General features: G+C 67.6%; 98 protein-coding genes and 1 riboswitch (2 of these 99 only partly in view). Of the genes, 67 read left to right on the plus strand and 31 right to left on the minus strand.

From position 1 onward, the window contains the following. From I6J77_RS03695 to I6J77_RS03710, 4 genes are all read right to left on the minus strand, one after another. Positions 1-913, minus strand: partial view of an LPS-assembly protein LptD gene (locus tag I6J77_RS03695; protein ID WP_204110609.1) — the beginning only. 1,502 nt of this gene lie to the left of the window's left edge; 913 of the gene's 2,415 nt are visible here — the first part of the coding sequence; it begins with the start codon at positions 911-913; its stop codon lies off the left edge, out of view. 127 nt (positions 914-1,040) lie between these two features. Continuing rightward, a complete protein-coding gene (locus I6J77_RS03700) occupies positions 1,041-1,961 on the minus strand; it encodes a histone deacetylase family protein (protein WP_204110610.1) in 921 nt (306 codons plus the stop codon). A gap of 8 nt (positions 1,962-1,969) precedes the next feature. After that, entirely contained in the window at positions 1,970-2,542 is a 573-nt protein-coding gene (locus I6J77_RS03705; RefSeq protein ID WP_204110611.1) for a cob(I)yrinic acid a,c-diamide adenosyltransferase, read from the minus strand. Between the two features lie 10 nt (positions 2,543-2,552). Then, on the minus strand, positions 2,553-3,149 hold the full coding sequence (locus I6J77_RS03710) for a hypothetical protein (protein WP_204110612.1): 597 nt from the start codon (positions 3,147-3,149) through the stop codon (positions 2,553-2,555). 86 nt (positions 3,150-3,235) lie between these two features. Between I6J77_RS03710 and ubiH the strand changes: the two genes are divergently transcribed. From ubiH to I6J77_RS03725, 3 genes are all read left to right on the plus strand, one after another. Next, positions 3,236-4,465, plus strand: coding sequence for a 2-octaprenyl-6-methoxyphenyl hydroxylase (ubiH, locus tag I6J77_RS03715; RefSeq protein WP_204110613.1), 1,230 nt, complete (start codon positions 3,236-3,238; stop codon positions 4,463-4,465). Further along, positions 4,462-5,673: a UbiH/UbiF/VisC/COQ6 family ubiquinone biosynthesis hydroxylase gene (locus I6J77_RS03720; RefSeq protein WP_204110614.1), complete on the plus strand. Its 1,212-nt coding sequence runs from the start codon at positions 4,462-4,464 to the stop codon at positions 5,671-5,673. The genes ubiH and I6J77_RS03720 overlap by 4 nt, the downstream gene beginning before the upstream one ends. A 130-nt stretch (positions 5,674-5,803) precedes the next feature. After that, the gene (locus tag I6J77_RS03725; protein ID WP_204110615.1) at positions 5,804-6,598 is read left to right on the plus strand and encodes a dienelactone hydrolase family protein; all 795 of its coding nucleotides are present in this window, start codon (positions 5,804-5,806) and stop codon (positions 6,596-6,598) included. 740 nt (positions 6,599-7,338) lie between these two features. Here the strand turns inward: I6J77_RS03725 and I6J77_RS03730 are convergent. After that, on the minus strand, positions 7,339-8,799 hold the full coding sequence (locus tag I6J77_RS03730; protein ID WP_204110616.1) for a GTPase: 1,461 nt from the start codon (positions 8,797-8,799) through the stop codon (positions 7,339-7,341). A 172-nt stretch (positions 8,800-8,971) separates the two neighbouring features. Between I6J77_RS03730 and I6J77_RS03735 the strand changes: the two genes are divergently transcribed. Next, positions 8,972-12,526, plus strand: coding sequence for a hybrid sensor histidine kinase/response regulator (locus tag I6J77_RS03735; RefSeq protein WP_204111390.1), 3,555 nt, complete (start codon positions 8,972-8,974; stop codon positions 12,524-12,526). Continuing rightward, entirely contained in the window at positions 12,526-16,098 is a 3,573-nt protein-coding gene (locus I6J77_RS03740; protein ID WP_204110617.1) for a hybrid sensor histidine kinase/response regulator, read from the plus strand. Before I6J77_RS03735 ends, I6J77_RS03740 begins: the two co-directional genes overlap by 1 nt. Before the next feature lies 1 nt (position 16,099). Here I6J77_RS03740 and I6J77_RS03745 read toward each other — a convergent pair whose 3' ends face one another. Together I6J77_RS03745 and I6J77_RS03750 are read right to left on the minus strand one after the other, a co-directional pair. After that, entirely contained in the window at positions 16,100-16,519 is a 420-nt protein-coding gene (locus I6J77_RS03745) for a DNA polymerase III subunit chi (protein WP_056713677.1), read from the minus strand. An 85-nt stretch (positions 16,520-16,604) separates the two neighbouring features. Further along, positions 16,605-18,089 (minus strand): leucyl aminopeptidase, encoded by a 1,485-nt coding sequence (locus I6J77_RS03750; RefSeq protein ID WP_204110618.1) that lies wholly within the window; start codon positions 18,087-18,089, stop codon positions 16,605-16,607. A gap of 98 nt (positions 18,090-18,187) precedes the next feature. Between I6J77_RS03750 and lptF the strand changes: the two genes are divergently transcribed. The 3 genes from lptF to ltaE all read left to right on the plus strand — a co-directional run bounded on the left by lptF (position 18,188) and on the right by ltaE (position 21,756). Next, positions 18,188-19,303, plus strand: coding sequence for an LPS export ABC transporter permease LptF (lptF, locus tag I6J77_RS03755; RefSeq protein ID WP_204110619.1), 1,116 nt, complete (start codon positions 18,188-18,190; stop codon positions 19,301-19,303). Continuing rightward, complete coding sequence (gene lptG, locus I6J77_RS03760; protein ID WP_056713685.1) at positions 19,300-20,400, plus strand: LPS export ABC transporter permease LptG; 1,101 nt, start codon at positions 19,300-19,302, stop codon at positions 20,398-20,400. Before lptF ends, lptG begins: the two co-directional genes overlap by 4 nt. A gap of 336 nt (positions 20,401-20,736) precedes the next feature. Further along, complete coding sequence (ltaE, locus tag I6J77_RS03765; RefSeq protein ID WP_204110620.1) at positions 20,737-21,756, plus strand: low-specificity L-threonine aldolase; 1,020 nt, start codon at positions 20,737-20,739, stop codon at positions 21,754-21,756. 812 nt (positions 21,757-22,568) lie between these two features. Here the strand turns inward: ltaE and I6J77_RS03770 are convergent. The 3 genes from I6J77_RS03770 to I6J77_RS03780 all read right to left on the minus strand — a co-directional run bounded on the left by I6J77_RS03770 (position 22,569) and on the right by I6J77_RS03780 (position 25,232). Continuing rightward, a complete protein-coding gene (locus I6J77_RS03770) occupies positions 22,569-23,822 on the minus strand; it encodes a polyhydroxyalkanoate depolymerase (protein ID WP_204110621.1) in 1,254 nt (417 codons plus the stop codon). An 89-nt stretch (positions 23,823-23,911) separates the two neighbouring features. Then, a complete protein-coding gene (locus I6J77_RS03775; RefSeq protein WP_204110622.1) occupies positions 23,912-24,679 on the minus strand; it encodes a bifunctional 2-polyprenyl-6-hydroxyphenol methylase/3-demethylubiquinol 3-O-methyltransferase UbiG in 768 nt (255 codons plus the stop codon). 55 nt (positions 24,680-24,734) lie between these two features. Further along, the gene (locus I6J77_RS03780; protein WP_204110623.1) at positions 24,735-25,232 is read right to left on the minus strand and encodes an RDD family protein; all 498 of its coding nucleotides are present in this window, start codon (positions 25,230-25,232) and stop codon (positions 24,735-24,737) included. A 49-nt stretch (positions 25,233-25,281) separates the two neighbouring features. On the opposite strand from I6J77_RS03780, the gene xerD reads away from it, so the two are divergent. The 6 genes from xerD (at position 25,282) to I6J77_RS03810 (ending at position 34,121) form a co-directional block, all read left to right on the plus strand. After that, positions 25,282-26,199, plus strand: coding sequence for a site-specific tyrosine recombinase XerD (gene xerD, locus I6J77_RS03785; protein ID WP_204111391.1), 918 nt, complete (start codon positions 25,282-25,284; stop codon positions 26,197-26,199). A 193-nt stretch (positions 26,200-26,392) separates the two neighbouring features. After that, positions 26,393-27,163 (plus strand): DsbC family protein, encoded by a 771-nt coding sequence (locus I6J77_RS03790; RefSeq protein WP_200950263.1) that lies wholly within the window; start codon positions 26,393-26,395, stop codon positions 27,161-27,163. Between the two features lie 364 nt (positions 27,164-27,527). Then, positions 27,528-31,394 carry a phosphoribosylformylglycinamidine synthase gene (gene purL / locus I6J77_RS03795; protein WP_204110624.1) on the plus strand — a complete coding sequence of 1,289 codons (3,867 nt, stop codon included), beginning with the start codon at positions 27,528-27,530 and terminating at the stop codon, positions 31,392-31,394. Between the two features lie 29 nt (positions 31,395-31,423). Next, the gene (locus I6J77_RS03800; protein WP_204110625.1) at positions 31,424-32,167 is read left to right on the plus strand and encodes a hypothetical protein; all 744 of its coding nucleotides are present in this window, start codon (positions 31,424-31,426) and stop codon (positions 32,165-32,167) included. Between the two features lie 67 nt (positions 32,168-32,234). Further along, positions 32,235-33,155: a glycosyltransferase family 2 protein gene (locus I6J77_RS03805; RefSeq protein ID WP_204110626.1), complete on the plus strand. Its 921-nt coding sequence runs from the start codon at positions 32,235-32,237 to the stop codon at positions 33,153-33,155. Positions 33,156-33,215: 60 nt separating this feature from the next. Continuing rightward, positions 33,216-34,121, plus strand: coding sequence for a DMT family transporter (locus I6J77_RS03810; RefSeq protein WP_204110627.1), 906 nt, complete (start codon positions 33,216-33,218; stop codon positions 34,119-34,121). Here I6J77_RS03810 and I6J77_RS03815 read toward each other — a convergent pair. From I6J77_RS03815 to I6J77_RS03825, 3 genes are all read right to left on the minus strand, one after another. Continuing rightward, positions 34,118-34,621: a DUF2127 domain-containing protein gene (locus I6J77_RS03815; protein WP_204110628.1), complete on the minus strand. Its 504-nt coding sequence runs from the start codon at positions 34,619-34,621 to the stop codon at positions 34,118-34,120. The genes I6J77_RS03810 and I6J77_RS03815 overlap by 4 nt on opposite strands. A 107-nt stretch (positions 34,622-34,728) precedes the next feature. After that, the gene (locus I6J77_RS03820) at positions 34,729-34,923 is read right to left on the minus strand and encodes a YbdD/YjiX family protein (protein ID WP_056717469.1); all 195 of its coding nucleotides are present in this window, start codon (positions 34,921-34,923) and stop codon (positions 34,729-34,731) included. Position 34,924: 1 nt separating this feature from the next. Continuing rightward, complete coding sequence (locus tag I6J77_RS03825; protein ID WP_204110629.1) at positions 34,925-37,000, minus strand: carbon starvation CstA family protein; 2,076 nt, start codon at positions 36,998-37,000, stop codon at positions 34,925-34,927. 173 nt (positions 37,001-37,173) lie between these two features. Between I6J77_RS03825 and I6J77_RS03830 the strand changes: the two genes are divergently transcribed. The 5 genes from I6J77_RS03830 to I6J77_RS03850 all read left to right on the plus strand — a co-directional run bounded on the left by I6J77_RS03830 (position 37,174) and on the right by I6J77_RS03850 (position 41,945). After that, positions 37,174-37,968 (plus strand): DUF4197 domain-containing protein, encoded by a 795-nt coding sequence (locus I6J77_RS03830; RefSeq protein ID WP_204110630.1) that lies wholly within the window; start codon positions 37,174-37,176, stop codon positions 37,966-37,968. Positions 37,969-38,101: 133 nt separating this feature from the next. Then, positions 38,102-38,638, plus strand: coding sequence for a peptide deformylase (def, locus tag I6J77_RS03835; RefSeq protein WP_204110631.1), 537 nt, complete (start codon positions 38,102-38,104; stop codon positions 38,636-38,638). A gap of 112 nt (positions 38,639-38,750) precedes the next feature. Further along, positions 38,751-39,869, plus strand: coding sequence for an erythromycin esterase family protein (locus I6J77_RS03840; RefSeq protein ID WP_204110632.1), 1,119 nt, complete (start codon positions 38,751-38,753; stop codon positions 39,867-39,869). A 56-nt stretch (positions 39,870-39,925) separates the two neighbouring features. Then, a complete protein-coding gene (locus I6J77_RS03845) occupies positions 39,926-41,134 on the plus strand; it encodes an acyltransferase (RefSeq protein ID WP_239309183.1) in 1,209 nt (402 codons plus the stop codon). Between the two features lie 442 nt (positions 41,135-41,576). Next, on the plus strand, positions 41,577-41,945 hold the full coding sequence (locus I6J77_RS03850; RefSeq protein ID WP_204110633.1) for a hypothetical protein: 369 nt from the start codon (positions 41,577-41,579) through the stop codon (positions 41,943-41,945). A gap of 71 nt (positions 41,946-42,016) precedes the next feature. On the opposite strand, the gene I6J77_RS03855 is transcribed toward I6J77_RS03850, so the two are convergent. Next, positions 42,017-42,823, minus strand: a complete 807-nt coding sequence (locus I6J77_RS03855) for a hypothetical protein (RefSeq protein WP_239309184.1) — start codon at positions 42,821-42,823, stop codon at positions 42,017-42,019. Between the two features lie 139 nt (positions 42,824-42,962). Here I6J77_RS03855 and I6J77_RS03860 point away from each other — a divergent pair, with 139 nt between their 5' ends. Then, positions 42,963-43,196: a hypothetical protein gene (locus tag I6J77_RS03860; RefSeq protein ID WP_056717476.1), complete on the plus strand. Its 234-nt coding sequence runs from the start codon at positions 42,963-42,965 to the stop codon at positions 43,194-43,196. 35 nt (positions 43,197-43,231) lie between these two features. Here I6J77_RS03860 and pyrF read toward each other — a convergent pair whose 3' ends face one another. Then, on the minus strand, positions 43,232-44,050 hold the full coding sequence (pyrF, locus tag I6J77_RS03865; protein WP_204110634.1) for an orotidine-5'-phosphate decarboxylase: 819 nt from the start codon (positions 44,048-44,050) through the stop codon (positions 43,232-43,234). A gap of 1,017 nt (positions 44,051-45,067) precedes the next feature. Here pyrF and I6J77_RS03870 point away from each other — a divergent pair. The 3 genes from I6J77_RS03870 (at position 45,068) to I6J77_RS03880 (ending at position 52,310) form a co-directional block, all read left to right on the plus strand. Next, complete coding sequence (locus tag I6J77_RS03870) at positions 45,068-47,971, plus strand: TonB-dependent receptor (protein ID WP_239309185.1); 2,904 nt, start codon at positions 45,068-45,070, stop codon at positions 47,969-47,971. Between the two features lie 70 nt (positions 47,972-48,041). Beyond that, the gene (locus I6J77_RS03875) at positions 48,042-50,441 is read left to right on the plus strand and encodes a GH92 family glycosyl hydrolase (RefSeq protein ID WP_239309186.1); all 2,400 of its coding nucleotides are present in this window, start codon (positions 48,042-48,044) and stop codon (positions 50,439-50,441) included. A gap of 3 nt (positions 50,442-50,444) precedes the next feature. Then, on the plus strand, positions 50,445-52,310 hold the full coding sequence (locus tag I6J77_RS03880) for a glycoside hydrolase family 2 protein (RefSeq protein WP_204110636.1): 1,866 nt from the start codon (positions 50,445-50,447) through the stop codon (positions 52,308-52,310). 186 nt (positions 52,311-52,496) lie between these two features. On the opposite strand, the gene ettA is transcribed toward I6J77_RS03880, so the two are convergent. The 3 genes from ettA to I6J77_RS03895 form a co-directional block, all read right to left on the minus strand. Then, entirely contained in the window at positions 52,497-54,164 is a 1,668-nt protein-coding gene (gene ettA / locus I6J77_RS03885; protein WP_204110637.1) for an energy-dependent translational throttle protein EttA, read from the minus strand. Between the two features lie 144 nt (positions 54,165-54,308). Next, a complete protein-coding gene (locus tag I6J77_RS03890; RefSeq protein ID WP_204110638.1) occupies positions 54,309-54,917 on the minus strand; it encodes a TetR family transcriptional regulator in 609 nt (202 codons plus the stop codon). Continuing rightward, a complete protein-coding gene (locus tag I6J77_RS03895; RefSeq protein WP_204110639.1) occupies positions 54,914-55,810 on the minus strand; it encodes an NAD(P)H-binding protein in 897 nt (298 codons plus the stop codon). Before I6J77_RS03895 ends, I6J77_RS03890 begins: the two co-directional genes overlap by 4 nt. 272 nt (positions 55,811-56,082) lie before the next feature. On the opposite strand from I6J77_RS03895, the gene glyA reads away from it, so the two are divergent. The 11 genes from glyA to I6J77_RS03950 all read left to right on the plus strand — a co-directional run bounded on the left by glyA (position 56,083) and on the right by I6J77_RS03950 (position 65,463). Continuing rightward, the gene (gene glyA / locus I6J77_RS03900) at positions 56,083-57,336 is read left to right on the plus strand and encodes a serine hydroxymethyltransferase (RefSeq protein ID WP_056717484.1); all 1,254 of its coding nucleotides are present in this window, start codon (positions 56,083-56,085) and stop codon (positions 57,334-57,336) included. Between the two features lie 9 nt (positions 57,337-57,345). Continuing rightward, on the plus strand, positions 57,346-58,044 hold the full coding sequence (locus I6J77_RS03905) for a CTP synthase (protein WP_204110640.1): 699 nt from the start codon (positions 57,346-57,348) through the stop codon (positions 58,042-58,044). Between the two features lie 2 nt (positions 58,045-58,046). After that, complete coding sequence (gene nrdR / locus I6J77_RS03910) at positions 58,047-58,559, plus strand: transcriptional regulator NrdR (protein ID WP_056717486.1); 513 nt, start codon at positions 58,047-58,049, stop codon at positions 58,557-58,559. A gap of 32 nt (positions 58,560-58,591) precedes the next feature. Beyond that, complete coding sequence (ribD, locus tag I6J77_RS03915) at positions 58,592-59,653, plus strand: bifunctional diaminohydroxyphosphoribosylaminopyrimidine deaminase/5-amino-6-(5-phosphoribosylamino)uracil reductase RibD (protein WP_204110641.1); 1,062 nt, start codon at positions 58,592-58,594, stop codon at positions 59,651-59,653. 108 nt (positions 59,654-59,761) lie between these two features. Continuing rightward, a riboswitch (FMN riboswitch) is annotated at positions 59,762-59,930 on the plus strand. Between the two features lie 131 nt (positions 59,931-60,061). Then, on the plus strand, positions 60,062-60,703 hold the full coding sequence (locus tag I6J77_RS03920) for a riboflavin synthase (protein WP_204110642.1): 642 nt from the start codon (positions 60,062-60,064) through the stop codon (positions 60,701-60,703). Positions 60,704-60,853: 150 nt separating this feature from the next. Next, on the plus strand, positions 60,854-61,945 hold the full coding sequence (ribBA, locus tag I6J77_RS03925; RefSeq protein WP_056763990.1) for a bifunctional 3,4-dihydroxy-2-butanone-4-phosphate synthase/GTP cyclohydrolase II: 1,092 nt from the start codon (positions 60,854-60,856) through the stop codon (positions 61,943-61,945). Positions 61,946-62,021: 76 nt separating this feature from the next. Next, complete coding sequence (ldcA, locus tag I6J77_RS03930; RefSeq protein WP_204110643.1) at positions 62,022-62,951, plus strand: muramoyltetrapeptide carboxypeptidase; 930 nt, start codon at positions 62,022-62,024, stop codon at positions 62,949-62,951. Positions 62,952-63,066: 115 nt separating this feature from the next. Beyond that, positions 63,067-63,531, plus strand: a complete 465-nt coding sequence (gene ribE / locus I6J77_RS03935) for a 6,7-dimethyl-8-ribityllumazine synthase (RefSeq protein WP_204110644.1) — start codon at positions 63,067-63,069, stop codon at positions 63,529-63,531. Beyond that, positions 63,528-63,971: a transcription antitermination factor NusB gene (nusB, locus tag I6J77_RS03940; RefSeq protein WP_204110645.1), complete on the plus strand. Its 444-nt coding sequence runs from the start codon at positions 63,528-63,530 to the stop codon at positions 63,969-63,971. The genes ribE and nusB overlap by 4 nt, the downstream gene beginning before the upstream one ends. A gap of 20 nt (positions 63,972-63,991) precedes the next feature. Further along, a complete protein-coding gene (gene thiL, locus I6J77_RS03945) occupies positions 63,992-64,960 on the plus strand; it encodes a thiamine-phosphate kinase (RefSeq protein WP_204110646.1) in 969 nt (322 codons plus the stop codon). After that, positions 64,957-65,463 carry a phosphatidylglycerophosphatase A gene (locus tag I6J77_RS03950; RefSeq protein ID WP_204110647.1) on the plus strand — a complete coding sequence of 169 codons (507 nt, stop codon included), beginning with the start codon at positions 64,957-64,959 and terminating at the stop codon, positions 65,461-65,463. Before thiL ends, I6J77_RS03950 begins: the two co-directional genes overlap by 4 nt. A gap of 67 nt (positions 65,464-65,530) precedes the next feature. On the opposite strand, the gene I6J77_RS03955 is transcribed toward I6J77_RS03950, so the two are convergent. Genes I6J77_RS03955 through I6J77_RS03970 form a run of 4 tightly spaced genes read right to left on the minus strand, consistent with a single transcriptional unit; the run spans position 65,531 to position 69,062 of the window. Then, positions 65,531-67,198 carry a flotillin family protein gene (locus I6J77_RS03955; protein WP_204110648.1) on the minus strand — a complete coding sequence of 556 codons (1,668 nt, stop codon included), beginning with the start codon at positions 67,196-67,198 and terminating at the stop codon, positions 65,531-65,533. 33 nt (positions 67,199-67,231) lie between these two features. Further along, positions 67,232-67,849: an OB-fold-containig protein gene (locus I6J77_RS03960; RefSeq protein ID WP_204110649.1), complete on the minus strand. Its 618-nt coding sequence runs from the start codon at positions 67,847-67,849 to the stop codon at positions 67,232-67,234. Then, on the minus strand, positions 67,846-68,517 hold the full coding sequence (locus I6J77_RS03965) for a PspA/IM30 family protein (protein ID WP_204110650.1): 672 nt from the start codon (positions 68,515-68,517) through the stop codon (positions 67,846-67,848). Before I6J77_RS03965 ends, I6J77_RS03960 begins: the two co-directional genes overlap by 4 nt. Before the next feature lie 41 nt (positions 68,518-68,558). After that, complete coding sequence (locus I6J77_RS03970; protein ID WP_204110651.1) at positions 68,559-69,062, minus strand: hypothetical protein; 504 nt, start codon at positions 69,060-69,062, stop codon at positions 68,559-68,561. Between the two features lie 207 nt (positions 69,063-69,269). Here I6J77_RS03970 and I6J77_RS03975 point away from each other — a divergent pair, with 207 nt between their 5' ends. The 29 genes from I6J77_RS03975 to I6J77_RS04115 all read left to right on the plus strand — a co-directional run bounded on the left by I6J77_RS03975 (position 69,270) and on the right by I6J77_RS04115 (position 102,717). After that, positions 69,270-70,244 (plus strand): aldo/keto reductase, encoded by a 975-nt coding sequence (locus I6J77_RS03975; protein WP_204110652.1) that lies wholly within the window; start codon positions 69,270-69,272, stop codon positions 70,242-70,244. A gap of 84 nt (positions 70,245-70,328) precedes the next feature. Further along, positions 70,329-70,535: a hemin uptake protein HemP gene (hemP, locus tag I6J77_RS03980; RefSeq protein WP_239309187.1), complete on the plus strand. Its 207-nt coding sequence runs from the start codon at positions 70,329-70,331 to the stop codon at positions 70,533-70,535. A gap of 100 nt (positions 70,536-70,635) precedes the next feature. Beyond that, positions 70,636-71,217 (plus strand): hypothetical protein, encoded by a 582-nt coding sequence (locus I6J77_RS03985; protein ID WP_204110653.1) that lies wholly within the window; start codon positions 70,636-70,638, stop codon positions 71,215-71,217. Between the two features lie 185 nt (positions 71,218-71,402). Next, entirely contained in the window at positions 71,403-72,674 is a 1,272-nt protein-coding gene (locus I6J77_RS03990; protein WP_204111395.1) for an efflux RND transporter periplasmic adaptor subunit, read from the plus strand. Between the two features lie 65 nt (positions 72,675-72,739). Next, entirely contained in the window at positions 72,740-73,459 is a 720-nt protein-coding gene (locus tag I6J77_RS03995) for an ABC transporter ATP-binding protein (protein WP_204110654.1), read from the plus strand. A gap of 107 nt (positions 73,460-73,566) precedes the next feature. Beyond that, positions 73,567-74,880 (plus strand): ABC transporter permease, encoded by a 1,314-nt coding sequence (locus tag I6J77_RS04000; protein ID WP_204110655.1) that lies wholly within the window; start codon positions 73,567-73,569, stop codon positions 74,878-74,880. Positions 74,881-74,885: 5 nt separating this feature from the next. Next, positions 74,886-76,124: an ABC transporter permease gene (locus tag I6J77_RS04005; RefSeq protein WP_204110656.1), complete on the plus strand. Its 1,239-nt coding sequence runs from the start codon at positions 74,886-74,888 to the stop codon at positions 76,122-76,124. A 55-nt stretch (positions 76,125-76,179) separates the two neighbouring features. Then, positions 76,180-77,502, plus strand: a complete 1,323-nt coding sequence (locus I6J77_RS04010) for an ABC transporter permease (protein WP_204110657.1) — start codon at positions 76,180-76,182, stop codon at positions 77,500-77,502. Between the two features lie 11 nt (positions 77,503-77,513). Further along, positions 77,514-78,773, plus strand: coding sequence for an ABC transporter permease (locus I6J77_RS04015; protein ID WP_204110658.1), 1,260 nt, complete (start codon positions 77,514-77,516; stop codon positions 78,771-78,773). A 44-nt stretch (positions 78,774-78,817) separates the two neighbouring features. Then, positions 78,818-79,441 carry an ankyrin repeat domain-containing protein gene (locus tag I6J77_RS04020; RefSeq protein ID WP_204110659.1) on the plus strand — a complete coding sequence of 208 codons (624 nt, stop codon included), beginning with the start codon at positions 78,818-78,820 and terminating at the stop codon, positions 79,439-79,441. 26 nt (positions 79,442-79,467) lie between these two features. Next, entirely contained in the window at positions 79,468-80,766 is a 1,299-nt protein-coding gene (locus tag I6J77_RS04025) for an ABC transporter permease (RefSeq protein WP_204110660.1), read from the plus strand. 1 nt (position 80,767) lies between these two features. Next, positions 80,768-81,991, plus strand: a complete 1,224-nt coding sequence (locus I6J77_RS04030; RefSeq protein WP_204110661.1) for an ABC transporter permease — start codon at positions 80,768-80,770, stop codon at positions 81,989-81,991. A 56-nt stretch (positions 81,992-82,047) separates the two neighbouring features. Further along, the gene (locus tag I6J77_RS04035) at positions 82,048-83,352 is read left to right on the plus strand and encodes an ABC transporter permease (RefSeq protein WP_204110662.1); all 1,305 of its coding nucleotides are present in this window, start codon (positions 82,048-82,050) and stop codon (positions 83,350-83,352) included. A 7-nt stretch (positions 83,353-83,359) separates the two neighbouring features. Continuing rightward, on the plus strand, positions 83,360-84,589 hold the full coding sequence (locus I6J77_RS04040; protein ID WP_204110663.1) for an ABC transporter permease: 1,230 nt from the start codon (positions 83,360-83,362) through the stop codon (positions 84,587-84,589). A 58-nt stretch (positions 84,590-84,647) separates the two neighbouring features. Then, the gene (locus tag I6J77_RS04045) at positions 84,648-85,964 is read left to right on the plus strand and encodes an ABC transporter permease (RefSeq protein WP_204110664.1); all 1,317 of its coding nucleotides are present in this window, start codon (positions 84,648-84,650) and stop codon (positions 85,962-85,964) included. A gap of 138 nt (positions 85,965-86,102) precedes the next feature. Further along, positions 86,103-87,317, plus strand: a complete 1,215-nt coding sequence (locus I6J77_RS04050; protein ID WP_204110665.1) for an ABC transporter permease — start codon at positions 86,103-86,105, stop codon at positions 87,315-87,317. Positions 87,318-87,423: 106 nt separating this feature from the next. After that, positions 87,424-88,725: an ABC transporter permease gene (locus tag I6J77_RS04055; RefSeq protein WP_204110666.1), complete on the plus strand. Its 1,302-nt coding sequence runs from the start codon at positions 87,424-87,426 to the stop codon at positions 88,723-88,725. Between the two features lie 4 nt (positions 88,726-88,729). Next, on the plus strand, positions 88,730-89,956 hold the full coding sequence (locus I6J77_RS04060) for an ABC transporter permease (RefSeq protein ID WP_239309188.1): 1,227 nt from the start codon (positions 88,730-88,732) through the stop codon (positions 89,954-89,956). Positions 89,957-90,063: 107 nt separating this feature from the next. Further along, positions 90,064-91,257, plus strand: a complete 1,194-nt coding sequence (locus tag I6J77_RS04065) for an alpha/beta fold hydrolase (protein ID WP_204110667.1) — start codon at positions 90,064-90,066, stop codon at positions 91,255-91,257. A 58-nt stretch (positions 91,258-91,315) separates the two neighbouring features. Continuing rightward, a complete protein-coding gene (locus I6J77_RS04070; RefSeq protein ID WP_204110668.1) occupies positions 91,316-92,629 on the plus strand; it encodes an ABC transporter permease in 1,314 nt (437 codons plus the stop codon). Between the two features lie 11 nt (positions 92,630-92,640). Then, complete coding sequence (locus I6J77_RS04075; RefSeq protein ID WP_204110669.1) at positions 92,641-93,873, plus strand: ABC transporter permease; 1,233 nt, start codon at positions 92,641-92,643, stop codon at positions 93,871-93,873. A 61-nt stretch (positions 93,874-93,934) separates the two neighbouring features. Beyond that, on the plus strand, positions 93,935-95,254 hold the full coding sequence (locus I6J77_RS04080) for an ABC transporter permease (protein WP_204110670.1): 1,320 nt from the start codon (positions 93,935-93,937) through the stop codon (positions 95,252-95,254). Between the two features lie 180 nt (positions 95,255-95,434). Next, a complete protein-coding gene (locus tag I6J77_RS04085) occupies positions 95,435-96,670 on the plus strand; it encodes an ABC transporter permease (RefSeq protein WP_204110671.1) in 1,236 nt (411 codons plus the stop codon). 87 nt (positions 96,671-96,757) lie between these two features. After that, positions 96,758-98,104: a sigma-54 dependent transcriptional regulator gene (locus tag I6J77_RS04090; protein ID WP_204110672.1), complete on the plus strand. Its 1,347-nt coding sequence runs from the start codon at positions 96,758-96,760 to the stop codon at positions 98,102-98,104. Between the two features lie 135 nt (positions 98,105-98,239). Beyond that, positions 98,240-98,569: a hypothetical protein gene (locus tag I6J77_RS04095; protein ID WP_204110673.1), complete on the plus strand. Its 330-nt coding sequence runs from the start codon at positions 98,240-98,242 to the stop codon at positions 98,567-98,569. 31 nt (positions 98,570-98,600) lie between these two features. Continuing rightward, the gene (locus tag I6J77_RS04100; protein ID WP_204110674.1) at positions 98,601-99,980 is read left to right on the plus strand and encodes a PAS domain-containing sensor histidine kinase; all 1,380 of its coding nucleotides are present in this window, start codon (positions 98,601-98,603) and stop codon (positions 99,978-99,980) included. Positions 99,981-100,029: 49 nt separating this feature from the next. Next, positions 100,030-100,980 (plus strand): SPFH domain-containing protein, encoded by a 951-nt coding sequence (locus I6J77_RS04105; RefSeq protein WP_204110675.1) that lies wholly within the window; start codon positions 100,030-100,032, stop codon positions 100,978-100,980. Positions 100,981-100,990: 10 nt separating this feature from the next. Next, entirely contained in the window at positions 100,991-101,437 is a 447-nt protein-coding gene (locus I6J77_RS04110) for an NfeD family protein (RefSeq protein ID WP_204110676.1), read from the plus strand. Then, positions 101,434-102,717 carry a threonine/serine exporter ThrE family protein gene (locus I6J77_RS04115; RefSeq protein ID WP_204110677.1) on the plus strand — a complete coding sequence of 428 codons (1,284 nt, stop codon included), beginning with the start codon at positions 101,434-101,436 and terminating at the stop codon, positions 102,715-102,717. Before I6J77_RS04110 ends, I6J77_RS04115 begins: the two co-directional genes overlap by 4 nt. A 279-nt stretch (positions 102,718-102,996) precedes the next feature. Here I6J77_RS04115 and I6J77_RS04120 read toward each other — a convergent pair whose 3' ends face one another. From I6J77_RS04120 to I6J77_RS04130, 3 genes are all read right to left on the minus strand, one after another. Next, entirely contained in the window at positions 102,997-103,320 is a 324-nt protein-coding gene (locus tag I6J77_RS04120; RefSeq protein WP_056717518.1) for an H-NS family nucleoid-associated regulatory protein, read from the minus strand. A gap of 270 nt (positions 103,321-103,590) precedes the next feature. Next, positions 103,591-105,288 carry a proline--tRNA ligase gene (locus I6J77_RS04125; protein ID WP_204110678.1) on the minus strand — a complete coding sequence of 566 codons (1,698 nt, stop codon included), beginning with the start codon at positions 105,286-105,288 and terminating at the stop codon, positions 103,591-103,593. A gap of 112 nt (positions 105,289-105,400) precedes the next feature. Then, positions 105,401-105,823: a DUF4124 domain-containing protein gene (locus I6J77_RS04130; protein WP_239309189.1), complete on the minus strand. Its 423-nt coding sequence runs from the start codon at positions 105,821-105,823 to the stop codon at positions 105,401-105,403. 111 nt (positions 105,824-105,934) lie between these two features. Here I6J77_RS04130 and I6J77_RS04135 point away from each other — a divergent pair, with 111 nt between their 5' ends. From I6J77_RS04135 to rimI, 3 genes are read left to right on the plus strand one after another with little or no spacing between them, the layout of a single operon-like run. Next, positions 105,935-106,717: a phosphatidylcholine/phosphatidylserine synthase gene (locus I6J77_RS04135; protein WP_056764032.1), complete on the plus strand. Its 783-nt coding sequence runs from the start codon at positions 105,935-105,937 to the stop codon at positions 106,715-106,717. Then, the gene (locus I6J77_RS04140) at positions 106,714-107,205 is read left to right on the plus strand and encodes a hypothetical protein (RefSeq protein WP_204110680.1); all 492 of its coding nucleotides are present in this window, start codon (positions 106,714-106,716) and stop codon (positions 107,203-107,205) included. Before I6J77_RS04135 ends, I6J77_RS04140 begins: the two co-directional genes overlap by 4 nt. Before the next feature lie 2 nt (positions 107,206-107,207). Beyond that, positions 107,208-107,690 carry a ribosomal protein S18-alanine N-acetyltransferase gene (gene rimI / locus I6J77_RS04145; protein WP_040673594.1) on the plus strand — a complete coding sequence of 161 codons (483 nt, stop codon included), beginning with the start codon at positions 107,208-107,210 and terminating at the stop codon, positions 107,688-107,690. Positions 107,691-107,786: 96 nt separating this feature from the next. On the opposite strand, the gene I6J77_RS04150 is transcribed toward rimI, so the two are convergent. From I6J77_RS04150 to I6J77_RS04175, 6 genes are all read right to left on the minus strand, one after another. Further along, positions 107,787-110,639: a valine--tRNA ligase gene (locus I6J77_RS04150; RefSeq protein WP_204110681.1), complete on the minus strand. Its 2,853-nt coding sequence runs from the start codon at positions 110,637-110,639 to the stop codon at positions 107,787-107,789. Between the two features lie 144 nt (positions 110,640-110,783). Beyond that, a complete protein-coding gene (locus tag I6J77_RS04155; protein WP_204110682.1) occupies positions 110,784-111,497 on the minus strand; it encodes a hypothetical protein in 714 nt (237 codons plus the stop codon). Between the two features lies 1 nt (position 111,498). After that, positions 111,499-112,575: a uroporphyrinogen decarboxylase gene (hemE, locus tag I6J77_RS04160; protein ID WP_204110683.1), complete on the minus strand. Its 1,077-nt coding sequence runs from the start codon at positions 112,573-112,575 to the stop codon at positions 111,499-111,501. Position 112,576: 1 nt separating this feature from the next. Further along, positions 112,577-112,837: a WGR domain-containing protein gene (locus tag I6J77_RS04165; protein ID WP_007810035.1), complete on the minus strand. Its 261-nt coding sequence runs from the start codon at positions 112,835-112,837 to the stop codon at positions 112,577-112,579. A gap of 120 nt (positions 112,838-112,957) precedes the next feature. Further along, positions 112,958-114,046 carry a 3-dehydroquinate synthase gene (aroB, locus tag I6J77_RS04170; RefSeq protein WP_204110684.1) on the minus strand — a complete coding sequence of 363 codons (1,089 nt, stop codon included), beginning with the start codon at positions 114,044-114,046 and terminating at the stop codon, positions 112,958-112,960. Further along, positions 114,043-114,597, minus strand: coding sequence for a shikimate kinase (locus I6J77_RS04175; protein ID WP_056717528.1), 555 nt, complete (start codon positions 114,595-114,597; stop codon positions 114,043-114,045). Before I6J77_RS04175 ends, aroB begins: the two co-directional genes overlap by 4 nt. Before the next feature lie 136 nt (positions 114,598-114,733). Here I6J77_RS04175 and I6J77_RS04180 point away from each other — a divergent pair, with 136 nt between their 5' ends. Next, positions 114,734-115,343, plus strand: the 5' portion of a protein-coding gene (locus I6J77_RS04180) for an SDR family oxidoreductase (RefSeq protein WP_204110685.1). 224 nt of this gene lie beyond the right edge of the window; 610 of the gene's 834 nt are visible here — the first part of the coding sequence; it begins with the start codon at positions 114,734-114,736; its stop codon lies beyond the right edge, outside the window.

The raw sequence follows: 115,343 nt of genomic DNA on the forward strand, positions 1-115,343 counted from the left end.
CCAGGTAGCGGAACTCGCCGCCCAGCATCGCGCCCCGCGAGCTGTAGTAGCGCGGGTCGAGCGTGGCGTCGTAGTTCGGCGCCAGGTTGAGGTAGTACGGCGTGCTGATTTCGTAGCCGGAGCGTCCGCTGTGGCCGATGGTCGGATACAGGAAGCCGCTCTTGCGCCGGTCATCGATCGGAAAGCTGAAATACGGCAGGTACAGGAACGGCACCTTGCCCACGCGCATGGTGGCGTTGCGCGCCACGCCGACGCCGTTGACCTTGTCGATGGTGATCGACCTGGCGCGGAATTCCCACACGTGATGACCCACGTCGCAGGTGGAATAGGTGGCCTGCGAATAGCGGGTGTGCTGCGCGTCCAGCATCTGGCCCTGGCTGGCGGTGCCATTGCCGCGCGCGTCGAGCATCTGGTAGCGCACGTCGTTGGCGACGCCGTGGCTGGCCTCGGTGTTGCCGCGCATGTGCGAGGCGGCCAGCAGCTGTCCCGCGTCCTGATAGCGCACGTTGCCGTTCGCGTCGTAATCGGTGCTGCCGTTGTTGTAGTCGATGCGGTCGGCGCGCAACAACTGGTCGGCGCGCTCCAGCCGCACGTCGCCGCTCAGGTGGTAGACCGACTGGTTGGAGCTGTCCACGTGACGTGCCTGCACCTGGGTCGGGCTGGTGTCGCGCAGGCTGCTGTCCCGCATCAGGCTGGGGTCGTAGAACTCCAGCAGGGCATTCGGGCGGCACATCGCGTAGTTGAGCGGACGCGGGGCGCAGTGGAACGAGCCCAGCGGGCAAGCCAGATCGGCCGTTCCGGATGCATCGCTGGTGGCCGGGCTCTGGCCGCTGCTGGCGTCGGCCTGACCGCCGATCAGGGCGAGTGCGGCGGCAACCGCCAACAGGCGGCGTGGAGGTAGCTTGCGCGTCACGGGAAATCTGCCGGCTTCGAAGGCTCGTTAAGCTAACAGAAAGCCCCCCTCGGCGGCAGATGCTCGCGTTGCCGGAAGCGGCCGGGATTCAGCGTGTGAAGGCCCGCCATGGGGATGGCGGAGGCTTTCAATCCATCAGCGCGGCGACGTGTGCGCTGCTGCTGGTGGCCAGCGCCGCCAGGTCATAGCCGCCTTCCAGCGAGGAAACCAGCCGGCCGCCGGCATGCGTGTCGGCCAGCGCGACCAGTCGCTCGGTGATCCACGCATAGTCCTCGCTGCCCAGCCGGATGTCGGCCAGCGGATCGTTGCGATGGGCGTCGAAGCCGGCCGAGATCAGCACCAGTTGCGGCTTGAACGCATGCAGTCGTGGCAGCAGCACGCCGTCCCACAGTTCGCGGAATTCATGCGAGCCGGCGCCGGGCGAAAGCGTGCCGTTGACGATGTTGCCGACGCCGCGCTCGTCCTCGTAACCACTGTCCGGATACAGCGGCGACTGGTGGCTGGAGGCGAACAGCACGCGCGGCTCGCGCTCGAAGATGTCCTGGCTGCCGTTGCCGTGGTGCACGTCGAAATCGGCGATCGCCACCCGTTTCAGCTTGTGCGCGGCCAGCGCGTGGGCGGCGCCCACCGCGATGTTGTTGAACAGGCAGAAGCCCATCGAGCGGTCGGCGGTGGCATGGTGGCCCGGCGGACGCACCGCGCAGAACGCGCGCCGGGTCGTGCCGCCGAGCACCGCGTCGACCGCCGCCACCACCGCGCCGGCCGCGCGCAACGCGGCCTCGGTCGAGCCGGCGCCCATCACCGTGTCCTGGTCCAGCGCCAGCATTTCGCCGGGCGGCGGGCCGGCCAGGATTTCCGCGACGTGGGCGGCACCATGCACGCGCAGCAGTTGTTCACGGGTGACCGGCGGTGCCTCGATGCGATCGAGCGCGGCGAAGCGGTCATGATCCAGCGCCTGCAACACCGCGCGCAGCCGCGACGGCCGCTCGACGTGGCCCGGGCCGGGGTCGTGCTGCAGGCAGGCGGGGTGTGTGTACAGCCGCAGCATGCGGCGATTCAGGCGGACGGCTTGGGCTTGCGCCGACGCTCGTGCTGCCACAGCACTTCGCCGTGGCCGCTGGCACGCGCCAGCACGCGCGAGATCACGAACAGCAGGTCGGACAGCCGGTTCAGGTAGCGCTGCGGCTGGCTGCGGATTTCCTCCACCCGGGCCAGCGCGATCACCTCGCGCTCCGCGCGGCGGCACACCGTGCGCGCCAGATGGCCGCAGGCCGCGGCCATGCCGCCGCCGGGCAGGATGAATTCCTTCAGCGGCGGCAGCGGTTCGTTGAGTTCATCCAGGATCGACTCCAGCCGGCTGATGTCGCTGTCCTCGACCATCGCCATGCCGGGAATGCACAACTCGCCGCCCAGATCGAACAGGTCGTGCTGCACCTGGGTCAGCGCCTCGCGCACCTCGTCGGTGACGCCTTCGGCGGCCAGCAGCATGCCGATCGTGCTGTTGAGTTCGTCCACCGTGCCGTAGGCGGTGACCCGCTGCGAATCCTTGCCGACCCGCGAACCGTCGCCGAGGCCGGTGGAGCCGTCATCGCCGGTGCGGGTGTAGATCTTCGAAAGACGGTTGCCCATGCGGGGGAGATCAGTGGCTCAGGCCGGTCCGGTCCGACTGGCGCAGCGTGCGCGCCAGCAGCGTCAGGCCCACGTGCAGCACGGCACCGATGCCGACATACAAGGCGGTGGTGGCCAGGAACGGCAGGTACCAGTCACCCAGGTTGGCGAACCAGCTGCCGAAGCTGCGCGGCAGCGGCACGCTGTGGCTGAGCCAATAGAAGCTGCCGTTGGAAATCAGGTAGCACAGCGTTTCGCTGACGAGCAGCGACACCGCGGCCAGGCCGAGCGTGGTCAGGCTCAGGCCGGACTGGTGGCGGGCCAGCCAGCTGCCGCCCATCCACAGCGCGGCGAAATACACCGGCATGAACCAGTACGCCGGCGATACGCAGTAGTGGCTCCAGAAATCGAGCCCGCTGCCGGTGATCGCGAAAAAGTCGACCAGTACCGCGGTGGCGATCAGCAACGGGAAGGCCCAGCGGGCGGAGCCGCGCAGCCAGAAACCGGCCAGGAAGAAGACGCCCCACGAGGCGTCGGGCAGCGCGCCGAAATGATGCAGGCGGGTAGCCACCATCACCAGGGCCAGCAGCAGGAAGATGCCGATGCGTTGGTTCTGCGTCTTGGCCATGGGGACTCCGTGTAGGCGACTGGACAGACCGCTAGTCTAGCCGAACGTGCTGCGCCGCAGACAGCACCTGCGGGTATCATCGACGAATGGACGTCTCCGAAATTTCCCCCGGCAGCGAAACCGGCGTGCTGATCATCGGCGGCGGCCTGGTCGGCGCCAGCCTGGCGATCGCGCTGGATGCCGCCGGCATCGCCGCCACCCTGGTCGAGACGGCGGCGCCGCGCGCCGACGCGCAGCCCAGCTACGACGAACGCAACCTCGCGCTGGCCAGGGCTACCGTCAACGGGCTCGACGCGATCGGCGTCTGGCGTCACGCCGCCGCCCGCGCCACGCCGATCCGGCACATCCGGGTCAGTCGCACCGGCGAGTTCGGCAGCGCCCGCATCGACGCCGACAAGCAAGGCGTCGATGCGCTGGGCTGGACCCTGCCGGCACGCGAGCTGGGCATGGCCCTGCTGCGACGGCTCGACGAATGCACCCGGCTGACCCGGCTCGCTCCCGCCACCCTGTCCGCGCTGGAGCCGTTGGCCGATGGCTGGCGCGCCCACATCGACATGGCGGACGGCCCGCGCAGCATCGACACGCCGCTGCTGGTCGGCGCCGACGGCACGCATTCATTCGTGCGCGCCCGGCTCGGCATCGAGGCCGAGCATCACGATTACCGGCAAAGCCTGTTCGTGTGCACGGTCACGCCCGAACGCGAGCACGCGAACCGTGCCTTCGAGCGTTTTTCCGATGACGGCCCGATCGCCTTGCTGCCGCTGGCCGAGCGTCGCTGCGGATTGGTGCTCACCGTTTCGGCGGACGAAGCCGACGCGGTGGCCGCGCTGGACGATGCCGGCTTCCTCGACCTGGCCCAGCGTCGCTTCGGCTGGCGGCTGGGTCGCCTGACGCGGCCGGGCAAGCGCCATCCTTACGCGATCCATCGCGTGGCCGCCACGCAACTCGTCGCGCCGCATGCGGTGCTGGTCGGCAACGCCGCGCAGACGGTGCATCCGATCGGCGCGCAAGGTTTCAACCTGGGCTTGCGCGACGCGTTGACCCTGGCCGAGCTGGTGACGGCGGCGACCGATCCGGGCGATCCCGCCCTGCTCGCGGCCTACGCGGCGCGCCGTGCGCCGGATCGCGAGGGCACCATGGCGATGAGCCACGGCCTGGTCCGGCTCGCCTGCCTGGAACAACCGCTGCTGGCGCCGCTGCGCTCGCTGGCGCTGCTGGCCTGCGACCGGCTGCCGCCGTTGCAACGGGCGCTGGCGCGGCGCGGCATGGGTTTTCGCGGTGAGCCGCCACGGGCGGTGCTGGAGCGCCTGCCATGAATGCATCCGTCCAGGAAGCGACGTCCCGGCGTCGTCCACCCACGCTGGACGTGGCGGTGGTCGGCGGCGGCATGGCCGGTGCCGCCACGGCGCTGGCGCTGGCCCGCGCAGGCTTTAACACGGCCCTGCTGGAGGCGCGGGCGCCGGCTGCGTGGAATGCGCAGGCCGAGGTGGACCTGCGCGTGGTCGGGCTGGCGCCGTCCTCGGTGGCCCTGCTGGATGATCTGGACGTCTGGACGTCCATTCGCGAAGCGCGCGCGGCGCCGTATCTCCACATGCACGTCTGGGACGCGGAAAGCGGCGCGACGATCGACTTCGACGCTGCCAGCGAAGGACGCGACCTGCTCGGCCATATCGTCGAGAACTCGCTGGTGCAGTGGACGCTGTGGCAGGCCCTGCAGTCGGCCGGCGTACGCGTGATGTGCCCCGCCGAGGTGACGGCGTTCGAGGCGCGCGAGGATCGCATCCAACTGGAGTTGGCCGGTGGGGAAACCCTGTCGGCGGCCCTGCTGGTGGCCGCCGATGGCGCCGCTTCGCCGCTGCGCCGGCTCGCCGGCGTCGGCACCCGTGGCCGCGATTACGCGCAGCGCGCGGTGGTGGCGCACGTGACGACCGAACGACCGCACCAGGCCACCGCGTGGCAGCGTTTCCTGCCCGGCGGCCCGCTGGCCCTGTTGCCATTGGCCGACGGTCGCAGCTCGATCGTGTGGTCGCTGCCGGAAGCCGAGGCCCGGCGGGTGCTGGCGCTGGATGAGCCCGCGTTCCTCGATGAACTGGGCGTGGCCAGCGACTTCCGGCTGGGCCGGATCATCGCCAGCACGCCGCGCGCCGGATTCCCGCTGAAACTGCAGCTGGCCGAACGCTACCAGGCCGAGCGCCTCGTGCTGCTCGGCGACGCGGCGCACACGGTGCATCCGCTGGCCGGGCAGGGCGTGAACCTGGGCCTGCGCGACGTGGCCGAATTGCGCGACGTGCTGGTCGACGCCCGCGCCGCCGGTCGCGACATCGGCGCGGTTCACGTGTTGCGCCGCTACGCACGCCGCCGGCGCAGCGCCGACACGCTGGACGCGCTGGGCTTCGACGCACTGGCGCGGATCTATGCGTGGCAATCGCCGGTGCTGGTGGCCGCGCGAGGACTCGGCGTGCGTGTGCTGGATCGCCTTGCGCCGTTGAAGCGGCGACTTTCGGAACACGCTGCCGGGTATTGAAACTTTGCTCCTCCCCTGCTCGCAGGGGAGGCCGGGAGGGGGTGAAGCTTTTTGACCCCACCCCAACCCTCCCCTGCGAGCAGGGGAGGGGGTCAATCAACCCGCGTCAATCAACCCACGGAGAATCATCATGCGCATCTCCCGACTCTGCTGCCTGCTGGTGCTTGCCGGTTCGAGCTTCGCCCTGCAGGCGAAGATGGTGCATCGTCCGGTCGAATGGACACAGGACGGCACCCGTTTCCACAGCGTGCTGGTGTACGACGATGCCTCGACCGCGCAGCGGCCAGGCCTGGTGATGGTGCCGAACTGGTACGGCATCAACGATGTGGCCGTAAAGAAGGCCGAAATGATCGCCGGCAAGGATTACGTGATCCTGCTCACCGACATGTACGGCGCCAGCGTGCGCCCGCAGGTGGGCAATGCGGCGCAGGCGCAGGCCGCGGTGAAGCCGCTGTATGGCGACCGCTCGCTGATGCGCAAGCGGATCAACGTGGCGCTGGACCAGTTGAAGGCGCAGGCGGCGAGCGCGCCGATCGACCTGAAGAAGCTGGGTGCGATCGGCTTCTGCTTCGGAGGTTCGGCGGTGCTCGACCTGGCCCGCAGCGGTGCCGATGTCGCCGCGGTGGTGTCGTTCCACGGCGGGCTGGACACCGACAACCCGGCGCTGGCGAAGAACATCAAGGCCCGCGTGCTGGCGATGAACGGCGCCGACGACAAGGGCACCATGCCGGACGCGGACAAGTTCATGGACGAGATGCGCATGAGCCCGGCCGACTGGCAGTTCGTAGTGATCGGCCACGCCGTGCACTGCTTCACCGAGGTCGGCGAGAACTCGCCCGGTTGCCGCTACGACGAACGCGCCGCCACGCGCAGCTACCGCCTGATGCACGACTGGCTGCGCGCCGCGTTCGCGGGCACGCCGTAGGGGTTTCTGGCGCTTCCTGAAAGACCTTTGGAGCGGAAAGCATCAGGAGCCAGAGCTTTCGTCTGCCTACGGCAGCCGAGCCACCTTTCTCTGAGTGGCCAGAGAAACGTGGCCCAAAGAGAGGCCACCCCGCTTCCGCGCCTTGCGGACATCCTGTCCGCAAGGTTCGCGGTCGGGTTACGGGGTTTGTCGACAGGGCATCCTGCCCTGACGCCAAACTGACCGGCATCCCTGCCGGTCACCCTTCGGGCTGATCCTCCACCCGCCCGCCGCTGCAGAGGGGCCCCGGGTAGAGCAGCGGGCCATCGTGGCCCGCACTTTTCAGAAGAGCCGGATCAAGAGCAAAGCGGCGGCGACCCGGAGCTTTTGCTTCGGCTCTGGCTTTTGCCTTTGCCTTTCAGCTTCATCACCGAGTGCGCGCTGGGAGCGCGCTGCTTTACCCGGGGTCCCTTGTGCGGCGGTGAGACGGGGTCGACAGGCCGCGCAGCGGGCGTTGCCAGGGATGGCAACGCCTTTTCGCGCGGGCAGGAGCTCGCTCGAAAAGCCCGGCCCCGGCTCACGGACTTGCCGGACAGGAGTCCGGCAAGCGCCAAGCGGGGTGGCCTTCTCTTTTGGCTACTTTTCTCTTGGCCACGCAAGAGAAAAGTGACTCGGTCGCCGAAGGCGATCGACCGCTCTGCACTTGAGCTTCTCTTTCAAGTCATGGGGGTTCAACTGCAGCACACACCGTGCGCGGCACCTCAATCCGCGCGCTCGCGCACCGCGTCCATCGTCAACGCGGCCAGCTGGCGCAGGCGGTTGCCGCCGGCGTCGGCGAGCAGTTCCTTGAGGCGGGCGCCCGCATCGTCCTGGTCCAGGCTGTGCCGCTCGGCCAGCGAGGCGGCCAGCGCGCGGCCCATCGAGTCGAAGATCAGCGCGTAGGCGAACGCGTGCAGCACGCCGCCGCCCAGCGTGCCCAGGCCGGGGAACGCCTTCAGCGCGTTGCCGGCCACGGCCAGCACGATCGAACTGCCGCTGCGCAGGGTGAGCTTCGCCTGCTGCACGAAATCCTCGATCTGCACCTCGCTGACTTTCACGCCGTAGAGTTCGGCCAGCGCGCGGGTGAGGCCGGTGGCCAGCACGCCCTGGATCACCAGGTCGCTGCCCGGCGCCACCGCGGCCAGCGCGCCGACGATGGCGCGGCGCGCGTACTTGCGCACGATGCGCTCGGCTTCCTCCGCGCGGGTCTGCGCTTCCAGCATGCCGGTGCGCTGGTGCAGGCCGGCCAGTACGGCGTTCTCGCGCAGGTCTTCCAGGCCCTCGGCACCCGGTGCGGTGAGCCGGGCCAGTGCCTGCAGCAGCGGTTCGATCGCCGGCTTGCGCTGGCGTTCCACCGACTCGGTGCTGCCATCGGCCAGCTGGCGCTGATAGCGCTCGCTGCCGCCGGCGCTGATCGCCAGCACCGCGCTGGCGATGCCGCGCGCATGCCGGCGCAGGCGCTCCAGCAACGTCTCGCGCTCGGCGTCGCTCCACTGGTCGGCCTTGTTCAATACCAGCAGCAGGGGCTTGCCGAAATCGGCGAGCCAGCGCAGTTCGTCGGCCTGGGCCCGGTTGAGGTCGCCGGCGCACAGGTAGATCACCGCGTGCGCCCGCAGCGCCTCTTCGCGAGCCAGCGTTTCGTGCGTCTCGCCGCCGCTTTCGCGGCTGCCCGGCACGTCGGCCAGCACCAGGCTGCGACCGTCGGCGAGCGTGCCGTCGTAGTGGCCCACGGCGCGGGTGGTGCCGCCGCGCGCGTCGCTGGCGACCTGCGCCTGCGGGACCAGGGCGCGGATCAGGCTGGATTTGCCGGTGGAGATTTCGCCGAACAGCGCCACGTAGACGCGGGCGCTGGCGCGGCGGCGATCGAGTTCGCCCAGTTCGGACGCCAGCGCGCCGGTATCCGCGCCGTGCTCGCGCAGCTGGCCGATGCGCTGTTCCAGGCTGCCGCGATCGGGTACCGGCAGCGGCCGGCGCTTGCGCCGGGGACGCAGCAGCCACCACAGCACGCTGAGGCCCGCGGCGGCGAACACCAGCAACACGCCGCCCAGGGTCCACTGCAGCCAGGTGGGCAGTTCGAGGAAGCGCTGGGCCAGCGCCAGCGCACGTTCGGCGGCGGCGAACAGCAGCCACAGCAGTGCGGCCAGGGTCAGGGCGGTGAACAGCAATCGCAGGCGTCGTGACATGGGGACATTCTAGCCAGCTTGCGTTCGCGCGCCGGCGGGGGTTTCGGCTCGCGCTGGCAGCCCGGTTTTGGCACTATCGGACGGGGCGATCGGGTCGTTGATGGCGCCGGCATGTTGCCGTGCGACTTCGCCAAGGGGAATTATGGGGAGCGGAACGAGATGGTTGGCCAGGATGGCGCTGGCGCTCGCCTGGTCGCTGTCCGGGCTGGCGGCAGCCGCGGTCGCCCCGTCGGCGGGCGCGGGGGCGCGCTCGTCCGATCCGCTGCCGACGCCGCAGTTCCGCCGCTATCAGACCTCCGATGGACTGCCGGGCAGCACGGTGTATGCGGTGGCGCAGGATCACCAGGGCGCGATGTGGTTTGGCGTCGGCGTCGACCTGGTGCGTTTCGACGGCGTGGACTTCCGCGTGTTCGGCCACCACTCGGATGATCCGGCCTCGCTGCCCGAAGGTACGGTATACAGCCTGTTCGTCGACCGCGCCGGCGAGCTGTGGGTGGGCGGCTTCGGTTCGGGACTGAACCGCTACCGGCGCGACACCGCCGACTTTGCGCATTGGCGGCACGATCCGGCCGACCCGCGCAGCCTGGCCAGCGACAACGTCTGGTCGACGACGCAGACCACGGACGGCACGCTGTGGGTGGCCACGGATGCCGGACTGGACCGGATGCTTCCCGACGGCCGGTATTTCGAGCATGTCGGCAATCCGCTGGAGAAGGACCCCGCCACAGGATTCGGGGCCGTGCGAGCCCTGCTGGCGCGGCCGGACGGAAGCTTGTGGATCGGTTCCAGCCAGGGCCTGTTCGTGCGCGGGGCGGATGGCCGCGTGCGCCAGGTGACGATCGATCCGCACCTGCAGAATCTCAAGATCTGGCGCATCCAGGCCGATGGCGACGACGTGCGCATCGCCGTGCGTGGCGGCCTGCTGCGAATGGATGCCAGCGGCGCGGCGATGCTGTACCAGCCCGCGCAGATCCCCGCCACCGACGTGTACAGCAGCACGCTGGACCAGGCGGGCAACCTGTGGATCAGCACGCGCAGCGGGCTCTATCTGGACGACGGCCGGGCGCAGATCCACGCCATCGCCGGCCAGCCCTTGCTGCTGGGCAGCCTGCCGGCGCAGCAGGTGTGGCAGTCGCTGTGCGACAGCGAAGGCGGGCTGTGGTTCGTGATGGGCGATGGCGGCATTGCCTACCTGGCGCCGGGCTGGAACCAGTTCACCCGCTTCACCCACGTGCCGGATGATCCGCACAGCCTGCGCGACAACATGGCGTCGTCGGTGCTGGCTGGCGCGGATGGCTGGTTGTGGGTGGGCGGACACGAACTGGTCGACCAGCTCGACCCGGTCACCGGCGACGTGCGGCACGTGGTCTCGGGCCTGCAGGGCAACGTGCTGGACATGGTGGAGGACGCGCGCCAGCGGCTGTGGATCGTCAGCGAAGGCGGCGTCTATCGCTACGCCGGCGGCAAGCTGCAGCAGGTTGATGTGGCTGCCGCGGGCGCCACCCATCCGCGTCGCGTGGCCGTGGGGCCGGACCAGCGCATGTACCTGGTGTCCAATCGCGACGGCCTGTTCCGCATCGATCCGGACACCATGGCGGTCGATCCGCAGCCGGTGGCGCCCGCCGACGAAACCGGCTTCGTCGGCAACCGGCTGACCCGCTGGAACAGCCTGGGCTGGTACGTCGACAAGGGCACGCTGCTGCGCTGGCAGGCGGCTGCCGGCAAGCTCGAACCGGTCGCCGGCCTGTCGGACGAAGGCTATGTCTACGCGCTGGAGTTCACCGCCGACGGGTTCTGGGCGGCGCGCAACAAGATGTTCGAGCGCTACCGGCTGGACGGCGACAAGCTGGTGCGCGAACAGCTGGTGCCGATTCCGCCGAGCTGGCCGTCGATGGTGCTGATCGCCCTGCACGTCGATCACGAGGGACGTTTCTGGCTGTTCTGCAAGAACGGCCTGTGGCGGTTCGACCCGGCCAGCGGCGAGCTGAAATCCTTCGGCCTGCGCAATGGCCTGGTCAATGGCGAAGTGCGCGGCGACTCGCCGGCGATGATGCCCGACGGCACCATCTACGTGGCCAGCCTGGGTGGCGTGTTCGGTTTTCAGCCGGACCGCGTGCCGGCCATCGCCGGCCCGGCGGGCGTGGTGATCACCGCGGCCAGCGTGCGCCGCGACGGCGCGATCCATGACCTGCCGATCCAGGCGGCGCCGATCCAGCTTGCCTGGAGCGACCGCGAGCTGCGCTTCGAGGCGCGCTCCGGTTCGTACGTGGACCCGGGCGCCAATCGCTATCGTTTCCGCTTGCGGGGGTTCGACCGCAACTGGGTCGACACCGGCAACCACGGCGAGCGCGAGTTCGCCGGCCTGGGCGCGGGCGACTACACGCTGGAAGTGCAGGCCGCCGGCGCCAACGGGCGCTGGGCCGACCTGCAGCAGCCGCTGCGCATCCACGTCGAAGCGCCGCCGTGGCAGCGCTGGTGGGCGTGGCTGGCCTACCTGTTGCTGCTGGCGGCCCTGGTCGGCGTGATCCTGCGCGGCTGGCGCCGGCGCCTGGCGCAGCGCCATCACATGCAATTGGTCGACCAGCAGCGGCAGATGGCCGAGGCGGCCAGCGCGGCGAAGACCCAGTTCCTGGCCACGCTGAGCCACGAGATCCGCACGCCGATGACCGGCGTGATGGGCATGGCCGAACTGCTGCTGAGCACGCCGCTCAATCCGCTGCAGCACGACTACACCCAGGCCATGCAGCGCTCCGGCACGATGCTGCTGAAGCTGCTCAACGACGCGCTGGACCTGGCCCGCATCGAGGCCGGCCGGCTGGAGCTGGAGCCGGTGGCGTTCGAACCGCGGCAGCTGCTGGAAGAGGTGGCGCAACTGGAGCAGGGGCTGGCGCATGCGCGGGGCCTGCGCTTCGTGCTGGATGCCGCCGCCGACCTGCCGCCGCAGTTGCTCGGCGATGCGCTGCGGATCAAGCAGGTGCTGCTGAACCTGGCCAACAACGCGCTGAAATTCACCGAGCAGGGCAGCGTCACCCTGCGTGCGCAACGGATCGATGGCGGCCTGCAATTCAGCATCATCGACACCGGCCCGGGCATTCCCGAGGCGAGCCAGGCGCGCCTGTTCCAGCGCTTCGAGCAGGTCGAGGGTCCGCAGCGCCGGGCGGGCAGCGGTCTGGGCCTGGCGATCTGTCGCGAGCTGGTGGACATGATGGGCGGCAGCATCGAACTGGAATCGCGGCTCGCCCACGGCAGCACGTTCCGCGTGCGGCTGCCGCTGGCCGAGCCGCCAGCGCCACTGCCCACGGCGGTACCGTCTTCCGACCGGTGCTACCGCCTGCTGCTGGTGGAGGACGACACCATCGTGGCGGCGGTGATCCGCGGACTGCTGGAGCGCGAACGGCACGCGGTGGTGCACGTGGTGAACGGCTTGGCCGCGCTGGCCGAGCTGGCCCAGTCCAGCTTCGATGCCGTGTTGCTGGATCTGGACCTGCCGGGCGTGGACGGTTTCCAGATCGCCCGGTTGATCCGCCAGCGCGAACACAGGCAACAGCACCTGCCGATCATTGCGGTCACCGCGCGCTCGGGCAACAAGGACGAGGCGATGGCCCGCGACGCGGGCATGGACGGTTTCCTGCACAAGCCGCTGACCGGCGAGCAGTTGAGCCAGGCGCTGGCGCGGGTGATCGGATTGGCGTCGACCGCCCCCGTTGTTCCGCAGGAGACGGACTGATGCTGGCGGCCGCCTTGCTGAGCATGGCGCTGGCCCTGGGCGCGGCCGTGCCCGGCACGCCGGAGGTCGCCGCGGCCGTCGCGCCCGCGGCGAACCTGCCGGTGAACGGACTGTTGCCCACGCCACAATTCCGCCGCTACGCCACTACCGACGGCCTGCCCAGCAGCAGCGTGTACGCCGTGGTGCAGGATCGCGACGGCGCGATCTGGTTCGGCACCAAGGGCGGCATCGCCCGTTACGACGGCGTCGACTTCAAGGTGTTCCGGCACGCCGTCGACGACCCCGGTTCTCTGTATGACAACGGCATCGCCAGCCTGCTGTTCGATCGCGACGGCACGCTGTGGGCGGCCGGTCTGGAGGCGGGGCTGAACCGCTACGACGCCGCCAGCGGCCACTTCACGCACTGGGGCAACGATCCGCATGATCCAGCCAGCCTCAGCAGCGACAAGGTCTGGTCGATGGTTGCCGACGCTGACGGCAACCTGTGGATCGGCACGGTGCGGGGACTGGACCGCATGCGGCCGGATCATCGCGGTTTCGAGCACGTGACCAATCCCCTGCTGGGCACCGACCCGGCCGCGTTCGGCCTGGTCGCTGCGCTCTACGTCGACGCCCGCCAGCAGTTGTGGATCGGCAGCAGCCGGGGCCTGTTCCGTCGCGACATCGCCGGCAGCATGCATCGGGTTTCGCAAGCCGGCACGGCCTTGCCGATCGATGCCTGGCATATCGATGGCGACGCCGGCGAGATCCGCGTCGAAAGCACCCATGGCCTGCTGCTGGTGGGCAGCGACGACGTGGCGCGCCCGCTGGCCAGCGCCGGCGCACCCGACGGCAACGTGTTCGCCAGCGCTCGTGACCGCAACGGACGCCTGTGGATCGGCACCCAGCGCGGACTGTTCGTGCAGATGCAGCCGTCGGCGCCGATGCTGGCGGTGACCGACCAGCCGGTGCTGCACGGCGACCTGCCCGGCACCTGGGTGTGGTCGATGCTGGTCGACCACGAGGGCGGACTGTGGGTGACCATGCTGGACGGCGGCGTTGGCTACCTCGCGCCCGGCTGGAACGACACCAGCCGCTTCACCCATATTCCGGACGACCCGACCAGCCTGCGCGATTCGATCGTCACGGCGATGGCGCGCGGACACGATGGTCGCGTCTGGGTCGGCGAACGCTCCGGCCGCGTGGACAAGCTCGATCCGCACACCGGCAAGGTCGAGCATGTGCTGTCCGGCCTCGGCGGCGACGTGCTGGGCATGACCCAGGACCCGCAGGAGCGCCTGTGGATCGCGGTGCGTGGCGCACTTTACCGCGACACCCTGGGCCAGCCGCCGCAACGCATCGACCCCGACGGCCACTGGCTCAAGCATCCGCTGGAAGTGGAATCGGGTCCGGACGGGCGCATGTACGCGCGCACGTTCGGCGAAGGCCTGTTCCGCATCGATCAGGACACCCTGGCGGTGACCCGGGTGGCGATGGACCAGCCGAACCAGCGCGTCTTGTGGGGCAGCCAGCTCACCCTGCATGGTGGCTACTTCTGGTACGCCAGCGATGGCGGCATGTTGCGCATGAGCCCCGATCGCGACCGCTTCGAGGTGATCCCCGGGGTCACCAACGACCGGGCGGTGAACGCGTTCGATTTCGACGACGGCGGCATCTGGATGGTTCGCCCCGAAGCCCTCGAACACTATCACTACCGGGACGACGCACTGGTGCTCGATCGCACCGTCGACGCCTCGCAGGGCTGGCCGTCCATCAACGTGGTCGACCTGCAGATCGATGCCATGCGGCGGATCTGGATGCTCGGTCACGACGGCTTGTGGCGGTTCGATCCGCGCACCGGCCGGTTCCGTTCATTCGGCCTGCAGAACGGCCTGGCCAACGGCGAATTCTCCCGCGGCTACGCCGTCATGCCCGACGGCAACCTGTATGCGCCGACGCTGGGCGGCGTGGCCGGCTTCAACCCCGACCGCATCCGTGACGACACCACCGTGTCACCGCTGGCGGTCACCCAGGTCAGCGTGCGTCGCGACGGCAAGCTGCAGCCACTGGCGCCGCAGCAGACGATCACCCTGGGCTGGAAGGATCGCGGCCTGAACGTCGCGACGCGGCTTTTCTCCTACGTCGATCCGGCGGCGAACCACTATCGGTTCCGCCTGCGTGGTTTCGACAGCACATGGATCGACAACGGCAACCACGGCGAGCGCGAGTTCACCGGGCTCGGCGCGGGCGACTACACGCTGGAAGTGCAGGCCGCCGGCGCCAACGGCCAGTGGGTGCACCTGGCTCATCCGCTGCAGATCCAGGTACAGGCACCGCCCTGGCAGCGCTGGTGGGCGTGGCTGGGTTACGTGCTGATCGCGTTGCTGGGCATCTGGTTCGGCCTGTGGATCTGGCGGCGCCGGCTGGCGCGGCGGCACCACGTGGCGATGGTGGAACAGCAGCGGCAGATGGCCGAGGCCGCCAGCGCGGCGAAGAGCCAGTTCCTGGCCACGCTGAGTCACGAGATCCGCACGCCGATGACCGGCGTGATGGGCATGGCCGAACTGCTGCTGAGCACGCCGCTCAACCCGCTGCAGCACGATTACACCCAGGCCATGCAGCGCTCCGGCGGCATGTTGCTGAAGCTGCTCAACGATGCGCTGGACCTGGCCCGCATCGAGGCCGGCCGGCTCGAACTGGAACCCTCGCCATTCGATCCGCGCCAGTTGCTGTCCGAAGTGGCGCAGCTGGAGCAGGGCCTGGCCCACGCGAAGGGCCTGCGCTTCGTCCTGGAGATGTCCGACGACCTGCCGGCGCAATGGCTGGGCGATGCGCTGCGGATCAAGCAGGTGCTGCTGAACCTGGCCAACAATGCGCTGAAGTTCACCGAGCATGGCGAAGTGATCCTGCGCGCGCGGCGATCCGACGACGGCCTGCTGTGCAGCGTCAGCGACACCGGCCCGGGCATTTCCGAGGCCAGCCAGGCGCGGCTGTTCCAGCGCTTCGAGCAGGCCGACAGCCCGCAGCGTCGGGTCGGCAGCGGGCTGGGCCTGGCGATCTGTCGCGAACTGGTCGACATGATGGGCGGCTCGATCGAACTGGAGTCGCAGCTCGGTCATGGCAGCACCTTCCATGTGCACATGTCGCTGGCCGAGCCGGCGGTGGCGATGCCGGTGGACGAGTTCGCCAGCGGCCGGCACTACCGCCTGCTGCTGGTGGAGGACGATCCGATCGTGGCCACGGTGATCTGCGGCCTGCTGGAACGCGAAGGCCACAAGGTCAAGCACGTCGGCAACGGCCTGGCGGCGCTGGGCGAACTGGCCCATGCGCCGTTCGACGCCGCGTTGCTGGATCTGGACCTGCCGGGCGTGGACGGTTTCCAGATCGCCCGGCTGATCCGCCAGCGCGAGCACGCGGGCCAGCACCTGCCGCTGCTGGCGGTCACCGCCCGTTCGGGCAACGGCGACGAGGCGAAGGCGCGCGAGTCGGGCATGGACGGGTTCCTGCGCAAGCCGGTCAGCGGCGAGCAGCTGATCACGGCGTTGGCGCGCGTGGTGCCGGGCACCGTGGCCAGCGAGGAATTGCCCGCCTGAACTACATGTCGTGCTTGCGCACCTCGAAGCCGAGGCGCTGGTATTCGCGCCAGCGGGCCCGCGAACCCTCGCGCGCGTCCGGATCGGCGGCCACCACTTCCAGCACGCGCTGGTAGTTGCCGGGGGCGCAGGCCTCGCGCAGGTTGATCACCAGCGGACGGTCCGCCGTGTCCACGCCCGGCGGCACGATCAGCACGGCGGTGTGTTCGTCGTCGTCATCGCCGGCCAGCTGGTGCGGGATCATCGCGTCGTCGTCGAATGCCCACAGCAACTCGTCGAGTTCCTCGGCCTCGCTGAAATCGCGGGTGAGGATCAGCGTGGGCTGCTGCGCCGCGAACGCCTTCTTCGCCAGCTCGCAGGCCAGCAACAGCGGCTGTTCGCGGAAGCGCGGCTTGTCGATCAGGTAGAAGTCGGCACGCATGGAAGCCGGGAATCGGGAATGGGGAGTCGGGAATAGTAAAGGCAAAAGCCGCGTTGCGTTCCTGGCTTTTCCGATTCCCTATTCCCTATTCCCTGTCCAGCAGCCACTGGGCCAGCAGCGCCACCGGGCGGCCGGTGGCCAGGCCCTTGCGGCCTTCGTCCCAGGCGGTGCCGGCGATGTCCAGGTGGGCCCAGCGCTGGCCGTCGGTGAAGCGCGACAGGAAGCAGGCGGCGGTGATCGCACCGGCGCTCTTGCCGCCGATGTTGGCGACGTCGGCGAAGCCGGAGTCGAGTTGGGCCTGGTAGTCGTCCCACAGCGGCAGGCGCCAGGCGCGGTCGAGCGTCTCCTCGCCGGCGGCGAGCAGTTCGGCGGCGAGGTCGTCGTGCTTGCTCATCAGGCCGCTGGCGTGCTTGCCCAGCGCGATCACGCAGGCGCCGGTGAGCGTGGCCGCATCGATCAGCGCCTGCGGCTGGTACGTCTGCGCGGTGTACGTAAGCGCGTCGCACAGGATCAGCCGGCCTTCGGCGTCGGTGTTGAGCACTTCGATGGTGAGGCCGGACAGGCTGGTCAGCACGTCGCTGGGACGGTAGCTGTCGCCGTCGGGCATGTTCTCCACGGCCGGCACCACGCAGACCAGGTTGAGCTTCAGGCCCATCTTCACCGCGGCCACGAACGCGCCCAGCACGCCGGCGGCGCCGCCCATGTCGAACTTCATCTCTTCCATGCCGGCGCCGGGCTTCAGGCTGATGCCGCCGGAGTCGAAGGTGACGCCCTTGCCGACGAACGCGTACGGCTTGTCGCCGTCGTTGCCGCCCTTGTACTCCAGCGCGATCAGGCGCGGCTTGTTGACCGAGCCGCGGCCCACGGCGAGCAGCGAGCCGAAGCCCAGCTTCTCCATCGCCACTTCGTCGAGCACGGTGCAGCTGACCTTGTCGTGGCCGTCGGCGAGGGCCTGCGCCTGCGCCGCGATGTGGGCCGGGTTGCAGATGTTCGGCGGCAGGTTGGCCAGCTCGCGGGCGAAGCGCACGCCCTCGGCGATCGCCACGGCCTGCGCCAGTCCGCTGGCCGCTTCGTCGCCGCCGGCGAAGGTCAGCCGGGCCAGTTCGACCTGCTTGCTCCGGTCGCGGGGCTTGAAGGTGGCGGTGTAGCGATAGGCCGCGTAGTCGCTGGCCAGCGCCGCGATGCGCACGCGCCACGCGCTGTCTCGGCCGGGCACGTCGACACCGCTGAGGCAGGAGACGGCATCGGCCACCGGCAGCCGACCCAGTGCGCGCGCAGCCTCGATGTTCACCTTCTGGTAGCGCGCCGCGTCGAACGACTTCTGCGCACCCAGGCCGACCACCAGCACGCGCCGTGCGGCGATGCCGGCCGGCGCGAACAACATCGTGGTCGAGCCGGCCTTGCCGCTGATGTCGCCGCTTTCGATCTGGCGCCTGATGGCGCCGCCGCTGGCGTCGTCCAGCTGGGCAGCCGCGCTGGTCAGCACGCCCTGTTCGTACACGCCGACCATCACGCAAGCACTGTCGACGGTGGCGGGGGCGATGCTGGCGAGGCTGAACTGAAGTGTCATCGGAGGGTTCCTGCATGAGCCCGGCAATGGCCGGACAGGCTAGACTTGCGGTTTGCCGGCGCTGCTGCCGGGCCGGTTCAAGCGGACAAGTTTATCGCATGCTGAGCATCCTCGACCGCTATTTCCTGCGCGAGCTGGCGCAGACCGTGGCCGCCACCGTGGTGGTGCTGCTGGTGATCGTGGCCGGCAGTGCGTTCGCCCGCGTGCTGCAGCAGGTCGCCAACGGCAGCTTCCCCGCCAGCGTGATGTTCCAGGTGCTGGGCCTGCGCACGCTCGACGGCCTCACCAACATGATGCCGCTGGCCAGCTTCATCGGCATCCTGCTCGGTCTCGGGCGGATGTATCGCGAAAGCGAGATGCACGTGCTGTCGTCGTCGGGCATGGGTCCGCGCGGGCTGTTGCGGCCGGTGCTGATCCTGGGCGCCGTGCTGGTCGCGATCACCGCCGTGGTCTCGCTGTGGGTGGGACCGTGGGCCGTGCGCACCAGCGACGCGATGGTCGCCGCGGCGAACCGTTCGGTGATTGCCGCCGGCCTCGATGCGGGACGCTTCACCGAACTGCCCGGCAAGGGCGGCATCATCTTCGTCGACAGCCTCAGCCGCGACGGCAGCAAGCTGGGCCGTACCTTCGTGGCGACCCAGAGCGACAGCAAGGACGGCCCGGCGCATCTGAAACTGGTCAGCGCCACCAGCGGCGAGCTGTACCAGGAGAGCAACGGCGACGGCCGCTTCATCGCCTTCAAGGACGGCTGGCAATACGACATCCCGCTGGGCGCCAACAACTGGCGGCAGATGCAGTACCAGCGCAACGACACCTCGCTGTCCGCGGTGCGGGCCGACGAGGATGACGATCCCGCGCATTCCAAGAGCAGCTGGGCGCTGTTCCAGTCCGATGATCCGGACGATCGCGCCGAATTCGCCTGGCGCGCCAACGCGCCGCCGCTGACCCTGGTGCTGTTGCTGCTGGCGCTGCCGCTGTCGCGGCAGAGTCCGCGTGAGCCGAGGTACGGCCGGCTGCTGCTGGCGGTGGTGACGTTCTATCTCTACTACACCTTGCTGGCGCTGGGCCGCGCCCAGATCGGCAAGGACCACTGGCACAACCAGGCGCCGCTGTGGGCCCTGCACGCGCTGGTGCTGGGCATGGCCGGCTGGATGCTGTGGAAACAGTATTCCCCGCGCAAGCTGCGGACGCCGTCCACCGGTGTGGCGGCATGAGCGTGTTCAACATCAAGCGGGTCGACCGGCTGGTCGCGCTGAGCGTGCTCGGCTCGATGCTGATGGTGTGGCTGGTGCTGACCGGTTTCGACGCGGTCACCCAGCTGCTGCGCCAGCTCGGCAACGTGGGCAAGCACGGCTATACGCTGAGCAATGCGATTGCCTACGTGCTGGTGACATTCCCGCGCCGTGCCTACGAGATGTTCGGCAATGCGGCGCTGATCGGTGGCCTGCTGGGCCTGGGCGGCCTGGCCGGCACCGGCGAACTCACCGCCTTGCGCGCCGCCGGCATGTCGCGGTTGCGCATCGCCGGTTCGGCGGTGGGCGTGGTCGCGGTGCTGATCGTGGGCGTGGTGATCATGGGCGAGACGCTGGCGCCGTGGGGCGACCAGCAGGCGCAGGTGATGCAGGCGCGGATGAAGTCCGGCAACCTCGGCATGACCACCAGCAGCGGACTGTGGGCGCGCGACGGCGACGACGTGATCAACGCGCGCGGCACCTCGCTGAAGCAGCGTGACGGCCTGGCCACCGTGCAGCTCAGCGACGTGCGCATCTTCAACTTCAGCAAGGACGGCCAGCTGCATCGCTTCACCTGGGCCAGGACCGCCCAACACGACGGCAGGCAGTGGATGCTGCACGACGTGCGCATCACCACGCTGGACGAAGCCGGCACGCATGCCGGCACCGAGGCGGAGTTGCCGTGGAAGTCCACGCTGAATCCGCAGGTACTGGCGCAGTCGGTGATCCAGCCGCAGTACCTGTCGATGCGCGACCTGCGCCGCAACATGGATTACCTGGAAGGCAACGGGCAGAGTCCCGGCAGCTACGCGGTGGCGTTCTGGGGACGCGCGCTGTATCCGCTCAACGTGCTGGTGCTGGTGTTGTGCGCGATGCCGTTCGCGTTCGGGTCGCTGCGTTCGGGCGGCCTCGGCAAGCGCATGTTCATCGGCATCCTGCTCGCGCTGGGCTGGTATTTCCTGCAGCAGGCGATGGTGAACTTCGGCACGGTCTACGGCATGCCGCCGCTGTTGGCCAACCTGCTGCCGGCGGTGATCCTGGTGCTCGTCGCCTGGTTGTACTTCCGGCGACGGGTCTGATCGCCGCAGCTGTTTTCCCCGGCAATGTGACCGCGTTCTCAGCATCGTCGACCCGCAAGCCCCCACTATCGAATGGACGCCGAAGCGACATCCGCCGCGCGTCATCGCAGGGCGGAAGCTGCTTGCTTTCGCCATCACCAACTCTCGGGGGGGAGTCATGTCCAAGCCTTTCTGGCACAAGGATGCCTGCGGATTCTGGTTGATCGCCTGTATTCAGCTGAGCGCTTCGGCCGGCTGGGCGATGGTGCATTACCAGCTGCTGCAGTAGTCGGATCAACTTGCCGGCGATGCCGGATCGGGCCAAGCTGTTGGCTTTGCCGACAGCAGGGGTGTGCCGTGGAATGGGTTGATCTGCGCAGCGATACGGTGACGCGGCCGACGGCCGCGATGCGCGAAGCGATGCTCGGCGCCGAGGTTGGCGACGACGTCTACGGCGAAGATCCCACCGTCAACGCACTGCAGCGGCGACTGGCCGACGAGCTCGGTTTCGACGCCGGCCTGTTCGTGCCCAGCGGCACGCAATCCAACCTGCTGGCCCTGCTGGCGCATTGCGAGCGCGGCGACGAATACCTGGTCGGCATGGACGCGCATACCTACAAGTTCGAAGGCGGCGGCGCCGCGGTGCTGGGCTCGATCCAGCCGCAACCGATCGTGCACGCCGACGACGGCACGTTGCCGCTGGCACGCATCGAGGCGGCGATCAAGCCGGTCGATCCGCACTTCGCGCGAACCCGCCTGCTGGCGCTGGAAAACACCTGGCACGGTCGCACGTTGCCGCTGGATTACCTGGTTGCCGCGCACGACGTGGCGCGCTCGCATGGCCTCGGCCTGCACCTCGATGGCGCGCGCCTGTTCAACGCCGCCGTGGCGTGCGGCGTGCCGCCGCGCGAGATCGCGCGGCATTTCGACACCGTCTCGATCTGCCTGTCGAAAGGCCTCGGCGCGCCGGTGGGTTCGGTGCTGGTCGGCTCGCACGCGCTGATCGACAAGGCGCGCCGCTGGCGCAAGGTCACCGGCGGCGGCTGGCGCCAGGCCGGCATGCTCGCCGCGGCGGGCATGCACGCGCTGGATCATCATGTGGCGCGGCTGGCGCAGGATCATCATCGCGCCGAATATCTGGCTGGCCGCCTGCGCGAGGTCGCCGGCATCGACCTGCTGGGCCAGTACACCAACATGGTCTTCATCGACGTGCCGGCCGAACGCCTGCGCGATCTGGACGTCCATTTGCGCGCGGCCGGCATCCGCATCAGCATCGGCTACCTGCCCACGCTGCGCCTGGTGACGCATCTGGATGTCGACGATGACGGCATCGAACGCACGGCCACCGCGTTCCGCGAGTTTTTCGCGCGGCATTGATTGTCTGCTTCTCGTCGGCTTGCTGCGCAGGCCGCTTTTGCCTGCCCTTGCGCATCAGAACGAAAAGCTTTCGTCTGCCTGCGGCAGCCGAGCCACCTTTCTCTGAGTGGCCAGAGAAACGTGGCCCAAAGAGAGGCCACCCCGCTTCCGCGCTTTCCGGGCATCCTGCCCGGAAAGTCCGCGAGTCGGGGCCGGGCTTTTCGAACGGACATCCTGTCCGTGCGAAAAGGAGCCGACATCCCTGTCGGCTCCCGCTACGCGGCCTGTCGCCCCCGCCTCGCCGCTACAGAGGGGCCCCGGGTAGAGCGACGCGCATCCTGCGCGTACTTTTCAGAAGAGCCGGATCAAGAGCAGAGCTGCGGCAACCCGGAGCTTTGCTCTGGCTTTTTGCTTTTGCTCTTCAGCTTCATCACCGAGTGCGGGCCACGATGGCCCGTTGCTCTACCGGGTCCCTTGTGCGGCGGTGAGACGGGGTCGACAGGCCGCGCAGCGGGCGTTGCCAGGGATGGCAACGCCTTTTCGCGCGGGCAGGATGCCCGTTCGAAAAGCCCGGCCCCGGCTCACGGACTTGTTGGGCAGGAAGCCCAACAGGCGCCAAGCGGGGTGGCCTTCTCTTTTGGTTACTTTTCTCTTGGCCACGGAAGAGAAAAGTGACTCGGTCGCCGAAGGCGATCGACCGCTCTGCACTTGAGCTCTTGCTTCTAAGCGCATCGGGGCATAACGCGAGAACAGAACTTGCCCTCCGAAGGAGGACGAAAACCCATCACTCTGTAACCAACGAAACGCGCCGCGCAGCGGATAACCCGCCAGCGCTACTTCGCCACCTGATCAAACTTGCGGATGAAATCCCGCACCTGCGGGTACACCGTTTCGCGCCAGCGGCGGCCGCTGAAGATGCCGTAGTGGCCAGCGCCTTCGATCACCCGGTGGGCGCGGCGTTTGGCCGGGATGCTGCTGCACAGGTCGTGCGCCGCTTCGGTCTGGCCCAGGCCGGAGATGTCGTCCAGCTCACCCTCGATGGTGAGCAGGGCGCTGTGCCTGATCGCCGAGGGATCGACCCGTTCGCCGGCCACGTCCCACAGGCCGCGCGGCAGCAGGAACTGCTGGAACACCTTCTCGATGGTGTCGAGGTAGAACGCCGCAGGCATGTCCAGCACGGCGTTGTATTCGTCGTAGAACTTGCGGTGCGCTTCGGCATCGTCCTGGTCGCCGCGCAGCAGGTCCTGGTAGAAATCCCAGTGCGAGGTCATGTGGCGGCCGGGATTCATCGCGATGAAGCCGGCGTGCTGCAGGAAGCCGGGATAGACCTCGCGTCCGCGGCCGGGGTAATTCGGCGGCACGGTGTGGATCACGTTGCCCTTGAACCATGACAGCGGTCGCTGGGTGGCCAGGTTGTCGACGCTGGTGGGGCTGCGCCGGGGGTCGATCGGGCCGCCCATCATGGTCAGGCTGCGCGGGGTGTCCTCGCCGCGCGCGGCCATCAGTGACACCGCCGCCAGCACCGGCACGGTCGGCTGGCAGACCGAGATCACATGCACGCTGGAGGCGCCGATGTGACGGATGAAATCCTCCACACAGGCGACATAATCGTCCAGCCCGAACGTGCCTTCGGCCGCCGGCACCATGCGTGCGTCGACCCAGTCGGTGATGTACACCTTGTGGTCGCGCAGCAGGGTGCGCACGGTATCGCGCAGCAGGGTGGAGTGATGGCCGGACAGCGGGGCCACCACCAGCACCACCGGGTCGGTCTTCATCTTCTCGATGGTCGACGGATCGTCGCTGAAACGCTTGAAGCGCTTGAGCTGGCAGAACGGCTTGGCCAGCGCGACCCGCTCGATCACCGCGATCTCGTGGTCATGCGCGGTGACGCTGTGGATGCCGAACTCCGGCTTCTCGTAATCCTTGCCCAGCCGGTGCATCAGCTCGTAACCGGCGGCCAGCCGCTGCGCGCCCGGCACCTGGGCGAACGGGCTGCTGGTGTCGTTGAGCATGTTCGCGCTGGCCTGCGCGAAGTGGCTCAGCGGGCCGAGGAACGCACGTTGCCATTCGTGGATCTGATAGAGCATCGAAGGGGGATTGCCGGGACGAAAGCCGCCATCTTAGCGCCGTTTTGGCGGTGCGTGTTGCGATGCCGCAGCGGCGGCCCCCAATCCAATCAGTGGCTTGGCGCTGCCGCTGGCCGATACGTGCAGCGCAGCAGCACCTCGTCGACGCCATCGGTGTCGCCCAGTCCCGCGTGCCATCGCAGCGGTTTCTGGAAGCGCAGCCCGATCGGCATGAAGACCCGGTTGTACCACCACATCGCGCGTTCGCGCTGGTGCGTGAGGTACCACTGGCCCAGCGCCAGCAGGCGTGAGGAGCCCGGTTGCATGCCGTAGACCGCGCTTTGTTCCAGGACGAAACCGTGGGTAGCCAGCCGGAACAGGATTTCCGTCGGTTCGTAGCGCCGGTAATGGCCCACGAACTCGTCGAAGGCGGTCCACGCCTGCGGATGCAGCGGCACCGACAGCAGCACGCTGGCGCCCGGTGCGGCGACGCGGGCCAGTTCGGCCAGTGCGCCGTCGTCGTCGGCGACATGTTCGAGGATGTCGAGCGCGCAGATCAGGTCGAAGCTGGCGTCGGCGCAGGGCAGCTGGCCGATCATCCCGTGGATGGCGTTGCCGCCGCCGGCGCGCAGCCGGCGCAGCGCGGCGTGGCTGAGATCGACGAAACAGGTGCCGGCCAGCGGCAGTCGCGGGCGCAGGCCCGGCGCCACTTCCAGCCGGCGCGGCGCGGCGTCGGCCAGCTCGCGCGACAGCGGCCAGGTATTGAAACGTTCCGGCCCGATCAGCCTGGCCGCGGACCACAGCGATTCGTAGAAGCCGCGGTTGATGCGGACCAGGTCGGCATCGCTGCGGCTGGTGTCGGCTTGGCTTCGGGTCATCGGCGGATTGAACCTTTCCCGGGCTGAGCAAGGCGTGAAGCCGGACGCTGCTGCCTCAATCGAGCCGACGCACTTCGGTGCCGGCCGCAAAATCGTGCACGGCGCGCCGGCGACGATCGAACAGCGCCACGGCAAACCAGCCCGCCCACACCACCAGCAGCGTCCACAGCGTGGTGCGCAGGCCGAACGCGGGCGCCAGCAGCAACAGCACCATCGGCGCACCGGCCACCAGCAGGCGGATCACCGCCTGCTGCAGGGTCACCGTGCCGCCATCGTCGCGGGTCACCCGGATGCGCCACGGGCGCATGCCCACGGTCTGCCCGCCGCGCCGCCACGAGCTGATGAAATACGCGGCCACCACCAGGCCCTGCAGGCACTGGTACCAGAGCGGCACCACGGTCCTCGCGCCGGTGGTGATCAGCTTGCCGCCGGTGGCGAGCTGGCACAGCAGGCCCACCACCATCACGATCGCCACCACGATCAGCAGGTCGTAGACCAGCGCCAGCAGGCGGCGCCACAGCGGGCAGGGGGCGGGGGTGGAATCTGCGGGCATCGTGTCCGGTCGCTTGCGTCGGGCGCGCGCAATGGCCAGCATCGTGCGCATGGAGAAGGAAATGATCCGCGACAGTATCGCCGAAGCCGACCGCCGCAGCATCGCTGCGTTCGTCGAGCGGGTGTGGTCGGAGGACGGCCTGGCCGATCGCACGCTGGAAGCGTATCGGCGCGACCTGGAATTGCTGGCCGCATGGCTGGCCAGCCACGGTCGCGAGCTGGCCACGGCGCGGCGCGAGGACATTTCCGCCTATCACGGCAGCCAGGCGGTGGCGGTGCGATCGCTGGCGCGACGGCAGTCGGCGTTCCGCCGCTACTACGCGTTCCGGGTCCGCAACGAGCCTGGCTTGGCCGATCCCACCTTGCTGATCGAACGTCCGAAGTTGCCGCGCAGTCTGCCCAAGGCGCTGGCCGAACGCGAGATCGACGGCCTGCTGCAGGCGCCGGACAGCACCACCACGCTGGGCCTGCGCGATCGCGCGATGCTGGAACTGATGTACGCCTCCGGCCTGCGCGTGTCCGAGCTGGTCGAATTGCCGCTGGCCGCGCTGAACCCGCGCCAGGGCGTGCTGCGGGTGACCGGCAAGGGCGGCAAGGACCGCCTGGTGCCGGTCGGCGAAGAGGCGCTGGCACACATCGGCAAGTACCTGGCCGATGCCCGTCCGGCACTGGCGAAGGGACGCCAGCCCGCGGCGCTGTTCCTCAGCCAGCGCGGCGAGGGCATGACCCGCCAGATGTTCTGGACCCTGGTCAAGCGCTACGCGCTGCGCATCGGCATCAACCCGAAACGCATCTCGCCCCACGTGCTGCGCCACTCCTTCGCCACCCACCTGCTCAACCACGGCGCCGACCTGCGCGCCCTGCAGATGCTGCTTGGCCACAGCTCGCTCAGCACCACCCAGATCTACACACTGGTGGCGAAGGAAGGCCTGAAGCGGCTGCATGCGCAGCATCACCCGCGGGGGTGATGGCGGGGTGGGTGAGAGGCCCTGGTCGGTGGGGTGCAATGGCGGCGCGCCGGCGTGGCTGGCTGCCCGGAAAATCCCGGCGCAACCCCGGCCCTGCCATTCCGTCGCACATCCCCGGACGAGCCCTCGGCCTGTGCGAGAATGGGCGATACCGTCGATCCCCGCGACGGATCGATGAACGAGGCTGGTGATGCTGAAGAATCTTGTGTTGGCGCTGTGCCTGGGTGGTCTTTCGCTGAGTGCCTGCGCCGTGCAGAACGAGCCGGCGGCGGCCGCCACCGCCGCGGTGACGCCGGCCGTGCGCGAGATGGTGCAGAAGGCGATCCGCAGTCTGGCGCCGAACATCAACGTGGACGTGATCGAGCCGGCGCCGATGCCGGGCTTCTACCAGGTGATCGCCTCGGGCCAGATGCTCTACATCAGCGCCGACGGCAAGTACATGATGCACGGCGACCTGATCGACCTGGGCCGCAAGCAGAATGCCAGCGACGACGCCTGGGCGCGCTTCCGCAAGGCCGAGCTGGCCAAGGTGCCGGAATCCGAGCGCATCGTCTATGCGCCGGCCAACCCGAAGTACACGATCTCCGTGTTCACCGACGTCAATTGCGGCTTCTGCCGCGCGCTGCACGAACACATCGCGGACTTCAACAAGGAAGGCATCGCGGTGGAATACCTGGCCTGGCCGCGCGAAGGCCTGGTGACCACGGCCGGTGGCCCCACGCCGACCTATACCGAAATGGTGTCGGTGTGGTGCGCCAGGGACCGCAAGGCCGCATTCACCGCGGCCAAGCAGGGGCGCCCGCCTGCGCCGACGACCTGCGTCAATCCGGTCAAGGACCAGTTCAACCTGGGCGTGCGGCTGGGCGTCAACGGCACCCCGGCGATCTACGGCCCGGACGGCCGCACCCTGGGCGGCTACGTGACGCCCGAACAGCTGCTGCAGGCGTTGAAGCAGGGCGGCTGATACTCGCCTTGCTCCCTCCTCTGCAAGGCAGGGGGCGAATGTGTGATTCCCTAGTCTTGCTCCCTCCCCTGCGCAGCAGGGGAGGGCTGGGGTGGGGTGCTCTTTGCGGCAGGATCAGGAGCGACCCCCTCCCAACCTCCCCCTGCGCGAAGGGAGGGAGGGCAAAAGCCAGGGGCGCGGCTTCGCTGGGACGGTTTGGGTAGCCGGGGCTACCCCCTCCCAACCTCCCCCTGCTAGCAGGGGGAGGGGCGAACGTGTCTTCGGCGCAGCCGAAGACGGCTTGAGCTGGAAGGGGTGTCTTCGGCGTAGCCGAAGACGGCTTGAGCTAGAATGGGCAATTCCCTCGCATAGCTTCGTTCCCCGCATGATCGCACTCGACGGGCAGAACGCCCTCTCGCCGTTCCGCCTCGAACGCCTCAATGCCCACCTTGATGCCCTGCATCATGGCGTGCGCGTGCAGGCGTCGTGGTTCGTCCATTTCATCGATGCCGACACCGCGCCCGCCGGCGAGCTGCGCCAGCGGCTGCTGGCCGTGCTGGAGGCGAAGGACGCCGCGCCGGAGCCGGCCACGCTGTGGGTGGTGCCGCGGCTGGGCACGATTTCGCCGTGGTCGAGCAAGGCCACCGACATCCTGCATGGCGCCGGGTTCGATGTGCGTCGCGTGGAACGCGGGCAGGCCTGGCTGGTCGCCGGGCTGCCACCAGAGGACGCGCCGGATCACGCCGCGATCCTGGCGGTGCTGCATGACGCGATGACGCAGTCGGTGCTGACCCGCATCGACGACGCGCAGGGCCTGTTCCTGGCCGGGACGCCGGGCGACCTGGTGCACGTCACGCTCGGTGCCGATCCGCAGGCCGCCCTGGCCGAAGCGAACCGGCGGCTCGGCCTGGCGCTGGCCGACGACGAGATCGAGTACCTGGTCGATCGCTACGCCGAGCTGGGCCGCGATCCCACCGATGCCGAACTCTTCATGTTCGCCCAGGCCAACTCCGAGCATTGCCGGCACAAGGTGTTCAACGCCAGCTGGACGGTGGATGGCGAGGAACAGGACAAGAGCCTGTTCGGCATGATCAAGCACACCCACCAGCAGTCGCCCGCGCATACGCTGTCCGCCTATTCGGACAACGCGGCGGTGATCGAGGGCAGCACCGGCCGCCGCTTCTTCGCCGATCCGGCCGATCGCGTGTGGCGCGGCCACGAGGAACGCATCGACTTCGCGATCAAGGTGGAAACGCACAACCATCCCACCGCGATCGCGCCGTGGCCCGGTGCCGCCACCGGCGCCGGTGGCGAGATCCGCGACGAGGGCGCGACCGGTCGCGGCGGCAAGCCGAAGGCCGGCCTCACCGGTTTTTCGGTTTCCGACCTGCGCATTCCCGGCCATCCGCAGCCGTGGGAAGTGCAGCGGCCGCTGCCGCCGCGCATGGCCAGCGCGTTCGAGATCATGCGCGACGGCCCGCTGGGCGCGGCCGCGTTCAACAACGAGTTTGGCCGTCCCTGTCTGGGCGGCTATTTCCGCAGCTATGAAGCCGAGCTGCCCGGCCAGCCCGGCTTCCGCCGCGGCTACGACAAGCCGATCATGCTGGCCGGTGGCCTGGCCAACCTGCGCGCGGGCCACGTGCTGAAGCGCCCGGTGCAGCCGGGCAACAAGGTGATCGTGCTGGGCGGCCCGGCGATGCTGATCGGCCTGGGCGGCGGCGCGGCCTCTTCGGTGGCCGGCGGCGCATCGAGCGCGGAGCTGGACTTCGCCTCGGTGCAGCGCGACAACGCCGAGATGGAGCGGCGCTGCCAGGAAGTGATCGACGCCTGCTGCGCCCGCGGCGACGCCAACCCGATCGTCAGCGTGCATGACGTGGGCGCCGGCGGCCTGTCCAACGCAATCCCCGAGCTGCTCAACGATGCCAGCGTCGGCGGCGTGATCGACCTGTCGAAGATCCCCTGCGACGACCCCTCGCTGTCGCCGATGCAGGTGTGGAGCAACGAGTCGCAGGAACGCTACGTGCTCGCCATCGCGCCGGAGAACCTCGCGGAATTCGAGGCCATGTGCCGGCGCGAACGCTGCCCGTACGCCGTCGTCGGTGACGCCACTGCCGAGCGCCAGCTGGTGCTGACCGATCCGCGGCGCGAGCTGACCGTGATCGATCTGCCGATGGACGTGCTGTTCGGCAAGCCGCCGCGGATGCATCGCGACGCGAAGCGGGTCAAGCCGCGCGTCGACCTGGTGCCGGACCTGTCCGGCGTGGGCATGGACGAGGCCCTGCTGCGCGTGTTGCGCCTGCCCACCGTGGGCAGCAAGAGCTTCCTGATCAACATCGGCGACCGCACCGTCGGCGGCCTCAACCATCGTGACCCGATGGTCGGCCCGTGGCAGGTGCCGGTGGCCGACTGCGCGGTGACCATGGCCGACTTCGACGGCTACGCCGGCGAGGCGATGGCGATGGCCGAACGCGCGCCGGTGGCCGTGCTGAACAGCGCCGATGCGGCGCGGCTGGCGGTGGGCGAGGCGATCACCAACCTCGCCGCCGCGTCGATCGCCAACCTCGGCGACATTCGCCTGTCGGCGAACTGGATGGCCGCGGTGAATCATCCGGGCGAAGACGCCGCGCTGTTCGACGCAGTCAAGGCGGTGGGCATGGAACTGTGCCCGGCGCTGGACATCTCGATCCCGGTCGGCAAGGACTCGCTGTCGATGCAGACCGTGTGGCACGACGGCCAGACCGACCAGCGCACGGTGTCGCCGGTGTCGCTGGTGATCACCGGCTTCGCCCGCGTCACCGACGTGCGCCGCACACTCACGCCCCAACTGCGGCTGGATCGCGGCCATTCGGAATTGTGGCTGATCGATCTGGGCGCGGGCCGCGATCGCCTCGGCGGTTCCTGCCTGACCCAGGTGTTCAACCGTTCCGGTGGCGTGCCGCCGGACCTGGATGACCCGAAACGCCTCAAGGCACTGTTCGAGCTGATCCAGGAAGCGAACGCCGCCGGCATTCTGCTGGCCTATCACGACCGTTCCGACGGTGGCGTCATCACCACCCTGATGGAGATGGCCTTCGCCGGCCACTGCGGCCTGGAAATCCATCTGGACGGCTGGGCCGAGGCGACCCTGCGCGCGCTGTTCAACGAGGAGCTCGGCGCGGTGGTGCAGGTGGCCGAGGCCAACCGCGAGGCGTTCGAGGCGCTGCTGGTGAAGTACGGCCTGGCCGGCATCAGCTACCGCATCGGGCGGCCCAAGGAAAAGCTGGGCATCAAGCTGTTCCTCGGCGGCGACACCTTGTTCAAGTGGAACTGGAGCACGCTGTTCAAGGCGTGGAACGAGACCAGCCACGCGATGCAGCGCCAGCGCGACAACCCGCAAAGCGCGGACGCCGAGCTCGAATGGCGGATGGACGATGCCGATCCGGGCATCAGCCCGAAGCTCGGCTTCGATCCGGCGCAGAACGTGGCTGCGCCGTTCATCGCCAGCGGCGAGCGTCCGCGCATCGCGATCCTGCGCGAGCAGGGCGTCAACGGCCAGGTGGAAATGTCGGCGGCCTTCACCCGCGCCGGCTTCGACGCGGTGGACGTGCACATGTCCGACCTGGCCAGCGGGCGGGTGAAACTGGCGGACTTCCGCGGCTTCGCGGCCTGCGGCGGTTTCTCCTACGGCGACGTGCTCGGTGCCGGTCGCGGCTGGGCCACCTCGATCCTCTACAACGAGATGCTGCGCGAGCAGTTCAGCGCGTTCTTCGCCGACCCGACCAAGTTCGCGCTGGGCGTGTGCAACGGTTGCCAGATGCTGGCGCAGCTGAAGGAGATCATCCCCGGCGCCCAGCACTGGCCGAAGTTCCTGCGCAACGCGTCGGAACAGTACGAGTCGCGCCTGGTCACGCTGGAGATCCTCGACACGCCGAGCCTGTTCTTCAAGGGCATGGCCGGTTCGCGGATTCCGGTGGCGGTGGCGCACGGCGAAGGGCGGGTCAGTTTCCCGCACGCCTGCAGTCCGTCGAAGTCGAACGGCGCGGTGCGCTTCGTCGACAACCGCGGCAAGCCGACCGAGAGCTTCCCGCTCAACACCAACGGTTCGCCCGGTGGCCTGGCCGGTTTCACCGCCGCCGATGGCCGCGTGACGATCATGATGCCGCACCCCGAGCGCGTGTTCCGCACGGCACAGCTGAGCTGGCATCCGGACGGCTGGGGCGAGGATTCCCCGTGGATGCGCATGTTCCGCAACGCGCGCGTGTGGTGCGGCTGAAGCTCCTGCGGTTGACGAGGCGCTGAGCGATGGCCCGGCGCCGCTGGCCCGCGTCGCGTGCGTTGCTGTCGGTCGCGGCATGGATGGCGTTGCTGGCGGTGTTGCCGTGGTGGTTGGGCCTGCCGTTGCTGCTGTCGCTCGCTGCCTCGACGGTGTTGCTGCAACATCGCCTGACCGGTACGCATGCCGCGATGATCCGTCGCGCGCTGCGCTGGGGACTGCCCGGCATGTTGTTCGCGCTGCAGCGCAGCCTGGGTGGCGACGTGCTGGCCTGGGGCGCGGCCCTGCTCGGCGCGCTGGCCGGCTACACCCTGCTGGCGGGGCTCGAGGCCTGGCTCGATCGCGAGCTGCGGCGTGCGCCGCCGGCGCCGCCATCGCCCGAATGGCCGGAACTGGCGCTGGCGCCCAGCGGACCGCCGGCGCGGATCATCGAGTTGCAGCCGGTGCGCTGGCAGGCCGTCGTCGATCGTCCGCCCGATCCGCTGGGCGGCAACGTGGTGTGCAGCGACGGCCACTGCCGGCTCGCCACCGGCGAGTGCATCGATGACGTGGGCGACGCGATCGCCTTCAGCGCGTCCGGTCGCTGGCTGGTGGCGCGCCTGCGCGACGAACGCTCGCTGCTGTTGTGGGATCGCCAGCGCGATCGGCGATACCGGTTGCGGCGCTGGCAACTGGCTGGCTGGGACGGCGAGCAGCCCTGGCTGAGCCGCGGCGACGACGCGATGCCACTGGCCTTGCCCGCCGTGCTCGGCAGGGACGACGACGAAGGCTGAGGTCGGAGTCGCGCGGTGTCGACGCTTCGAGGTTTTACGTTCACGCGTCACCGCGCATACTTGCCGAATGGATACCCCTGCATTCCATCGCTCGCCGTTCACGCTGCCGCTCAGCGTGGTCGTGGTATCCGCCGACAGCGGTCCGGCCCTGCGCGAATGCGTGCGCAGCATCCTGGCCAGTTCGCAGGCGCTGGAGCTGCTGCTGATCGACAACGATTCGCACGACGGCGTGCCCGAGGCGATCGAGCGCGCCCATGCGCACGACAACCGGCTCAAGGTGATCTATAACCACCGCAACCTCGGCTTCGGCCCCGCGGTGAACCTCGCCTCGCAACAGGCGCAGGGCGATGCGCTGCTGGTGCTCAATCCCGACTGCATCCTGCGCGACGGCGACCTGCAGCGACTGGTCGGCCTGCTGGCCGGCAAGCCGAAGGTGGGGCTGATCGGCGCGGTGGTCTGTGATGCCGATGGTCGCGCCGATCCGGCGTCCTGGCGGCGTGATCCGCTGCTGCAGCGCTCGCTCAACAGCCTGCTCAACCGGGCCGGCGAGAAGGTCAACGTGGACGAGGAGATCCCGCCCCGGCTGATCGAGGCCGAGGCGGTGTCCGGCGCGCTGATGCTGATGCCGCGCGCGCTGTTCCGCCGCATGGGCGGTTTCGACGAAGACTACTTCCTGCACTGCGAGGACCTGGACCTGTGCCGGCGCGTGCGCGACATCGGCTACCAGGTGCTGCTGGCCGGCGACATCCGGATACACCACGGCAAGGGCAGCTCCAGCCGGCACCGTCCGGTGTTCGTCAGTCGGCACAAGCACCGGGGCATGTGGCAGTGGTTCCGCAAGCACGACCCGGCGGCCGACAACCGGCTGGTTTCGGTGACCGTGTGGCTGGGTATCTGGACCCACTTCCTGCTGCAGATTCCCGGGCAGCTGTGGCGGTTGCTGCTGCTGAAGGCCCGCCGCCGGCCGCCGCCGGTCGACAACGAATAGGCCGCGACACCGCGCGCCGGTTGCGCTAACTTGCCCGCCTCACTGCCCGGCCGCCTTCCGATGTCCGTCACCCACCGCCGCCTCACCACGCTGGCCACGCTCGGCCTCATCGCGATGACCGCCGTGTGGGGCTCGACCTTCGTGCTGATCAAGGACGTGGTCGGGCGCATGCCGGTGGCGGACTTCCTCGCCGTGCGTTTCGCCATCGCCGCGGTGGCGATGCTGGTGCTGTTCGCCCGGCCGGTGTGGCGGCTGGGTCGACGCCAGGTGCTGCGCGGCCTGCTGCTGGGCCTGGTCTACGGTTGCGGCCAGCTGCTGCAGACCTGGGGCCTGTCGCTGATCGCGCCCAGCGTCAGCGGTTTCGCCACCGGCATGTATGTGGTGTTCACGCCGATCCTGGCGATGCTGCTGCTGGGCCAGCGCATGGCCGGCATCGTGTGGCTGGCGGTGGCGCTGTCCACGCTGGGTCTTGGCCTGCTGTCGTTGAACGGCGTGTCGGTGGATCTCGGCGTGTGGCTGACCCTGGCCTCGGCCGCGCTGTACGCGCTGCACATCGTGCTGCTCGGCCAGTGGTCGCGACCGGGCGACGCGTTCGGCCTGTCGGCGGTGCAGATGGTCGCGATCGCGGTGGTCTGCCTGCTCGCCACCGCGCCGCATGGGCCGGTGCTGCCACCCGATCGCGGCGCGTGGCTGGCCATCCTGTACATGGCGCTGATCGCCGGCGCCGGCGCGATGCTGATGCAGACCTGGGCGCAGTCGCACCTGCCGGCCGCCCGCGCCGCGATCGTGATGACCACCGAGCCGGTATTCGCCGCCGCGTTCGCGGTGTTGCTGGGTGTCGACGCGCTCAGCTGGCGCATGGTCGTCGGCGGCGGGCTGATCCTGGCCGCGATGTACCTGGTGGAGCTGATGCCGCGGCGGCAGGGCGAGGCGCTGCCGGCCGAGGCGGTCCATCACGAAGTCTAGGCGGGCGCTTTCGGCGCGCGCGGCTGCAGCGCGATGCGCACCAGGTAGATGATGATCACCACATTGCCGAGCAGGGTGGCCAGCTTCAGCCAGCCGAAGTGGTACAGCGTCTCGTACAGTTCCAGCGGAATCAGCGAGCCGGTGGCGATCACGGTGAACCATTCGGCCCAGTGCTTGCCCAGCCACAGGCCCACGCCCTCGATCGCGAACAGCACCGCGTAGCCCAGCGCCACCGCGCCGACCGCCACGAACCTGCTGGGGCCGAAGTCCTGCAGCACCTCCACCAGCTTCCAGCGCAGGCCGTTGCTGTCGGCCAGCGAAAGATGCTCCAGCCAGTGCACCAGCCGGTCGAAATTCTGCTCGTGGTAGAAATGGAAGGCGGCCATCGCCACCAGCAGCAGGCAGACGGTCTTGACCATCTCGTAGATGGCGATGATGCGCAGGCCGGCGTGATGCTGTGACGGCGTGGCGGAAGGCGAGGGATGCTTGCGTGGGAACATGGAGGCCAGGCGGTACAGGCAATCCGCCCATTGTCCTCGCCTGGGCCGGGATCGCCAGTGCGCTTTGGCACGGCGATCACCGGGAGAGCCTCAGGATTGCGGCGGAATCAGCAGCAGCGCCCGCCGCCGCCCTTGTAGCGGGCTTCCTGCCGTTCGCGGAAGAACTCGCCGTAGCTGGGCACCTTGCGCTCGGGATGATGCTCGCGCAGATGCTTCACGTAGACGTCGTAGTCGGGCACGCCGCAGCACAGGCGGGCGGTCTGCACCGCCCACTTGCGCACGGACCGGAAGGTCGCGTTCATCTCAGCCGGCCACGCTGGTCAGCGCCACGTACGGTTCCTCGTGTGCGGTCGGGTGGTTCGCCTTCCAGCCCCTGACCAGCGCGCGCAGGCAGAACGCCACCATCGCCACGATCAGCAGCATGAACAGGCCGGTCAGCGCCATGTCCACGTAGTTGTTGGTGACGATCTGCTGCATCTCGGCCTGGGTCTTCGCCGGAGCCAGCAACTGGCCCTGCTGCATCGCGGCCGAATACTTGTTGGCGGCGGCGGTGAAGCTGATCGGGCCGCTGAGCTTCTGCCAGCCCGCGGTGAGCGTGCAGATGATCAGCCAGATCGCGGGGATGCCCGGCACCCACACGTAGCGCTCGCGCTTCAGTTTCACCACCACCACGGTGGCCAGCATCAGCGCGATCGCGGCCAGCATCTGGTTGGCGATGCCGAACAGCGGCCACAAGGTGTTGATGCCGCCGAGCGGGTCGACCGCGCCCTGGTACAGGAAGTAGCCCCAGATGAACACGCAGATCGCGGTGGCCAGCAGGTTGCCGGTCCACGAGTCGGTTTCCTGCAGCGGCTTGTGGATCAGGCCGGCGATCTCCTGGATCATGAAACGGCCCACGCGGGTGCCGGCGTCCACCGTGGTGAGGATGAACAGCGCCTCGAACAGGATGGCGTAGTGGTACCAGAACGCCATCATGCCGCCGCCGGGGATGATGTTGTGCAGCAGCTGGGCCATGCCCACGGCCAGCGTCGGTGCGCCGCCGGCGCGGCTGAGGATGCTGTTCTCGCCGATGTTCCTGGCCGTCTGGATCAATTCGTCCGGGGTCACCACGAAGCCCCACTGGCTGATCGTGGTGGCGGCGTCCTGTACGGTGGTGCCGATGATCGCGCCCGGCGCGTTCATCGCGAAGTACACGCCCGGGTGCAGCGAGGCGGCGGCGACCAGCGCCATGATCGCCACGAACGCCTCCATCAGCATGCCGCCGTAGCCGACCATGCGCGCCTGGCTTTCGTTGGCCAGCAGCTTGGGCGTGGTGCCCGAGGCGATGATCGAGTGCCAGCCCGATACCGCGCCGCAGGCAATCGTGATGAACAGGAACGGGAACAGGTTGCCGGCGAACACCGGGCCGCTGCCGTCGATGAAACGCGTCACCGCCGGCATCTGCAGCATCGGCGCGGACAGGAAGATCGCCAGCGCCAGCAGCGCGATGGTGCCGATCTTGAGGAACGTGCTGAGGTAATCGCGCGGCGCCAGCAGCAGCCACACGGGCAGCACCGAGGCGCAGAAGCCGTAGCCGATCAGCCACCAGGCCAGCGCCTTGGCGTCGAAATCGAACAGCGGCGCCAACGTGGCCGACTCGGCCACGAAGCGGCCGGCCCAGATCGACGCCAGCAGCAACAGCAGGCCGATGATCGACACTTCGAGAATCCGGCCGGGCCGGAACCAGCGCAGATAGACGCCCATCAGCAACGCGATCGGAATGGTGGCGGCCACGGTGAAGGTGCCCCACGGGCTGTGCGTGAGCGCCTTGACCACCACCAGGGCCAGCACCGCCAGCACGATCATCATCAGCACCAGCACGCCGATCATCGCCACCAGGCCGGGCACCGGGCCCAGTTCCTCGCGCAGCATGTGGCCGAGCGAGCGGGCGTCGCGGCGCAGCGAGAGGCCGAGGATCATGAAATCCTGCACCGCGCCAGCAAACACCACGCCGAACAGGATCCACAAGGTGCCGGGCAGGTAACCCATCTGCGCGGCCAGCACCGGACCCACCAGCGGGCCGGCGCCGGCGATCGCGGCGAAGTGGTGGCCGAACACCACCCACTTGTCGGTGGGCACGTAATCGAGGCCGTCGTTGCGCAGCACCGACGGCGGCGCACGGGTCGGGTCGAGCTTCAGCACCGAGTGCTCGACGAACTTGCCGTAGAAGCGGTAGCCGATCACGAAGATCGCAATGGAGGCGGCCACCAGCCAGATCGCGTTGATCGGCTCGCCTCGTCGCAGCGCCACCACACCCAGGCAGAACGCACCCACGATGGCGATGGCGACCCACAATATCTTGCTGGCCGGGCTGGGCTTGGGCATGACGGTGGCTTGCATGGCTGGGCTCTCCTCGGTGGTCGCCCAAGGGTCTGCCCGTCGGGCGGCGGGGTCAATCCCAAAACCCGCAAAGCGGCATTAGCCATTGGTCGAATGGCGTGGCGATGGAGATCACGCCATGGGCGGGATCGCAGGGCTACACTGATCGCCCTGTCGATCCCGAGGAATTCGTCATGCGTATCGCCATTCGCCACGGCGTGTTCGGACTGGCTTTTGCCGCAGCGATGGTGCCGTTGACGGCGATGGCTGCCGGGCAGTTCAAGGACCTTCTGAACAAGGTCAAGCAATCGACCCACAGCTCGAACTCCTCGCAGCCGGGCAGCAACCTGCCGAACAGCGACATTGCCGCCGGCCTCAAGGAGGCGTTGGCCAAGGGCACCACCAATGCGATCAACAGCCTGGGCCGCGACGGTGGCTTCTGGAACAACAGCAAGGTGCGCATCCCGTTGCCGGGCAAGCTCGAACAGGCCGGCAAGCTGGCGCGTCAGCTAGGCCAGGGCGCCAGGGTCGATGCGTTCGAGCTGAGCATGAACCGGGCGGCGGAAAAGGCGGTGCCGCAGGTGGCCGAGATCTTCGGCGACGCGATCCGCAAGATGACGCTGAGCGACGCACGGGGCATCCTCACCGGCGGCGACCATGCGGCCACCGACTTCTTCCGTCGGGTAGCCGGCGACGCGCTGACCGCTCGCATCCACCCGATCGTGGCCAGGACCACCGACAGCGTCGGCGTCACCCAGAAGTACAAGTCGTTCACCTCGGGCAGCGCGGGCGGCGAACTGGGCGGCTTGCTGGGATCGCTCGGTGGCGGCAAGTCGAACAGGAACGGCAACGCGCTGGACCTGGACGATTACGTCACGAAGAAGACGCTGGACGGCCTGTTCACCACCATCGGCGAACAGGAGCAGTCGATCCGCCACAACCCCGGCGCCCGCACCACCGATCTGCTGAAGAAGGTGTTCGGCGGCTGAAGCCGCTTGCGGCTTCGGCAAATCGGTACGGGTTTTGCCCGGCTTTTTGCTCTTGCAGCATTGGCATCGCCGCTTGCATCGACATCGCATCGACCACAAATCATCCAGTAACAGCGTTCAAGGCGAGGCTCCCATGATTCGTGAAATCCTGAAAATGGGCGATCCGCGCCTGCTGCGCGTCGCGCCGATCGTGCCCACCGCGATGATCGGCACGGCCGAACTCGATGCGCTGATCGTCGACATGTTCGACACCATGCACGCCGCCGACGGTGTGGGGCTGGCCGCGCCGCAGATCGGTGTCGACCTGCAGCTGGTGATCTTCGGTTTCGACAACAGCGAACGCTACCCCGAGGCGCCGGCGGTGCCGCGCACGATCCTGCTCAATCCGGTGATCACGCCGTTGTCGCAGGACATGGAGGAGGGCTGGGAAGGCTGCCTGTCCGTGCCGGGCCTGCGTGGCGCGGTGAACCGCTACAGCCTGATCCGCTACCAGGGCATCGACCCCCAGGGCGAACGCATCGACCGCCGCGCCGAAGGCTTCCACGCCCGCGTGGTGCAGCACGAATGCGACCACCTGATCGGCCGGCTGTATCCGTCGCGCATCACCGACTTCAGCCGCTTCGGCTACACCGACGTGCTGTTCCCGGGGCAGGATCTTGGGGACGACTGAACGGGACGGGAGGGATGCGTCGTCGGTGACGGACAGAGTCTGGCGGCAAATGGCCGTCCTGATGCTGTCGCTGCTGGCGTGCACGGCAGCTGCATCCGTGTGGGCACACCCGATGGATCATGCCGTCGCGGCGCCTACCGAACTTGATCGCGCGGTTCATGCGGTCTGCTCGAAGCAGGTGGTGCTGCTCGGGGAAGATCAGCACCATGCGGGCGCCACGACCATCGCGGTGAAGTCGCTGCTGCTCGAACGACTGGTCAGGGAATGCGGTTTTCGCGGCGTGGTCTTCGAAAGCCAGTTCTACGACATGCTGGATTTCGAACAGGCCACCGCCAGGGGTACGGCGACCCCCGGGCAACTCGGGGATGCCATCGGCGCATTGTGGTCGCGCTACGCCGCCTTCGCGCCGCTCGGGCAATGGCTGTTTGCCGAGACGCAAGCGGGGCGTGTGCTGTTGGCCGGCATGGACCCGCAAGTGGGTGGTGTGACGGCCCGCTATTCGCAGCAACGGTTGCCGACAGACTTGTCGTCCGTGCTGGTCGGCGATCGACGCGAGGCGTGCAGCAGGATCATCGGGCGTCATGATCGCTGGGAATACGATGACAGCCATCCTTTCAGCGCCAGCGCAGTGCAGCAGCTGCGCGATTGCCTGCGGGATATCCGGGCGAAGCTCGATGCGAAGGATGCCAGGCCGTCCTCTGTGCTGGGCGCGATGGCGGACTCGTATGCCAGCTATCTGGATTTCGCGGGGGAAGACCCCGGTGGTCTGCGCGATCGGGCGATGTATCGGAACCTCGCGTGGGTCCGCGCACATTGGCCACCGAATACGCGCATCGTGGTGTGGTGCGCCAGCGTGCACGCGGCGAAGACGCTGGACGGCGTCAGGCCGGGTGTCCGCCCGCTGGGAAGTTACCTGGCCGAGGCGCTGGGCGATCGCGTTGCCGCGATCGGCTTCAGTGCACTTGGCGGCAGTTACGGTCACGTGGGTGGACACGGAACACCACGGCCTCTTGCCCCGGCGGCACCGGACAGCCTGGAGTCGCGCGCCTTTGCCGCGGGCGGGCCGGACGCCTTGCGCTTCGTCGATCGCGCGCAGCTCGCCTCGATGGGCGAGATCCCTGGCCGCGCCCTCGACTATGGAAAATTCCACGCGCTGGACTGGTCGCGGGTGCTGGACGGCGTGATCGTCCTGCGGGAAGAGACGGCCGCCACGGCCATGCCGGCGGACTGAGTCCATTGTCCCGGTCGTGAGTGGCCGGATTCGCAAGCGCATCCCGGAGACGAAGGATGAAGGCCATCTGCAACGACATCGTGCTGGCCAAGAGCGACGACACCGTCGCGGCGACCGGCGCCCGCAACCCCGGCATCGACCTGTTGCGCGGGCTGGCGATCGTGCTGGTGGTGCTCAACCACCTGGGCTTGCGCATGCCGTTGAAGCAGAGTGCGCTGGCCGACGTGCTGCCGGCATGGTTGCTGAGCCGCCTGAACTACAACGGCTACGAGGCCGTGTTCGTGTTCTTCGTGATTTCCGGCTTCCTGATCGCGGGCAATGCGCTGCGCCGCTGGGGCAGCCTGGAGCGGATCGACCTGCGCGCGTTCTACACGCGGCGCTTCGCCCGCATCGTGCCCTGCCTGCTGGCGCTGATCGTGGTGCTCAGCGTGCTGCACCTGCTGGGCGTGCAGGATTACGTGATCCATCGCGAGGGCCAGTCGCTGCCGCGGGCGATCTTCGCCGCGCTCGGCCTGCATCTGAACTGGTATGAAGGCCGGACCGGTTACCTGCCCGGCAACTGGGACGTGCTGTGGTCGTTGTCGATCGAGGAAGTGTTCTACATCGGTTTCCCGCTGGTCTGCCTGGCGACGCGTCGGCGTGGGGTGCTGATGCTGTTGCTGGGCGTGCTGGCGCTGTCGATGCCGTGGACGCATGCCGCCTTGCGCGGCAACGAGATATGGCAGGAGAAGGCGTACCTGCCCGGCATGTCGGCGATCGCCATCGGTGTGCTGGGTGCATTGCTGGCAGCGCATTGGCGCTTGCCGCCACGACGCACCGGCGGGTTGCTGGGTTGGCTCGGCGCGGTCGGCCTGATCGCGGCAATGATCTTCAGGGCCGCGATGTGGCAGCTGCTTCGCGACGGTTACCTGTTGCTGCTGGCGGCTTCGGCGCTGTGCCTGCTGCTGGCCTGCGAGCAGCGCCAGCGGCGCGGCCCGTGGCCACCGTGGCGCGGGCTGGGCTGGCTGCGTTCGTGGGGTCGGCTCAGCTACGAGATCTACCTGAGCCACATGTTCGTGGTGTTCGCCGTGGTGCGGATTTTCCGGCTGACCGGCGGCGATCCGCGTTGGGGGTGCCTGTGGTACCTGCTGGCGTTGCCGTCGTGCTGGCTGCTTGGCAAGGCGGTGGAGCGCTGGCTGTCGCTGCCGTGTGAACGCTGGTTGCGTGCACGGCTGTTGCGCCCGCACGCGGCTGCAGGCGCCCCGGTGGCGATGGCGGTCGACTGAGAGGTTGTGATTTTTTTCAACCTCGAAGCCCGGTCAGGACTGGCCGGGCGCGGATCAGTCACGCAAGTGACTGATCCGCGTGAGCACGTCCGGGCATGTACGGGACGTACGACAGAAGAAAACCACAGAAAGTGGTTTTCTTCACAAGCTCTGAGCGCTTGTCGTTCGCCGGCATGCGAACTTCATGATGCGGGCCGCGCCAGGCTGGCGTCATGCGGCGTGGCCGCGGCGGGAAACGCGTTCTTTGCCGCTTGGCGCCCGTGGCTGCTCAAGTGCGCGGGTGTGGACGCCATCTTGACCACGCCCCCTGTAGCTTCGGGAAGTGCCGCGCTTGCCGCCGCGGACAGGTTGCGCCCGACCCGGCGCTGCATGGCACGAAGAACGCTCCCGGGCGAGCTGCAGGACGTCCGGCCGGAAGAGAGAGCTCTGGAACATCGGCAACATGAACCATGCCAAGCCACCACCGTCACGCCACGTAGTCGATTGGGATCATCCCGATCTGAAACCTCTGCTCGACAGGACGGCGGGATGGGGCCTGGACCATCGGGGCGTGTTCGAGCCCGTTCCGTGCGAACTGCACGTGGGCTGGGGGGCGGCGGTTGGCCGTCCCGCGTCGGTGATGTACGAAGGCGATGGCGTGCTGGTGATCGCGGCGAACTTCGTCATTGCTCCGGCGGAGAACATCCGGATCGACTACCTGCAGGCGGGCCGCATGCGCTCGCGTTGGGGCGTCGTGGTCGAAGGCCGCGCCGGGCTTCGCGCCGAAGATGCCGAAAACGGCACCCGGGTGTACTGGGTGCACATGCGCTGAGCTTGCGGCGAGGACGCGCGAAGCTCGGGTGGCGAATCTGCGAGCCGTCCATGGCCCGCCTGTCACCTTGCTCAGTGCTTTTTGGCCTGCGCAGCCTGTTCCTTCTCCGCGGCGGCCTTCGCCGATGCGGCATCATCGAACTGCCACGCCGGCTTGTTGGCGTCATCGAGGTTCAGTTGTGCGCGCGCAAGTCCATCCGTGCCGTTGAACTGGACATGGGCGGTTTTGGCGTCGGTACCCATTTCAAAGGCCGGCCCCCGGGCCTTGGGGTCGCCGTAGTTGATGTACATCCCGGCGAAATTGTCCTGGTCGTCCACCATCAGGCCGATGGCCTCGTACGGGGGCGTGGCCCGATCGAGCGCGATGCCGACGCGTCCGGTGCCCATCGACGCCATGCCGCCGCGCTCGCTGCCCTTGGTGTCGTAAAGCGTCATGCCGTAGTTGTTGTCGTCGCCCCGGCGCTTGTAGGTCTTGCCATCGATATGCAGGGTCGGGGTTTGCCCGACCGCGAGACGGTCGGCGCCGGTCTTGCCGAGGAAGATGATGCCGTCCGAAGCATCGTCCTTGCGGGTGCGGTCCTTGCTGGCCGGCACCGGTGCGCCGATCAGGATGCGGTCGTGGCCCTGGGCATCGGTGATCACCAGGCCCTGCGTGCGGATGATCGCGTCGGGCTTGGCCGACGCCTCCGGTTTGCGCAGCAGGGACATGGCGGCCAGGGCAATCACCGCCAGCAGGGCGACGATCACCAGTACACGCAAACGGGCCACTTCATGTTGCAGGCGATTCCAGTCTTCCATGCGGATGTCGTTCCGGTCGGACATGCGTTGTGTTCCTTGTGGGTAAGGGGTCTGCGCGGTGGGCGGCAGGTGGTCGGCCATCGGCAGCTGCCAAGACTACAGCGCTCGCGAACCCCGGGCGCCATCGGAAAACATCGCAGGAAGATGCGATGGCGTAGAGTGGGTCGGGGGCGGAATCCCGCCCGGGAGAATTCTGGTGAAGAAAGAAGATGAAACGCACATGCAGATCGTGTCTGCGGACATCAGTTCGGAATCGCTGACCGGCATGGTGATCTTCCGGCCCCATTGCGTGTCGCGCGCGGGACGCAATCTGGCCGAGGTGGGCAAGAGCGGCAACTGGTATGCCTTGCGGCCGGCCGAGGTGCGCAGCTTTGCGCGCGCGCTGCTCGATGCGGCGGACGCGCTCGACCTGAAGACGAAGATGCAGCACGCGGCGAAGTCCGCCGCGGTGTGACCCATGCGCCGGCGGCGCGCCGGCGCATGGGTCATTCAATCGTGCCGATGACGATTGATGGTGTCGCGCAGTTCGCTGGCGGCGGCACGCGCGGCGAGCGCGAAGTCCTCGCCATCTCCCGCGTACAGGATCGCCCGCGACGAGCTGATCATCAGACCCGCGCCATCGCTTGTGCGGCCATGGCGCAGCACCGCTTCCACGTCGCCGCCCTGGGCGCCGATGCCCGGCACCAGCAGCGGCATGTCGCCGACCGCCGCACGCACCTTGCCCAGTTCTTCCGGCCAGGTGGCGCCGGTGACCAGGGCGCAGTTGCCGTTCGCGTTCCAGTCGCGGGCGATGGTCTCGGCCACGCGCAGATAGAGCGGTAGCCCACTGCAATCCAGCGCCTGGAAATCCGCGCCGCCCGGATTGGACGTGCGACAGAGCAGGATCACGCCCTTGTCGGCGCGGTCCAGAAACGGCTGGATCGAATCGCGACCCATGTACGGGTTCAAGGTCACCGCGTCGGCACCGAAGCGCTCGAAGGCTTCGCTGACGTAATGCTGCGCGGTGCTGCCGATGTCGCCGCGCTTGGCGTCGAGGATCACCGGCACGCCGGGATGCTTGTCGTGGACATGCGCGATCAGCCGTTCCAGCGCGTCCTCGGCGCGCAGCGCGGCGAAGTGCGCGATCTGCGGCTTGAACGCGCAGACCAGGTCGGCGGTGGCGTCGACGATGCTCCGGCAAAATTCGAACACCGCGTCAGGCGTGTCGCGCAGGTGTGCGGGAAATTTCGCCGGTTCCGGATCGATGCCTACGCAGACCAGGGTGCCATGTTCGTCCCAGCGCCGCCGCAGGGTGTCTTGGAAGCGCATGGCATGGAGCTCCGGTGAAAAGGTGGTCGTGTAGTTTAACGAAGCGCATGCGATCCCGTGCGTCGCCTTCGCGTTCCCTGTCGCGTCGACGCCTCGCACAACTCATGGGCATCGTTGAGCGCCGGGCGATGGCGTGCGTGTGTACGGCGCAGCCCCGGCTGGCGTTGCGCAGGCGTACGAGGGGCTGGCCGCCTTCAGGGGTGCCAACGGGTCCGGCAGACAGGCGCCGGAGCGCCATCCTGTGCGATGCAGCCCGATGCCCGAGCGCATTGGCGGGTCTCTCCTCAAGATTCCGCGGACCCGGGCTCGCCCATGGCGTTTTTTGCGTCGCAGCGTGACATCTCGCGTCTTCGGCGAATTAATGGTCCCAAGGGATTTAGAACGATCCAAATCAGGTAATTCCAGGTCATCTCGCGGTGCGAATGATCCGGACGAGTTGATTGGATCAAGCCAGGGAGCAGCAGCGGCGGACAACGGTGCCGAGCCGTCCCTGTTCCAGGCAGCCGCTTTGGCGGCAGACGATCCGGGCACTCTCCACAGTGCATCCAAGGCCTTGAAAGCGCATGCCAACGTCAAGTCGACAACCTGACGGCCAAAAATTTAGATCGGTCTAATTTCGCCAGGGACGGGAAGAACACAACTGCACAATCGCGCAAATCACGCATCCGGCAGCACGTGATCAACCGGGGGGAATCACCGCTGACTCCAGAAGGACGTACATCGAATGGGGATCAAGAAATGACTCATCTGCCTCACGTCTCTAACCGCAAGCCGTTGTATGCCGCACTCGCTCTGGTGACCTTGTCGTTTGGCGGGTCCCTGGGGCTGTCCGGGGTTGCCGATGCTGCACAGGTATCGCCGCCAGCCGGAAGCGCGCCAGCGACACCGCCGTCCGGGCAAGCTGCCGACAACGCAAAGGCAACCAGGTCAGGCAAGAAAAAGGCCGCGGAGAAAACAAACCCCACCAATCTGCAAGCGGTCGTCGTTACCAGCTACACACAGTCGATCGACCAGAACATGCTGGAAAAACGCGATGCGAATTCCATCGTCGAGGTGATCAACGCGCAGAACATCGCGCAGTTCCCCGCCAAGAACATCGCCGATGCCCTTGCGCACGTGCCGGGCGTGGTCATCAGCCGTGAGTCCGGCGAGGGCAAGACGGTCAGCATCCGCGGCCTTTCGCCCGAACTGACACTGACGGAATTGAACGGCAACTACGTGGCCTCGGCCGATACCTCCGCCGGCCTCACGCGCTCCTTCAACTACACGCTGATGCCGTCCAACATGTTCTCGGACATCAAGCTCTACAAGAGCCTGGAAGCACGCCTGGACGAAGGCGGCATCGGCGGCAACGTGGACCTGCGCACGCGCCGCCCGCTGGAGATGAAGGCGAACGACGGTTTCGTGTCCCTCAACGGGGCGGGCTCCGACAACAGCAGCAGGATCACTCCCCAGGTATCGGCACTGTGGTCCTGGAAGAACAAGGACGAGACCTTCGGCGTCCTGGTCGCCGGCACGTACCACAAGCGCCGCGATGTCGACTACACGGCCAACGCGTCGAGCTGGCACTGGTGGAGCAACGACTGCACCGACCACGCCTCGTGTACCGCGCCGCCCACGGACGTGCATGGCAATCCGTACGGCGCCGATGTGGCACCGAACATCGACCTGTGGTCCGGCGGCGGCGTGGTCGACCAGGCCGGCAACGGCTACAACGGTTACTGGATGCCGCAGCAGTTCAGCACCAGCCGGAACCAGCTGGAGCTGAAGACCAAGGGCATCCAGGCCACCATGCAGTTCAAGCCCGGCGATCATTTCCTGCTGACGGGCAACTACTTCCGCTTCCAGCGCCAGCAGACCCAGATCACCAACACGCTCGAGATTCCCGAGTGGGGCCTGCCCAGCAACAGCAACTTCACGGACCAGCAGGGCCGGCTGCTGGCGCCTAATGGCCTGACGTTCGACCCGTCGCATACCGTCGTCACCGGCGCGAACTACGTGCTTCCGCCCGCGGGCCAGGGCTGCAACGCGCTGACCAACCCCAGCACCGGTGCGGTGCGCCAGCCGGTGGATGTCTGCTCGACCGAGATCCCGTGGCTCAACGGCAACTATTCCGTCGAGAAGGCCACCTCGCAGACGCTCAACCTCGAAGGCGAGTGGGACAACGGCGGCGCCCTCAGCGGCACGTTCAACATCGGCCGCACCTGGGCGACGGGCGGCCCGTCGATCGAGTTGGGCATGGCGGCCAAGCCGCGCAACTTCGTCAACGGCCAGTGGGTGGACGGCAGCAACGGCGCCGCGTGGACGCTGGACGGCAAGCCGACCATCACCGCCTCGCCGGACGTGCTGCAGAACATGCTGGCAGGTGCGGGACAGGTGGATCTCGGCTCGACCGGCTCCAACATGGTCAACACCGACACCTCGCAGAATTTCGCCCAGGCGGACTTCACGCTGGCTCTCGGTTCCAGCTGGATGCAATCGCTGCAATTCGGCGTCAAGTATCGCGACAACCACGCCGAACAGCAGAGCAACGAGGTCCGCTGGTACTGCAAGGGCACCACGGAGCAGTTCCAGACCTGCGATCCCAATGCCGGCCAGCTGCCGGCCAGCTTCCTCCTGCCGAACCCGCTCGACGGCAACAACGAGGCCTACAACGACAACACCTTCCCGGCGATCAATTTCCCGGCCTACTACAACTACCTCAACTCGACCTACGACCGGGTGATCTACAACAAGCCCCAGAACAAGTCGTCGATCCAGGAAAAGATCTCCGCGGCCTATGTCCAGGCGAACTTCGACACCGGCACGCTGCGCGGCAATGTGGGCCTGCGTTTCGTCAGCACGGAGCAGAACCTCACCGTTGCCGACGAGGTCACCACCAACAACGCGGTGTATTACCACGACGCGGCGGGCAACATCCTGATCTGCCCGGCCTCCGGCGTGAATGCCGGCGGCGGCGCCTGCGCGCCGGGCGACTTCCAGTACCTGCCGCGCGAGCAGGCGGTCGTCGAGGCGTACACCAATGCCTCTACCCGCAAGCGCTACAACAAGCTGCTGCCGAGCTTCAACATCGCATGGACCTTCGCCGATGACTTCGTGCTGCGTGCCGCCGGCTCGCAGGCGATGGCCCGCGCCAACTACACCGACCTGGCCCAGCTCGGCAGCCTGACCAACAACACCGTGGACTATTACAACGACCGCAAGCAGTTCGGCGCCCCGCCGCCGGGCTGGTACGGCAGCGGCGCGAATGCGGACCTGAAGCCGTTCACGGCCACCCAGTTCGACCTGGCGGGCGAGTGGTATTACGCGCCGCACTCGGTCGTCGGCATCGACCTGTTCCAGAAGAAGGTGAAGAACTTCGTCGTGCCGGTCACCGTCAACAACATCACGGTGGATGTCGGCGGCACGCAGGAGAATTTCCTGCAGTACAGCACCAATGCCAACGGCCGCTCGGGCACGTCCAAGGGCATCGAGCTCTATACGCAGCACACCTTCGACTCGGGCTTTGGCTACATCGCCAACTACACGCTCAACAAGACCAACGAAACCCCCGTTTCGCTGGGCGATACCCAAGTCGGCAAGTCGGAGCTGATCGGCAGCGCCAAGTACGCCGCCAACGTGTCGCTGTTCTATGAAAAGCATGGGCTGTTGTTGCGTGCCAGCGACAACTGGACCGGCCGCACCATGCAGGGCCTGGCCGCGGGGCTGCCCATCTACTCGCAGCCGTATCACCAGATCGATCTGAACGGCGACTACGAGTTCAACAAGCACCTGATGGTGACCGCGTCGATCATCAACCTGACCAAGTCGACGCCCCATTCGTACCTGGGCTCGGACACCCGGGCACGGTTGAACTCGCTGGAGTATGCCGGCCGCCAGTATTACGTGGGCCTGACGTACAAATTCGGCGATGGCGGTTAAGCAGGAAGTATGCGTGGGGCCAGGCCTTGTTGCCCGGCCCCAAGACCGCCCCACGTCCTGGAAGATTCCCATGTTCCCCTCTCTCGCACGTTCCCGCGCACCGTTCCGCAACGGGCGCATCCTCCTGGCCGTGATGCTGGCGACCTTCGCGGTCCCATGCATCGCCGCAAGCCATCCAGTCCATGGCGGCAGGTCTGCACCGGAAAAATCGGCTGTCGATGAAGCCAATCCGCTGGTCGGCACCGCGCCATTGGACCGGCAGGTGTGGATCGGAAACGCGCCGCCGCCAGGCGAGCCGCTTTACACGGGCATGACCACGCCGGGCGCGAGCCTGCCGGAAAGCGCGACGGAAGCGGCCCCGGTCAACATCAACGCCGACCTCGGCTTCGCCACGGGCGTGCCCGTGGCCTATGACTACCGCCGCCCGACGATGATCGGCTTCACCGGCGGCGGTTCGACCTATGGCGCGCGCGGTGAGCCCATGGTCATGCCGGTGGTGGGCGACTGGACCGTGCCGCCGGACTACGCGACGTCGTACTACGACAAGGCAACCGAGAAGGCATCGCCCGGTTACTACGCGGTCGACCTCGCAACGTTCCACACACGCGTCGAACTCACGGCGACGCAGTGGACCAGCCTGATGCGCTTCACGTTCCCCGAGAGCCACCGCTCGAATGTCGTGGTGAACCTGCGACGGGGAGGCGGCGACGTCGAGGTGGTCGGTGACCACACCCTGCGCGGTGTCGCCACCGCCGGGCGCCGCGACAGGGACGCGGACGGCCCGTTCTTCGTGGCCGAGTTCTCGCGGCCCTTCACCCGCTTCGGCACCTTCCGCGCCGAAATCACCGACAAGGACGAAGGGCTGGGCAGGGAGGACGTGCAGGCTGGCCGCCGCAAGATCTCGGGTGATTACGCGGGCGCCTATCTCACCTTCGACACCAGGGCAGGCGAGCAGGTGGTGGTGCGCATCGCCCACGGCCACAGCGCCGAAGAAGCCGAACAGCGGCTGAGGGCGCAGGACAGCGACGCGGATTTCGACCGCGTGCACGCCAGGGCGCGTGCGGCATGGGCGCAACTGTTCGATCGCGTCGAAGTGAGCGGAGGCACGCCGAAGCAGCGCATGCTGTTCTACTCCACGCTCTACCACTCCTTTGCCAGCCCGCGCATGGTCGCCCGCCAGGGCGAGCACTATACGGACGCCGACGGCCATGACCAGGTCGCGGACTACGACCACTACGGGCCGGTGCCGTTCTGGGATACGGGACGCAACCAGATCGTGCTGCTGATGTTGCTCCAGCCGACTGTCGTGAAGGACATCATGCGTTCCGAGCTGGACCGCGCCCGCGAGCGCGGCTACATGAACACCTCGTTCCATGGCGACCATGCGGTATTCCTCTACGACGGTGCATGGCAGCGCGGCATCGACTTCGACTACGTCGGCGCCTACGAGTACCTGCGCAAGAACGCCACCGATCCGAAGGGGCCGCGCGGCTACCTGGCCGAATACGCGAAGCAGGGCTGGATCTCCGACGTCGTGCCGGACGGAAACCCCAGCCCGCCTTACGCCGGCGGCAAGGCGGGCGTCGCCACCACGCTTGAATACGCGTGGGATGACCATGCACTGGCGGATTTCGCCCGGCGGCTCGGCAAGACGGAGGATGCGGCGATGTTCGAGCGCCGCGCTTCGAACTACCGCAACGTGTTCGATCCGTCGGTCGGCTTCATGCGCGGCAGGACCGCCGACGGCAAGTGGATCTCGCCGTTCGATCCGGCCGAGCCGTACTACAACTTCATGATGAAGGAAGCGTCGGGGTGGTCCACGCTGTGGCTGGTGCCGCACGACGTGCAGGGCTTGATGAACCTGCTGGGCGGACGCGACGCCTTCAACGCCAAGCTCGACGCCTTCTTCGCCACGCCTTACCAGCCCCAGGGCATCTGCCGCGACTGCACGGGCATGATCGGCCAGTACGTGCAGGGCAACCAGCCGGACCAGCAGGCGGCCTATCTCTATGCCTGGAGCGGCCAGCCCTGGAAGACGCAGGCGCTGACGCGCCGCATCCTCGCCGACTTGTATGGCAGCGATGCCACCGGCTACGGCTATCCCGGCATGGACGACCAGGGCTCCACCTCATCCTGGTACGTGCTCAGCGCGATGGGCTTCTATCCGGTCGACCCCTCCAGCCCCGACTACATCCTCGGCAGCCCGATCTTCGATCGCGTCCGCCTGCACATGGGCAACGAAAAGGTGCTCGAGATCGACGCGCGCAACAACTCGGCGAAGAACATCTACATCCAGTCCGCGACGCTCAACGGCAAGCCGTGGACCAGGCCCTGGTTCAGCCATGCGGACATCGCCAACGGCGCCACCCTGGTGCTCACGATGGGCCCCGAGCCGAACAAGGCGTGGGGCGCCCGCCCGCGGGATGCGCCGCCTTCCATGACGGCGCGGGGCGAGACTCACGAGGAATAGCAGATGACGTGGAGCATCAAGACATGGCGTGCGCGCGCCTGGATCGGCATGACCCTGGCAATGGGTTTTGCGTCGATGGCGATGGCGGCGGACAAGCAGGCTACGTGGAGCGGCAAGGTGGCGCCGCTGGCGACACCGTGGACGGCCGAAGTGTCGCCCGGCAACGCATTGCCCGACTATCCGCGGCCGCAGCTGGCGCGCCCGTCACTGGAACATCCCCGGTGGATGAGCCTGAACGGCCTGTGGCAGTACGCGGTGGCCGATGGTCGAGGCGCACCGCCGTTCGGCCGGGCGCTGAAGAGCTCGGTGCTGGTGCCGTATCCGATCGAATCGGTGCTCTCGGGCGTGCAGATGCATGCGGACTTCATGTTCTACCGGCGACTGGTGGACGTCCCGGCGGACTTCACGGCGCAGGGCCAGCATGTGCGGCTGAACTTCGGCGCGGTGGCCCAGGACGCCACGGTGTATGTCAACGGCAAGCAGGTGGTCCGGCATACGGGCGGCTATACGTCGTTCGGCGCGGACATCACGCAGGCGCTGCGCCCGCACGGCCCGCAGGAGATCGTCGTTGCGGTGCATGCACCGGTGGACGGCGCCAATGTGATGGTTGGCAAGCAGCGGCTGAAACCCGAAGGCATCTTCTACACCGCGGCCTCGGGCATCTGGCAGTCGGTGTGGCTGGAGCCGGTGCCGGCGACCAGCCTGGCGCAACTGACCTTCACGCCGGCACGCAGCCTGGATGCCTTCACGGTGACTGCGAAGCTGCAAGGCGGTGGCGGGGATGCCACGCTGCATGTCGTCGCTTATGCGGATGGCAAGGCGGTGGGCGAGGCGAGCGGACCGGCCGGCAAGCCGCTGCGTCTGCCCATCGGTCATCCGCGCCTGTGGAGTCCGGCAGATCCCTTCCTGTACATCTTCAAGGCCACCCTCGCCAAGGGCGATCAACGCGATGAAGTGACCAGCTATGCCGGCCTGCGCACGATTGCCGTGGAGAAGGTGGGTGGACGCAACCGCATCGTGCTGAACGGCAAGCCGACCTTCCTGCTGGCCACGCTGGACCAGGGCTACTGGCCGGACGGCATCTACACCGCGCCCACCGACGCGGCGCTCAGGTTCGACATCCGGAAGACCAAAGACCTGGGCTTCAACACCATCCGCAAGCACATCAAGGTGGAGCCGGCGCGCTGGTACTACTGGGCCGACCGCATCGGCATCATGGTGTGGCAGGACATGCCGGCGCTGCCGAACGGCCGCAACGAAAAGCTCGGCGACGCCGACAAGGCCGGTTTCCGCGCCGACGTCTCGGCGATCATCGAGCAACTCAAGGGCGAGACCTCGATCATCGGCTGGATTCCGTTCAACGAAGGCTGGGGCCAGTGGAGCATCCCGGCGGCCGCCGAGCTGGCAGCGCAGATCAGGCAGCTCGATTCCTCGCGTCTGGTCGATGCGCGCAGCGGTGCCAATTGCTGCGACACCAAGGGAGATCCGCATGCTGGCGACGTCTACGACGTGCATGACTACCAGGGCCCCGGCCTGCCCAGCCCGGACGCGACGCGCGCCTCCATGGACGGCGAGCACGGTGGCCTGACCCTGGGCGTGCCCGGTCATGTCTGGCCCAACACGGCCATCAACCCGTACGGCGATGTGAAAGACAGCGCGGCGCTGACCGCCGGCTACGTCGCCAATACCGCCGTGCTGCGCGACAAGGGTCCAGCCATCGGTGTGTCCGGCAGCGTCTATACCCAGATCACCGACGTCGAAGGCGAGCACAACGGCTTGTTCACCTATGACCGCAAGGTCGAGAAGGTGGACGCTGCCAGGGTGCATGCGATCAACGCGGAGACGATACGCGCCAATGGGCAACCCTGAGACTCGCGCGCGGCAGGTCCCGGTCCCTTCGCCCGCCTGCCGCCACGGCTGAGCCGACGTGCGCGAGAGCGCCCGACCCGGTCAGAGCGCCAGCAGGGTTTCAAACGATCTTCCCGCCGTTCGACATCCGGCGGGTTCGCGATTTTCCGTCAGGCAGGCGAGGGTGCCGCCAGTTCAGGCAGACGATCAGGCCAGCTTCTTGTACTTCACCCGGTGCGGTCGCGCGCCCTCATCGCCGAGGCGGCGCTTCTTGTCGGCCTCGTACTCGTTGTAGTTGCCGGGGAAGAACTCGACGTGCGAGTCCCCCTCGAACGCGATGATGTGGGTGGCGATGCGGTCGAGGAACCAGCGGTCATGCGAGATCACGATCGCGCTGCCGGGGAATTCCAGCAACGCGTCTTCCAGCGCGCGCAGGGTTTCCACGTCGAGGTCGTTGGACGGTTCGTCGAGCAGCAGCACGTTGCCGCCCTGCAGCAGGGTCTTGGCCATGTGCAGGCGGCCGCGTTCGCCGCCGGACAGGCTGCCGACGATCTTCTGCTGGTCGGTGCCCTTGAAGTTGAAGCGGCCGATGTAGGCGCGCGACTGGATCTCGAAGTTGCCGATGGTGAGGATGTCCGAACCGCCGGACACTTCCTGCCACACGTTGTTCTTCGGATCGAGCGCGTCGCGCGACTGGTCGACGTAGGCCAGCTTGGTGGTGTGGCCCAGCTTCACCTCGCCCGAGTCCGGCGTCTCCTTGCCCATGATCATCTTCATCAGGGTGGACTTGCCGGCGCCGTTGGGGCCGATCACGCCGATGATCGCGCCCGGCGGCACCTTGAACGACAGGTCCTCGATCAGCACGCGGTCGCCGAACGACTTGGTGACGTTCTTGAACTCGATCACTTCCTGGCCCAGGCGCTCGCCCGGCGGGATGAAGATTTCATTCGTTTCGTTGCGGCGCTGGTAGTCGACCGAGTTCAGCTCCTCGAAGCGGGCCAGGCGAGCCTTGCCCTTGGACTGGCGGCCCTTGGCGGCCGAACGCACCCACTCCAGCTCCTTCGCGATCGCCTTCTGGCGCGACTTTTCCTGGTTCGCTTCCTGCTTCAGGCGGGCGTCCTTCTGCTCCAGCCACTCGGTGTAGTTGCCCTTCCACGGAATGCCGCGGCCGCGGTCGAGTTCGAGGATCCACTCGGCGGCGTTGTCGAGGAAGTAGCGGTCATGGGTCACGGCGACGACGGTGCCGGGATAGTCGTGCAGGAACTTCTCCAGCCAGTCGACCGACTCGGCGTCCAGATGGTTGGTGGGTTCGTCCAGCAGCAGCATGTCCGGCTTGGACAGCAGCAGGCGGCACAGCGCCACGCGGCGCTTCTCGCCGCCGGACAGCGGCCCGACCATGGCGTCCCACGCCGGCAGGCGCAGCGCATCGGCGGCCACTTCGAGCTGGCGTTCCAGAGCATGGGCGTCGTTGGCGGCCAGCAGGTTTTCCAGCTGTTCCTGTTCCTTGGCCAGCTTGTCGAAATCCGCGCCGTCCTCGGCGTAGGCGGCGTAGACCTCTTCCAGCCGCTTCTGCGCGTCGAGGATCACGGAGACGCCTTCCTCGACCACTTCGCGCACGGTCTTCTCGGGATTCAGGTCCGGCTCCTGCGCCAGGTAGCCGATCTTGGTGCCCGGCTGCGCGCGCGCCTCGCCCTGGAAGTCGGTATCCACGCCGGCCATGATCTTCAGCACGGTGGACTTGCCCGCGCCGTTGACGCCGAGCAGGCCGATCTTCGCGCCGGGGAAGAAGCTGAGCGAGATGTCCTTGATGATCTGCCGCTTCGGCGGAACGATCTTGCTGACACCGTTCATGGTGTAGATGTACTGCGAGCTCATGCAACCTCCGAAAGCGGGCGCCGCGCCGCCGACAGGCGGGCGCGGAAAGGGGATTCACCAAACCGGGCATTATAAGCGAGGAGGGGGTGGAGTGCCTTTTCGCCAGGACGAAAAGGCACTCTGACCCCGCTCAGGCCTACCCGGCTATTTGCGCCGTCGCGACGGAGCGGGCGCCGGGGCCAGGCCGGCCAGCAGCAGGTCGAGCAGTTGGGCGAACGCCGCGTCCTCGCCCGGTTGACCCCAGAGGTGGGAAAGCCCCGGGTAGTGGAAGCGCGCCGTGGCATCGAACAGGGCTCGTGCGGTGGCGGCGGGATCGAGCTGGCGGAAGTCGCCACTGGCTACGCCGGCGGCAAGGATCGAGGCGATCTGCTGCTGCATGCGTCCCTTGTGCTCGGCGATGGCCTCGCCCGCTTCCGCCGCCAGCGCGCTGTAGGTGGCGAACAGCTCGGGGTCACCCAGCACGTTGTCACGCTTGGCCTGGCGCAGGGTGGAGAACCACTGGCGCAGGCGCGCCGGCGGCGGCGTGCGGCTGTTGGCGATCGCCTGCAACGGCGCCATCGACCGCGCCAGCCAGCCGCGCAGGACCGCCTCGCGCAGCGCCGCCTTGCTGGCGAAATGGCGGTACACGCTGCCGTGGCTGACCCCGAGCGCCTGCGCCACGTCGACCACGGTCGCCTTGCCGGGCCCGTAGCGGCGCAGGACATCCTCGGCGGCAGCGAGGATGCGTTCGGGGGTGAGTACGGAGTCGTTCATGCCGCCGATTCAAGCACATCGAGCGTGGCGCAGACGAGTTCGTCCGCCACGTAACCCAGCGGGATGCGGCCGCACACGTGCTCCGTCGCGCGCTTCTCGAAGCCGATCCAGCCGCTGTTGAAGCCGTCCAGCATGGCGATGCGCGGTGCGGTGCGATCGGCCGGCATGCCCTCGTCCACGAAGCGCGCCGCCCATTGTTCGCGCGGTATCGCGATCGTCTCCACGTCGTGCTCCAGCACGGCGGCCAGCGACTGCGCCATGTCGAGCGGGCTGTAGCGTCGCGGACCCTCCACCTCGATCACCCGGCGACCGAACCAGGTTTCCTCCAGCGTGTTGGCGACGGTGCGCCCCACATCGTCGGTGGAGACCATCGGTATCGAGCGGTCGAGCGGCTGCAGGTGGCTGGCAAGCCGCCCCTCGAATTGCGCCAGCGGCACATCCCAGCGCAGGTTCTCCATGAACCAGGCGGCGCGCACGTGGGCGCGCGGCATCGGCAGCGCGTCCAGCGCCTGTTCCAGCAGGTGCAGCTGGGTGATCAGGCCCAGGTCGCGTTCCTGTTGGGCGCCGATCGACGACAGCGCCACGATCTTCGGCGGCTGTGCCTTGCGCAGGGCGGCGGTCAGCGTGTCGATCAGGGCGCGCGGTTCGGCGAAGTCCGCATCGGGCGTGAAGTTGGCTGGCAGCATCACGAACACGCCTTCGACGCCGGTGAAGGCCGCGGCCAGTGCCTTCGCGTCCGACCAGTCGGCGACGGCGATCTCCACGCCGCGTGCGGCCCACGCCGCGGCCCTGCTCCTGTTGCGCACGATGGCGCGCACGCGCTCGCCGCGCTCCAGCAGGTACTTCGCGGCGGCGCTGCCGACCTGCCCGGTGATGCCCATGATGGCGTACATGTGATGTCCTCGAAGAAGGGAGGGAGGGTGTCCAGCGGAGTCGGGCTGGCTGTCGGGCGCCGCCGCGAGTGCAGGGGATGGCCGTTGCCGGTTGGCTGGTCGGCCCGAGGGCTGCGTTCGACGCGTGCCGATGTTAGACAATTGACTGACAGATTTCAATATCTGTCAGTCAATTATTCAAACCACGCCTGCACCGGGATGCCATCAGTGGCCGGAAACGCCCGTCGGGGCTACACTTTCGAACTTCCCCGCCCGCCACTCACGAGGTCAGAATGTTCCCCAAGGACTGCACGATTGCCGGTTACGACGACGAACTGGCCAAGGCCATCGCCGATGAAGGCCGCCGCCAGGAAGATCATGTCGAGCTGATCGCCTCGGAGAACTACGCCAGCCCGCGAGTGATGGAAGCGCAGGGTTCGAAGCTGACCAACAAGTACGCCGAGGGTTACCCGGGCAAGCGCTACTACGGCGGTTGCGAGTACGTGGACGTGGCCGAGAAGCTGGCGATCGACCGCCTGAAGCAGCTGTTCGACTGCGACTACGCCAACGTGCAGCCGCACTCCGGCTCGCAGGCGAACCAGGCGGTGTACCTGGCGCTGCTGCAGCCGGGCGACACGATTCTCGGCATGTCGCTCGCCCATGGCGGCCATCTCACCCACGGCGCCAAGGTCAACATCAGCGGCAAGCTGTTCAACGCGGTGCAGTACGGCGTCGATGAAAATGGCCTGATCGATTACGACGAAGTGCAGCGCCTCGCCACCGAACACCAGCCGAAGATGCTGGTCGGCGGCTTCAGCGCCTACTCGCAGGTGGTCGACTGGGCGCGCATGCGCCAGATCGCCGATTCGGTCGGCGCGCTGTTCTTCGTCGACATGGCCCACGTCGCCGGCCTGGTCGCCGCCGGCGTGTACCCGAGCCCGCTGCCGCATGCGCACGTGGTCACCTCGACCACCCACAAGACCCTGCGCGGTCCGCGCGGCGGCATCATCGTGAGCAAGGGCGCCGGCGAAGAGATCGAGAAGAAGCTGCAGTCGATCGTGTTCCCCGGCATCCAGGGCGGTCCGCTGATGCACGTGATCGCGGCCAAGGCGGTGGCGTTCAAGGAAGCGCTGGAGCCGGCGTTCAAGACTTACCAGGCCCAGGTGGTGAAGAACGCCAAGGCGATGGCGAAGACCTTCATCGAGCGCGGCTACAAGATCGTTTCCGGCGGCACCGAGAACCACCTGATGCTGGTCGACATGATCGGCAAGGAAGTCACCGGCAAGGCGGCCGAGGAAGCGCTGGGCAAGGCGCACATCACGGTCAACAAGAACGCCGTGCCGAACGACCCGCGCAAGCCGTTCGTCACCTCCGGCCTGCGCGTCGGCTCGCCCGCCGTCACCACCCGCGGCTACATGGAAGGGGACGTGATCGAACTGACGCAGTGGATCTGCGACGTGCTGGACGCGCCGGACGACGAGGCGGTGATCGCCCGCGTGCGTGAGGCGGTGACGGCGCAGTGCAAGAAGTTTCCGGTCTACGGCTGAGCCATCGGCATGCACGCGCTTCAGGTCGGGTTGATCGGTGACCACAACGATGAAGTGGTCGCCCATCGCGCCATTCCGGTGGCATTGGACATGGCGGCGGCCGCCTGCGGCGTGGCGGTCGAACCGATATGGGTACCGACCGAACAGGTCGGTGATGGCGCGTCGCTGGCGGAGTTCGATGGACTCTGGTGTGTGCCGGCCAGTCCGTACCGCAGCATGGACGGCGCGCTCACGGCGATCCGGGTGGCGCGCGAGCGGCACGTTCCGTTCCTGGGCACCTGCGGCGGTTTCCAGCACGCCATGATCGAATATGCGCGCAACGTACTCGGCTGGGCCGACGCCGAGCATGCCGAGACGGCGCCGCAGGCCCGGCGCCAGGTCATCGTGCCGCTGCTGTGCTCGCTGGTCGAGGTGACCGATGCCGTGCACCTGGTCGAGGGCTCCCGGCTGGCGCGGGCCTATGCTGCCAATTCAATCGTCGAGGGCTATCACTGCAGCTACGGCTTGAGTCCCGATTTCCGGGGGGCGCTTGCGGACGGTCCGTTGCGGGTTTGTGCCGTGGACGATGCGGACGACGTACGCGGGGTCGAACTGGACGGCCATCCGTTCTTCGTCGCCACCCTGTTCCAGCACGAGCGGGGCGCCTTGCAGGGGCGGTTGCCGCCCGCCGTGCGTGCTTTCGTGCAGACGATGGCCGACACTTACTGACCATGCACTGCCCCTTCTGCCAGCACGAAGACACCCGCGTGATCGATTCGCGACTGACCGAGGATGGCAGCACCGTGCGTCGCCGGCGCGAGTGCCCGCAGTGCGGCGAGCGCTTCAATACGTACGAAACCGCCGAGCTGAAATTGCCGACGATCGTGAAGAGCGGCGAACGGCGCGAGACGTTCGACGAGCGCAAGCTGCGGGTGAGTTTCGAGCGTGCGCTGCAGAAGCGGCCGGTGGCCAGCCACGACGTGGATGCCGCGGTGCGCGCGATCATCAACGACTTGCGCCGCAGCGGCGAGCGCGAGGTGCCCTCGCGCCAGCTCGGCGAGCTGGTGATGCGCGAGCTGAAGAACCTCGACCAGGTCGCCTACGTGCGCTTCGCCTCGGTCTATCGCAAGTTCGAGGACGTGCAGGCGTTCCGCGAGGAGATCGAGCGGCTCGAGCGCGACCTGCCGGGACTGGCCGATCTGCAGCTGCCCCTGCTCGGTGGCGGCAAGCGCGAAGGCAAGTGACGGATTCCTTTTCGGCAGTTGATCACGCCCACATGGCGCACGCCCTGCGCCTGGCCGAGCATGGCCTGTTCACCACCCAGCCGAATCCGCGGGTCGGCTGCGTCATCGCGCATGGCGACGACGTGGTCGGCACGGGTTTTCACCAGCGTGCCGGCGAGCCGCACGCGGAGGTCTTCGCGCTGCGCGAAGCGGGCGGGTCGGCGCGCGGCGCCACCGCTTATGTGACGCTGGAACCCTGCGCGCATCACGGACGCACGCCGCCCTGCGCCGACGCGCTGGTCGCCGCGGGCGTGCGCCGCGTGGTGATCGCCAGCGAGGACCCGTTCCCGCAGGTCAACGGCCGCGGCATCGACCGGCTGCGCGCGGCCGGCATCATGGTCGAGACGGGCCTGCAGCGCGAGGCGGCCCGCGAATTGAATGCGGGCTTCTTCAGCCGGATCGAGCGTGGCCGTCCGTTCGTGCGGGTGAAGCTGGCGATGAGCCTGGACGGGCGCACGGCGCTGGCCAACGGCGAATCGAAATGGATCACCGGCGAGGCCGCGCGTGCCGACGTGCAGCGCTGGCGCGCCCGCAGCTCGGCGATCCTCAGCGGCAGCGGCACCGTGCTGGCCGACGATCCGCGACTTACCGTGCGACTTGGCGACGACGAGGAGTTCAGCCCGCCGCTGCGCGTGGTGCTCGATCGCCAGCTGCGCACGCCGCCAGGCAGCCACGTGCTGGACGGGTCGGCGCCGACCCTCGTCCTGCATGGCGCCGCGGCATCTTGTGCGGACGGGCGTTTCGCCCGGATCGAGCGGATGGCCGTGGCGACACGGGGCGACATGATCGACCTGCACGCCGTGCTCGCCCTGCTGGCCGGCCGCGGCTGCAACGAGGTGCATGTCGAGGCCGGCCCCACGCTGTGCGGCGCGCTGTTCGCCGCCGGCCTGGTCGACGAACTGCTGCTGTATGTCGCGCCGATCCTGCTGGGCGACAGCGCCCGGCCGCTGCTGCAACTGCCGGCCCTTACCGACATGGCGCAGCGCTGGCAGCTCACGCTGCGGCAGCAACAACTGCTGGGTGCGGACTGGCGATTGCAGCTGCGTCCCGCCTGAGCAAGGCGTTGTGGCACCCGGGTGAACACTGCATTCGCCGCGGCAACATGCGGTCGCGCCACGCCGCGGTGCTAGAATTCGCCGTCGGCCTCGGCCGGCAACCATGCACAGCGTCTTCAGGGCGGGGCGAAATTCCCCACCGGCGGTAGGTTCCTCGGAACGAGCCCGCGAGCGCTTCCGGCCAGGCCGGAAGGTCAGCAGATCCGGTCAGACTCCGGAGCCGACGGTTGGAAGCGGGCGACCGCTTCCTCACAGTCCGGATAAAGAGAAGACGGCACGACGCGCGCCCTTGCCGGTGCGCGTCTGGCCTGATGCCTTGTGGCGTACTCGCTTAACTTCATGCGGGATACGTTTCATGAAAGCCATTGCGTCCATGCGGTCCACCGCCCTCCCGCCGGAGGCGCGCTGATGTTCACCGGCATCATCCAGACCGTGGGCCGCGTCGTGCGGCTCGAACCGCGCGGCGGCGACGTGCGCCTGCATGTCGACACCGCCGACCTCGACCTCGCCGATGTGCAGCTCGGCGATTCCATCGCCGTCTCCGGCGTCTGCCTCACCGCGATCACGCTGGAGCCGCGCGGCTTCAGCGCCGACGTCTCGAACGAGACCTTGTCGCTGACTTCGCTGGGCCAGCTGAAGGCCGGCGATCCGGTGAACCTGGAAAAGGCCTTGCGGCTGGCCGACCGCCTCGGCGGACACCTGGTGTCCGGCCACGTCGACGGGCTCGGCAAGGTGGTGTCGATCACCCCGGATGGCCGCTCGCAGCGCTGGACGTTCGAGGTGCCGGCGACGATCTCGCGCTACATCGCGGCCAAGGGTTCAGTCTGCATCGACGGCACCAGCCTCACCGTCAACGAAGTCGCCGGGTCACGATTTGGCGTCAACCTGATCCCGCACACGGTCGAGCACACCGCCTTCCACGCGCGCCGCGCCGGCGACGCGGTGAACATCGAGGTGGACGTGATCGCGCGCTATGTCGAACGGCTGCTGGCCAGCGGCGAGGCGCCGCGGCTGGACGAGGCGTTCCTCAAACAGCACGGCTTCGCGTGATGCCAATGACCGTCATTCCAGCGAAAGCTGGAATCCAGCGCCCCATGCGCCTTGCAGGCACTGGATCCCAGCTTTCGCCGGGATGACGGTTCTTCCGCTTCTCCGCTTCTCTGTTCCCCGTTCCCCCGTCTCCATTCCCGGACCCCCACCATGCCCTTCAACACCATCCCCGAAATCCTCGAAGACATCCGCGCCGGTCGCATGGTGGTGATCCTCGACGACGAAGACCGCGAAAACGAGGGCGACCTGATCATGGCCGCGCAGATGGTGCGGCCCGAAGACATCAACTTCATGGTGCGCGAGGCGCGCGGCCTGGTCTGCGTCACCCTGACCGAGCAGCGCACGCGCCAGCTGGGCCTGAAGCCGATGGTCAGCGACAACACCTCGTCCTACCACACCAACTTCACCGTCTCGATCGAGGCGGCCGAAGGCGTCACCACCGGCATCTCGGCGCATGACCGCGCGCGTACCATCCAGGTCGCCGTGAAGAACGACGCGAAGCCGCAGGACCTGGCCCAGCCCGGCCACATCTTCCCGCTCACCGCGCAACCCGGCGGCGTGCTGACCCGGGCCGGCCACACCGAGGCCGGTTGCGACCTGGCCGCACTGGCCGGGCTGGAGCCTTCGGCGGTGCTGATCGAGATCCTCCATGAAGACGGTTCGATGGCACGCCGTCCCGAACTGGAAGTCTTTGCGGCCAAACATGGACTGAAGATCGGCTCGATCGCCGACCTGATCCGCTACCGGCTGGAGACCGAGAAGACCGTGCAGCGCGTGCACGACGAAATGGTCGAGACCGAGTTCGGCATGTTCCGGCTGATCGCCTATCGCGACGTGATCCGCCGCGGCCTGCACTACGCCCTGGTGCGCGGAACCGTCGATGACGGCGCGCCGGTGCTGTCGCGCGTGCACGTGCGCAACACCTTGTCCGACGTGCTGCACCTCAAGCGCGACGACCTTGGCCTCACCGTGACCTCGGCCCTGCGCCGGATTGCCGACGAGGATCGCGGTGTGCTGCTGGTGCTGTCCGGCGAGGACACGCCGGAGGCCTTGCTGGCAAGGTTGCAGCGCCAGCCCAGCACGCAGGCCCCGGAAGATGCGCAGCAGCAGGAGTGGCGCCAGCTGGGCCTGGGCGCGCAGATCATGGGCGATCTCGGCGTGCGCCGGCTGCGCGTGCTGGGCACGCCGCGCAAGCTGGTCGGCCTGGCCGGCTTCGACCTGGAAGTCGTCGAATACGTGTAGGAAAAAGCGCCGAGCATTGCCACGCAATGCCCATGCCACGACCGCATAATCCAGCTTTCCGTCATCGACCATGCCCATGTCCGCAACCCGCATCCGCCTGATCGCCCCTTCCGGCTACCCGCACGATCGCGCCGCGATGACGCGTGGCGTGGAACGCCTGCAGGCCGCAGGTTGCACGGTGGACGGGCTGGAGGTGCTCGATCGTACCGAGCAGCGCTACGCAGGCAGCGACGCCGAGCGCGCGGCCGACCTCAATGCGCTGGCGACGCTGGACGTGCTGCCCGACATCGCGCTGGCGATCCGCGGCGGTTACGGCGCCACGCGTCTGCTGGCGGGGCTGGATTACGACGCCCTGCGCGAGCGCCTGCAGGACAGCAACACCTTGCTGGTCGGCTACAGCGATTTCACCGCCGTGCAGCTGGCGCTGTACGCGCGCAGCGGGCTGTGCACGTTCAGCGGGCCGATGCTGGGCGCCGATTTCGGCGCGGCAACGCCCAGCGATTTCACCTGGCGGCATTTCTGGGACACCGTGCGTGCGCCCAGGGCGCAGCTCGAGTGGAGCACGGCGGCCGACGCCGAACTCGACGTGGAGGGCCCGCTGTGGGGCGGCAACCTGGCGGTGCTGTGCAGCCTGATCGGCACGCCATATTTCCCGGACATCGACGGCGGCATCCTGTTCGTCGAGGACGTCGGCGAGCCGCCGTTCCGCATCGAACGCCTGCTGTACCAGTTGCACCTGTCCGGGGTGCTGGGGCGCCAGCGAGCGCTGGTACTGGGCGACTTCAGCCAGTGCCGTCCCAGCGGCTACGACAACGGTTACGGCCTGGCCGAGAGTTTCGAACAGATCCGCCGGGCCAGCGGCGTGGCCGTGATCGGAGGCCTGCCGACCGGCCACGAGCCCGACAAATTCACCTTGCCATTCGGCGCGCCGGCGCGGCTGCGCGTCTCGGGCGGCAAGGCCCGGCTCAACTTCGGCGGCTATCCGCATCTGCCGCCCGAGGCCTGACCCCACCCCGATCCTCCCCAGCAGAGCCGGGGAGGGGACAAACGGGCAGGATCGTCGGCAAACCCGTAAAATGCCCGGTCTGCCTGGGCCGCGCGTCCAACCAAGGAAATCTGCAATGAAGATCATCGAAGGCGATTTCGCCACGCCCAAGGGCCGTTTCGCCATCGTCGCCGGCCGTTTCAACGGCTTCGTGGTGGAGCCACTGGTGGCCGGCGCCCGTGATGCGTTGGTGCGCCATGGCGTCAAGGACGAGGCGATCGACCTGATCCGCGTGCCGGGCGCATGGGAAATCGCGCTGGCCGCGCACAAGCTGGCCAACTCCGGCAAGTACGCGGCGGTGATCGCGCTGGGCGCGGTGATCCGCGGTTCCACTCCACACTTCGACTACGTCGCCGGTGAATGCGCCAAGGGCCTGGCCCAGGCCGCGACCAGCTCCGGCGTGCCGGTGGCGTTCGGCGTGCTGACCACCGACAGCATCGAGCAGGCGATCGAGCGCTCGGGCACCAAGGCCGGCAACAAGGGCGCCGACGCCGCGATCGCCGCGCTGGAAATGGTCAACCTGTACGGGAACCTCGGATGAACCAGGGCATCGACATGCAGGCGCGCTCGCGCGCCCGCCGCCGCGCGCTGCAGGCGCTGTATGCGTGGCAGCTCAGCGGCAGCCACATGAACGCGGTGATCGACCAGTTCCGCCACGAGCAGGACATGGAAGTGGCCGACCTGGAGTATTTCGAGGACCTGCTGCACGGCGTGGAGAAGAACGTCGACGCGCTCGACGAAGTCCTGCGGCCGCACATCGACCGCGAGGTGGCCCAGGTCGATCCGATCGAGCGCGCGGCCCTGCGCCTGGCCGCGTATGAACTGAAGTTCCGCCCCGATGTGCCGTACCGGGTGGTGATCAACGAGGCGATCGAGGTGACCAAGCGCTTCGGTGCCGACCACGGCCACAGCTACGTCAACGGCGTGCTGGACAAGCTGGCCAGCGAGCTGCGCGTGGTCGAGAAGCAGCACGGCCGTTGACCGCCGACCGGGGCCGGCCGATGGAATTCCGACTGATCGAACGCATCCGCGAACTCACCGCGCAGGCGCGTGACGACGTGCAACTGGGCATCGGCGACGACGCCGCGCTGCTGCTGCCGCCGGTCGGACAGCATCTGGCGGTCGCGCTGGACACCCTGGTCGAGGGCGTGCATTTCCCCCGCGGCACGGCCGCCGCCGACATCGGCTGGAAGGCGCTGGCGGTGAATCTTTCCGACCTTGCCGCGATGGGCGCAAGCCCGGCGTGGGCCTTGCTGGGGCTGACCCTGCCCAAGGCGGATGCCGACTTCGTCGAAGGTTTTGCCGAAGGCTTCGGCAAGCTGGCCAGACCACATCGACTCGCCCTGGTCGGCGGCGACACGACGCGCGGTCCGCTGGCGATCAGCGTGACCGTGCATGGCTTCGTGCCGCCGGGCAAGGCATTGACCCGGGGTGGCGCGCGCGTCGGCGACGCGGTGCTGGTGACCGGCACGCTCGGCGATGCCGCGGCGGGCTTGCAGGCGCTGCAGCAACCGCTGTCCGATGACGACACCCGCGCCGGCCTGCGTGCCTTCCTGATCGAACGGCTCAATCGGCCCACACCGCGCCTGTCCGCCGGCGTCGCCCTGCGCGGCCAGGCCAGCGCCTGCGTCGACGTCTCCGACGGCCTGGTCGCCGACCTCGGTCACATCTGCAACAGCAGCGGCGTAGCCGCGGAAATCGACGCGGCATTGCTGCCGCGTTCCTCGGCACTGATGGCGCTGTACGACGAAGCGGCTGCGCTGCAGTGCGCGCTGGGCGGCGGCGACGATTACGAACTCTGCTTCACCGTGCCGGCGGCGCGGGTGGCCGACGTGCAGGCCGACCTGTCACGGCTGGGCTGTGGCGCGACCCGGATCGGGCGCATCGTCGAAGGCGCCGGCGTGCGCGTGCGCGGCCTCGATGGCGAGTGGATGAACACGGATCGGCCCGGCTGGGAGCATTTCGCGTGAGCGCAAAGAAGACCTTGAGCGCCGAGCAACGTCGCGCCTTGCTGGCCACGCCCGCCGGCTGGCTGGCCTCCGGTTTCGGCTCGGGTCTGGCGCCGGTGGCGCAAGGCACGTTCGGCTCGCTGGCCGCACTGCTGCCGTGGCTGTGGCTGCGCGAACTGTCGTTGCCGATCTACGTGGTGATCCTGCTGGCAGGTTTCGCGCTCGGCGTATGGGCATGCACCGCGGCCGGCCGCGCGCTCGGCGTCGACGATCACCGCAGCCTGGTCTGGGACGAATTCATCGGCCAGTGGATTGCGCTGCTGCCGTTGCTGGTGCTGCCTGCGCCGTGGTGTTGGATCGTCGTCGGCTTCGCCCTGTTCCGCCTGTTCGACGTGTGGAAGCCCTGGCCGATCCGCTGGCTGGACCGCCGCGTGAAAGGCGGCTTCGGCGTGATGATCGACGACGTGATCGCCGGCGTGTTTGCCGCGCTGGTACTGGCGCTGGCGATCTTTCTGCTGCGCTGATCCGGAAGGCCCGCGACACCGGCGCGGGACGAGGGCAGGGGCCTCGTCGCGTGCCGGCATCGAATGATCAGTGACTCGAATCGGGCGCGGGACCTGTCGGCAGAACCGTGGATGCGGTCAGGTCGGCCTTGACGCCGTTGACCAGGTTGGCCAGCGAGTCCCCCTTCATGCCGATCTCGCCCAGCACGGCGTCGAGGATCGGCTGCTGGGCACGATAGGCCAGCGCCGCGGACACCGCCTGTTCGGCCAGGTTGCCCGTGGCCGGAGCCTGGCCGTTGCCGGCATGGCCGCGGTTGAGCCCGTCCACCTGCACGATCTTGATGCCATCGATCTTTTCCATCGGCTTCACCGAGGCCTCGATGATGCCGGGCAGGGCGGCGATCAGCGCCTGCTTGATCTGCAGCATGACCTGCTCGGCACCGAGCGTGTTCAGCGACTCGTTGCGCATGCGGATGCCGGAGGCCTCCACTTCGAAACGCACCCGGTCGGCTTCGGCCTTGATGCGGACGGCCTGTGCCTGGTTGTCGGCGGCGTCGCGCTCCGCCTCGGCAGCAACCTTCACCCCGATGGCCTCCTGTTGTGCTTCCTGCTCGGCGGCAACCAGGGCGATCTGCTTCTCGCGGTCGGCGATCGCCACTTCGCGCGCAGTCTTCACCTGCTCTTCGGCGCGGGCGGCCAGCGCCCGTGCCTCGTTGGCGTCGCGCTCGGCTTCGGACTGCGCCTTGGAGCGCTCGGCGATCGCGGTCATCTTTTCCTGCTCGGCCAGGGTGGTGCGCTTCACCTGCTCGATCTGCGCCACCTGGACGTCGCGCTCGGCCTCGATCTGGCGCTGCTTGATGGCGCGCTCCTTCTCCACCTGCGCCTCGCGCACCAGTCGCTCGGCCTCGATCGTGGCCTGCTGCGCCTCGCGGTCGCGCTGTGCTTCGATGGCGGCGACCTCGGCTTTCTGCTGGGCCGTGCGAGTGGCCACTTCCTGCTGCTGCGACAGCGTGGCGAAGGTCTGCTCGCGGTCGATGCTCAGGCGCTGGTTGATCGCCTCGTAATTCTTCTGCGCGATCTCGACCGAGGTGTTCTGCTCGATCTCGTTGCGCTGCTTGGCGCGCAGCTGGGTTGCTTCGGTGAGCTTGGTCAGGCCCTCGGCATCGAACGCATTGTTTGGGTCGAAGAAGTTCATCGGGGTCTGGTCGACTCGGGTCAGCGAGACGCTCTCCAGCTCCAGTCCGTTCTTCAGCAGATCCTCGGCCACGGCGTGCTGCACGGCCTGGATGAAATCCTGGCGCTTGTCGAGCAGCTCCTGCATGGTCATCGACACGGCGGCGGCACGCAACGAGTCGACGAACTTGTCTTCCACCAGCTCGCGCAGGCTGTCCGGTGCCATGGTGCGCTGGCCAAGCGTCTGCGCGGCGTTGGCAATGCCTTCGACGCTGGGGATCACCCGCACGAAGAAGCCGGCGACCACGTCCACGCGCATGCGGTCGCGGGTGAACAGGCTGTCCTTGCCCGCGCGGGCCACTTCCAGCTTCAGCGTGTTCATGTTGACCTGCATGATCTCGTGGAACACCGGCAACACCAGTGCGCCACCGTCCATGATCACCTTCTGGCCGCCCATGCCGGTGCGGACGAAAGCCATTTCCTTGGAGGAACGACGGTACAGCCGCGCAATGATCAGGCCGACCACCACCAGGCCGAGCAGCAGGATGCCAACGAGGATGGAGACGTCAATCAGGTTGTTCATCAAGATTCCTTGCTTGAAGCGGTTGATCGGATGTCAGCCCAGCAGATCCGGGCGTGGATTGGGGATGGCCGCGAAGCGCGAACCGCTGATCTGGCGCACCAGCAGCACGTCGCTGTCGATGGCCAGTTCGTCGACGGTTTCGTCGGGCTCGACCATCAGATAGAGCGTGTGGCCGTTGCCATCGGCCACCTTCGCCTGGGCCGGATACGCCGGCCGGGCGTGGCCGAGCATGTGGGCGACGCGGCCGACCAGACTGTCGAAGGTGACCGCATAGGTTTCTTCGCGCGGCATCCAGCGGGCCAGGCGCGCTCCCAGTGCGCGCACCATCGGCAGGCTGGTCAGCAGCGCCACGGGTACGGAGAGAAGGCGCGGCAGGGGAGCGCCGAACGAAGCCATCGCGATGAAGTTCAGCGCGAAGCCGGTGAGCGCAAATGCAGTCAGCAACAGCGCCAGCAGGACCAGCAACGGCGCGCGTCCCACATGCATCCAGCCGAGGAACCCATCGGGTGGCTCGTGCTCGATCATGCCGTCCAGCCAGTGCCAGGCACTGGCGCCGAACAGCAGGGACAAGCCCTCGACCAGGCCGAGCAGCAACAGCACGCCCAGTGCGGCGAGGAAGGGCAGCGATGCCGGCAGCACGAACGGATTCACCGGTCCTCGCCCAGCTGGATCTTCAGCGCAGCCAGACGCTCATCGATACGCTGCTTGCGCTGCATATCAGCGATTTCCTTGAGTTTCATCGCATCCCCCTGTGCGGCGGCAAAGCCTACCACGCCGGTTTCCCGCGCCATGATCCGGTCGAACGCGTTTTCGGCGCGGGCCGCGCGATTTTCGCGGCCGCCATGGTCGGGTGCCTGTCCCGGCGCATTTTCCTGGCGGCGCGAGGCGAGGAATTCGCGCAGGATGGTCTCGCGCTCCTGCTTGCGCGCCATCAGCGCACGCAGGTAGCCCTCGCACTCTGCGGCGCGTTCGCGCTGCGTCTCCAGGTTCTGCTGCAACACCGGCAACTGGTCCTCGATCAGGGTCTGCCGCTCCAGGCAGGCCGCGGCCAGATCGTCACGTTGCTGCTGGACGGCCAGTTCGGCGCGGGCGGCCAGTTCCTCGTGCTCGCCGGTGAGCTTGCCCATGCGGGTCGCCAGCTGGTGCTTGGCCGCCTCGATGCGGCCGAGTTCGACGCGCACTTCGCCGAGCACCTGTTCGATCTCGCGCAACACCTGGTTGAGGGTGGCCTCGGGTGCCAGGCCTTCGACCCGGTCGAGCAGCGCGTGCGCGCTGCCACTGATCAGACGGACAACGCGATCCTGCAATGAATCGGTCATGGCTTTCTCCTTGCGTTCCAGGTGAGATGAAGGACGAGCAGTCAGGCGGCCTGGCGGGCGACGCGGACGGCGTCGACCAGCGCGGCGAGTTTCGGCAACTGCCGGTCGATCGCCACGCTGTCGTAAGCGGGAACATCGGGCGCCACGCCCAGCCTCAGCAGCGCGCTGATCAAGGCGGTACTGCGTTGCAGCAGCTGGTCCTCGATCTTGCGCGCGCGTTCGGGCGAGGCATCGGCATCGATCTGTTCGGAGGCCAGCAGGGCCATCAGTTGCGGCACCCATTCCAGCATCGTCGCGACGATTTCGGAGCGCTGCTCCCGGCGGTGCTCGAACCCGGCCACACCACGGGCGAACGGCTGTACCAGTTCGCGCAGCCAGCCCAGGGTCAACTCATAGGAGTCGCTGCCATCGAGTTGGCGCCGATAGCGCTGGATGATGGCGCGCAGCTTGTCCGAGGGCGTGCTGGTACCGGGCACGTCCAGCCCGGTCAGCCACTCGAAGTCTTCCTGCGGAACCCGTACCGAAAGGGGAATCGAGATCGACATGGTCTGAATACCTTCGTATGCAATCGTATACACATGCATACTGCTCCTGCCCGCGGGGCTTGTAAAGAGGAAGTGCGGCGAACAGGCGACGATGCCGGCCTGGCTCCCGGATCAGGTCGCCTCCACGCCGCTGGACGACTTCACGCCATGTTCGTCATGCTCGCCGTCCGGCATGCCCGGCCACTATCCCCACGAAGGAGTCCTCCCATGCAATACCGCCGCCTCGGCACGTCCGGCCTGCAACTTTCCGCGCTGTCGTTCGGCGCCTGGGTCACCTTCGGCAAGCAGGTGGGGCGCGGGGAGGCGCGGGAGCTGCTGGCGCTGGCGCACGATCGCGGGGTGAATTTCTTCGACAACGCGGAGACCTACAACAACGGCGTGGCCGAGCAGGTGATGGGCGACGTGCTGGCGGACCTGCGCTTTCCACGCGACAGCTATTGCGTGTCCAGCAAGGTGTTCTTCGGCGCGGTGGACAAGCCGCTGCCGACCCAGCGCGGGCTGTCGCGCAAGCACGTGATGGAAGCCTGCACGCAGGCGCTGCAGCGCTTGCGCGTGGATTACCTGGATCTGTACTTCTGCCACCGCCCCGATCCGGAGTCGCCGATCGCCGAGACGGTGATGGCGATGGACACGCTGGTGCGCCAGGGCAAGGTGCTGTACTGGGGCACCAGCGAATGGCCGGCCGAGGCGATCCACGAGGCGCACCGGATCGCCCGCGAGAACCATCTATACGCTCCGGTGATGGAGCAGCCGCAATACAACCTGCTGCACCGCGAGCGGGTGGAAGAGGAGTACGCGCCGCTGTACGCGGCGTACGGCATGGGCACCACGATCTGGTCGCCGCTGGGCTCGGGCCTGCTCAGCGGCAAGTACAACGATGGCGTGCCGGCGGACTCGCGCCTGGCGCAGCCGGATTACGCGTGGTTGCGCGAAAGCGTGCTGGGCAAGGGTGACGAGCGGCTGCGCAAGGTGCGCGCCCTGCAGCCGATCGCCGATGAGCTGGGTTGCAGCCTGGCGCAACTGTCGATCGCCTGGTGCCTGCTCAATCCGCACGTGTCCACGGTGATGCTGGGCGCCAGCCGGCGTGAGCAGCTGGAACAGAATCTGGGCGCGCTGGAGGTGTTGCCGAAGCTGGACGCAACGCTGGCACAGCGGATCAGGACGATCGTCGAAGCCGCCTGAACGCACGCGGGCGGGCGGGGCGGTTGACAGGTTAATGAGAATCATTATCATCAAAGCCGTCATCCTTCTTTCGTGGATCTGCCCATGTCCGTCCCGTCACTGAGCCACTCCATGCCGTCCCGGTCGATCCAGCGACCGGTATTGGCGTTGCCCGCCACGTCGCCGGTGGCTGCGCGGCGTGTTTCCAGCCACACGCTGCTGGAAGGCGAGCGCGAGCTGGTGATCCAGCACCAGGGCAGCGAGTACCACCTGCGCCTCACCCGCAACGACAAGCTGATCCTGACCAAATAGCCCTGCGTCGTCCGCGTCCGGGTGGGCGGCGCCCATCTCCCCAGCCTCAGCCAGCGCGTCGCTTGCGGCGCCCGCCGGGCCATTCCGCCCGAGGTGATCGATGTTCGTTCCGCCAGTCCATCGGTTGCAGGATCTGCGGCGGGCCAGGCCGGCCCCGGCCATCCATTGGCGCTGCCTGCGCACGACGCCGGCGCAGCTGGTCGAGCGCCTGCCCGAACTGGGCAGCGTGCTTTATGTGCCGATGCGGCCCGACGGCACGCTGCTGCGCGAATGGCCCCGCGGCCTGCTGGTCGACATGATGCAGCTGGCGCCGCTGCTGCAGACCCGCAGCCTGGCCGCTGCCGGCACGATCACCAGCGAAGGTCCGCGCGAGTGGATCGAATGCCAGGATCGCGAAGGCCGCGGTTGTGCCCGCCTGCACCTGTTGCCGGACACCGACTACCTGGCGTGGGATCGATTGCTCGAGCACGGCCGGGCGGTGCCGGGAAATCGACCTTCGCGCCGGCTGCGCCAGCCGCGTCCGGTGTACGCGAAGGTGCTGCGCTTCCACGCCCGCAGGCTGGGCGGCCTCGTCGTGCTGGGCGCCGAACCGTGCCTGCCGATCTCGCCGCTGGGCCGGCAAGTCGCCGGCCAGATCGCACAGGCCGAGGCGGTGCCGCTGCAACTGGCCAGCAGCGACTAGCTCGCGAAAACCGCGGGTCCCGCATGTTCGTCCGACCGTCCGTCGAGTGTCCGCGGACACCGGAGGCAGCCGCGTGGTGTTGCAGAAGTCATTGAATAACTTCGAATATTTCCGCGTGCCGACGGTGGCACGCGGATTGCATCGACCTGCCTGCAACCGCGCTGTCCGCGGTCAGGAACGGCATGATGATTCGCGACACTTCTGCGCAGGACAAACTGGTCCAGATCAAATCCCATCCCAAACGCCGGCTGATCCTGGCGGGCGCCGGCGTGCTGGTGCTGGCCCTGCTGGCCTGGCTGGCGCCAGGGATCAGCCGGATGTTCTCGGCCTCCGCGTCGGTGAGCAGTTCGCGGCTGGCGTTCGCCACCGTCGAACGCGGCCCGTTCGTGCGCGACATCGCCGCCGAGGGCAAGGTGGTCGCGGCGGTCAGCCCGACCCTGTACGCCACTTCCGGCGGCGCGGTCACGCTGAAGGTGCACGCCGGTGACACGGTGAAGATCGGCCAGGTGCTGGCGACCATCGTCAGCCCCGAGCTGACCAACAAGCTGGCGCAGGAACAGAGCAACGCCGACGCGATGGAAGTGGATTACCAGCGCGCGCAGATCGACGCGCGCAAGAAGCGCGGCGAACTGCAGAAGGCGTTCGACAACGGCAGGATCGACGAGCAGGCCGCCGAGCGCGATCTCGACCGCAACCAGAAAGCGTTCGCCAAGGGTGCCGTGCCGGGGATGGACGTGGACCGCGCCAAGGACGCGCTGCAGAAGGCGAAGATCACCCTGCAGCATGCGCAGGCGGACTTGGGCATGGACAACGCCAGCCTCAACTTCGACATCCAGTCGAAGAAGCTTGCGCACGAGCGCCAGCTGCTGCTGGTGAAGGACCTGCAGCGCCAGGTCGACGACCTCAACGTGAAGTCACCGGTGGACGGCCAGGTCGGCCAGCTGTTCATCGCCGAGCGCGCCACCGTGGCCAAGGATGCCCAGCTGCTCAGCGTGATCGACCTGTCCGCGCTGCAGGTGGAGATGCAGGTGCCGGAAAGCTTCGCCCGCGACCTCGGCATCGGCATGGCCGGCGAGATCAGCGGCAACGGCCACACCTGGAAGGGCCTGGTCAGCGCGATCTCGCCCGAAGTGGTCAACGGCCAGGTCGCCGCCCGCCTGCGCTTCGAGGGCGAGACGCCGAAGCAGCTGCGCCAGAACCAGCGCCTGTCGGTGCGCGTGCTGCTGGACAAGCGCGACAACGTGCTGACCGTGCAGCGCGGCTCCTTCGTCGACGAATCCGGCGGCAGCTACGCCTACCTGGTGCGCGACGGCATCGCCAAGAAAACCCCGATCCGCGTCGGTGCCTCCAGCATCGACAAGGTGGAGATCCTCGAAGGCCTGAAGGAAGGCGACCGCATCGTGATCTCCGGCACCGACAGCTTCAAGAGCGCGGCCACGGTCGCGATAAGCAACTGACGATCATCTCCCTCCCCTGCGTGCAGGGGAGGGGCAAAACAACACCACCACCAAAGGACGTAACCATGCTGAAGATGACCCACCTGTCCAAGGTCTACCGCACCGAAGTGGTGGAGACCTATGCGCTGCGCGATTTCAACATCGACGTGAAGGAGGGCGAGTTCGTCGCCGTCACCGGTCCGTCCGGCTCGGGCAAGACCACCTTCCTGACCATTGCCGGCCTGCTGGAAACCTTCACCGGTGGCGAGTACCACCTCGACGGCATCGAGGTGAGCAACCTCAACGACAACGCCCGTTCGAAGATCCGCAACGAGAAGATCGGCTTCATCTTCCAGGCGTTCAACCTGATCCCCGACCTCAACGTGTTCGACAACATCGAAGTGCCGCTGCGCTACCGCGGCATGAAGGCGGCCGAGCGCAAGCAGCGGATCATGGAGTCGCTGGAGCGCGTCGGCCTCGCCTCGCGCGCCAAGCACTACCCGGCCGAACTCTCCGGCGGCCAGCAGCAGCGCGTGGCGATCGCCCGTGCGCTGGCCGGCTCGCCGCGCCTGCTGCTGGCCGACGAACCGACCGGCAACCTGGACACCCAGATGGCCCGCGGCGTGCTCGAACTGCTCGAGGAAATCCACCGCGACGGCGCCACCATCGTGATGGTCACGCACGACCCGGAGCTGGCCGCCCGTGCCCAGCGCAACGTGCACATCATCGACGGCCAGGTGGTCGAGCTGTCCGAGGACCCGCGCTTCCACACCGCGCACGCCGCCGCCGACGGGGCGCATGGCTGAGAGGCAGGAAATGGGGAGTTGGGAACAGGGAGTCGTTGAGAGCAAGTGCTCGCGAGGCCGCCGCTTCCCACTCCCGATTCCCCATTCCCCATTCCCGGAACCCAAGCATGTTCGCTTATTACCTTCAACTCGGCCTGCGCAGTTTGCGGCGCAACCCCATGCTCACGGCGCTGATGGTGATGGCGGTGGGCTTTGGCGTGGCCGCGTCGATGATCACCTGGTCGGTGTTCCGCGCGGTGTCGGGTGATCCGATCCCGGCCAAGTCCTCGCAGCTGTACACGGTGCTGATCGACAACCGCGGTCCGCAGTACAACGACAACGGCGAGCCGCCCGAGGCACTCAACTACACCGACGCCACCACCGTGGTCGCGGCGCACAAGGCCACGCACCAGACGCTGTTCTTCAACGTGGCGCCGTCGGTGCTGCCCGAGGGCAACCAGAGCCTGCCGTTCATCGCCGACGGCTACGCCACCAATGCCGACTTCTTCAGCATGTTCGACGTGCCGTTCGAGTACGGCAGCGCCTGGCATGCCGGCGACGACGACGGCCGCGCCGCCGTGGCGGTGATCAGCCACGAGCTCAACCAGCAGCTTTTCAACGGCGCCAACAGCGTGGGCCGCGAGATCACCATGGACCGGCACAGCTACCGCATCGTCGGGGTGACCGCGCACTGGGATCCGAAGCCGCGCTTCTACGACCTGTTCAGCCATAACGCCTTCGGCGACCCGGTGCAGCTGTACCTGCCGTTCACCCGCGCGATCGATGTGGCGATGGACACCTCCGGGCGCAACAACTGCGGCAGCAATACGGATTTCGGTGTCGGCCGCGAAGCCTGGCTGCACGGCGAATGCGTGTGGATCCCGGTGTGGGTGGAACTGGCCGATCCGGCCGCCGCGAACAGCTACCGCGAATTCCTGACCCACTATGCTGCCGATCAGCAACGCGCCGGCCGCTTCCACTGGGCGCCGAACGTGCGCCTGCGCGACGTCAATGACTGGCTCGACCACATGCACGTGGTGCCGCCGGAAAGCCGCATCTCGCTGATGGTGGCGCTGGGCTTCTTCGCGATCTGCCTGGTCAACACCATCGGCCTGCTGCTGGCGAAGTTCATGCGCCGCGCCGCCGAGATCGGCGTGCGCCGCGCATTGGGTGCGCCGCGGCGCGAGATCTACCACCAGTTCCTGATTGAGGCGGGCGCCGTGGGTCTGGCCGGTGGCGTGCTCGGCTTGCTGCTCACCGCACTGGGCATGTTCGGCGTCGGCCTGCTGTTCGAGCCGGAGATCGCCAGGCTTGCGCATCTCGACCTGTCGCTGGTGGCGATGACCCTGCTGGTGGCGATCGCGGCCACCGTGCTGGCCGCGTTCTATCCCACCTGGCGCGCCGCGCAGGTGCAGCCGGCGTGGCAGCTGAAGAGCAATTGAGGGCGATGACGATGCAGATCAAACCCATCCTCGCCGCGATGCGCCACCACAAGGCCGGCACCGTGCTGATCGCGCTGCAGATCGCGCTGACCCTGGCGATCGTCTGCAACGCGCTGTTCATCATCCAGCAGCGCATCGTGCGGATGTCGCGTCCCAGCGGAGTGAGCGAGAACAACCTGTTCGTGATCCGCAGCGACTGGGCCGACAAGTCCGACACGCAGCGCATCGACGCGCAGATGCAGGCTGATCTGATCGCCCTGCGCCAGCTCGGCAGCGTGCAGGACGCCGCCTCGACCAACAGCTTTCCGCTGCGTGGCACCGGCTGGGACAATTTCATCAAGCTGCAGCCGGACCAGGTCAAGATGACCACCGACTCGGCGATCTTCTTTTCCGATGAACACACCCTGGCGACGCTGGGCACGCGCCTGATCGCGGGGCGCAATTTCACCGCCAGCGAAATCGCCGCGCAGAAACCCCGCGACGCGATGCATTCCGCCCAGGTGATCATCAGCAAGGACCTGGCGCAGCGGTTGTTCCCGCAGGGATCGGCGCTGGGCAAGACCATCTATGTGTCGATGGGCCACACGCCATCCACGATCATCGGCATCACCGACACCTTGCAGGCGCACATGACCGGCAGCTGGGCCGGGCCGTATGCGTACAACGCGGTGCTGATCCCGGCGCGCCTGTTGAATGACTACACCTACTACCTGGTGCGGGCGAAGCCCGGCCAGCTCGACGCCGCGATGCGCGACGCGCCGAAGGCGCTGTTCGCGCAGAGCCGCATGCGCATCATCGACGCGAAGGACGGCGTGATGAGCTTTGCCCAGGTGCGCCAGCGCGCCTACGAGCGCGACGTCGGCATGGCGATCCTGATGGGCATCATCAGCGTGGTGCTGCTGGCGATCACCGCCGCGGGCATCGTGGGCCTGACCAGTTTCTGGGTCGGCCAGCGGCGCAAGCAGATCGGCGTGCGCCGCGCGCTGGGCGCCACCCGCGGCGACATCCTCAGCTACTTCCTCACCGAAAACCTGCTGATCGGGATCGGCGGCCTGCTGGCGGGTGCGGTGCTGGCGATCGGCATCAACCTGTGGATGGTGACCCAGTTCGAAATGGCGCGGTTGTCGCTGGCCTATGTGGTGGCCGGGGTGGTGGCGCTGCTGTTGCTTGGCCAGAGCGCGGTGCTGGCACCGGCGCTGCGTGCTTCGCGCGTGTCGCCGGTGGAGGCGACACGGAGCGTGTGAGTTCTCATTTCCTCCCTGCAGGGCAGGGGAGAAGACAAACCTCGGAGTGAACGGAATGCTTGCCTACTACCTCGAACTGGCCCTGCGCAGCCTGAAACGAAGTCCCGGACTGACCGCGCTGATGGTGCTGGCGATCGGCTTCGGCGTGGCCGCGTCGATGACCACCTGGTCGGTGTTCCGCGCGGTGTCGGGCGATCCGATTCCGTGGAAGTCGTCGCAGCTGTTCGTGCCGCAGATCGACGCCTGGGGGCCGAAGGGGCACCGCGGCGGCGACGACAACGAGCCGCAGGACGCGATGAACTACACCGACGCGATGGCGCTGATGCGTGACCACCGCGCGAAGCGTCAATCGGCGATGTACCAGATCTCGCCATCGGTGGTGCCGGCGCAGGCCGGCAAGCATCCACTCAACGTGGGCGGCCATGCCGTCTACAGCGAGTTCTTTCCGATGCTCGACGCGCCGTTCCTGTACGGCAGCGGCTGGGATGCGCAGGACGACGCGCAGCGCGCGGCGGTGGTGGTGATCAGCAGCAAGCTCAACGAAAAGCTGTTCGGCGGGATCAACAGCGTGGGCAAGACGGTGAACATCGAAGGCAAGGACTACCGCGTGGTCGGCGTGCTGGACCAGTGGAATCCGCAGCCGCGCTTCTACGACGTGGTCAACACCGGCGGCTTCAGCGAGCAGGTCGAGGATGTGTTCATTCCCTTCGAGCGCGCCATCGCCGTGGGCATCCCCAACGACGGCAACACCAATTGCAGCGAAACGCCGAAGGAGTCGGGCTTCGTCGGCCTGCAGCAATCCAGCTGCATCTGGATCGCCTACATGGCCGAGCTGGAAGACGCTGCCGCGGTGACTGCCTATCGCCAGTATCTGGACGGCTATGCGCGTGCGCAGCAGACAGCCGGCCGGTTCACCTGGGCACCGAACAACAAGCTGCGCGACCTGCCGGCTTTCCTCGATCATGAGCAGGTCGTGCCCAGCGACACCAAGGTGTCGCTGCTGGTGGCGCTGGGCCTGCTGCTGGTCTGCCTGGTGAATACGGTGGGCCTGTTGCTGGCCAAGTTCCTGCGCCGCAGCGGCGAGATCGGCGTGCGTCGCGCGCTGGGTGCGCCACGCAAGGCGATCTATCTGCAGTTCCTCACCGAGGCTGGCGTGGTCGGCCTGACCGGCGGCGTGCTGGGCCTGCTGCTGACCGGTGTCGGCGTGGCCAGCGTGGGCATGGTGTTGCCCAAGAGCATTTCCGATCTGGCGCGGCTGGACCTGTCCCTGCTCGTCGTCACCCTGGTGGTCGCCGTGCTGGCCACCCTGCTGGCCGGGCTTTACCCCACGTTCCGTGCATCACGCGTGCAACCCGCGTGGCAACTGAAGAGCAATTGAGGATTATGCCCATGACCATGCATCCCATCCTCGCGGCACTGCGCAAGCACAAGGCCGGCGTGGTGCTGATCGCACTGCAGATCGCGCTGACGTTGGCGATCGTCTGCAACGCGGTGTTCATCATCGGCCAGCGCATCGAACGGGTGAACCGGCCGACCGGCCTGGACGAGAGCAACCTGATGCTGGTCAGCCAGCAATGGGTGGGCGCGCCGAGCGGCGACGACGCCGCCAGCGTGGAAAAGCTCGACAGCCTGCAACTGACCGACCTGGCCGCCCTGCGCGCGATGCCGGGCGTGGCGTCGGTGGCGCCGATCAACTCGCTGCCGCTGCTCAATTCGTCGTGGAACGGCGCGGTCGACCACAAGCCCGGGGACACCAACCAGGGCAGTTTCCATGGCACCCGCACCACCTACTACTTCAGCGACGATCAGGCGCTCTCCACCCTGGGTCTGCGCCTGGTGGCCGGGCGCAACTTCACCGCGGCCGACGTGGGACACCAGGGTTTTCGCGACAACAGCGAGCCCTCGCTGGTGATCCTGACCAAGGCGCTCGGCGACAAGCTGTTCCCGAAAGGCGATGCACTGGGCAAGGTGATCTACCTCAATGGCGCGACCACGCCGACCACGATCATCGGCCTGGTGGAACGGATGCAGGTGCCCGGCACCGGCACCTGGACCAACGAATTCGTGTGGAACGCGACGCTGGTGCCGACCCGCCTGGACGCGAACTTCTCGCGCTACGCGATACGTGCCAAACCCGGCCAGCTGGACGCGGTGATGCGCGCGGTGACGCCGGCGTTGTACAAGGTCAACCCCATGCGCGTGCTGGATGACGACAGCGTGCGCTCGTTCGCCCAGATCCGCGACAAGGCCTACCAGGCCGACCGCGGCATGGCGATCCTGATGGGCGTGGTCGCGCTGATCCTGCTCTGCGTCACCGCCGCCGGCATCGTCGGTCTCACCAGTTTCTGGGTCGGCCAGCGGCATCGGCAGATCGGCGTGCGGCGAGCGCTGGGCGCCCGCAAGATCGACATCCTGCATTACTTCCAGATCGAGAACCTGCTGATCGCCGGCGCCGGCGTGGTGATCGGCGTGCTGCTGGCGGTGGGCCTGAACATGTGGCTGATGAGCCACTACGAGATGACCCGCATCCCGGCGCTGTACGTGCTGACCGGCGTGCTGGCGATGCTGACGATCGGCCAGGCCGCGGTGTTCGCCCCGGCCAGGCGCGCGTCCAACGTGCCGCCGGTGGTGGCGACGCGGGCGGTGTGAAGGCAGCGGTTGAAATTCACCAAGGGAACAGGAGTGGCCTTTTCATGAGAATCACCCATACATCAGCCAGCCGGCTCATGGTTTTCAGCCTGCTGGCGTCGATGGGCCTCGCCGCATCGGCGAGCGCGCTTCGGGCCATGCCCACGGCCATGCGGGACGGCCGCGACCAGGAGGATGCGACGTCTCTGATCGCCGTGGTTCGGCAAGGGAACCTCGATGCCGTCCGGCGCATGGCAGGGAAAGGCATGGACGTGAATGCGAGCGTGCGCGGCGATGGCACGGCGCTCATCGTTGCGTCGCGACGCGGCGACCTCGCGATGGTGAACCTCCTGCTCGGGCTCGGCGCAGACGTGAACAAGGCCGTGCATGGCGAAGGCAATCCGCTAGTTGCCGCATCGGCTGCCGGGAGCCTCGATGTCATGGCGCGATTGCTGGCGGCCGGCTCCAGGGTCGACACCATCGTGCCGGATGACGAGACCGCCTTGATCAGCGCCGTGAGGAATGGCCGCCTGGAAGCCGTCGAATTTCTCGTCGAGCACGATGCCGACGTGAATCTTGGCGTCGTCGCCAACGGCACCGAATGGCGTTCGCCGCTGAACCAGGCACGCAGCGAAGCCATCAGGAAATACCTGTCGGGCCATGGTGCCGTAGTCGGCCACCCTGGTTGAATGCGCCTGCAACAAGGAAACGCGCAATGTTCACCTATTATCTCGACCTCGCGTTGCGCAGCCTCAAGCGCAACAAGGCGCTCACCGCACTGATGGTGGTGGCGATCGCGCTGGGCATCGGCGCCAGCATGACCACGCTGACGGTGCTGCACGTGCTGTCGGGCGATCCGTTGCCGGGCAAGAGCGCCAAGCTGTTCTATCCGCAACTCGATCCGCAGGACATGGACGGCTACAAGCCGCAGGACGAGCCGCCGGAGCAGGTCAGCTGGATCGACGGCATGGCCCTGATGCATGCCAAACGCGCCCGTTACCAGGCCTTGATGACCGGCGGCGCGGTGCCTATCCAGCCGGCGCAGTCCTCGATCGATCCGTTCTTCGAGGACGCTCGCTACACCACCGCCGACTTCTTTCCGATGTTCGAGGTGCCGTTTCTCTACGGGCATGGCTGGAACGCGACCGACGACGAAGCGAGCGCGCATGTGGCCGTGCTCACCCGCGAACTCAACGACAAACTGTTCGGCGGCAAGGACAGTACCGGCCAGACCCTGCGCATGAACGACGTAGCGTTCCGCATTGTCGGCGTGCTGGACAGCTGGCGCCCGACGCCGCACTTCTACGATCTCAACACCGGCAACTACTCGTCCGATGAAGGCGTGTTCGTGCCGCTGGCCACGGCCACCGACCTGAAGTTCGCCCGCAACGGTTCGACCGACTGCTGGGACCGGGGATCGAGCGACAACATGAAGACCGCCACCTGCACCTGGCTGCAATTGTGGGTGCAGCTGGACACGCCGGCCGAGGCAGCCGCGTACAAGGAATTCCTGCTGAACTATTCGCGGGAGCAGAAGACGCTGGGTCATTTCCAGCGGCCGCCCAACGTGCGCCTGCGCGACGTGATGGGCTGGCTGGACTACAACAAGGTGGTGCCCAGCGACGTGCATCTGCAGGTGTGGCTGGCATTCGGTTTCCTGCTGGTGTGCCTGGTCAACACCGTCGGCCTGATGCTGGCCAAGTTCCTGCGCCGTTCGGGCGAACTCGGCGTGCGCCGCGCGCTCGGTGCCTCGCGCCGCTCGCTGTTCGCGCAATTGCTGGTCGAAGCCGGTGCGGTCGGCCTGGTCGGCGGCATTGGCGGCCTGCTGCTGGCGCTGCTCGGGCTGTGGCTGGTGCGCAGGCAACCCTCGGACTATGCCGCGCTGGCCCACCTGGACCTGCCGATGCTGCTGGCCACGTTCGGCGCGGCCCTCGTGGCCAGCTTGCTGGCCGGCCTGTTGCCGGCCTGGCGCGCCTGCCTGACCCCTCCCGCGCTGCAACTGAAGAGCAACTGACATGGACATCCTGCCCATCTTCTCGACCCTGCGCCGGCACAAGATCACGGCGCTGCTGCTGATTCTCGAGATCGCGCTGACCTGCGCCATCGTCTGCAACGCGGTGTTCCTGATCGGCCAGCGCCTGCAGCGCACCGAGATGGCCAGCGGGGTGGCCGAGCACGAACTGATGCAGGTCCAGGTCGCCAACATCGGCAAGCCGGCCAATGGCAAGTCGCGTGCCCAGGAAGACCTGGCGCTGCTGCGGCAGATTCCCGGCGTGACCGCGGCGGCCCTGCTCAACCAGGTGCCGTTCACCAACAGCTCGTCCAACACCAGCATCAAGCTCGACCCGACCCAGAAGCTGCCCACGCTCAACGCCACCATGTACATGGGCGAGGGCCTGATCAAGACCTTTGGCGCCCAACTGGTGGCGGGGCGCGATTTCAATGCCGACGAGTACATGGACTACGACGACATGCGCCGCAACCCCGACCTGCAGAACAAGGTCGGCTCGGTGGTGATCACCCGGGCGCTGGGCGAGCGGCTGTGGCCTGGCCAGGATGCGCTGGGCAAGAACATCTATCTCGGCGAGACGTCGGTGCGCGTGATCGGCGTGGTGCAATCGCTGATCCGGCCGTCGCTGTGGATGGGCGACGATGCGGCGCAGTGGACGATGATCTTCCCGCTGCGGCTGAGCACCGCCAGCGCGTCGCGCTACGTGCTGCGCGCGGCGCCCGACCAGCGCCAGCAGGTGCTTTCGGAAGCGGCGAAGGTGCTGCGCAAGGCCGACCCGCATCGCATCGTCCTGAGCAAGGACACGCTGGACGACATCCGCAGCGACTTCTTCCAGAACGATCGCGCGATGGCCGGCATCCTGGTCGGCGTCATCGCCGCGCTGCTCATCGTCACCGCGCTGGGCATCGTCGGCCTGGCCAGTTTCTGGGTCGCGCAACGGCGCCGCACCATCGGCGTGCGCCGTGCGCTGGGCGCGACCCGTCGCAACATCCTCAACTACTTCCAGACCGAAAACTTCCTGCTGGCCACGATCGGCATCGTGCTGGGCATGGTGCTGGCCTACGGCATCAATCTGTTCCTGATGCTGCACTACGAATTGCCGCGGTTGCCGGTCGTCTATTTCCCGGTCGGCGCGATCGTGCTGTGGCTGATCGGGCAGGCGGCCGTGCTGGGGCCGGCGTTGCGCGCCGCGGCGGTGCCGCCGGTGGTGGCGACGCGGTCGGTGTGAGGTTCTCTCCCTCCCCTGCAAGGCGGGGGAGGGGTCCAACTCCTGGAGCACTTGGAATGTTCACCTACTACCTCGACCTGGCCCTGCGCAGCCTCAGGCGCAACAAGGTGCTCACCGCGCTGATGGTGCTGGCGCTGGCCTTGGGTATCGGGGCCACGATCACCACGCTGACGGTGCTGCGCCTGCTGTCCGGCGATCCGCTGCCGCAGAAGAGCGCACACCTGTTCTACCCGCAGCTCGACCCGAATACGAAGGATGGCTACATCGCCGGGCAGACCGAGCCGGCGCCGACGATGACCTACGTCGACGCGATGAACCTGCTGCACGAGCACCGCGCCACGCGCCAGGCGGCGATGGCGCTGAGCCAGGCGAAGATCCTGCCGCAGCAGGGTGGCAAGCATCCGTTCTTCAGCGATTCGGTGATGACTACCGCGGATTTCTTTGCGATGTTCGATGCGCCGTTCCAGTACGGCGGTGGCTGGACCGCCGCTGACGATGACAACGGCGCACAGCTGGTGGTGATCGCCAGCTTCCTCAACGACAAGCTGTTCGGCGGTGCGAACAGCGTGGGCAGGACCATTCGCCTGAACGACCGCGACTTCCGCATCGTGGGCGTGCTGAAACCGTGGGCGCCACAGCCGCGTTTCTACGCGCAGGACCTGGGCGGCCGCAGCTACGGCGACGGCGATGCGGCCTTTCTTCCCCTGAGGACGGCGCGCGCGATCGACATGGGGCCGCAGGACACCGAATGCTACGCGGCCGTCACCGACATCAAGCACCTGGAAACCGCGCCGTGCATGTGGCTCGGCGTATGGGTGGAACTGGCCGATGACGCCGCCGTGGCCGGCTACAAGTCCTTCCTGTCCAGCTATGCGCAGCAGCAGATTACGCAGGGTCGCTTCCAGCGCCCCGAGACGGCCTTGCTCGACCTGATGGGATGGCTTCGCAACCAGCAGGTGGTGCCCGACGACGTTCGTCTGCAGGCGGGGCTGGCATTCGGTTTCCTGCTGATCTGCGTAGTCAACACGATCGGTCTGCTGCTGGCCAAATGCCTGCGCCGCTCGCAGGAGATCGGCGTGCGCCGTGCGCTGGGCGCCACCCGGCGAGAGATATTCACGCAGTTCATGGTCGAGGCGGCCATCGTCGGCATGGCCGGCGGCGTGCTGGGGCTGCTGTTCGCCGAGCTTGGCCTGCTTGGCATCCGTCACCAGCCGGCGGAATACGCCAGCCTCGCGCACCTCGACCTGGGCATGTTCTTTTTCACCTTCGCCGTGGCCCTGGTCGCCAGCCTGATCGCCGGCATCCTGCCGGCCTGGCGCGCCTGCGTGCTGGCGCCGGCCCCGCAACTGAAAGCCGCCTGAGGTGGTCATGGAAATCCGTCCGATCTTCGCCAGCCTCCGCAAGCACCGCATTCCCGCCTGCCTGATCGTGCTGGAGATCGCACTGGCCTGCGCGGTGCTGTGCAACGCCGTGTTCATGATCAGCCAGCGCGTCTCCGACATTCATCTGGGCAATGCGATCGACGAGCAGGGCATCGCCACGGTGGCCCTGCGCGGCACCGACGACAAACTCGCCGGCAGCGACATTCCGCGCAACCTCGCGGCCCTGCGCGGCATCGCCGGCGTGCAGGCGGTGGCGGCGACGAGCACGCTGCCGCTCAGCCACAACAACTGGGGCTGGAGCTTTGGCCTCGACCCCGACGGCATCATAAGCGACCAGAAGAGTCACAACGTCTCGTTGTACTTCGTCGGCGAAGGCGCCGACCAGGCGCTGGGCCTGCGCCTGGTGCAGGGGCGGTTTTTCAACGGCGACGAATATGCCGGCAGCAAGTTCGATACGGCGCCACTGCCGGAAACCCACGTGGTCGTCATCACCCAGAGCCTGGCCAGGAAGCTGTGGCCGGGGCAATCCGCGCTGGGCAAGACGCTGTATTCGATGCCGCATTACTACACCGTGATCGGCGTGGTGGCCGACGTGCTGCGCCCGGCATTCGGCAACCAGGCCGGCCCGTACATCTACGACAGCACGTATTACCCGCTCAGCGCCGGCGGGTCCAAGGGCGTGCTGGCCTACTACGTGATCCGCAGTGCGCCGCAAGACCGCGAGCGGATCATGCGCGAGGCCGAGCGGAAGCTGGCCGACCTCAATCCCGGCGCGGTCACCAAGGCCCAGACGTACAGCGACATCCGCCAGAAGTACTTCGCCGACATGAGCAGCATGGCCTGGATGCTGGTGCTGGTGTGCGTGGTGATGCTGGCGGTGACGGCCTTCGGCATCGTCGGCCTGACCAGCTTCTGGGTCGGCCAGCGACGCCGGCAGATCGGCATCCGCCGTGCGGTAGGCGCGACGCGAGGCCACATCATGCAGTACTTCCAGACCGAGAACCTGCTGCTGACCACGGCCGGCGTGGTCATCGGCATGGGGCTGGCGTTCGGCATCAATGTCTACCTGATGCAGCACTACGAGATGTCGCGCATGCCCTGGTACTACCTGCCGGGCGGCGCGCTGTCGCTGTGGCTGCTGGGCCAGGCGTCGGTATTCGGGCCGGCGCAGAAAGCGGCCTCGGTCCCGCCGGTGGTGGCGACGCGGTCGGTGTGACTGCCTGAAACCTTCCCCGCAGTTCGGGGGAGGGCCTGGAAACCTGGAGAGAGTTGTCATGTTCACCTACTACCTCGACCTCGCCCTGCGCAGCCTCAGGCGCAACCGCATGCTCACCGCGCTGATGATCGTCGCCATCGCGGTCGGCATCGGCGCCAGCATGACCACGCTGACGGTGATGCACCTGCTGTCGGGGGATCCGCTGCCGGGCAAGAGCGCGCACCTGTTCTACGCGCAGGTGGATGCGGCACCCGATTCGAAGAAGCGCGAGCCGTACGACGTGCTGGACTACCAGTCGGCGGTCGACCTGTGGAGCGCGAAGCGCGCCGACCGGCAGACGCTGATCGCGGACAGCCAGATCAAGGTGCATGCGCCGGAGGCGAACCAGCCGCCGCTGATGCTGATGATGCTGTCCACCACCTCGGACTTTTTCCCGATGTTCGACGTGCCGTTCCAGTACGGCCGGGGCTGGAGCGCGGACGACGATGCGAGGCATGCGCGCGTGGCGGTGATCTCGGCCGACCTCAACAACAAGCTGTTCGGCGGCGCCGACAGCACCGGCCGCAGCCTGCGCCTGCGCGACAGCGACGTGCGCATCGTCGGCGTGCTCAAGCCATGGCGGCCGTCGCCGCAGTTCTACAACGTGGCCGGCGGCCGGTTCTCCGAGGGCCAGACCGCGGGCTTCTACACCAAGCCCGAGGATGTGTTCACGCCGTTCACCAGCGGGCTGGAGATCAACGACGGCAACTTCCAGCCGTTCACCTGCTGGGCCCGACCCGCCACGCCCGGCCATCTGCAGAACGCGCCCTGCGTGTGGATCGGGCTGTGGGTGCAACTGGACAGTGCGGCCGGGGCCGCCGGCTACCGTAGCTTCCTCGGCGACTATGTCGCGCAGCAGAAGGCGCTGGGTCGCTTCACCCGTTCCGACACGCGCCTGCGCGACCTGATGCAGTGGCTGGATTTCAATGGCGTGGTGCCGCGCGACGTGCGCCTGCAGACCTGGCTGGCGTTCGCGTTCCTGGCGATCTGCCTGTTCAACACCGTCGGCCTGCTGCTGGCGAAATTCCTGCGCCGCAGCGGCGAGATCGGCGTGCGCCGCGCGCTTGGCGCAAGCCGTGCGGCGGTGTTCGCGCAATGCCTGACCGAGGCGGGAATGATCGGTCTGATCGGTGGCGTCGCCGGCTGGCTGCTCACTCTCACCGGCCTGTGGCTGGTGCGCCGGCAGCCGACGCCGTATGCCGACATGGTGCATCTGGACCTGGGCATGTTCCTGGTCACCTTTGCACTGGCCGTCGCCACCAGCCTGCTGGCCGGCCTGCTGCCGGCGATGCTGGCATCCCGGGTAGCGCCGGTCCTGCAGCTGAAGACGCTGTAGTGCGCCGTCCCTGCGCAAGAGCCCGGCCATCCGTGGCCGGACTTTTCGGAAAGGCACTGTCCCTGCGCAAGAGCCCGGCCATCCCTGGTCGGACTTTTCGGAAAGGCACCGTTCTCACCAAGCATCAGGTAACGAGAAATGCAGATTCAACCGATACTCGCTGCGTTGCGCCGCCATCGTCTCGCCACCGCGCTGATCGCGCTGGAGATCGCGCTGGCCTGTGCCGTGCTGTGCAACGCCTGCTTCCTGATCGCCAACCGGCTTGCGCTGATGCAGGTTCACAGCGGCGTCGATGAAACCTCGCTGGCCACGCTTCACCTGACCGGCTACGAGCCCGAGCAGGCGGTGGATCTCAATGCGCGGGTGCAGGCCGGGCTGGGGCGTATCGCGGGCATGCAATCGGTCAGCGTGATCAATGCGGTGCCGTTCGGCCAGCATGCGGGTACCGCCGGCATCATGCTCGATCCTGCCGGCAAGCACTTCGGTGGCGTGGTGGATTTCTACGTCGGCGGTCCCGGCAGCTTCAAGGCACTGGGCCTGCAACTGGTGGCGGGCAGTGCGCCGCAGGCCGGCGACTATCAGCCGATGAACGACTTCGTGCCTGACGACGCCACGGTATGGGTCACCCGCGCCCTGGCCGGGCATCTGTGGCCGGACGCGGATCCGCTGGGCAAGGAATTCTGGATGGGCAAATCGCACTTCCGGGTCGGTGGCGTGCTCGCGCACCTGGTGCGGCCCAGCGGCGGCGAAGGCGGCTCCGAGACGGTCGAATGGTCGGTGTTCGTGCCGGCCCGGCCCGGCGCCAGCCTGGCCGGCACCTATCTGTTGCGCGCCGCCCCGCAGGACCTGCCGCGCGTGCTGCGCGACGCGCGCGCCGCGATGGTGAAGATCGCCCCGGATGCGGTGGTCGACACGCTGGCCAGCCAGACCATCAGCGACCTGCGCGAAGGCTACTTCCGCGAAGATCGCGCCATGGCCGGCATGCTGCTCGGCGTGATCGCCGCGCTGCTGCTGGTGACCGCGCTGGGCATCGTGGGCCTGGCCAGTTTCTGGGTGGCGCAGCGACGCAAGCAGATCGGCATCCGACGTGCGATAGGCGCCACCCGCGCCGACATCCTGCATTACTTCCAGACCGAGAATTTCCTCATCGTCAGCGGCGGCATCGTGCTGGGCATGGCCCTGGCCTATGCGCTCAACCTGATGCTGATGACCCGTTACGAATTGCCGCGCCTGCCGCTGTTCTACCTGCCGATCGGCGCGCTGGTGCTGTGGGCGTTGGGCCAGCTGTCCGTGCTGGGGCCGGCGCTGCGCGCGGCGGCGGTGCCGCCGGTCGTGGCGACAAGATCGGCATGACGAAGACCTGCGGGAGCCCCCTGACCCTTGTTCGGGCTTCGCCAAGGGACAAGACGTCGCCCGCCAGCGGGCTTCTGCGGAAAGCGTGTTGAAGAAGGGGAACGGAATGTTCGGTTACTACATGGATCTCGCGCTGCGCAGCCTGAAGCGCAACCCGGTGCTCACCGCGCTGATGGTGCTGGCGATCGGGCTGGGCATCGGCGCCAGCATGACGATGCTGACCCTGCTGCACGTAATGACCGCCGATCCGATACCCGATCGCAGTGCCCAGCTGTTCTATCCGCAACTGGATCCGCAGAGCATGGAAGACTACAAGGCAGGCGAGGACCCGCCCGACCAGCTGACCTGGACCGATGCCATGAACCTGTTGCACGCAGGGCGGGGCGTGCGCCAGGTGGCGATGACCGGTGGCCAGGTGACGGTGCGCCCGGAAGGAGGCAAGGCGCGCGCGTTCTTCGCGGATGCGCGCTACACCTCGGCCTACTTCTTCGGTCTGTTCGATGTGCCGTTCGCCTACGGCAACGGCTGGACCGCGGCGGACGACGAGAAGCAGGCGCGGGTGGCCGTGCTCTCGCGCAAGCTGGCCGACAAGCTGTACGGTGCCGATCGCGCGGTGGGGCAGTCGCTGCAACTGGGCAAGTATGGTTTCCGCGTCATCGGCGTGATCGACGCATGGGATCCGGTGCCGCACTACTACGACCTGACGCACGGCGGCTATGCCCGTTCCGAGGAAATTTTCCTGCCGCTGGAGACGGCGATTGCGCTCAAGCAGGGCACCTCCGGAAGCATCAGTTGCTGGGGCCGCATGCCCGAGGATGGCGACATGCGCAATTCCGACTGCGTGTGGACCCAATTCTGGGTCCAGCTGGATACGCCGGCACAGGTTGCCGGCTACCGCGAGTTCCTGACCCACTACTCGCAGGAGCAGAAGGCGCTGGGTCGCTTCGCCCGGCAGCCCAACACGCGCCTGCGCGACGTGATGGGCTGGCTGGATTACAACCACGTGGTGCCTGGCAGCGTGCAGCTGCAAGGCCTGCTGGCGCTGGGTTTCATGCTGGTCTGCCTGCTCAATACCGTGGCGCTGCTGCTGGTGAAGTTCCTGCGCCGCGGCGGCGAGTTGAGCGTGCGCCGAGCGATGGGGGCCTCGCGGCGGGCGGTGTTCGCCCAGTTGCTGGTGGAGGCCTCGCTGGTGGGCTTGAGCGGTGGCGGGGCCGGTTTGCTGTTGGCCGCCTTCGGCTTGTGGATCGTGCGGCAGCAGCCGGCGCAATACGCCGCCCTGGCACACCTGGACCCGACGATGCTGCTGACGACCTTCGTGCTGGCCGTCTGCGCGACGGTGCTGGCCGCGGTGTTTCCGGCATGGCGCGCCTGCCGCCTGGCGCCGGCCCGCCTGTTGAAGATCCAGTGAGGGCATGACCATGCATCCGATCGTTGCCGCACTGAAACACCACAAGACCACCGTGATCCTGGTCGTGCTGGAGATCGCGCTGACCTGCGCCATCGTCACCAACGCCCTGTTCCTGATCGGCGATCGCCTGGGCACCATGCAGCTGACCACGGGCGTGGCCGACAACGAACTGGTATGGGCCAGAAGCAGCGGCATCGACGATGACGCCACCCCCGCCAGCCGTGCCAGCCAGAAGGCCGCCGACCTTGCCGCCCTGCGCGGCATGCCGGGAGTCAAGGCGGTGGCGATGGTCAATTCGCTGCCGCTCAGCCGCAACTACTGGAGCACCTGCCTCGGCATCCGCCCGGGTGGCGACAAGGCGGCCCGGGTCTGCAACCTCGTGGAGTACCTGGGCACGCCGGGCTACGTTGGCACGCTGGGGGTGCAGCTTTCGGCCGGGCGCGATTTCCTGCCGGCGGAATATGTCGACTACAAGGGCTTCAACGACCCGCCGCCGCCGGTCATGATCGTCACTCAGGCGCTGGCCGGACGGCTGTGGCCAGGCCAGTCACCGATCGGAAAGGCGGTCTTTTTCGGCGACAAGGGCCAGCATGCCGTGCATGTCATCGGTGTGGTCGCGCATCTGCTCAACCCGAGCATCACCAAATACCATGGTGTCGAGTCGGGCTTCCTGTGGCCGGTACGTTCGCTTGCCGGTGGCATGTACGTGCTGCGCACCACGCCCGAAGCGCGCGACGCCGTGCAGCGCGACCTGCCCAGGGTGCTGGATGGCGTGGACGACCAGCGCGTCCTCACCGACAACCACAGCTACGTGGATACCGTGAAGGATTACTTCCATGATGATCGCGCGCTGATCTGGCTGCTGCTGGTGGTGATCGGCTGCCTGCTGGCGTTGACCGCGCTGGGCGTGGTCGGGCTGTCCAGTTTCTGGGTGCAGCAGCGCACGCACCAGATCGGCATCCGCCGGGCCATCGGCGCCACCCGGCGCGACATCCTCCGCTACTTCCAGATCGAGAATTTCCTGATCGTCACGGGCGGCATCGCGCTCGGCTTGCTGTTGGCCGTGGCGCTGAACCTGCTGTTGATGAAGCACTACGAGCTACCCCGCTTGCCATGGTTCTACCTGCCGATCGCGGCGCTGGTGCTGTGGGCGTTGGGCCAGCTGGCCGTGCTGGGCCCGGCCTTGCGTGCGGCGGCGGTGCCGCCGGTCGTGGCGACGCGGAGCGTGTGACCGTGTGGCTGTCTTCGCACGCTGCCATGACGGCGCCGCTCGGCGGCGATCCACCGCATTCAATTTGTTTCGACGTGGCATTCAATTTGTTTCGACGTGGAGTTTCGATGAGCATGTTCCGTACCGCATTCCTGCTCCTGGCGATGGCCGCGCTGGGCGCGCCGTGGCGCGATGCATCGGCCGCCCAGGCGACGGCCGCCTCGTCCGCCGCACCTGTCGCGTCCTCCGGCGCTGCAGCGGAGATGATTTCGCGCGCCGAAGTCAGCCGCGTCATCGGCAACACGCGCAGGATCGTCTCGCCGAACGGGGTGGACGAACGCATCAAGCTGCGCATCGGCGGCATCGACCAGTGGCTGTCGATCCGCGGCCGCGACCGGCGCAATCCGATCCTGCTGTTCCTCCACGGTGGCCCGGCCGCGGTGACGATGCCGGCCAGCTACACCTTCCAGTCGCCGTGGGAGGATTTCTTCACCGTCGTGCAATGGGACCAGCGCGGTGCGGGCAAGACCTACGCCGCCAACACCGAGCAGCAGATGTCGCCGGGCATGACGATCGAAGGCATGACCGACGATGCGGCGCAGGTCGTGCAGTACCTGCGCCAGCATTACGGCAAGCAGAAGATCTTCCTGCTCGGCCATTCCTGGGGCACGGTGCTGGGCACGCGACTGGCCCGGCAGCACCCGGACTGGTTCCACGCCTACATCGGCGTGGGCCAGGTGGTGAACGTGCGCAGGAACGAGGAGATCGGCTTCGCCTTCGCCCTGCGTGCGGCAAAGGCCGACCACAACCCGCAGGCCGTGCGCGAGCTGGAGGCGCTGATGCCTTACCCGGGTACGGCGCCGATGACGCTGCAGCGCATCGGCACGCGCAGCAAGTGGGAGACCTACTACGGCGGTCTCACTCATGGCCGCAAGGATTTCTCCTACTACGCCGATGCCGAGGGTCTCTCGCCCGACTACGACCAGGCCGAGCTCGACGCGATCGGCAAGGGCAGCGTGTACACGCTCAACCACCTGTTGCAGCCGCTGCTCGGCGTGGATCTCGATGACATGACGGACTTCGGTTGCCCGGTGCTCCTGTTCGTCGGACAGCACGACTACACCACCTCGCACGAACTGGCCGAGCAATGGTTCGGGCGCATCCGCGCACCGTCGAAGCGCATGGTGCTGTTCGCCGATTCGGCGCACATGGTGATGCAGGAGCAGCCGGGCCGCTTCCTGATGCACCTGGTGACGGATGCGCTGCCGCTGGCGCAGAAAGCCGGCGATGCGGCACCGCCGGAGGTCACCCGCGGGGATTGACGTGACAGGCAGGGCAGCCATGCCGGTCGGCATGGATGATGAAACTCGGAGGAAGGGAATGTTCGGCTACTACCTGGATCTGGCACTGCGCAGCCTGAAGCGCAACAAAGTGCTTACCGCGCTGATGGTGCTGGCGATCGGCCTGGGCATCGGTGCGAGCATGACGATGATCACGGTGCTGCACGTGATGACCAACGATCCCTTGCCCGGGCGCAGCGCGACGTTGTTCACGCCGCACCTCGACCCGTTGCCGCTGGACTACAAGCATCACAGCGATGGCCCCGATCCGACCGACAATCTCACCTGGCCGGATGCGATGGCCCTGCTCAAGGCGCATCCCGCCACGCGGCAGGCGGCGATGGCCGGTGGCTCGCTGCTGGTGCGCCCGGCGCGGGCGGACGTGCGGCCATTCCGTGTCGATGGCCGCTATGCCACGGCGGACATCTTCGCGTTGTTCGGCATTCCGTTCGAGCACGGACAGGGCTGGTCCTCCGCCGACGATGCATCACGGACGCATGTGGTGGTGCTCAGCGAGACGCTGGATCGCAAGCTGTTCGGCAACAGCGGAGGCATCGGTCAGGTCGTGCGGCTGGGTGAACACGACTTCCGCGTGATCGGCGTCACCGCCGACTGGCAGCCGCAGCCGATGTTCCATGCCGACCTGTCGGCGCAATCGTTTGGCGATGCGGATCAATTCTTCCTGCCGTTGTCCGCGGCGGTGGACCTGAAGTTGCCGACCAACGGGAATCAATCCGGCTGGGGCAAGGACGACGCCGGTGATTCCATGACCAGCGCCAACATGTCCTGGCTGCAATTCTGGGTGCAACTGCAAAGCCCCGGACAGGCGCAGGCGTATCGCCAGTTCCTGCTCGACTATTCCGCCCAGCAGAAGGCGCTGGGCCGCTTCCAGCGCCCGCCCACGGAAGCGAAGCTGTACAGCCTGATGGGCTGGCTGGCGCACCGCAACCTGGTGCCCACGGATGTGCGCCTGCAGCTGTGGCTGGCGCTGGGTTTCCTGTTCGTGTGCATCGTCAACATCATGGCCTTGCTGCTGGCGAAGTTCCTGCGCCGCAGCGGCGAGATCAGCGTGCGTCGCGCGCTGGGCGCGCGCCGGCGCGACATCTTCCTGCAGTTGGGCATCGAGTCGGCGATGGTCGGCGTGGCCGGCGGCCTGTCCGGCTTGCTGATCGCCCAGCTCGGCCTGTGGAGCGTGCGCCATCGCCCCGACGACTATGCGCAACTGGCGCAGATGGACACGTCGATGCTGCTGGGCACGTTCGCGCTTTCCGTCGCCGCCAGCCTCCTGGCTGGCCTGTTGCCGACGTGGCGCGCGTGTCGCGTGCCGCCCGCGCTGCAGCTGAAGGCCTTATGAGGACATCCAGCATGGAACTGCGCCCGATACTCTCGACCTTGCGTCGACACAAGCTCACCGCGACCCTGCTGGTACTGCAGGCCGCCCTGACCTGCGCGATCGTCTGCAACGTGGTGTTCATGATCGCCAATCGCGTGCAGCGGATCGGCGTGCCGACGGGCATCGCCGAACGCGAGCTGTCGGTGATCCCCAGCACGGGCATCGAGGAGGGCGAGAATCCGCAGGCGCGGCATGCCGCGGACCTGGCTGCCCTGCGTGGCGTGCGCGGCGTGCAATCGGCGGTGGCGGTCAGCTATTCGCTGCCGCTGGATCGCAGCGAGTCGTCCAGCGGCATCTGCCCCAGCAAGCAGGCGCTGGATCGGGCGATGCAGCTCAATACGATCGAAGGCAGCGGTTGCATGCAACCTGCCGTCTACGACGGCACGCCCGGCCTGGTCGGCACGCTGGGCCTGCACCTGGTCGCGGGGCGCGACTTCCGGCCGGAAGAGTACGTGAGCCAGGGCAAGCCCGCGGTGGCCATCGTCAGTCGCGCGCTGGCGCAGCATCTGTATCCGGGCAAGCAGGCGCTGGGTCAGAGCATGTACGACGGCGACAACTACATTCGCATCGTGGGCATCGTCGACCGACTGCTGCGCCCGAACCTGCGCGCGCCGGGGATCGACGAGGACAGCATGATCTGGCCGCAGCTGCCGCCGGGCTCCGGCGTGCTCTACGTGCTGCGCAGCGCCTCCGGCGATCGGGCGCGGATCCTGCAGGAGGGGTCCGCGGAACTGCTGAAGCTCAGTGCGAACCGGCTGATCAGTGCCGCCCGCACGCAGACCTATGAGGAGATTCGAGCGGCCTATTTCCAGCGCGACACCACCATGATCGGCCTGCTGCTGGCTTCGGCCCTGGGCCTGCTGTTCGTCACCGCGCTGGGCATTACCGGGCTGGCCAATTTCTGGGTGCAGCAGCGCACGCGCAGCATCGGTATTCGCCGCGCCATCGGCGCCACGCGCGGCGACATCCTGCGCTACTTCCAGACCGAGAATTTCCTGATCGTCGGCGCCGGCATCGTGCTGGGCATGCTGCTGGCCTTCCTGTTGAACGCGGAGCTGATGCAGCACTACGAACTGGCGCGCCTGCCGCTGCTTTATCTGCCGATGGGCGCGCTGGTGCTGTGGGGCCTGGGCCAGCTGGCGGTGCTGGGGCCGGCGTTGCGCGCCGCGGCGGTGCCGCCCGTGGTGGCGACGAGGTCGACATGAGCATGGACGGATTCACGATGGCGATGCCACGAAAAGCGCCTTGCATGCGGAGGATCGGCTGATGTTCCGCTACTACCTTGACCTGGCCTGGCGGCGTTGCCGGCAGGGTCCGTCGATGGTCCTGCTGCTGGTCCTGACCATGGCGATCGGGATCGCCTCGTGCATGACGGCGCTGACCATCTTCGGCGCGCTGTCCGGCGAACCGTTGCCGGGCATCAGTCCGTACCTGCACGTGGTGACGATGGATGCCCGCGAGGCGGTCGACGCCAACAACAACGATTACGACAAGCCGGATGCCTATCTGAACCTGACGGATGCGAAGGCGCTGGTCGATGCGCAGCGGGCGCGCCAGCAGGTGGCGCTGGCGCAGAGCTATACGCTGGTCGGTCGCCCCGACGGCAAGCAGTCCGACCAGGTGCAGGGGCTGCTGGCCCATGGCCCGGTGCTGGCCATGTTCGGCGTGCCGCTGCGGCACGGCCGGTCATGGACCGCCGAGGAGCAGGCGGCCCAGGCACCGGTGGTGGTGATCGACAGCGCTCTGGCGCAAAAGCTGTTCGGCACGGAGGACGCGGTGGGCCGCAGCGTGTCGCTGGGCAGCGGCAGTTTCCGCGTGGTCGGGGTCAGCGCGCCGTGGAAGCCGCGCACGCAGTTCCTCGACGTGCAGCGCAACCAGGGCAACGTGCTGGGCCAGCCGGAACAGTTCTTCGTGCCGGCGCAGGCGGCGCTGGCCGCGGGCGTGGGGCCGCTGACCGCGGGGGAATGCGGCAAGGGCGCGGCGGTCGTCAGCTTCCAGTCGGCCGAGGTGGACAAGTGCCGCTGGCTGGAAGTGTGGGCGGCGCTGGATACGCCGGCGACGGTGGCTGCGTATGCCCGGTTCGTCGCGGGCTACGCGGATGCGCAGCATGCGGCCGGGCGTTTCGTGTATCCGCCGCAGGCCGCGCTGTACGGCGTGCCGTCGTGGATGAGCATGAACCACGTGGTGCCCGACGACGTCGGCCTCAACCTGGCGCTGGCCGGCGCCTTCCTGCTGCTGTGCCTGGTCAACGTGGCCGGCCTGCTGGCGGCGCGCTTCCTGCGCCGGCAGGCGGACGTGACGATTCGCCGTGCGCTGGGCGCGTCGCGGCGCAACGTGTTCGCGCAACACCTGGTCGAGACCGGCGTGCTCGGCCTGATCGGCGGCGCGCTGGCCCTGCCGCTGACCTGGCTGGGGTTGTGGATCGTGCGCATGCAACCGGTGGCCTATGCCGACGCGGCGCACTTCAGTGTTTCGGCATTCGCCGCGCTGCTGCTGTTGTCGCTGGTCGTCGGCCTGGTGGTGGGCATCCTGCCGGCCTGGCGCGTGTGCCGCCAGCCGCCGGCCATGCAGATCAAGCTGGGCTAGGAGCGTGGGCGGTAGAAACACAAGCGGCTGCGGCTGCGTGGTTTTGGCCAGCTTTTCCGCTCCTTTTCGTTGAATAGCTACGGCTATTCGCCTCAAACGATCGAAAAATCTGACTCAAAAACCACTTTGCCTCGCTCACTTGGTTTCTACCGCCCACGCTCCTAGGGGAACGCGATCATCATGCGACACATCATCCAACCGCTCTTTCGTCATCGCCTGATGCCGCTGCTGGTGCTGCTGCAGGTGGCGCTGGCCTGTGCGATCGCCTGCAATGCGCTGTTCTTGCTGCAGCAGCGGCTGGTGCCGATCCTGGCGCCGGACGGCATCGGCCAGCCGGAGAAGCTGGTCGTGGCGTGGAACATCGCCTCTCGCGGCAAGCCGTGGCCGCCGAGCCGGCTGCGCGAGGTGCAGGCGTCGCTGCGTGCCATACCCGGAGTCGCCGCGGTGGGCCTGGCCGGTTCGCTGCCGATGGAGACCAGTGCCCAGATGAACGGTGACGTGATCGGCGAGGGGACCGGCATCCAGGCCGATGCAGCGGTCTACATCGGCGATCACCTGCGCGAGGCGCTGGATCTGCGGCTGGTTGCCGGGCGCGATTTCAGCGCTGCGGAGCAAGGCATCGACTACCAGGACGTGGGCATCAACCAGAGCGGCCCGGCCATCATCACGCGAGCGTTGGCCGATCGCCTGTTCCCCGACGGCCATGCCCTGGGCAAGGTGGTCCGGATCGGCCGGGACGCGGATGCGGCGCGGCGCACCGTGGTCGGCGTGGTCGAGCACCTGATGCGCAACAAGCTGGAGCAGGACAACCGCAGCAACATCGACTACAGCATGCTTTTCCCCGGCGTGCCCGGGCAGTGGCCGATGCCGGTGTTCGCCGTGCGGGCGGGGGCGGAAGGCGATGCCGGGCGCGTGCGCCAGGCCGTCAAGGCCACCATCACGCGCGAGCTGGGCGTGGAGATGATCCAGGGCTTCGAGCCGACCTACCAGATGTACGCCGACATGCGCGCGCACATGCTGGCCAAGTCGAAGGCGGCGGTGTGGCTGCTGTCCGGGGTCAGCCTGGTGGTGCTGATCGTGGCCCTGGTGGGCATCATGGGGCTGACCGGCTACTGGGTGCAGCAGCGCACGCGGCAGATCGGCATCCGGCGCGCACTGGGCGCGCGCCGCGTCGACATCCTGCGCCACGTGCAGATCGAGAACCTGCTGGTGGTGGGTGCCGGCATCGTGCTCGGCATGCTGCTGGCCTATGCGGTGAACCTGTGGCTGATGCGCCACTACGAGTTGTCGCGCCTGCCGTGGATCTACCTGCCGTTCGGCGCCGCGCTGATGCTGGTGCTGGGCCAGCTGGCGGTGCTGGCGCCTGCGCGTCGCGCCGCCGCGGTGCCGCCGGTGGTGGCGACGCGCTCAGCATGAATAACCGGTCCCGGGTGTACGCATGACCATGGTCATGGCAACCTTTATCGCTGGAGCGGCATCCATGTCCGCATGTGCAGAAAAAAGATGACACGTACCGTACTGATCATCGACGACAACCCGGCCGTGGGCGAGGCGCTGTCGCTGGCGTTGTCGTTGCACGAGATCCGCGCGCTGGTGGCGCTGACCCCGGACGAGGGGCTGGCGCTGCTGCAGCGCGAAGCGGTCGACGTGGTGATCCAGGACATGAACTTCACCGCCGACACCACCTCGGGCGAGGAGGGCGTGGAGCTGTTCCGGGCGATTCGCGAGCAGCATTCCGACTTGCCGGTGATCCTGCTGACCGCGTGGACGCACCTGGAAACCGCGGTGGAACTGGTCAAGGCCGGCGCCGCCGACTACCTGGCCAAGCCGTGGGACGACAACAAGCTGCTGGCCACGGTGGAAAACCTGCTGGAACTGTCCGAGTCCACCCGCGAGGTGAACCGGGGCCGCCGCGAGCGGCGCCAGCGACGCGAGATGCTGCAGAAGAAATACGACCTGGACAGCCTGGTGTTCGCCTCCGAGGCGATGGCCCGCACGCTGGACCTGGCCTGCCAGGTGGCGCGTTCGGACGTGTCGGTGCTGATCACCGGTCCGAACGGCACCGGCAAGGAGCGCATCGCGGCGATCATGCATGCGAACTCGGCGGTGAAGCGCGGCCCGTTCGTGGCGGTGAACTGCGGTGCGTTGCCGGGCGAGCTGATCGAGGCCGAGCTGTTCGGTGCCGAGGCCGGCGCATACACCGGCGCCAACAAGGCGCGCGAAGGGCGTTTCGAACTGGCCGATGGCGGCACCCTGTTCCTCGACGAGATCGGCAACCTGCCGCTGCCGGGCCAGATGAAACTGCTGCGCGTGCTGGAGACCGGCCAGTTCGAGCGGCTCGGCTCGGGCAAGACGCGGCAGGCGAAGGTGCGCGTGCTGTCGGCGACCAACGCCGATCTCAAGGCGATGATCCAGGCCGGCACGTTCCGCGAGGATCTGTACTACCGGCTCAACGTGATCGAGGTGAACCTGCCGCCGCTGGCCGAGCGCAACGACGACATCCTGCCGCTGGCCGAATTCTTCCTGGACGGCCGCGCCGAACTGGGCGAGGCGGCGCGTGACGCCTTGCTGGGCTATCCGTGGCCGGGCAACGTGCGCGAACTGAAAAACGCGATCGAGCGCGCCGCCCTGCTGGCCGGTGGCAACGTGATCACGCCGGAGCTGCTCAACCTGCCGCAGCACGTGGCCGGCGCCGCGGCGCGCAATCTCGACGAGCCCAGCCGCGAGACGGTGGAGGCGGCCCTGCACAAGGCCGGCGGCGTGGTCAGTCGGGCCGCGCAGAACCTGGGCCTGTCGCGCCAGGCGCTGTACCGGCGCATGGAGCGCTACGGCCTGGCGACCACGGCCTGAGCGGACTCGCGATGGAAGAAAACCACGGGAAGTGGTTTTCTTCACCGACTCCGAGCGTTGTTCTGTGATCGGCATGCTTGCTCTTGACCATGAGGCGTAGAAAGATGGCGATCGGTATCCAGTGGGGGGAGCGTCATGCGATATCGCCTGATCATTTTCTTGTCGGCCGCGCTGATCGGCGGGACGGCGATGGCGCAGACGCCACCCGCGCTGCGCAGCGACCTCAGCCTGCTGCCTGCGCCCAGCAGCAGTTCGTCGGACTATCGAGCCGGCTCGCTGGCGGTGCCGGGCGACGGCAACAGCAGCCCGTTCCGCTTCAGCGACGGTCGCGAGGGCGAGGCGTGGAACAAGGCGCCGCCGCGGCCGATGGATCGCGATGCGGTGCTCGGCACCGAGCGCGCCTGGCTGGGCGGACGCCCGCCGCTGGACTGCGCGATGACTCCCCACGACGCCAGGTGTCATTGATCGGGCGCTTTCCCCGCAAGGAGAACGGCCGATGTGGCGTCGCCTGAACTCGCTGCGCGGTCGGCTGACCCTGCTGCTGGCGGTAGCCGCCTTCGCCGGCGCGGCGATCTACGCGGGCGTGACCCAGTGGCCGCTGCCGCAACTGCTGGTGTGGATGCGCAAGGACCTGGCCCTGTCCATCCGTGCGCCGATGCAGTTGGGCATCTATGGCGGCCTGCTGGCCAGCGCGCTGGTGCTGTTGCCACTGGCGTTCTGGCTCGCCGGTCAGGTGATGGCGCCGGTCAGCCGCCTGTTGCGTGCGCTGGAAGGCGCGGTGGCCAGCTACCGCGATGGCGATTTCAGCTTCTCCATCGCGATCAATCGGCGCGACGAACTGGGTGAGCTGATCCGCATGCACAACGCGCTGGGACAGACCCTGCGCGAACAGCGCCAGCATCTGGTGCAGCGCGAGTTGCTGCTGGACACGGTGGTGCAGAACACCCCGGTGGCCCTGGTGCTGACCGATTCGTCCGGTCGCGTCGCCTACGCCAACATCGCCTCGCGGCATCTGTTCAACGAAGGCCGCAGCCTGCACGGACTGGATTTCGCCGCGTTGCTGGTGGATGCCCCGGAGGCCCTGCGCAAGGCCGTGGAGACCGGCGAGGACGCCCTGCTCAGCGTGGAGATGGAAGGCAGCGAGGAAATCTTCCACCTGTCGCAGCGTGCGTTTCGTCTGCAGGGGCGCCCGCATCGGCTGCATCTGTTCCGGCGCATGACGCGCGAATTGTCGCGGCAGGAGGTGGCGACGTGGAAACGGGTGATCCGGGTGATCAGCCACGAGCTCAACAATTCGCTGGCGCCGATCACCTCGCTGTCGCACTCCGGGGCGGAACTGGCCCGGCGCGGCCAGCTCGACCGGCTGCCCGGCGTGTTCGCCACCATCGGCGAACGCGCGCTGCACCTGCATCGTTTCATCGCCGGCTACGCCAGCTTCGCCAAGCTGCCCACGCCGCAACCGGTGAGCGTGGTGTGGCAGCCATTCCTGGATGGCCTGGCGCTGCATTGCCAGTACCGCCTGGCCACCGCCGTGCCCGAGCAACCCGGGCATTTCGACGCGGTGCAGATCGAACAGGTGCTGATCAACCTGATCAAGAACGCGCACGAGTCCGGCGGCCCGGAAGACGAAGTCACGCTGTCCCTGCTGGAAGTCGGCAACGAGCTGCGCATCGAGGTGGCCGACCGCGGCCCCGGCATGAGCGAGACGGTGCTGGCCCAGGCACTGCTGCCGTTCTACTCGACCAAGCGCTCCGGCACCGGCCTGGGCCTGGCGCTGGCCCGCGAGATCGCCGAAGCGCACGGCGGCCGCGTGCTGCTGGCCAACCGCGAGGGCGGCGGCCTGCGGGTGAGCCTGCGCCTGCCGCAGTCCCGATAAGCATCCGCTCGCCTATACTCAAGCCTTCTTCAGGGACAAGGGGTGGGCAATGGGAATCGGACAGCTGCTTGCGCTGGTCATCGTGGTCGTCGTCATCATCGGCGTCGCCAAGCTGGTGCGCATCGTGCCGCAGGGCTTCGAGTGGACGGTGGAAACGTTCGGCAAGTACACCCGCACGCTGAGTCCCGGGCTGCATTTCCTGATCCCGATCTATCAGGCGGTCGGGCGCAAGATCAACATGATGGAGCAGGTGCTGGACGTGCCGTCGCAGGACGTCATCACCAAGGACAACGCGGTGGTGCGCGTCGACGGCGTGGTGTTCTACCAGGTGCTGGACGCGTCCAAGGCCGCGTATGAAGTGGCCAACCTGGAAGGCGCCGCGCTGGCGCTGATCATGACCAACATCCGCACCGTGCTGGGCTCGATGGACCTGGACGAATCGCTGAGCCAGCGCGACGCGATCAACGCCAAGCTGCTGGGCGTGGTCGACGAGGCGACCCATCCGTGGGGCGTCAAGGTCAACCGCATCGAGATCAAGGACATCTCGCCGCCCCGCGACCTGGTCGACGCGATGGCGCGGCAGATGAAGGCCGAGCGCGAGAAGCGCGCCAACATCCTCGATGCCGAAGGTTTCCGCCAGGCCGCGATCCTCAAGGCCGAAGGCGAGAAGCAGTCGGTGATCCTGGCCGCCGAAGGCGAGAAGGAGGCCGCCTTCCGGGCCGCCGAGGCGCGCGAGCGTTCGGCCGAGGCCGAGGCCAAGGCCACCTCGATGGTGTCCGAGTCGATCGCCAACGGCAACGTCAATGCGCTGAATTATTTCGTCGCCAACAACTACGTCGACGCGCTGAAGGAAATGGCCAAGTCGCCGAACCAGAAGATGCTGCTGCTGCCGATCGAGGCCACCGGCATCCTGGGCTCGCTGGCCGGCATCGCCGAGCTGGCGAAGGAATCGCTGGGCCAGCAGCAGAAGCCCACCGTCGTCCAGCCGCCGCTGCGCTGAGGGCACGACCATGTGGGAACTGTCGACGCATTACCTGTGGTGGATCCTGGCGCTGCTGCTGATCGCGGGCGAGCTGCTGTTGCCGGGCTATTTCCTGTTGTGGATCGGCCTGGCGGCTGCCGCGATGGGCGTGGTGCTGTGGGGCGATCCGACGCTGGGCCTGCTGGCCCAGGCGATCCTGTTCGGGCTGCTGGCGTTCGCCTTCTGCGTCAGCTACGCGCGCTGGCTGCGGCCGCGGCTGGAGCGTCGAGTGTCCGGTGGCGAACGGCTCAACCGGCGCGCGGAGCAACTGATCGGCCAGCGTTATCCGCTGATCGAGCCGATCGTCAACGGTCGCGGCAAGGCCCGGGTCGGCGACGGCCAGTGGCTGGTCAGCGGCCCTGACCTGCCGGCAGGCGCGGTGGTGGAAGTGGTGGCGGTCGACGGCACCACCTTGCAGGTACGCGCGACGGCATGAGCGCGGGCGACGTCATCAGCCAGCAGCAGTTCGCCACCACGGCCATCACCACGCGCATTGCGTTCGCGCTGGAACTGGCGCGGCGGCTGCACCAGTACGGCACCACCGCGCCGCGGCTGGAAATGGCCGTGGCCGGGGTGGCGCAGCGCCTTGGGCTGTCCGCCGACGTGTGGTCCAGTCCCACCGCCATCATCATTTCCTTCTCCGACCTGGCCCAGGGTGGCGAGGAAGGCGTGGCGCAGACCACCCAGGTGATGCGGCTGGCGCCGGGCGAGGTGAACCTGGAGCGGCTGTGCCGGGCCGACGACATCGCCGATCGGGCGATCGCCGGCGAGCTGGACCTGCGCGAGGGCTTTCGCCTGATGCGCGAGCTGGGGCGGCCGGACACGCGGCGCGAGAAGATCGGCTCGATCGTCAGTTACGGCCTGTCGGCGGCCAGCATCGCGGCGCTGTTCCTGCACAGTTCCTGGGTCGACCTGGTGGTGGCGGCGGTGATCGGCGTGATCATCGGCTGCATCACCTTGCTGGCCGGCAGCCGGCCGCAACTGGCGGTGGCCAGCGACGCCATCTGCGCCCTGGTGGCGACCACGGTGGCGATCGTGGTGAGCGCCTTCGTGGTGCCGCTGGCGATCAAATCGGTGGTGCTGGCCAGCCTGATCATCCTGGTGCCGGGCATGTCGCTGACCACCGCGGTGCGCGAGATCTCCAGCCAGCACCTGGTCTCCGGCATGGCGCGCATGGGCGGCGCGATGTCGACCCTGCTCAAGCTCACCTTCGGCACCATCGCGGCGACCCAGTTGTGCGCCGCGTTCGGCATCAAGGCGCGCGACTTCGCCTTGCCGGCGCTGCCGACGTGGACCGATTACCCGGCCCTGCTGGTGGCGGCGATCGCCTTCGCGATCCTGTTCCGGGCGGCCAAACGCGACTGGCCGGTGGTGATCGTGGCGGTGGTGGTCGGCTACCTGGCCACGCGCTGGGGCGGCCAGATCTCCAGCTCGCTGTCCGGCGCGCCGGTGGGCGTATTCCTGGGTGGCCTGCTGCTGGGCGCGATGGCGAACGTCTACGCCCGTTACGCGCAGCGGCCAGGCGCGGTCATCCGCGAGCCCGGCATCCTGTTGCTGGTACCCGGCAGCGTGGGCTTCCGCAGCGTGTCGTTCCTGATGGAGCGCGATACCACGCTGAGCCTCGACACCGGCCTGCTGCTGATCACCCTGCTGGTATCGCTGGTGGCGGGACTGATGTTCGGCGACCTCCTGATCTCGCCAAGACGCTCCCTGTAAATCAAAAGGTGATCGAAGTCGCAAACATCGAAATGCCTGCGACCATCCCCGAAGACAAACCCGCACGGCACCTTTGCCTCCTCCCCTGCTAGCAGGGGAGGATTGAGGTGGGGTAGCTCTTGATCTGACCCGCCAAGATCAAGAGCCCCCCTGACTTCCCCCTGCGTTGCAGGGAGGGACCGCGGATATGCCTCGCGTGGTGAATCGACACCGCATTGTTCAGCACAAAAAAACGCCGACCCAAGGCCGGCGTTTTTCATTACCCGATGAAACCGGCGATCAGATCGCCAGATCCTTTTCCTTCTTGCCGGCCTTCAGCGCGTCGTTGAACCAGTGCGGACGCTTGCCACGGCCGGACCAGGTCTGCGCCGGATTGGCCGGGTTGCGATACTTCGGGGCCACCGTGCCGGTGCTGCGCTTGGCCTTGCCGCGGGTGCTGCCGAAAATGTCCTCGAAGGCATAACCCTCGGCCTTGATCAGCGCGTGCACTTTCTCGCGCAGCTTGACCACCTTTTCCTTGCGCAGCTCGTTCTGGCGGACCTGCGCCTTGGAGATGAGGTCATTCAGCTGGTTGTGATTGAGGTTCTTGATATCGACGGCCATGAGTGACTCCCGGTTGAGCTTGTGAATAATGATCTGGTTATGTGCCGAAGGCATTATGGGGAATGCATCGGCGTGACTTGAAATTGTTGCAATTCTTATTCTCGCTTATTCGCCGAATCCTTGTAAAGCGCGCGGGTTTGTGAAACGTTCTTCACATTAACCGGTTAATCGCGCCGCACTCCAATAAGCGATTTGCGACCCGTTTCACCGTTGCGCACAAGGAAACGGCCGCACAAGGCGGCCGTTCCGGTCGGTACACCAGTGCCGTGGTCAGGCGAGCAGGGCAAACAGTTCGTCTTCGCTCAGCGAACGGCTTTCGCTGTCCTCGCGGCCGCGATATTCCAGCGTGCCGGCTGCCAGCCCGCGCTCGCTGACGACCACCCGATGCGGAATGCCGATCAGCTCCATGTCGGCAAACATGCTGCCGGCGCGCACGCCACGATCGTCGAGCACGGCCTCGATGCCGCGTTCGCCCAGCGCCTGGTACAGCGCTTCGGCGGCCGCGCTGACGGCGGGCGAATGCTTCGGGTTGATCACGCAGACGGCGACGCGCCACGGCGCCATCGCCTCGGGCCAGACGATGCCGGCGTCGTCATGACGCTGCTCGATCGCCGCGGCGACGATGCGGCTGACGCCGATGCCGTAGCAGCCCATGGTCATCACCTGCAGCTTGCCGGTTTCATCGACCACGCTGGCGTCCAGCGCCTCGGCGTATTTCGTGCCCAGCTGGAACACGTGGCCGACCTCGATGCCGCGGGCGATGTGCAGCACGCCATGACCGTCGGGCGACAGGTCGCCCTCGACCACGTTGCGCAGGTCGGCGATGCGGGTGATGCGGGCATCGCGTTCCCAGTTGGCGCCGCTGTAATGCGTGCGATCGGCATTGCCGCCGCAGACGAAGTCGGCGAGCACGGCGGCGTCGCGATCGACGATGACGGGGATGGATTCGGGCAGGCCGACCGGGCCGATGAAGCCGGGGCGCGTACCGGTGGCGGCGAGGATTTCCTCCTCGCTGGCCAGCACGGACTCATCGGGCAGCTCGGCCAGCTTGCCGGCCTTGACCTCGTTGATCTCGTGATCGCCGCGCAGGCACAGCGCGACCAGCCCGTCGCGACCGCGCACCAGCAAGGTCTTCACGCATTGCCGCGGGCTGACCTTGAGGAAGGCGGAGACGTCGTCGATGGTCTTCTGGGTGGGCGTGTCCACGCGCTGCAGCGTGGCCGCGGCAGCAGGGCGCGCGGCGGCGGGCGCCAGCGCCTCGGCCTTCTCCAGGTTGGCCGCGTAATCGGAGCCGTCGGAAAACGCGATGGCATCCTCGCCCGAATCGGCCAGCACCTGGAATTCATGGCTGGCGTTGCCGCCGATCGCGCCGGTATCGGCCTGCACCGCGCGGAAGGTCAGGCCGAGGCGAGTGAACACGCGCGAATACGCCTGGTACATCGCCGCGTAGGTTTCGGCCAGCGACTCCTGGGTAAGGTGGAAGGAGTAGGCGTCCTTCATCAGGAATTCGCGGGCGCGCATCACGCCGAAACGGGGGCGGATCTCGTCGCGGAACTTGGTCTGGATCTGGTAGAAGTTCACCGGCAGCTGCTTGTAGCTTTTCAGCTCGTTGCGGGCGTAATCGGTGATCACTTCCTCGGCGGTGGGCGCGTAGCAGAATTCCTGCTCCTTGCGATCCCGGATCTTCAGCAACTGCGGACCGAACTTCGCCCAGCGGCCGGTTTCTTCCCACAGCTCGCGGGGCTGGATGGTCGGCATCAGCAATTCCAGCGCCCCGGCGCGATCCATTTCCTCGCGCACGATGCGCTCGACCTTGCGCAGTATGCGCAGACCCAGCGGGCTCCAGGTGTACAGGCCGGAGGCGAGCTTGCGGATCATGCCGGCGCGCAGCATCAGCTGGTGGCTGGCGATTTCGGCGTCGGCAGGGACTTCCTTGACGGTGGCCAGATGGAATTGGCTGAGGCGCATGACGGGTGGTTCCGGCGTGGTGGAAACGCCTAGTGTAGCGGCCGGCCGCCAGTCACGCCCGAGGCGTCATGCCGGCCCGGCCGCCGATTCGCGGCGCCGGGCCGACCACGGCTCAGCGGGCCTGCTGGCAGAACTGGTCGTACTGCGCCTGGGCCGAGGCGACCTGCTGCTTGCGCTGGGCATCGTCCAGCGCCACCGACTTGCCGTTCTGCTGCATCACCACCGGGCCGCCGCCCTGCAGTGCGCCGATGTTGGATTTCAGCGTGGCGCACAGGTTGGCCCGGTTTTCCGGGGTATCCGCCACCGGCTGGGCGGGCTGCGCCGGGGCTTCGCGCGCACCGGCCGTTTCGCTGGTCGGTGGCGGAGCCAGCGGCTGCGCGGTGCCGGTGGTGGTCACCCTTTCGAATTTGGTGCCCTGCGCCGGTGGCGCTTCGGAGTAATGCACGGTGCCGCTGGCATCGGTCCATTTGTAGACCTGAGCGGTGGCCAGTGGTGCCAGCAGCAACAGCGCCACGGCAATCAGCGAACGACGCATGGTGTTCTCCATTTCCAGGGAATAATCAGGTTTACCTTGTTAACACTCCACCGGTCCGGACTCAAGCACCCGATGGTTTACACTGCGCGCATCCTGTCACGGTCCTGATTCATGAGCGAGCTTTCGCCCGTCCGGCCACCCCGCCACCGGGGTATTTACCTGCTGCCGAACCTGTTCACCACCGGGGCGATGTTCGCGGGTTTCTACGCGATCATCGCCAGCATCGGCGGTCGTTACACCGAGGCCGCCGTCGCCGTGTTCGTCGCCGCGCTGCTGGACGGCCTGGACGGCCGCGTCGCGCGGATGACCGGCACCCAGACCGAGTTTGGCGTGCAGTACGACTCGCTGTCCGACCTGGTCAGCTTCGGATTGGCGCCTTCGCTGGTGATGTATACGTGGTCGCTGTCGGCGCTGCGCGAGTTTGGCCCGCTGTGGGGCAAGCTGGGCTGGGCCGCGGCGTTCGTGTACGCCGCCTGCGCCGCGCTGCGGCTGGCCCGTTTCAATACCCAGGTGGGCGTGGCCGACAAGCGCTATTTCCAGGGCCTGGCCAGCCCGGCGGCGGCAGCGGTGTGCATGTCCTTCGTGTGGAGCGTGGACAAGTTCGGCCTGGCCGGCAGCGATTTCTGTTTTGTCACGCCGGTGATCGCGATCGTGGTCGGCCTGCTGATGGTCAGCCGGTTCCGCTATTTCAGCTTCAAGTCGCTGCCGATGGGCAAGCACCAGCTGGTGCCGTTCGCCTGGATGGTGGCTGCCGTGCTGCTGATTGCCCTGCTGATCCTGGACACGGCGCGCGTGCTGTTTGCCGGCTTCACGATCTACTTGCTGTCGGGCCCGGTGTGGACGATCTGGGGGTTGGCCACGCATCGCCGACGCGCAAGGCGCAACGCGGCATGAGTACCGCGGCGCAAATGCCGGTCGACGCCGGTCACCGCGACCGCGTGCTGCGGGCGCTGGGCGTGACACCCTGGGTGCGCAAGGCGATGCCTGCGGCAGCCGTGCCGATGTCCGAAGCGGCGCAGGCGGTTTCCCCGGCCGGTCCGGTGGCGTGCGTGGTGATCCTGCCCCAGGGCTGCGACACGCGCGAGCTGGACCTGATCGGGCGCGCGCTGAATACCTGCGGCGCCATATTGGGTCGCGCCGCGCGCCTGGTCGTCAGCGACGGGCAACTCGCTGCCGACGTACCCGAGGCGCAGGCCTATCTGGTATTCGGCGAGGCGCAGGCGCATGCGCTGGGACGGGCGCTGCCCGCCGCGGTGATGAATCGCGCGCAGATCGTGCTGGCGGACGAACCAGCCCTGGTGCTGGCTCGTGCCGACGCGAAGCGCCGGCTGTGGAATGCGCTGCGCAGCGTGCGCCGCGCGCTGGCCATGGCGGAGCACTGATCGTGGTGGCGGTGATCAAGCCGGCGATCCAGGTGCGCGGCATGCGCCTGGACGACCTGGACACGGTCAGTGCGCTGGAACAGGCCTCCTACGAATTCCCCTGGTCGCCGGGCATCTTCGGCGACTGCGTCAAGGCCGGTCACCCATGCTGGGTGCTGTGCGTGGACGGGGTGATTGCCGGCTACGGCATCCTGTCGATGGGCGCCGGCGAGGCGCACGTGCTGAACCTCTGCATCGGCCCGGACTGGCGCGGCCGCGGACTGGGTCGGCACCTGCTGGGTCGGCTGCTGGACATCGCCCGCTGGAACGGTGCCGAGCGGGTCTTCCTGGAAGTGCGGCCGTCCAATCCGCTGGCGAAGGCGCTGTACGAGTCGGTGGGCTTCAGCGAGATCGGCCGGCGCCCGCGCTATTACCCGGCCCGCGACGGGCGCGAGGACGCGATCGTGATGGCGCTCAATATCGTCAAGGACGATATTGAGAAATAGACGAGGGCACGTCCGCCAGATGCGTGAAGTCGCGTAGGGCGGGCACCAAGCCTGCTTCTCCGATCCGTCAGCGCCGCCGCCGCTCTCCCTGGCGACTCATTTCTGCAGCTTCCCCGCCTGCTCGCGCAACGCCCCCAGCGTGGTGTTCCAGTCGGCGATGCGCTGGCGCTCCTGCGCCACCACCTCGGCCGGCGCGTTGGCGACGAAGCTGGCATTGCCGAGCTTGCCTTCGCACTTCTTGATCTCGACCTCGATGCGGGCGATCTCCTTGGTCAGGCGGGCCTTTTCCGCGGCCACGTCGATCAGCCCGGCCAGCGGGATCATCACCCGCAGCGTGCCGACCACGGCCGCGGCCGCCGCCGGTTCGTCGGCGCCGGCTTCGATCCACTGCGGCGCTTCGGTGCGGGCCAGGAAGCTGATCTGCGCGGCGAACTTGGCCACCCGCGCGCGATCGCCCGCATCGCCATCGGCGAACAGCAGCGGGATGACCTTGGCCGGCGAGATGTTCATTTCCGAGCGGATCTTGCGGATGCCGGACAGCACGTTCTTGAACCACTCGATCTCGGCGGTGGCTGCCTCGTCGGCGACGATGTCCGAGGCATTCGGCCACGGCCGATGCATCAGGCCTTCTTCGGTCAGGCCAAGTTTCGGCCCCACCGATGCCCAGATCTCCTCGGTGATGAAGGGGATCACCGGATGCAGCGCGCGCAGCACGCTTTCGAGCACCACCAGCAGCGTGCGGCGGGTCGATGCTGCCGCGACCGCATCGTCGCCATTGAGCGCCGGCTTCGACAACTCCAGGAACCAGTCGCAATACTCGTTCCACACGAACTCGTACAAGGCCTGCGCCAGGTGGTCGAAACGGTAGCTGACGAAATGCTGCTCCACCTCCGCCAGCGTCTGCCCAAGCCGGGTCAGAATCCAGCGCTCGGCTTCGGTCGCCGGCGCGCTCCCCGTTCCCTGTTCCCCGTTCCCCGCTTCCCCGCCGTTCATCAACACGAACCGCGCCGCGTTCCACAACTTGTTGCAGAACGCCTTGTAGCCCTCGGCGCGCTTGATGTCGAAGTTGATCGTGCGGCTGTAGCTGGCCAGCGCAGCGAAGGTGAAGCGCAGCGCGTCGGTGCCGATCGCGGGGATGCCGTCGGGGTAGTCCTTGCGGATGCGCTTCTCGACCTTGGCGCGCACCTGCGGGATCAGCAGCGACTTCGTGGACTTCTCCACCAGCGGTTCCAGCGCGATGCCGTCGATCAGGTCCAGCGGGTCCAGCGTGTTGCCCTTGGACTTGGACATCTTCTGGCCCTCCGCATCACGCACGATCGCGTTGATGTAGACCTCGCGGAACGGGATCTGGCCGGTGAAATATTTGGTCGCCATCACCATGCGGGCGACCCAAAAGAAGATGATGTCGAAGCCGGTGACCAGCACGGCGCTGGGCAGGAAGATCTTGTCCTGCTCCCAGTTGGCGACGACTTCGCCGCGCTCGTTCTTCACCGGCCCGTTCGCCGGCCAGCCGAGCGTGGAGAACGGCCACAGCGCGGAGGAGAACCAGGTGTCCAGCACGTCGTCGTCCTGGCGCAGCGCGCCGACCGGCGCGTTGGCGGCGCTGGCGCGCGCGTCGGCCTCGTCCTCGCCCACGAAGATGTTGCCGGCCTCGTCGTACCACGCCGGGATGCGGTGGCCCCACCACAGCTGGCGGCTGATGCACCAGTCCTGGATGTTGTCCAGCCACTGCGTGTACGTAGTCGCCCAATTCTCCGGCACGAACCGGATCTCGCCCGAGCGCACGGCATCCAGCGCCGGCTCGGTGATCGCCTTGCGGCCGCCGGGACGTCCATCCGCCTGGACATCCGAGGTGAGGTCGACGAACCACTGGTCGGTCAGCATGGGCTCGATCACCGCGTCCGAACGCTGGCTCACCGGCACCTGCAGCTTGTGCGGTTTGGTTTCGACCAGCAGACCGGACGCTTCGAGGTCGGCCAGCACGGCCTTGCGCGCGTCGTAGCGATCCATGCCCCGATACTTCTCCGGGGCGTTGTCGTTGACCTTGGCATCCAGCGTGAAGATGGTGATCGGCGCCAGCTTGTGGCGCTGGCCGATCGCGTAGTCGTTGAAGTCGTGCGCCGGGGTGATCTTCACGCAGCCGGTGCCGAACTCGCGATCGACGTAGTCGTCGGCGATCACCGGGATCTGCCGGCCGGTCAGCGGCAGGTGCAGCAGCTGGCCGATCAGGTGCGCGTAACGCTCGTCTTCCGGATGCACCGCCACGGCCACGTCGCCCAGCATGGTTTCCGGACGCGTGGTGGCGACCACGAGGGAGGCGGCGCCGTCGGCGGTCATGTAGCGGATCGACCACATGTGGCCATCGCGCTCGACGTTGTTCACTTCCAGGTCCGACACCGCCGTGCCCAGCACCGGGTCCCAGTTCACCAGCCGGTTGCCGCGGTAGATCAGTCCCGCGCGATACCAGTCGATGAACACCTTGCGCACGGCGGCCGACAGGCCTTCGTCCATGGTGAAGCGTTCGCGCGACCAGTCGGCGGCGGCGCCGATGCGGCGCATCTGGTTGGTGATGGTGGAACCGGATTCCTCCTTCCACTTCCATACCCGCTCGACGAACGCATCGCGGCCCAGGTCATGGCGGGTCTTCTGCTCGACCGCCAGCTGGTTCTCCACGATCTTCTGGGTGGCGATGCCGGCGTGGTCGGTGCCGACCTGCCACAGCGTGTTCATCCCGCGCATGCGCTGGTAGCGCACCAGCATGTCCATCACCGTCTGCTGGAACGCATGGCCCATGTGCAGAGTGCCGGTGACGTTCGGCGGCGGCAGCAGGATGCAGTACGGCTCGCCCCGATTTTGATCGTCATGGCCCGACGGCTTGAACGCGCCGCTGGCTTCCCAGCGGGCATACCAGGTGGACTCGATCTGGGCGGGTTCGAAGCTCTTTTCCATGGGATGGGCTCGGTGGCGCGTGCAGGGCACACGCTTTGTCTTGGGGAAAGCGGTGATTGTACGGGGCGGGAGCTGGGCTGCCAAAAGCAGGCACGAGCAAGCCGGCTTCTCCGTTTGCACGGTGCCTGCTCCATCGAGTCAGGCTTACTTTGCGGCGACCTGGTGTTTTCGCTCCACCAGAAAGAATCCGCGGGTGTTGGCGTCGCCATGAACGCCGCATGTGCTGACTTCGGCCACCAGCCGCACCCCTGAGTAGCGTGCTGGCGCGGAAAGCTCGATGGCACATTCGGAATATCGGGCGCGCTCCACGTCGAGGACGCGGTCGTAATCGCCCAGGGTGCCGTAGCGGGTTTCGATATCGCGGTTGAGCATGGCGGCGAGTGCTTGTATCGACGCAACGGACATGCCGGGCCTGACCTTCTCGTAGAGTGTGCGAACGGCCCGATCCTCGCGCGCATGCACGACCTTCATCAGCGCGGCGGTCTCGACCCGGCAGATCACCCCCAGCGCAATCACGGCGCCATACCAGGCGATGACGCGCAACCGCGTTGCCGTGCCAATCCACAGCGTCAACCGTGGCCATATCAACCCGCCGAACAGACCGGACACGCCGAGGATGAGAACTCCTCCGGATAGTCTGGCGCCCATGATGGCTGCCGCATGCGCCTTGAACTTGTAGAACGAACCGTCTGCCCATGTGTATCCGCCTGCCAGCATTGCCAACACCGGCAGCGCCAGGGTCAGAACGACCAGGACCGAGATGATGCCGATCAATACGCTGGGCGGGAATGCACCGCCGTGAAGCGACGTGCTGGCTTCTATCGGCGTGCCGACGCCATCTTCGCCTTCGCCGATCACTTCAATCCAACGCGTGGGAGCGCAGCGTGCGCCCGTACGCGTGCACCTCATCGACCAGCACCTTCACGTGCTCCGGATTCACCTCCGGCGTGATGCCGTGGCCGAGGTTGAACACGTGGCCGGGGTGGTTGCCGTAGCTGTCCAGCACGGCGCGGGCCTCGCGGCGGATCACCTCGGGGCTGGCGCGCAGGATCGCGGGATCGAGATTGCCCTGCAGGGCGACCTTGCCGGCGACGGCGCGGCGGGCGTCGGCCAGATCCATCGTCCAGTCGACGCCGAGCGCGGCGCAGCCGCTGTCGGCCATCTCGGCCAGATGCATGCCGGCGCCCTTGGAGAACAGGATCACCGGCAGCTCGCGCGCGGCCGGGTCGGCTTTCAGCGCAGTCACGATGCGCGTCATGTAGCGCAGCGAGAATTCGCGGAACGGCGCGGGGCCGAGCAGGCCGCCCCAGGTGTCGAAGATCATCAGCGCCTGGGCGCCGGCCTCGGCCTGGGCGATCAGGTAGGCGGCGACGGAGCGGGCCAGTGTGTCGAGCAGCTGGTGCGCGAGCTGCGGTTCGTTCCAGCACATCGCCTTCAGCGTGGCGAAATCGCGCGAGCCGTGGCCTTCGACCATGTAGCAGGCCAGCGTCCACGGACTGCCGGAGAAGCCGATCAGCGGCACGCGGCCGTGCAGCTCCCGGCGGATCAGCCGCAGCGCATCCATCACGTAGCGCAGTTCGCCGTCCATGTCGGGCACGGCGAGCTTGGCGATGTCGGCTGCCGTGCGCAGCGGCCGCGCGAACTGCGGGCCTTCGCCCTGGGCGAACGACAGGCCCAGGCCCATCGCATCGGGAATGGTGAGGATGTCGGAGAACAGGATCGCCGCGTCGAGCTCGAAGCGTTCCAGCGGCTGCATGGTGACTTCGCAGGCGTATTCGGGGTTCTGCGCCAGGCCCATGAAGCTGCCGGCGCGCTCGCGGGTGGCGCGGTATTCGGGCAGGTAGCGACCCGCCTGGCGCATGACCCAGATCGGCGTGGTGTCGGTGGCTTCCCGGCGCAGTGCGCGCAGGAAACGGTCGTTCTTCAACTCGGTCATTTCAACGTCCGTAAGGGCCTTCGAGGCCTTGGGCAAACATCAGGCGGAAACCGCGCTTGAGCTGGGCGTCGCGCGCTTTCTCGAAGGCGCTCACTGCCTCGTCGCGCTCCAGGAACTGCTCGCGTTTCATGGTCGCGCGGCCGCCCTGGGTGCCGGACTCGCGATACAGCGTCCAGCCGCCGAGCAGGTCCTGCTCCAGCGTGATCTGGACGTAGCGGGGTGCTTCGGCAGCGCCGGGCACGGTTTGCAGGTAGAGGCGCATGGGTTCCAGGGTGCAACACGAACGGGCGTAGCCGGACGGCACAGTTTATAGGATTTGCGCCCGGGGACCCGCCGGATGGCCGGGGCATGTCGTCACACGCGGCGGCGGACGGCGTCTGCCCTAAGCGGCTTCGGTCAGGATCGCCATGACGTCGGCTTCGTCCACGCCGTCGACGATCTCGGCCCGGCCGATGCCGCGCCACAGGATCAGGCGCAGGCTGCCGGCGCTGTTCTTCTTGTCCAGCCGCATCAGCGCCAGCAGCTGTTGAGGGTCCATGCCGGGCGGAATCGTCACCGGCAGCCCGAGCTTTTCCAGCAGGCGCAGCATGCGGCGGGTGTCGTGGGTGTCGCTCATGCCCAGCCGTTCGGACAAGCGGGCGGCCAGCAGCATGCCGACCGCCACGCCTTCGCCATGCAGCAAGGTGGTGTAGTGGCCGGCGGTTTCCAGCGCATGGCCGAAGGTGTGGCCGAGGTTGAGCAGGGCGCGTTCGCCCTGTTCGGTTTCGTCGCGGGCGACCACGCCGGCCTTGTAGGCGACCTTGCGCGCGATCGCCTCCTGCACGGTGGCGGGATCGCGTGCGGCCAGTGCATTGGCGTGCTGCTCCAGCCAGGCGAAGAACGGCTCGTCGCCGATCGCCGCGCCCTTGATCACCTCGGCCAGGCCGGCGCGGTATTCGCGGTCGGGCAGGGTGGCCAGGGTGTCGATGTCGGCGATCACCGCGCGGGGCTGGTGGAAGGCGCCAGCCAGGTTCTTGCCGACCGGCAGGTTCACGCCGGTCTTGCCGCCGACCGAGGAGTCGACCATCGCCAGCAAGGTGGTCGGCATCTGGATGAAGTCGATGCCGCGCATCCAGCATGCGGCGCTGAAGCCGGCCAGGTCGCCGACCACGCCGCCGCCCAGCGCGATCACGCAGGCATCGCGGGTGGCGCCGAGCTGGCCCAGCGCTTCCAGCGCGCGGCCGACGTTGGCGAAGGTCTTGTGCGCCTCGCCGTCGTCGAGCAGGAAGGACGACCAGTGCAGGCCGTCCAGCCCCGCTTCGATCCGCGGCAGGTACAGCGGCGCCACCGTGGTGTTGCTGATCACCAGCGCGTGCCGGCCGCGCAGCATCGCGCGCCAGCGCGCGTGGTCGTCGAGCAGGCCGGCGCCGATCCACACCGGATAGCTGCGCTGGCCCAGCGCGACGTGGAGATGCTGGATTGCCGGGTTCATGCGGTCTGCCTGGGGAATGCGGAAGGACGTTGCCAGTGCTGGTCGATCAGCGCGATGCAGCGTTCGCTGGCGCTGGCGACGCTGCCATGTTCGCCGGGAACGGCCAGGTCGGCCAGTTCGCGGTAGAGCGGTTCACGCACCCGGGCCATCGCCTGCAGCCGCTCGTGGCGGTCGGGCACCGCCAGCAACGGACGGCGATGGTCGCGTTCGAGCCGTTCGAGTTGCTGCGCGATGGTGGTCTGCAGCCACACCACGTAGCCGCGCCCGCCGAGGCATCGACGATTGCTTTCGGCCAGCACCGCGCCGGCGCCGGTGGCCAGCAACAGGTCATGCTGGCCGCTGATTTCCTCCAGCAGCGTGCTTTCGCGCTGGCGGAATCCCGCCTCGCCCTCGATCTCGAAAACCGTGTTCACGTCGACGCCGCAATGCCGCTCGATTTCCTGGTCGAGATCGATGAAAGTCAGGCCATAATGCGCGGCAAGCCGTCGTCCGATCGAGGTCTTGCCGGCGCCGGTCGGTCCGATGATGAAAAGGTTGTGCGACGGGTTCATGAGCGAATGCTAGCAGGGCCGATCGGCCGGGTCCGGCCCGCCCGCAGCCGTCAATTTGCGATACTCGGCGTGCAAGCGCGGGCGTGATCCAGTCAGCCCGATCGATTCATCCCGACAGATCCATGGGAGGGTAGTGGTGAGCGAACGTATCCTGCTGGCCGGATGCGGTGACCTGGGCGAACGCGTGGCGCAGCTTCTGCGCGCGCGCGGTGACGACGTCTGGGCGTTGCGGCGGCATCCACCGGCGCGCGACGCGTCGGGCATCCACTGGCTGGGCGGTGACCTGACTGATCCCGCCAGCCTCGGCGCATTGCCCCACGGCATCACCCGCGTAATCTATCTGCCGGCGCCGGATGGGCGGGACAAGGCCAGCTATCGCGCGGTTTTCGTGGACGGCCTGCGTCATCTGCTGGAAGCGCTGGACGGCAGTCGCCTGCAGCGATGCCTGTTCGTGTCATCCAGCGCGGTGTACGGTGAGCACGATGGCGACTGGGTGGATGAAACCACCTCGGTCGGTCCGCTCGGCTTCAATGGTGCGGTGCTGCGCGAGGCCGAGCAGTGGCTGGCTGAGCAGCCGGTGCCCGGCGTGGTGCTGCGCCTGGCGGGCCTGTACGGGCCTGGGCGCCTGCAACTGGTGGAAAAGCTGCGCGCGGGACAGCTGCGGGTACCCCGCGAAGTGCCGCACTGGGCCAACCGCATCCACGTCGACGATGCCGCCGCGGCCATCGTCCACCTGCTGCAGGTGG

It is taken from the genome of Rhodanobacter sp. FDAARGOS 1247 (genome assembly GCF_016889805.1).
Classification (GTDB): Bacteria; Pseudomonadota; Gammaproteobacteria; order Xanthomonadales; family Rhodanobacteraceae; genus Rhodanobacter.

Bases quoted from the DNA above. Each gene is read 5' to 3' on its own strand.
- I6J77_RS03895 (WP_204110639.1), bottom strand. From the start codon at position 55,810: ATGTACGCCATCATGGGCATCACCGGGCAGGTCGGCAGCGCCGCCGCG.
- I6J77_RS04045 (WP_204110664.1), top strand. From the start codon at position 84,648: ATGTTCACCTACTACCTCGACCTCGCCCTGCGCAGCCTCAGGCGCAAC.
- I6J77_RS03805 (WP_204110626.1), top strand. From the start codon at position 32,235: ATGGATACCCCTGCATTCCATCGCTCGCCGTTCACGCTGCCGCTCAGC.
- I6J77_RS04125 (WP_204110678.1), bottom strand. From the start codon at position 105,288: ATGCGCCTCAGCCAATTCCATCTGGCCACCGTCAAGGAAGTCCCTGCC.
- I6J77_RS04065 (WP_204110667.1), top strand. From the start codon at position 90,064: ATGAGCATGTTCCGTACCGCATTCCTGCTCCTGGCGATGGCCGCGCTG.
- I6J77_RS03985 (WP_204110653.1), top strand. From the start codon at position 70,636: ATGTTCGTTCCGCCAGTCCATCGGTTGCAGGATCTGCGGCGGGCCAGG.
- I6J77_RS03860 (WP_056717476.1), top strand. From the start codon at position 42,963: ATGCAGATCGTGTCTGCGGACATCAGTTCGGAATCGCTGACCGGCATG.
- I6J77_RS03770 (WP_204110621.1), bottom strand. From the start codon at position 23,822: ATGCTCTATCAGATCCACGAATGGCAACGTGCGTTCCTCGGCCCGCTG.
- lptG (WP_056713685.1), top strand. From the start codon at position 19,300: ATGAGCGTGTTCAACATCAAGCGGGTCGACCGGCTGGTCGCGCTGAGC.
- def (WP_204110631.1), top strand. From the start codon at position 38,102: ATGATTCGTGAAATCCTGAAAATGGGCGATCCGCGCCTGCTGCGCGTC.
- I6J77_RS04085 (WP_204110671.1), top strand. From the start codon at position 95,435: ATGCGACACATCATCCAACCGCTCTTTCGTCATCGCCTGATGCCGCTG.
- I6J77_RS03955 (WP_204110648.1), bottom strand. From the start codon at position 67,198: ATGAACAACCTGATTGACGTCTCCATCCTCGTTGGCATCCTGCTGCTC.
- I6J77_RS03815 (WP_204110628.1), bottom strand. From the start codon at position 34,621: ATGTTCCCACGCAAGCATCCCTCGCCTTCCGCCACGCCGTCACAGCAT.
- I6J77_RS03820 (WP_056717469.1), bottom strand. From the start codon at position 34,923: ATGAACGCGACCTTCCGGTCCGTGCGCAAGTGGGCGGTGCAGACCGCC.
- I6J77_RS03975 (WP_204110652.1), top strand. From the start codon at position 69,270: ATGCAATACCGCCGCCTCGGCACGTCCGGCCTGCAACTTTCCGCGCTG.
- I6J77_RS04130 (WP_239309189.1), bottom strand. From the start codon at position 105,823: ATGCGTCGTTCGCTGATTGCCGTGGCGCTGTTGCTGCTGGCACCACTG.
- I6J77_RS04115 (WP_204110677.1), top strand. From the start codon at position 101,434: ATGAGCGCGGGCGACGTCATCAGCCAGCAGCAGTTCGCCACCACGGCC.
- nusB (WP_204110645.1), top strand. From the start codon at position 63,528: ATGAACCAGGGCATCGACATGCAGGCGCGCTCGCGCGCCCGCCGCCGC.
- I6J77_RS03845 (WP_239309183.1), top strand. From the start codon at position 39,926: ATGAAGGCCATCTGCAACGACATCGTGCTGGCCAAGAGCGACGACACC.
- I6J77_RS04105 (WP_204110675.1), top strand. From the start codon at position 100,030: ATGGGAATCGGACAGCTGCTTGCGCTGGTCATCGTGGTCGTCGTCATC.
- I6J77_RS03880 (WP_204110636.1), top strand. From the start codon at position 50,445: ATGACGTGGAGCATCAAGACATGGCGTGCGCGCGCCTGGATCGGCATG.
- I6J77_RS04135 (WP_056764032.1), top strand. From the start codon at position 105,935: ATGAGCGAGCTTTCGCCCGTCCGGCCACCCCGCCACCGGGGTATTTAC.
- I6J77_RS04030 (WP_204110661.1), top strand. From the start codon at position 80,768: ATGGACATCCTGCCCATCTTCTCGACCCTGCGCCGGCACAAGATCACG.
- I6J77_RS03780 (WP_204110623.1), bottom strand. From the start codon at position 25,232: ATGCCCGCAGATTCCACCCCCGCCCCCTGCCCGCTGTGGCGCCGCCTG.
- I6J77_RS03720 (WP_204110614.1), top strand. From the start codon at position 4,462: ATGAATGCATCCGTCCAGGAAGCGACGTCCCGGCGTCGTCCACCCACG.
- I6J77_RS03875 (WP_239309186.1), top strand. From the start codon at position 48,042: ATGTTCCCCTCTCTCGCACGTTCCCGCGCACCGTTCCGCAACGGGCGC.
- I6J77_RS04025 (WP_204110660.1), top strand. From the start codon at position 79,468: ATGTTCACCTATTATCTCGACCTCGCGTTGCGCAGCCTCAAGCGCAAC.
- ldcA (WP_204110643.1), top strand. From the start codon at position 62,022: ATGTCCGCAACCCGCATCCGCCTGATCGCCCCTTCCGGCTACCCGCAC.
- I6J77_RS03990 (WP_204111395.1), top strand. From the start codon at position 71,403: ATGATTCGCGACACTTCTGCGCAGGACAAACTGGTCCAGATCAAATCC.
- I6J77_RS03850 (WP_204110633.1), top strand. From the start codon at position 41,577: ATGAACCATGCCAAGCCACCACCGTCACGCCACGTAGTCGATTGGGAT.
- I6J77_RS04110 (WP_204110676.1), top strand. From the start codon at position 100,991: ATGTGGGAACTGTCGACGCATTACCTGTGGTGGATCCTGGCGCTGCTG.
- I6J77_RS04060 (WP_239309188.1), top strand. From the start codon at position 88,730: ATGACCATGCATCCGATCGTTGCCGCACTGAAACACCACAAGACCACC.
- I6J77_RS03730 (WP_204110616.1), bottom strand. From the start codon at position 8,799: ATGTCACGACGCCTGCGATTGCTGTTCACCGCCCTGACCCTGGCCGCA.
- I6J77_RS03800 (WP_204110625.1), top strand. From the start codon at position 31,424: ATGGCCCGGCGCCGCTGGCCCGCGTCGCGTGCGTTGCTGTCGGTCGCG.
- aroB (WP_204110684.1), bottom strand. From the start codon at position 114,046: ATGAACCCGGCAATCCAGCATCTCCACGTCGCGCTGGGCCAGCGCAGC.
- hemE (WP_204110683.1), bottom strand. From the start codon at position 112,575: ATGACCGAGTTGAAGAACGACCGTTTCCTGCGCGCACTGCGCCGGGAA.
- I6J77_RS03750 (WP_204110618.1), bottom strand. From the start codon at position 18,089: ATGACACTTCAGTTCAGCCTCGCCAGCATCGCCCCCGCCACCGTCGAC.
- I6J77_RS03965 (WP_204110650.1), bottom strand. From the start codon at position 68,517: ATGACCGATTCATTGCAGGATCGCGTTGTCCGTCTGATCAGTGGCAGC.
- I6J77_RS03735 (WP_204111390.1), top strand. From the start codon at position 8,972: ATGGCGCTGGCGCTCGCCTGGTCGCTGTCCGGGCTGGCGGCAGCCGCG.
- lptF (WP_204110619.1), top strand. From the start codon at position 18,188: ATGCTGAGCATCCTCGACCGCTATTTCCTGCGCGAGCTGGCGCAGACC.
- I6J77_RS04140 (WP_204110680.1), top strand. From the start codon at position 106,714: ATGAGTACCGCGGCGCAAATGCCGGTCGACGCCGGTCACCGCGACCGC.
- I6J77_RS04090 (WP_204110672.1), top strand. From the start codon at position 96,758: ATGACACGTACCGTACTGATCATCGACGACAACCCGGCCGTGGGCGAG.
- I6J77_RS04050 (WP_204110665.1), top strand. From the start codon at position 86,103: ATGCAGATTCAACCGATACTCGCTGCGTTGCGCCGCCATCGTCTCGCC.
- nrdR (WP_056717486.1), top strand. From the start codon at position 58,047: ATGCACTGCCCCTTCTGCCAGCACGAAGACACCCGCGTGATCGATTCG.
- I6J77_RS03920 (WP_204110642.1), top strand. From the start codon at position 60,062: ATGTTCACCGGCATCATCCAGACCGTGGGCCGCGTCGTGCGGCTCGAA.
- I6J77_RS03870 (WP_239309185.1), top strand. From the start codon at position 45,068: ATGCTGGAAAAACGCGATGCGAATTCCATCGTCGAGGTGATCAACGCG.
- hemP (WP_239309187.1), top strand. From the start codon at position 70,329: ATGTCCGTCCCGTCACTGAGCCACTCCATGCCGTCCCGGTCGATCCAG.
- I6J77_RS03710 (WP_204110612.1), bottom strand. From the start codon at position 3,149: ATGGCCAAGACGCAGAACCAACGCATCGGCATCTTCCTGCTGCTGGCC.
- I6J77_RS03700 (WP_204110610.1), bottom strand. From the start codon at position 1,961: ATGCTGCGGCTGTACACACACCCCGCCTGCCTGCAGCACGACCCCGGC.
- I6J77_RS03725 (WP_204110615.1), top strand. From the start codon at position 5,804: ATGCGCATCTCCCGACTCTGCTGCCTGCTGGTGCTTGCCGGTTCGAGC.
- I6J77_RS03705 (WP_204110611.1), bottom strand. From the start codon at position 2,542: ATGGGCAACCGTCTTTCGAAGATCTACACCCGCACCGGCGATGACGGC.
- I6J77_RS04100 (WP_204110674.1), top strand. From the start codon at position 98,601: ATGTGGCGTCGCCTGAACTCGCTGCGCGGTCGGCTGACCCTGCTGCTG.
- I6J77_RS04055 (WP_204110666.1), top strand. From the start codon at position 87,424: ATGTTCGGTTACTACATGGATCTCGCGCTGCGCAGCCTGAAGCGCAAC.
- ribBA (WP_056763990.1), top strand. From the start codon at position 60,854: ATGCCCTTCAACACCATCCCCGAAATCCTCGAAGACATCCGCGCCGGT.
- ubiH (WP_204110613.1), top strand. From the start codon at position 3,236: ATGGACGTCTCCGAAATTTCCCCCGGCAGCGAAACCGGCGTGCTGATC.
- I6J77_RS04080 (WP_204110670.1), top strand. From the start codon at position 93,935: ATGTTCCGCTACTACCTTGACCTGGCCTGGCGGCGTTGCCGGCAGGGT.
- I6J77_RS03840 (WP_204110632.1), top strand. From the start codon at position 38,751: ATGGATCATGCCGTCGCGGCGCCTACCGAACTTGATCGCGCGGTTCAT.
- I6J77_RS04035 (WP_204110662.1), top strand. From the start codon at position 82,048: ATGTTCACCTACTACCTCGACCTGGCCCTGCGCAGCCTCAGGCGCAAC.
- glyA (WP_056717484.1), top strand. From the start codon at position 56,083: ATGTTCCCCAAGGACTGCACGATTGCCGGTTACGACGACGAACTGGCC.
- ribE (WP_204110644.1), top strand. From the start codon at position 63,067: ATGAAGATCATCGAAGGCGATTTCGCCACGCCCAAGGGCCGTTTCGCC.
- I6J77_RS03745 (WP_056713677.1), bottom strand. From the start codon at position 16,519: ATGCGTGCCGACTTCTACCTGATCGACAAGCCGCGCTTCCGCGAACAG.
- I6J77_RS03855 (WP_239309184.1), bottom strand. From the start codon at position 42,823: ATGGCCGACCACCTGCCGCCCACCGCGCAGACCCCTTACCCACAAGGA.
- I6J77_RS04000 (WP_204110655.1), top strand. From the start codon at position 73,567: ATGTTCGCTTATTACCTTCAACTCGGCCTGCGCAGTTTGCGGCGCAAC.
- I6J77_RS04015 (WP_204110658.1), top strand. From the start codon at position 77,514: ATGACCATGCATCCCATCCTCGCGGCACTGCGCAAGCACAAGGCCGGC.
- I6J77_RS04165 (WP_007810035.1), bottom strand. From the start codon at position 112,837: ATGCGCCTCTACCTGCAAACCGTGCCCGGCGCTGCCGAAGCACCCCGC.
- I6J77_RS04005 (WP_204110656.1), top strand. From the start codon at position 74,886: ATGACGATGCAGATCAAACCCATCCTCGCCGCGATGCGCCACCACAAG.
- I6J77_RS04175 (WP_056717528.1), bottom strand. From the start codon at position 114,597: ATGAACCCGTCGCACAACCTTTTCATCATCGGACCGACCGGCGCCGGC.
- thiL (WP_204110646.1), top strand. From the start codon at position 63,992: ATGGAATTCCGACTGATCGAACGCATCCGCGAACTCACCGCGCAGGCG.
- xerD (WP_204111391.1), top strand. From the start codon at position 25,282: ATGGAGAAGGAAATGATCCGCGACAGTATCGCCGAAGCCGACCGCCGC.
- I6J77_RS03905 (WP_204110640.1), top strand. From the start codon at position 57,346: ATGCACGCGCTTCAGGTCGGGTTGATCGGTGACCACAACGATGAAGTG.
- I6J77_RS04020 (WP_204110659.1), top strand. From the start codon at position 78,818: ATGAGAATCACCCATACATCAGCCAGCCGGCTCATGGTTTTCAGCCTG.
- I6J77_RS03890 (WP_204110638.1), bottom strand. From the start codon at position 54,917: ATGAACGACTCCGTACTCACCCCCGAACGCATCCTCGCTGCCGCCGAG.
- I6J77_RS04150 (WP_204110681.1), bottom strand. From the start codon at position 110,639: ATGGAAAAGAGCTTCGAACCCGCCCAGATCGAGTCCACCTGGTATGCC.
- I6J77_RS04010 (WP_204110657.1), top strand. From the start codon at position 76,180: ATGCTTGCCTACTACCTCGAACTGGCCCTGCGCAGCCTGAAACGAAGT.
- I6J77_RS03775 (WP_204110622.1), bottom strand. From the start codon at position 24,679: ATGACCCGAAGCCAAGCCGACACCAGCCGCAGCGATGCCGACCTGGTC.
- I6J77_RS04075 (WP_204110669.1), top strand. From the start codon at position 92,641: ATGGAACTGCGCCCGATACTCTCGACCTTGCGTCGACACAAGCTCACC.
- I6J77_RS03810 (WP_204110627.1), top strand. From the start codon at position 33,216: ATGTCCGTCACCCACCGCCGCCTCACCACGCTGGCCACGCTCGGCCTC.
- I6J77_RS03830 (WP_204110630.1), top strand. From the start codon at position 37,174: ATGCGTATCGCCATTCGCCACGGCGTGTTCGGACTGGCTTTTGCCGCA.
- I6J77_RS03970 (WP_204110651.1), bottom strand. From the start codon at position 69,062: ATGTCGATCTCGATTCCCCTTTCGGTACGGGTTCCGCAGGAAGACTTC.
- I6J77_RS04120 (WP_056717518.1), bottom strand. From the start codon at position 103,320: ATGGCCGTCGATATCAAGAACCTCAATCACAACCAGCTGAATGACCTC.
- I6J77_RS03740 (WP_204110617.1), top strand. From the start codon at position 12,526: ATGCTGGCGGCCGCCTTGCTGAGCATGGCGCTGGCCCTGGGCGCGGCC.
- I6J77_RS03995 (WP_204110654.1), top strand. From the start codon at position 72,740: ATGCTGAAGATGACCCACCTGTCCAAGGTCTACCGCACCGAAGTGGTG.
- ettA (WP_204110637.1), bottom strand. From the start codon at position 54,164: ATGAGCTCGCAGTACATCTACACCATGAACGGTGTCAGCAAGATCGTT.
- ribD (WP_204110641.1), top strand. From the start codon at position 58,592: ATGGCGCACGCCCTGCGCCTGGCCGAGCATGGCCTGTTCACCACCCAG.
- I6J77_RS04095 (WP_204110673.1), top strand. From the start codon at position 98,240: ATGCGATATCGCCTGATCATTTTCTTGTCGGCCGCGCTGATCGGCGGG.
- purL (WP_204110624.1), top strand. From the start codon at position 27,528: ATGATCGCACTCGACGGGCAGAACGCCCTCTCGCCGTTCCGCCTCGAA.
- pyrF (WP_204110634.1), bottom strand. From the start codon at position 44,050: ATGCGCTTCCAAGACACCCTGCGGCGGCGCTGGGACGAACATGGCACC.
- I6J77_RS03825 (WP_204110629.1), bottom strand. From the start codon at position 37,000: ATGCAAGCCACCGTCATGCCCAAGCCCAGCCCGGCCAGCAAGATATTG.
- I6J77_RS04070 (WP_204110668.1), top strand. From the start codon at position 91,316: ATGTTCGGCTACTACCTGGATCTGGCACTGCGCAGCCTGAAGCGCAAC.
- I6J77_RS04040 (WP_204110663.1), top strand. From the start codon at position 83,360: ATGGAAATCCGTCCGATCTTCGCCAGCCTCCGCAAGCACCGCATTCCC.